This is a genomic window from Arthrobacter sp. NPDC056691 (assembly GCF_042791415.1).
Lineage (GTDB): Bacteria > Actinomycetota > Actinomycetes > Actinomycetales > Micrococcaceae > Arthrobacter.
The window spans coordinates 1-82,733 of the sequence record NZ_JBHTXX010000029.1 but is presented as its reverse complement, the minus strand read 5'-3'; the positions used below and the strand labels follow the sequence as shown (position 1 = coordinate 82,733).

66 protein-coding genes, 1 tRNA gene and 1 pseudogene are annotated in these 82,733 nt (G+C 67.4%); 27 read left to right on the top strand and 41 right to left on the bottom strand.

Annotated features, from left to right (window positions below):
* Positions 1–95 precede the first annotated feature (95 nt).
* Positions 96–177 (bottom strand) — tRNA-Tyr (locus ACFRAU_RS19855).
* Between the two features lie 114 nt (positions 178–291).
* Positions 292–546, bottom strand: a complete 255-nt coding sequence (locus ACFRAU_RS19850; RefSeq protein WP_377998114.1) for a hypothetical protein — start codon at positions 544–546, stop codon at positions 292–294.
* Positions 547–745: 199 nt separating this feature from the next.
* Here ACFRAU_RS19850 and ACFRAU_RS19845 point away from each other — a divergent pair, with 199 nt between their 5' ends.
* The 3 genes from ACFRAU_RS19845 to ACFRAU_RS19835 all read left to right on the top strand — a co-directional run bounded on the left by ACFRAU_RS19845 (position 746) and on the right by ACFRAU_RS19835 (position 1,776).
* The gene (locus ACFRAU_RS19845) at positions 746–1,237 is read left to right on the top strand and encodes a YajQ family cyclic di-GMP-binding protein (protein ID WP_377998112.1); all 492 of its coding nucleotides are present in this window, start codon (positions 746–748) and stop codon (positions 1,235–1,237) included.
* An 83-nt stretch (positions 1,238–1,320) separates the two neighbouring features.
* The gene (locus tag ACFRAU_RS19840; RefSeq protein WP_378001173.1) at positions 1,321–1,578 is read left to right on the top strand and encodes a hypothetical protein; all 258 of its coding nucleotides are present in this window, start codon (positions 1,321–1,323) and stop codon (positions 1,576–1,578) included.
* Between the two features lie 21 nt (positions 1,579–1,599).
* Complete coding sequence (locus ACFRAU_RS19835) at positions 1,600–1,776, top strand: hypothetical protein (protein ID WP_378001172.1); 177 nt, start codon at positions 1,600–1,602, stop codon at positions 1,774–1,776.
* A 151-nt stretch (positions 1,777–1,927) separates the two neighbouring features.
* Here ACFRAU_RS19835 and htpX read toward each other — a convergent pair whose 3' ends face one another.
* On the bottom strand, positions 1,928–2,797 hold the full coding sequence (gene htpX, locus ACFRAU_RS19830; protein WP_377998109.1) for a zinc metalloprotease HtpX: 870 nt from the start codon (positions 2,795–2,797) through the stop codon (positions 1,928–1,930).
* A 40-nt stretch (positions 2,798–2,837) separates the two neighbouring features.
* Positions 2,838–4,109 (bottom strand): MFS transporter, encoded by a 1,272-nt coding sequence (locus ACFRAU_RS19825; RefSeq protein WP_378001171.1) that lies wholly within the window; start codon positions 4,107–4,109, stop codon positions 2,838–2,840.
* Between the two features lie 76 nt (positions 4,110–4,185).
* Here ACFRAU_RS19825 and ACFRAU_RS19820 point away from each other — a divergent pair, with 76 nt between their 5' ends.
* From ACFRAU_RS19820 to ACFRAU_RS19800, 5 genes are all read left to right on the top strand, one after another.
* A complete protein-coding gene (locus ACFRAU_RS19820; protein WP_377998107.1) occupies positions 4,186–4,659 on the top strand; it encodes a Fur family transcriptional regulator in 474 nt (157 codons plus the stop codon).
* A gap of 18 nt (positions 4,660–4,677) precedes the next feature.
* Positions 4,678–6,156 carry a catalase gene (locus ACFRAU_RS19815; RefSeq protein ID WP_378001170.1) on the top strand — a complete coding sequence of 493 codons (1,479 nt, stop codon included), beginning with the start codon at positions 4,678–4,680 and terminating at the stop codon, positions 6,154–6,156.
* Between the two features lie 191 nt (positions 6,157–6,347).
* A complete protein-coding gene (locus ACFRAU_RS19810) occupies positions 6,348–7,583 on the top strand; it encodes a polysaccharide pyruvyl transferase family protein (RefSeq protein ID WP_378001169.1) in 1,236 nt (411 codons plus the stop codon).
* Between the two features lie 7 nt (positions 7,584–7,590).
* Entirely contained in the window at positions 7,591–9,726 is a 2,136-nt protein-coding gene (locus ACFRAU_RS19805; protein WP_378001168.1) for a DUF6541 family protein, read from the top strand.
* A 119-nt stretch (positions 9,727–9,845) separates the two neighbouring features.
* A complete protein-coding gene (locus ACFRAU_RS19800) occupies positions 9,846–10,481 on the top strand; it encodes a DUF2461 domain-containing protein (protein ID WP_377995387.1) in 636 nt (211 codons plus the stop codon).
* Between the two features lie 76 nt (positions 10,482–10,557).
* On the opposite strand, the gene ACFRAU_RS19795 is transcribed toward ACFRAU_RS19800, so the two are convergent.
* The 8 genes from ACFRAU_RS19795 to ACFRAU_RS19760 form a co-directional block, all read right to left on the bottom strand.
* Positions 10,558–12,111, bottom strand: a complete 1,554-nt coding sequence (locus tag ACFRAU_RS19795; RefSeq protein WP_377995386.1) for an amino acid permease — start codon at positions 12,109–12,111, stop codon at positions 10,558–10,560.
* 218 nt (positions 12,112–12,329) lie between these two features.
* On the bottom strand, positions 12,330–17,783 hold the full coding sequence (locus ACFRAU_RS19790; protein WP_378001167.1) for a peroxidase family protein: 5,454 nt from the start codon (positions 17,781–17,783) through the stop codon (positions 12,330–12,332).
* A gap of 390 nt (positions 17,784–18,173) precedes the next feature.
* On the bottom strand, positions 18,174–18,608 hold the full coding sequence (locus tag ACFRAU_RS19785) for a DUF779 domain-containing protein (RefSeq protein WP_378001166.1): 435 nt from the start codon (positions 18,606–18,608) through the stop codon (positions 18,174–18,176).
* Between the two features lie 16 nt (positions 18,609–18,624).
* A complete protein-coding gene (gene adhP, locus ACFRAU_RS19780; RefSeq protein WP_377995383.1) occupies positions 18,625–19,647 on the bottom strand; it encodes an alcohol dehydrogenase AdhP in 1,023 nt (340 codons plus the stop codon).
* A 192-nt stretch (positions 19,648–19,839) separates the two neighbouring features.
* Entirely contained in the window at positions 19,840–21,363 is a 1,524-nt protein-coding gene (locus ACFRAU_RS19775; RefSeq protein WP_378001165.1) for an aldehyde dehydrogenase family protein, read from the bottom strand.
* 145 nt (positions 21,364–21,508) lie between these two features.
* The gene (locus tag ACFRAU_RS19770; RefSeq protein ID WP_378001164.1) at positions 21,509–22,885 is read right to left on the bottom strand and encodes a GAF domain-containing protein; all 1,377 of its coding nucleotides are present in this window, start codon (positions 22,883–22,885) and stop codon (positions 21,509–21,511) included.
* A 126-nt stretch (positions 22,886–23,011) separates the two neighbouring features.
* On the bottom strand, positions 23,012–24,448 hold the full coding sequence (locus ACFRAU_RS19765) for an FAD-dependent oxidoreductase (RefSeq protein ID WP_377995380.1): 1,437 nt from the start codon (positions 24,446–24,448) through the stop codon (positions 23,012–23,014).
* A gap of 126 nt (positions 24,449–24,574) precedes the next feature.
* On the bottom strand, positions 24,575–25,573 hold the full coding sequence (locus ACFRAU_RS19760) for a DNA topoisomerase IB (protein WP_378001163.1): 999 nt from the start codon (positions 25,571–25,573) through the stop codon (positions 24,575–24,577).
* Positions 25,574–25,688: 115 nt separating this feature from the next.
* Between ACFRAU_RS19760 and rarD the strand changes: the two genes are divergently transcribed.
* A complete protein-coding gene (rarD, locus tag ACFRAU_RS19755) occupies positions 25,689–26,783 on the top strand; it encodes an EamA family transporter RarD (RefSeq protein ID WP_378001162.1) in 1,095 nt (364 codons plus the stop codon).
* A gap of 74 nt (positions 26,784–26,857) precedes the next feature.
* Here rarD and ACFRAU_RS19750 read toward each other — a convergent pair whose 3' ends face one another.
* From ACFRAU_RS19750 to ACFRAU_RS19740, 3 genes are all read right to left on the bottom strand, one after another.
* Positions 26,858–27,724 (bottom strand): universal stress protein, encoded by an 867-nt coding sequence (locus tag ACFRAU_RS19750; protein WP_378001161.1) that lies wholly within the window; start codon positions 27,722–27,724, stop codon positions 26,858–26,860.
* 295 nt (positions 27,725–28,019) lie between these two features.
* On the bottom strand, positions 28,020–29,393 hold the full coding sequence (gabT, locus tag ACFRAU_RS19745) for a 4-aminobutyrate--2-oxoglutarate transaminase (RefSeq protein WP_378001160.1): 1,374 nt from the start codon (positions 29,391–29,393) through the stop codon (positions 28,020–28,022).
* A 42-nt stretch (positions 29,394–29,435) separates the two neighbouring features.
* Entirely contained in the window at positions 29,436–30,866 is a 1,431-nt protein-coding gene (locus ACFRAU_RS19740) for an aminobutyraldehyde dehydrogenase (RefSeq protein WP_377995375.1), read from the bottom strand.
* Between the two features lie 142 nt (positions 30,867–31,008).
* On the opposite strand from ACFRAU_RS19740, the gene ACFRAU_RS19735 reads away from it, so the two are divergent.
* Positions 31,009–32,445 (top strand): PucR family transcriptional regulator, encoded by a 1,437-nt coding sequence (locus tag ACFRAU_RS19735; RefSeq protein WP_377995374.1) that lies wholly within the window; start codon positions 31,009–31,011, stop codon positions 32,443–32,445.
* Between the two features lie 54 nt (positions 32,446–32,499).
* On the opposite strand, the gene ACFRAU_RS19730 is transcribed toward ACFRAU_RS19735, so the two are convergent.
* The 3 genes from ACFRAU_RS19730 to ACFRAU_RS19720 form a co-directional block, all read right to left on the bottom strand.
* Complete coding sequence (locus ACFRAU_RS19730; RefSeq protein ID WP_378001159.1) at positions 32,500–33,183, bottom strand: alpha/beta fold hydrolase; 684 nt, start codon at positions 33,181–33,183, stop codon at positions 32,500–32,502.
* A 148-nt stretch (positions 33,184–33,331) separates the two neighbouring features.
* Entirely contained in the window at positions 33,332–36,043 is a 2,712-nt protein-coding gene (locus tag ACFRAU_RS19725) for a PEP/pyruvate-binding domain-containing protein (RefSeq protein ID WP_378001158.1), read from the bottom strand.
* A 10-nt stretch (positions 36,044–36,053) separates the two neighbouring features.
* The gene (locus ACFRAU_RS19720; RefSeq protein ID WP_378001157.1) at positions 36,054–37,715 is read right to left on the bottom strand and encodes a CHAD domain-containing protein; all 1,662 of its coding nucleotides are present in this window, start codon (positions 37,713–37,715) and stop codon (positions 36,054–36,056) included.
* 141 nt (positions 37,716–37,856) lie between these two features.
* Here ACFRAU_RS19720 and ACFRAU_RS19715 point away from each other — a divergent pair, with 141 nt between their 5' ends.
* The 5 genes from ACFRAU_RS19715 (at position 37,857) to ACFRAU_RS19695 (ending at position 41,644) form a co-directional block, all read left to right on the top strand.
* Positions 37,857–39,125: a CynX/NimT family MFS transporter gene (locus tag ACFRAU_RS19715; protein ID WP_378001156.1), complete on the top strand. Its 1,269-nt coding sequence runs from the start codon at positions 37,857–37,859 to the stop codon at positions 39,123–39,125.
* A 6-nt stretch (positions 39,126–39,131) separates the two neighbouring features.
* On the top strand, positions 39,132–39,812 hold the full coding sequence (locus ACFRAU_RS19710) for a FadR/GntR family transcriptional regulator (protein ID WP_377995369.1): 681 nt from the start codon (positions 39,132–39,134) through the stop codon (positions 39,810–39,812).
* Between the two features lie 142 nt (positions 39,813–39,954).
* Positions 39,955–40,245: a hypothetical protein gene (locus tag ACFRAU_RS19705; protein WP_377995368.1), complete on the top strand. Its 291-nt coding sequence runs from the start codon at positions 39,955–39,957 to the stop codon at positions 40,243–40,245.
* A gap of 80 nt (positions 40,246–40,325) precedes the next feature.
* Complete coding sequence (locus ACFRAU_RS19700) at positions 40,326–41,153, top strand: DUF1206 domain-containing protein (protein ID WP_378001155.1); 828 nt, start codon at positions 40,326–40,328, stop codon at positions 41,151–41,153.
* Between the two features lie 2 nt (positions 41,154–41,155).
* Positions 41,156–41,644, top strand: a complete 489-nt coding sequence (locus ACFRAU_RS19695; protein WP_378001154.1) for an SRPBCC family protein — start codon at positions 41,156–41,158, stop codon at positions 41,642–41,644.
* Positions 41,645–41,719: 75 nt separating this feature from the next.
* Here ACFRAU_RS19695 and ACFRAU_RS19690 read toward each other — a convergent pair whose 3' ends face one another.
* A complete protein-coding gene (locus ACFRAU_RS19690) occupies positions 41,720–43,186 on the bottom strand; it encodes an FAD-dependent oxidoreductase (RefSeq protein ID WP_377995365.1) in 1,467 nt (488 codons plus the stop codon).
* A gap of 101 nt (positions 43,187–43,287) precedes the next feature.
* Positions 43,288–44,559, bottom strand: coding sequence for a uroporphyrinogen-III C-methyltransferase (cobA, locus tag ACFRAU_RS19685; RefSeq protein WP_378001153.1), 1,272 nt, complete (start codon positions 44,557–44,559; stop codon positions 43,288–43,290).
* A gap of 327 nt (positions 44,560–44,886) precedes the next feature.
* On the opposite strand from cobA, the gene ACFRAU_RS19680 reads away from it, so the two are divergent.
* Positions 44,887–46,944, top strand: coding sequence for a hypothetical protein (locus ACFRAU_RS19680; protein ID WP_378001152.1), 2,058 nt, complete (start codon positions 44,887–44,889; stop codon positions 46,942–46,944).
* Positions 46,945–47,029: 85 nt separating this feature from the next.
* On the opposite strand, the gene ACFRAU_RS19675 is transcribed toward ACFRAU_RS19680, so the two are convergent.
* The 9 genes from ACFRAU_RS19675 to ACFRAU_RS19635 all read right to left on the bottom strand — a co-directional run bounded on the left by ACFRAU_RS19675 (position 47,030) and on the right by ACFRAU_RS19635 (position 57,146).
* Entirely contained in the window at positions 47,030–48,028 is a 999-nt protein-coding gene (locus tag ACFRAU_RS19675) for an ABC transporter permease (RefSeq protein ID WP_378001151.1), read from the bottom strand.
* Positions 48,018–48,743, bottom strand: a complete 726-nt coding sequence (locus ACFRAU_RS19670; protein WP_377995361.1) for an ABC transporter ATP-binding protein — start codon at positions 48,741–48,743, stop codon at positions 48,018–48,020. Before ACFRAU_RS19670 ends, ACFRAU_RS19675 begins: the two co-directional genes overlap by 11 nt.
* A 55-nt stretch (positions 48,744–48,798) precedes the next feature.
* Positions 48,799–49,953, bottom strand: a complete 1,155-nt coding sequence (locus ACFRAU_RS19665) for an ABC transporter substrate-binding protein (RefSeq protein WP_378001150.1) — start codon at positions 49,951–49,953, stop codon at positions 48,799–48,801.
* Positions 49,954–50,079: 126 nt separating this feature from the next.
* Complete coding sequence (locus tag ACFRAU_RS19660) at positions 50,080–51,246, bottom strand: RtcB family protein (protein ID WP_378001149.1); 1,167 nt, start codon at positions 51,244–51,246, stop codon at positions 50,080–50,082.
* 135 nt (positions 51,247–51,381) lie between these two features.
* Positions 51,382–52,803, bottom strand: a complete 1,422-nt coding sequence (locus tag ACFRAU_RS19655; protein WP_378001148.1) for a sulfate adenylyltransferase subunit 1 — start codon at positions 52,801–52,803, stop codon at positions 51,382–51,384.
* Positions 52,804–53,751 (bottom strand): sulfate adenylyltransferase subunit CysD, encoded by a 948-nt coding sequence (gene cysD / locus ACFRAU_RS19650; RefSeq protein WP_378001147.1) that lies wholly within the window; start codon positions 53,749–53,751, stop codon positions 52,804–52,806.
* Entirely contained in the window at positions 53,748–54,464 is a 717-nt protein-coding gene (locus tag ACFRAU_RS19645) for a phosphoadenylyl-sulfate reductase (protein ID WP_378001146.1), read from the bottom strand. Before ACFRAU_RS19645 ends, cysD begins: the two co-directional genes overlap by 4 nt.
* Positions 54,461–56,200 carry a nitrite/sulfite reductase gene (locus ACFRAU_RS19640; protein ID WP_378001145.1) on the bottom strand — a complete coding sequence of 580 codons (1,740 nt, stop codon included), beginning with the start codon at positions 56,198–56,200 and terminating at the stop codon, positions 54,461–54,463. Before ACFRAU_RS19640 ends, ACFRAU_RS19645 begins: the two co-directional genes overlap by 4 nt.
* Positions 56,201–56,345: 145 nt before the next feature.
* On the bottom strand, positions 56,346–57,146 hold the full coding sequence (locus tag ACFRAU_RS19635) for a sirohydrochlorin chelatase (RefSeq protein ID WP_378001144.1): 801 nt from the start codon (positions 57,144–57,146) through the stop codon (positions 56,346–56,348).
* 60 nt (positions 57,147–57,206) lie between these two features.
* Here ACFRAU_RS19635 and ACFRAU_RS19630 point away from each other — a divergent pair, with 60 nt between their 5' ends.
* Complete coding sequence (locus tag ACFRAU_RS19630; protein WP_378001143.1) at positions 57,207–57,878, top strand: trimeric intracellular cation channel family protein; 672 nt, start codon at positions 57,207–57,209, stop codon at positions 57,876–57,878.
* A gap of 14 nt (positions 57,879–57,892) precedes the next feature.
* Positions 57,893–58,315, top strand: coding sequence for a hypothetical protein (locus ACFRAU_RS19625; protein ID WP_377995352.1), 423 nt, complete (start codon positions 57,893–57,895; stop codon positions 58,313–58,315).
* Between the two features lie 110 nt (positions 58,316–58,425).
* Here ACFRAU_RS19625 and ACFRAU_RS19620 read toward each other — a convergent pair whose 3' ends face one another.
* The 4 genes from ACFRAU_RS19620 to ACFRAU_RS19605 all read right to left on the bottom strand — a co-directional run bounded on the left by ACFRAU_RS19620 (position 58,426) and on the right by ACFRAU_RS19605 (position 62,910).
* Positions 58,426–59,247, bottom strand: coding sequence for an endonuclease domain-containing protein (locus tag ACFRAU_RS19620; RefSeq protein WP_378001142.1), 822 nt, complete (start codon positions 59,245–59,247; stop codon positions 58,426–58,428).
* A 434-nt stretch (positions 59,248–59,681) separates the two neighbouring features.
* Positions 59,682–60,782, bottom strand: coding sequence for a polyprenyl synthetase family protein (locus tag ACFRAU_RS19615; RefSeq protein ID WP_377995350.1), 1,101 nt, complete (start codon positions 60,780–60,782; stop codon positions 59,682–59,684).
* Between the two features lie 9 nt (positions 60,783–60,791).
* Positions 60,792–62,126: a geranylgeranyl reductase family protein gene (locus tag ACFRAU_RS19610; RefSeq protein WP_378001141.1), complete on the bottom strand. Its 1,335-nt coding sequence runs from the start codon at positions 62,124–62,126 to the stop codon at positions 60,792–60,794.
* 4 nt (positions 62,127–62,130) lie between these two features.
* Positions 62,131–62,910 carry a demethylmenaquinone methyltransferase gene (locus ACFRAU_RS19605; RefSeq protein WP_175305009.1) on the bottom strand — a complete coding sequence of 260 codons (780 nt, stop codon included), beginning with the start codon at positions 62,908–62,910 and terminating at the stop codon, positions 62,131–62,133.
* 119 nt (positions 62,911–63,029) lie between these two features.
* Here ACFRAU_RS19605 and ACFRAU_RS19600 point away from each other — a divergent pair, with 119 nt between their 5' ends.
* From ACFRAU_RS19600 to ACFRAU_RS19585, 4 genes are all read left to right on the top strand, one after another.
* A complete protein-coding gene (locus tag ACFRAU_RS19600; RefSeq protein ID WP_378001140.1) occupies positions 63,030–64,412 on the top strand; it encodes an isochorismate synthase MenF in 1,383 nt (460 codons plus the stop codon).
* Positions 64,413–64,588: 176 nt separating this feature from the next.
* A complete protein-coding gene (locus ACFRAU_RS19595; RefSeq protein WP_378001139.1) occupies positions 64,589–65,545 on the top strand; it encodes an ABC transporter substrate-binding protein in 957 nt (318 codons plus the stop codon).
* 35 nt (positions 65,546–65,580) lie between these two features.
* On the top strand, positions 65,581–66,546 hold the full coding sequence (locus tag ACFRAU_RS19590; protein WP_378001138.1) for an amino acid ABC transporter permease: 966 nt from the start codon (positions 65,581–65,583) through the stop codon (positions 66,544–66,546).
* A complete protein-coding gene (locus ACFRAU_RS19585; protein ID WP_377995345.1) occupies positions 66,543–67,319 on the top strand; it encodes an amino acid ABC transporter ATP-binding protein in 777 nt (258 codons plus the stop codon). The genes ACFRAU_RS19590 and ACFRAU_RS19585 overlap by 4 nt, the downstream gene beginning before the upstream one ends.
* A 216-nt stretch (positions 67,320–67,535) precedes the next feature.
* On the opposite strand, the gene ACFRAU_RS19580 is transcribed toward ACFRAU_RS19585, so the two are convergent.
* From ACFRAU_RS19580 to ACFRAU_RS19550, 7 genes and pseudogenes are all read right to left on the bottom strand, one after another.
* Entirely contained in the window at positions 67,536–68,120 is a 585-nt protein-coding gene (locus ACFRAU_RS19580) for a hypothetical protein (RefSeq protein WP_378001174.1), read from the bottom strand.
* Positions 68,121–68,283: 163 nt separating this feature from the next.
* Positions 68,284–68,394 (bottom strand): annotated as a pseudogene (locus ACFRAU_RS19575) (hypothetical protein); the annotation flags it as partial.
* Between the two features lie 197 nt (positions 68,395–68,591).
* Positions 68,592–70,400, bottom strand: a complete 1,809-nt coding sequence (gene menD, locus ACFRAU_RS19570; RefSeq protein WP_378001137.1) for a 2-succinyl-5-enolpyruvyl-6-hydroxy-3-cyclohexene-1-carboxylic-acid synthase — start codon at positions 70,398–70,400, stop codon at positions 68,592–68,594.
* 248 nt (positions 70,401–70,648) lie between these two features.
* Entirely contained in the window at positions 70,649–72,733 is a 2,085-nt protein-coding gene (locus tag ACFRAU_RS19565) for a PhoX family protein (RefSeq protein ID WP_378001136.1), read from the bottom strand.
* 221 nt (positions 72,734–72,954) lie between these two features.
* Entirely contained in the window at positions 72,955–73,953 is a 999-nt protein-coding gene (locus tag ACFRAU_RS19560; protein WP_378001135.1) for an o-succinylbenzoate synthase, read from the bottom strand.
* Positions 73,954–74,050: 97 nt separating this feature from the next.
* On the bottom strand, positions 74,051–75,442 hold the full coding sequence (locus ACFRAU_RS19555; RefSeq protein WP_378001134.1) for a sensor histidine kinase: 1,392 nt from the start codon (positions 75,440–75,442) through the stop codon (positions 74,051–74,053).
* Positions 75,435–76,907, bottom strand: a complete 1,473-nt coding sequence (locus tag ACFRAU_RS19550) for a BTAD domain-containing putative transcriptional regulator (protein ID WP_377995339.1) — start codon at positions 76,905–76,907, stop codon at positions 75,435–75,437. Before ACFRAU_RS19550 ends, ACFRAU_RS19555 begins: the two co-directional genes overlap by 8 nt.
* A gap of 590 nt (positions 76,908–77,497) precedes the next feature.
* Here ACFRAU_RS19550 and ACFRAU_RS19545 point away from each other — a divergent pair.
* From ACFRAU_RS19545 to ACFRAU_RS19530, 4 genes are all read left to right on the top strand, one after another.
* On the top strand, positions 77,498–79,231 hold the full coding sequence (locus tag ACFRAU_RS19545) for a sensor histidine kinase (RefSeq protein WP_378001133.1): 1,734 nt from the start codon (positions 77,498–77,500) through the stop codon (positions 79,229–79,231).
* Positions 79,228–79,986 (top strand): response regulator transcription factor, encoded by a 759-nt coding sequence (locus ACFRAU_RS19540; RefSeq protein WP_378001132.1) that lies wholly within the window; start codon positions 79,228–79,230, stop codon positions 79,984–79,986. Before ACFRAU_RS19545 ends, ACFRAU_RS19540 begins: the two co-directional genes overlap by 4 nt.
* Before the next feature lie 132 nt (positions 79,987–80,118).
* A complete protein-coding gene (locus ACFRAU_RS19535) occupies positions 80,119–80,616 on the top strand; it encodes a hypothetical protein (protein ID WP_377995336.1) in 498 nt (165 codons plus the stop codon).
* 55 nt (positions 80,617–80,671) lie between these two features.
* Positions 80,672–80,989: a hypothetical protein gene (locus ACFRAU_RS19530; protein ID WP_378001131.1), complete on the top strand. Its 318-nt coding sequence runs from the start codon at positions 80,672–80,674 to the stop codon at positions 80,987–80,989.
* Between the two features lie 137 nt (positions 80,990–81,126).
* Here ACFRAU_RS19530 and ACFRAU_RS19525 read toward each other — a convergent pair whose 3' ends face one another.
* Complete coding sequence (locus ACFRAU_RS19525; RefSeq protein WP_378001130.1) at positions 81,127–81,522, bottom strand: hypothetical protein; 396 nt, start codon at positions 81,520–81,522, stop codon at positions 81,127–81,129.
* A gap of 172 nt (positions 81,523–81,694) precedes the next feature.
* Here ACFRAU_RS19525 and ACFRAU_RS19520 point away from each other — a divergent pair, with 172 nt between their 5' ends.
* Entirely contained in the window at positions 81,695–82,651 is a 957-nt protein-coding gene (locus ACFRAU_RS19520; RefSeq protein ID WP_377995333.1) for a phosphatase PAP2 family protein, read from the top strand.
* The last annotated feature ends 82 nt before the right edge of the window (positions 82,652–82,733 follow it).

Below are 82,733 nucleotides of genomic sequence, written 5' to 3'. Positions count from 1 at the left end.
CCAGCCGAAAAAACAAAACACCCCCGGTCCGTAGACCGGGGGTGTAGCCGATGTCTCGGGACATCTGTAGTCGATGTCCCGAGACATCACAAATGTGGCAGATGAGGGATTCGAACCCCCGTAGGCGTTGCCAGCTGATTTACAGTCAGCCCCCTTTGGCCGCTCGGGTAATCTGCCGAACTTCAAAAGAAGATCACCACGGTTTTGTTTCCATCACCGCGGCAAGACAACCTTACAGAACTTCTGCCGAAGAGTGAAATCGGGAATACGCGGGCCGAAAATCGTCGAAAATCAGGCTTCGCTGAGGATCCGGCCGGCGAGCTTGGCCTCGAACCGCAGCGCCTGTTCCTCGGTGATCTGGTTGAGCTGCACGGCCCGCTGAAGGTCCGAATGCACTCCCTCCATCCGGGTGGAGGCGTCGGCTACTGGGCTGAGGATGATGGATGCGGCCACGGCAGCGGCGGCCACGGATGAGGCGGCGGTGGCGATGGTTCCTGCGGCTGCGGCGGTGGACTTGGTGACGTAGCGGACGGCCTTGTGGGTCATTGCTTTCCTTCCGAGCGGCTTCCAACTGCTACAACTCTGGGCGCCGAAACTTCGTTCCCGCCATGACTCGGCTATGAGTGAACTGTGAATGGCGCCCACCTTCACTTCCCCGCCATCCGTACTACGCTGGAATCCAGATATCCCCACCCTGCCCGGAGCCTTACCGCCCGGGCGACGCATGCACCAGCAAAGGAGAGTCATGGCAGGCGAGTCCACATTCGACGTCGTAAGCAAGGTAGACAAGCAGGAGGTGGCCAACGCGCTGAACCAGGCGCAGAAGGAAATCGCCCAGCGCTATGACTTCAAGGGCGTCGGCGCCGAGGTCGATTTCAGCGGCGAGAAGATCCTGATGAAGGCGAACTCCGAGGAGCGCGTCCTGGCGGTCCTGGATGTGCTGCAGTCCAAGCTGATCCGCCGCGGCATCTCGCTCAAGTCCCTGGACACCGGCGAACCGTACCCCTCCGGCAAGGAATTCCGGCTGGAGGCCTCCATCAAGGAAGGCATCGCGCAGGACCTCGCCAAGAAGATCAACAAGCTCATCCGCGACGAGGCCCCGAAGTCCGTCAAGTCCCAGATCCAGGGCGATGAACTCCGCGTCACGTCCAAGTCCCGCGACGACCTGCAGGCCACCATGGCCCTCCTGAAGGACTTTGACGAAGCCGATCTTCAGTTCGTGAACTTCCGCAGCTAAGGCCCGCTAACGCCGGGGTGCACAAATGGGCTGGCGACAGTGCCCGCCAGCCCGTTTGTGCGCCACCAGGGAAAAGGAACCCAATGAACTTCGCAGTCAGGCCCGAGCCGTGGGACGCCGAGGACGGGGCGAGGCTGCGCAGCATGCAGCGGGCCGAACTGGATGCCCGCTACGGCTGCGACGACCATGAGCCCGGTTCCGCGCCCAGCGCCGAAGACATCACCGTGTTCATGGTGGCCCGGAACCACGAGGGGACAGCGGTTGCCTGCGGCGCCCTGCGCCGGCTCGACGCCGGGTCCGCGGAGATCAAGAGGATGTTCGTGCTGCCCGACCACCGCTGAAGCGGCGCCGCCCTGGCAGTTTTGCGTAGCCTGGAGGCCGAGGCCGCCCGCCTGGGCCTGAGCGAGCTCAAGCTCGAGACCGGCACGGCCCAGCCCGACGCCATCCGCTTCTACGAGCGCGAGGGCTACCGGCTGATCGACAACTTCGGGCCGTACGCCGGCGAGCCGCTGTCCGTCTGCTACGCCCGCTCGCTCTGACGACGCGCCAGTTGGCAGGCGACGCGCAAATTTCCGCTCGCTGCTGGTATTCCGGCCGCGCCAGGCATTGTGCGCGTCTCAGGGTATGGTGCGCGTCGCAGGGTTATGGGCGCGTCGCAGGGCTCCCCAGGAAGAAGTACGACGGCGGCCGTCAGCTAAGCGGCCTGCCTGCCATCCGCTCCAGGCGGCTGATGCGGTCCTGCATCGGCGGGTGCGTCGCGAAAAGCCTGGTGAGCCCGCCGCCGCGGAACGGGTTGGCGATCATCAGGTGCGAGGCGTTGACCAGCCGCTGGTCCTGCGGCAGCGGTGCGGCCTGGACGCCCTGGTGGATCTTGCGCAGGGCGGAGGCGAGTGCCAGCGGATCGCCGGTGAGCTGCGAACCGTCCTCGTCGGCGTCGTACTCCCGTGTCCGGGAGATGGCCACCTGGATCAGGGAGGCTGCCAGCGGCGCCAGCAGCGCCATGGCGATGAGTGCCAGCGGGTTCGAATTGCGCCTGTCCCCGCCGCCGAAGAACAGCAGCATCTGCCCCACCGAGGTGATGACGCCCGCCACCGCAGCTGCCACGGACGAGGTCAGGATGTCGCGGTTGTAGACGTGCATGAGCTCGTGGCCGAGGACTCCCCGCAGTTCCCGCGGGGTGAGGAGCTGCAGGATCCCCTCCGTGCAGCAGACGGCGGCGTTCTGCGGGTTCCGCCCGGTGGCGAACGCGTTGGGCGCCATGGTGGGCGAGACGTAGATCCGGGGCATGGGCTGGTTGGCGCGGGCGGAGAGCTCCCGGACCATCTGGTAGAGCTGCGGCGCCTGGGCTTCGGAGACGGGGTAGGCCTGCATGGAGCGGAGCGCGATCTTGTCGCTGTTCCAGTAACCGTAGGCCGTGGTCCCCAGGCCGATCAGCGCCATGATCAAGATCGGGGCCGAGCTGCGGGTGTTGGCGGCAATGAGGGCGCCCAGGCCCAGCAGGATGGCCCACAGCACGCCGAACAGCGCCGCCGTTTTCAGTCCGTTGTGGTGATTGTGCACTTTTGCCTCCACAGCTCAGAAGTCGGAACCGGTACCGCCGCTACGGAACAGGATTCCGCGCGTCGTACTTCAGGAAGCCGGATTGCCACCGCGCCACCATCCAGGCCACCACGATGCACAGGATGCCGCCCAGCAGCAGGACCCAGCCCTCACTAAGAATTTTAGTGCCGCCGCCTGCCAGCATGTCGCCCAGCCGCGGGCCACCGGCGACCACCACAATGAAGACCCCCTGAAGCCGGCCGCGCAGGTGGTCCGGGGTCGCGGCCTGCAGGATGGTGGTGCGGAAGACGGCACTCACGGAGTCGGCAATTCCCGCCAGGGCGCAGCAGAGGGCTGCCGGGATCAGCCAGAAGGTGACGCCGCCGGAGCCGGACCGCCCGGCCAGCACCACCACGAGGCCGAACGCCGAAAACGAGGCGCCCCAGCCCATGACCGACCACACCACCGCAGTCCCCTGCCGCCGCACCGCGCCGAGCGGCCCGGAAAAGAGGCCGGCGAGGAAGGCACCCACAGCCACGGCCGCCAGCAGGATGCCCACTGTGGTTTCCCCGCCGCCGATCATGAGGGCACCGATGGCCGGCAGCAGCGCACGCGGCTGGGCAAGGATCATCGCGATGAGGTCGAGGATGAACGTCATCCGCAGGTTGGGCCGCGTGCCCAGGAAGCGGAAACCCTCCGCCACGGACCGCATCCCGGCCCGGCCCGCCGCCTCTCCGGGCGGCATGGGGGGAAGCTTCAGCAGGGCCCAGAAGGCAAAGACGAAGCTGACAACGTCCAGCGTGTACGTCCACCCGAACCCGACACTGGCCACCAGGACACCCGCGAACAGCGGCCCCGCCGTCATGCCCAGCCCGAAAGTCACCATGTTCAGTGCGTTGGCGGCCGGCAGGAGCTCTTTCCGCAACAGCGCGGGAATGATGGCGCTGCGGGCAGGCTGGTTGATCGCCTGGGCACCGCTTTGCACGGCCACGAGGGCATACAGCAGCCACACGTTGCCCACCTCCAGCCAGGCCTGGAGGGCGAGCCCGCCGGTGGTCACCCACAGCACCGCGGACGACAGAAGCGCCACCGTGCGGCGGTCATGGGAGTCGGCGATGGATCCGCCCAGCAAGCCGCCCAGCACCAGCGGGACCAGGGCAAAGATGCTGAGCAGCCCGACGTACAGGCTGTCCTGGGTCAGCCGGTATACCTCCAGGCCGACAGCGACGAGGGTGAGCTGGCTGCCCACGTTGGAGAGCGCCGACCCCAGCCATAGCCGCCGGAAATCAGGGCTCTCGCGCAGCGGAGTGATGTCGGCCAGAAGTTTTCCCACCCGGCAACTCTAGCCTCAGCAGGAACTTAGCCCCGCCTTATTGTGATCTAGTCAAAATAAGTGATTCAATGGATGCATGACGGATCACCCGGAAAGCCACGAAGCATGGGCCGCGGCCCTGCGTGCCCACGGCCGCCGGGTGACCAAGCAGCGGCTGGCGGTCCTGGCCGCCGTCGAGCATCACCCGCACTCCCCGGCGGAAAACATCCTGGCGGCTGCCCGCGAGGAACTGCCGGAACTGACGGCGCAGTCCGTGTACGTGGTGCTGGGTGATCTGACGGACCTGCAGATGCTGCGCCGCTTCGAACCCCCACATTCCCCGGCGCTGTATGAGACGCGGGTGGGCGACAACCATCACCACGCGATCTGCATCAGCTGCGGCCGTGTGGAGGATGTCGACTGCGCTGTCGGCCATGCTCCGTGCCTAACCCCGCATTGGAGCGAGGATTCCCACCCCATGACCATCCAGATCGCGGATGTCATGTACCAGGGGATCTGCGGAGAATGCCAGCGGGCCCAAAAACTTCCTGCAAACGTAAATGACAAGTAATTAAGAAATAGGAGAATAATGACTGCCATTTCAACGACCCAGTCAGGTGCGCCGGTTACGTCCGATGCACATTCGAAGGCTGTCGGTGCTGACGGCGCGATCATCCTCACGGATCACTACCTGGTGGAGAAGCTCGCCCAGTTCAACCGCGAGCGGGTTCCGGAGCGTGTGGTGCACGCCAAGGGCGGCGGCGCGTTCGGCACGTTCAAGGCCACCGAGGACGTCTCCAAGTACACCAAGGCGGCGTTCCTGCAGCCCGGTGTGGAGACCGAGATGCTGATCCGTTTCTCCTCGGTCGCGGGCGAGAACGGTTCCCCGGACACGTGGCGTGACCCGCGCGGTTTCGCGGTGAAGTTCTACACCTCCGAGGGCAACTACGACCTCGTGGGCAACAACACCCCGGTGTTCTTCATCCGCGACGGCATCAAGTTCCCGGACTTCATCCACTCCCAGAAGCGCCTGCCCGGCACGCACCTGCGTGACGCGGACATGCAGTGGGACTTCTGGACCCTGTCCCCGGAGTCGGCACACCAGGTCACCTGGCTGATGGGTGACCGCGGCCTGCCGGCGTCCTGGCGTGAGATGCAGGGCTACGGCTCGCACACCTACCAGTGGATCAACGCCGAGGGCGAGCGGTTCTGGGTCAAGTACCACTTCCGCTCCAACCAGGGCGTGAACTCGATCACCGGCGAAGAGGCCGAGGCGCTGGCCGGCTCGGACGCGGACTTCTACATCCGCGACCTGCACGAGAACATCGAAGCCGGCAACCTGCCCTCCTGGGACCTGCACGTTCAGGTCATGCCCTACGAGGACGCCAAGACCTACCGGTTCAACCCGTTCGACCTGACCAAGGTCTGGCCGCACGCGGACTACCCGCTGATCAAGGTCGGCACCATGGAGCTGAACCGGAACCCGGAGAACTACTTCGCGCAGATCGAACAGGCCACCTTCGCGCCGTCGAACTTCGTGCCCGGCATCGCCGCGTCCCCGGACAAGATGCTCCAGGCCCGGATCTTCTCCTACGCTGACGCGCACCGCTACCGGGTGGGTACCAACCACGCCCAGATCCCGGTGAACCAGCCCAAGAACCAGGTCAACAACTACAGCCAGGACGGCGCCGGACGCTTCCTGTTCAACGCCCCGTCGGTTCCGGTCTACGCACCGAACACGTTCGGCGGCCCGGCCGCCGTTGAGCAGTCCCCGGCAGGCGGCTGGGAGAACGACGGCGAGCTCACGCACGCCGCGCACTCCCTGCACGCCGAGGACGGCGACTTCGTCCAGGCCGGTGCGCTGTACCGCGAGGTCTACAACGACGCCGAGAAGGCCCGTTTCCTGGACACCATCACCGGTGCCGTGGGCGGCGTGAAGCGCGAAGACATCAAGGAACGCGCCATCGCGTACTGGACCAGCGTTGACGCCGAACTCGGCGCCAAGCTCCGCGCCAACCTCGGCGCAGCACCCCTCTCCGACGCCGAAGCCGCCAACAAAATCGGCTAACAGCACCGGATAGCACCAGGAACCCCGCCACGGCACAGTGACCCGTTCACAGCCGCGGCGGGGTTCCCTGCGTTCTGGGCAGTTGCTGCCGGCTCAGCCGGGCCCGTCTGAGCCTGCCGAACCGGCTGAGCCCGCCGAAACCTCGACCGCGGACGCGGGCTTCACGCCGGCGGGAAGATATAGTCAACAGCATGCAGTCGGGTCCCCTTTATCTGATCGGCCCTTCGGGCAACCCCAATTTCGGCGACGAGTTCATCGCCGCCGCGTGGCTGAAATATCTCGCCGAAGTTCGGCCCGATGCCGACGTTTGGCTGGACTGCCCCCAGCCCGGCCTGGCGCAGGTCCTCTTCGAAGGAATGCATCCGCGCCTGCGCGTCACCAACACCCTGTGGCGGCTGGTGCACGAGACGACTGAAATGCCGCTGGACGAGGCAGCGGAGATCATCAGGGCCCGCGTCACCGGCCTGGGCTCCCCCTCCTACGATCTGGGCCTCCTCAAGCTGCGGGAAGCCCAATCGCTGCACCTCATCGGCGGCGGCTTCATCAATGAGAACTGGTCCCACCACGCCGGACTTGTGCTGGCCATGCGTGCCGTCCACGCAATCACGGGCGTCCGACTGATTGCCACCGGCCAGGGACTCATGCCCGAGCTGACGTCGGCGCCCGCCGAAATGCCCCTGTTCCAGGATTTTGTGCACGCGGCGGCCCGCGATGAAGCCGGCGCCCGGGCCTACGGCATCAGCCAGGACCTGGACGATGCCTTCCTCGGCGTCACCGCTGAAATCGCACGCACCACCGCCGAGCCCGGACTCTACGTCTGCATCCAGAGCGACACCGCCGATCCGGAGCGGTTCGAAACAGCCGTAGAACTGGCGAGGGCCGCCGTCGAAAAGGCCGTCAGCAAGGGAACCAACGCCTATTACGTCGAGGCCATCCCAGGCGCCGACCGCGTCGCCTACGAACGGCTGGCGGACCTCATTCCGGAAGAACGGTTCCTTCCGTTCCTGCACATCTGGGCCCATGGCCTGCCCCTGGCCGCGCACCAGACGTGGGTGACCAGCCGCTTCCACTTCCACCTTCTGGCGGCGTCGGCAGGTGCGAGGGGCATCGCCGTCGGCGTGAAGAAGGGGTACTACGACGTCAAGCACGAGTCGCTGACGGCCCTGGGCAGCGGCTGGTCACTGGCGCTGGACGGCGACGACCCCGGAATCCCGGCGGACCGCGGGTCGCTGCGAGACGGGCTGCCGGCGCTCGTGGCCCGCAAGCGCGCCGAGGCGGACAAGATCTATCCGCCGTTGCCGGGCCAGCCCGCTGCCACGGCGTCCGGGACGCTGACCGCCGGATCGCTGACAGCCGGCGCCGCGAAGCTCTTCAACAAGGCACTCGCTGCGCCGCGGAAGAACAAGATCCGTCCTGGAGCCCACTGAACCGACCATGCTTGATTGGCTTTCCGGGCTGACCTCCTCGGCCCCGACCGTTGTATTCCTAGTCACGGCATTCTTTCTCCCGGGACTCCTTGTTCTCCTGCCGCTGAAACCGGGCTGGCCGGCGGCCATCGCGCTCAGTCCCGCTGTCACCTTGCTGATGCTTCTGGCCGGCAGTTTTGCGACGGCGGCCCTCGGCCTCCCTTGGAACGCCGCCACTGCCGCGCTCACGGCCCTCCCGCTGGTCCTCCTGGCATGGCTTGCCGGCAGGAGGTTCGCCCTCGGACAGCCCCTGGCGCCCGGCAGCGCCGGCCTGCCGACGTGGCTTGCGGTAGGGGCAGCAACTGCCCTCGGTTCCGCTGTTACCTGCCTCGCCCTGCTCCGCGGCATCGGCGACCCCGCCACCGCCTCGCAGGGCTGGGATCCGATCTTCCACCTGAACGCATTGCGCTGGATCCAGGAATCCGGCCAGGCCACTCCATGGAGCATCGCCCCGATTTTCGGCGCCGGCCGCGCCACGTACTACCCGGCGGGCTGGCACAGCGCCGTTGCCCTCGTTCCGGGCAGCGTCTCCGAAGCGGCCAACCTGTCCTCGATCGTCATCGGCGGCCTGATCTGGCCGGCCGGCCTGGCGTTCCTGGCCACGGCCGTGCTGCCGCGGCATCCTGCGGCCTGGGCGCTGACGCCGCTGGTTGGTGCTTCCTTCATCAGCTTTCCCTTTTCCCAGCTCCTCCGCAGCGGCCAGTGGCCCAACGGGCTCGCCACCGCGCTCGTGCCCGCGACGCTGGCCCTGGCCGTGCTGCTGCTGCGCCGCGTGACGTCCGCAGCGACTCCTGCCGAGCCAACCGCCGGGCCAACCGCCGTGGCAACCGCCGGGCCATCTGCCGGGAGGTCAGGCGGGCCCGCGGAGACGCGGGCGGGGGCGCCGGCGGGGGCGCCGGCCCGCGGGCACGTCCCCCTGGCCATCATCCTCGTGGCCGTCCTCGGCGGCTGCGCCGCGGCCCACCCGAGCGCCCTGTTTGCGATTGCCGTAGCAGTCCTGCCCTTCGTGGCCGCGAGCTTCCTGCCGCTGCTGGTGCGCGGGGTGCGGCGCCGTCCCCTCCCCACCCTTGCGGCTGTGCTGGTCGCGGTGCTCCTTGCGGCAGCGGCGTGGTCGGTGCTGGCCAACTCCCGCCTGCTGGCAGGCGTCATGGCCTACCGCCGGGCTGTACGGGCAGCAGTCCCGGATTCCGTGTACCTTGCCTTCTTCGACCTGCCGCGCTTCCCGGCACTCTCCCCGCCCGCACCGGACGACTTCAACATCGCAGTGGGACTGCTGGTGATTCTTGGCGCCGTTGTGGCTATTTTTGTCCGGGAGGCGAGGCCGCTGGCCGCCACCTGGCTGGCCTTCGTGGGGCTCTACGTGCTTGCCGCGGGTCCCGAAAACGGACTGCGGTGGCTCACCGGCTTCTGGTACAAGGACACCCAGCGGATTGCACCGTTCATCGCCATGGCGGGGAGCCTGCTGGCCGCGCTGGCCATTGCCGTGGTGACAGGTGCCGCGGTCAGGGCGGTGATGCGCGCTATTTCCGCACGCCCTCATGAGGCCAGACCCGCCGGACGGTGGCCCGTTCCCGCCATCCTGTTCACGGTTGCCGCTGCTGCTGTCATCGGTGCGCTATATGTGGGTTCCGGAAGCTACCGTTCCGTGGAACGCGTAGCGGTGTCCGCGCAGAATTACACAGTCTCCGACAAACCAGGGGCCGGCGTGCTTTCCAGCGGCGAGCAGGCCTTCATTGAGCGGGCCGGCTCCATGCTGCCGGACGATGCGGTGGTGATCGGGGACCCGTTCAACGGCGAAACCTACTTCTATGCGCTGACCGGCCGGCACGTCGTCTACACGCAACTGGGCGCGCCGACAGCCGGCAGCGCGGCCAAGGAACTGCTACGCACCGGCTTCAACCGGCTGGCAGCTGACCCTGCCGTCTGTGATGCTGTGCGCAAGGTCGGCGCCACTTACTTCTATGAGGACGCCCCCGGCGGGTCTCACGGCAGCGTCAGCCTGAAGCGCTGGCCGGGTTTCTACAACGTGCCCACGGAGCAAGGCTTTGAAAAAGTGGCGTCCGCGGAGGGCCGCACCTTGTACCGGATTACTGCCTGCGGGTAGCAGCCTCTTATCGGCACCGCGGATGTTCCACATGGGCGCGGCTTTCCACATATGGGCCGCGTTCCACATGGGCGCGCGCGGCCATGGCCGGAGTCGCGGCAAATCCCTAGGCTTCAACCATGAGCACATTCGAGGGTATCCCGGCCGCGGCAACGAAGTTCTACGCTGAGCTGGAGGAGAACAACAACCGCGACTGGTGGCATGCCCATTCGGCGGTGTACCAGGATTCCGTCAAGGCTCCGCTTCAGGCGCTCCTCGCAGAGCTTGAGCCGCGCTTTGGACCGGGCAAGATTTTCCGGCCCAACCGTGATGTCCGGTTCTCCCCGGACAAGTCACCGTACAAGACCGCCCAGGGCGCCTTCGCCTCGTACCAGGAGGGCGTGGGCTATTACCTCCAGATCAGCGCCGACGGCCTGCTGGTTGGGGGCGGCTACCACTCGCATTCACCCGCTCAGCTGGTCCGGTACCGGAATTCGGTGGACGCGGGGAGCACCGGCGAACAGTTGCAGCACATCGTGGACGCCGTCGCGGCGGCCGGATTCGCCATCGAAGGCGAGAAACTGAAAACCGTGCCCCGGGGCTTTCCGAAGGATCATCCCCGCGGCGAACTGCTGAAGCACAAGTCGCTCTCGGCCGGGGTTACCCTCGGCGAGCCCGAATGGCTCGGCTCCCAGGACGCCGAACGCGAGATTGCCGGGCTCTGGGAACAGCTCCGCCCGCTGGTGGACTGGGTGGGACGGCACGCCGCCCCCTGACGGTTGCATCAGGGGGCGGCGGTTCGTTCATCAGGGGCGATCCCTGCTGAACAGGTCAGGCCTGTGCTGGGATCAGCTAGACGCGGGTGAGTGCGTCCTCGTCGTCGTCCCGGTCATCGAGGCCGGACGTCCGGCCGTCCACCGCAGCTTTGGCACCGGCGAACTTCTCGTTGAGGCGGGAGTGCCGCTGCCCGTAAGCGAAGTAGATGGCGATGCCCACTACCAGCCAGATGCCGAAGAAGATCCAGGTCTCCACAGCAAGGTTGGTCATCAGGTACAGGCACAGCACCGCGGACACGACGGGAAGCACCTTGCCGAACGGGACCCGGAACGCGGGCTTCAGGTCGGGGCGCTTCCTGCGCAGCACGAGGATGCCCAGGCTGACCATCACGAACGCCGACAGCGTGCCGATGTTGATCATTTCCTCGAGCAGGTCCACGTTGGTGAGCCCGGCGACCACGGCAACGGCGGCGCCGCAGATAATCTGCAGACGGACCGGCGTCGAACGCTTTTCGCTGGTCTTGGACAGGGAGCGCGGCAGCAGGCCGTCGCGGCTCATGGCCAGTACGACGCGGGCCAGGCCCATGAGCAGCACCATGATCACGGTGGTCAGGCCCACGAGGGAACCGAAGGCGATCACCTTCGCGGCGTCGGTGTTGCCGACCGCTTCGAAGGCTGTGGTGAGGGTGGGGCTCTCCGCCTCGGCGAGCTGCGTGTAGGAGACCATGCCGGTCAGGGCGAGGGACACCAGGATGTACAGCAGGGTCACCAGGGCCAGGCCGCCGAAGATGCCGCGGGGCAGCGTCTTCTGCGGGTTCTTGACCTCTTCCGCGGAGGTCGCCACCACGTCGAAGCCGATGAAAGCAAAGAACACCAGAGCGGCGCCGGCGAAAATGCCGAGGGTGCCGTACTGTGCGGGGGCGGCCCCGGTGAGGAAGCCGAAGAAGGACTGCTTCATGACGTCAGCCGCGCCGGCGCCGGCCGTCGGTTCGGAGGCCGGGACGAAGGGGGTGTAGTTGGAGAACTTCACGTAGCTGAAGCCCACGATGATCACGAACACCACCACGCCGATCTTGATCAGCGTGAAGATGTTGCCGACGCGGGCGGACAGCTTGGTGCCGAGCACCAGCAGCACGGTGAAGACGGCGACGATGAGGAACGCGCCCCAGTACAGGTCAACGCCGCCGATCGAAATGGCGGGCGGCATTTCCACGCCCATCAGGGCGAAGACCTTGCTGAGGTAGATGCCCCAGTACTTGGCGATCACTGCGGCCGCGGTGAATAGTTCCAGGATGAGGTTCCAGCCGATGATCCAGGCCAGAATCTCGCCCATGGTGGCGTAGGTGAAGACGTAAGCGGAGCCGGCCACCGGGATGGCGGTGGCGAACTCGGCGTAGCACATGATCGCCAGCGCACAGGTGACGGCGGCGACCAGGAAGGAGATGGTGACGGCGGGGCCGGCGAAGTTCGCAGCGGCCTTGGCGCCCACGGAGAAGATGCCGGCGCCGACTGCGACGGCGACGCCCATGATCATGAGGTCCCAAGTGCTCAGGGAGCGCTTCAGCTTACGTCCGGGTTCATCGGCGTCGGCTATTGACTGCTCGATGGATTTGGTCCGGAAAAGGTTCATTGGAAGTCCACAGTCCTGATAGGGGATGGAAACAGACCTATCAAGTGTAGTGTCCATCCAGTGGACGGCCACATTTGTCCCGAATACTGAGATGCCCGGCACGCAAAACCACGCCCGGCCCTCCTCCGCGCTGCGGCTGCGCGGTGTGGTGGAGGGCCGGGCGTGGGTCCGAAGAGGATTGGCTGGCGGCCTTGCGGGCCGCCAGCCGTCCTGGTGAGTTACACAGCACCCGTCCTGAACGTCCAGGAGCGGAAGGCCAGCGGGTTGCCCGCCAGGTCCCGCACGGCGGACGTTGCCATGGTGTAGGTGGTGTTGGCCGCCAGAGTTGCCGACGGGTTCAACGTCGCGGTCCTGGTCGCGGCGTTGTACGTGACGGTCGCCGTCACCACCGGACCGGTCAGGCCGCCGCGCCGCAGCACCACTGTTCCGGTGCTGACGTTCGTCACGGGCTCGCTGTAGCGGACCGTGACGTTCGCCGTCCTGCCCACGTTGTTGGCGCCGATACCGGGGGTAACGGAAGCAACGGTCGGAGCGGGACCGGTGGTGAACTGCCACGAGTTGAACGCGATGGTGTTCCCGGCAGTGTCGCGGACTGAGGAGACAGCCAGCGAGTACGTGCGGTCTGCCAGGAGGTTGGCGTTCGGGTTCACCGTCGCCGTGCGGTTCGCGTTGTTGTACGTGACCGTGGTGGGGATGACGGTGGCGCCGAGCCGCAGTACGACGGTGCCTGTGGTGACATTCGCCACCGGCTCACTGAAGGTCACGCTCAGGTTGTTCGCCTGGCTGACGGACGTGGCGCCCGAGGCGGGCGTCCGGCCAGTGACCGTCGGTGCGACGAACTCGGTCCGCGGCGTGGTCAGCGGTGTGCGGGCCGATGCTGAGCCCGTGCCTGCTGCGTTGATCGCCGAGACGTCGAACGTGTATCCCGTGCCGTTGATCAGGCCGGTGACCACCGTGTTCGTCACGTTGCCGACCGTCACCTCGCGGGTCGGAGTGGCACCGGTACCCACGAAAACACGGACCCGGAACTGGGTGACCGGGGCGCTGGCTACCGCCGCCGGGGCGGTCCACCGCACCGTGGCCTGGGCATTGCCCGCGGTCGCCGTGCCGATCGCCGGAGCGCTCGCAAGGGTGGGAGCCGACGGGGTGACCGTGCCGGACAGTGCCGAGAAGGCGCTGGTGCCGATTGCGTTCAGTGCCCGAACCTGGAACCGGACAGGGGTTCCGTTGGCCAGGCCCGTCACCACCAGGCTGGTGGCACCGGCGTCGGCGGTCTGGAGTGCACCGACCTGGGTTCCGGCCGCGTTGACCACCCGCACCTCGAAGCTGGTGGCGACGCCGCCTGCTGCCGGGGTGAAGTTGACCGTCGCCTGGCCATTGCCTGCGGCAACCGAGACGATGACTGGCGCCGCCGGAGCGACGGTGTCGGCGAACACGAGGCGTTCAACGTTCCGCACGGTGTCGGTACCGTCAGCGCCCACGTTATCGGTCACCGTGGTGGTGGAGCCCGGGGAGCCGAGGGTGCCGTCGCCACCGGTTGTGGTGACCGTGTAGTCGGCTTCCGGTCCGGTGAACACTGCGGAGTCGGTGCCGCCGGAGCCCGTGAGGATCTCGCGGACCGCCACGATGTTGCCCGGGTTCACGGCTCCCGCGAAGACAGCCTCCTGGAGGGTCGCTCCCGTCAGGTTGCCGTTGGCGTCCTTCAGGTACCGGCTACTCATGGCGCTCTGCCCCGGCCCTTCAATGCTGGCGCTGCCGATCTCGCTTGCCGGATCGGCTGCGTTGGTGCGGACGCTGAGACGGACACTGAGGTAGCGGTCGCCGTCGATGATGTCGTTTGCGCCGCGGCCCTCGATCAGGTCGCTGCCGCTGCCGCCGAGGAGGATGTTGCCTTCGCCCCAGACGTTCGCACCGGTGAGGACCGGGCAGTCCTTGCCCGCCGAGGCGGACACAACATCGGCGGTCGGCGTCGGGAAGGTCGTCACCAGGTCGCCGAGTCCGGCGATCCGGTCCACACCGGCCTGATCCAGAACGTTGCACCCGATGAACCCGCCGCCTCCAACGGCGCTGGGAACGACGCTGTCGCCGCGGATCTTGTCATCGAATTTCCAGCCGGAGGCGGCCTCGAGTTCGTTGAACTTGTCGCGGACATCAACGGTCAGGATGTCAAGCGGAACAAGCGGCAAGGCGAGGTCCAGGTCCTGCGGCTGGGGATCGCCCTGACCGGTCTCCCAGTCGTAACCGGAAGCTCCGGCGACTTTCTCGATGCCAGGACCGCCGACGCCGATGTCGTCGCCGCCCTCCATGTCGTAGTCGTCGTCGCCGCCCTGGCCGACGAGGATGTCGTGTCCGGGCTTCTGGGAATCGTCCAGGAAGAACAGGTTGCCGCTGTCTCCCTGCATCAGGTCCGGCTGGTCGCCGCCCTCTTCCCAGTCATCGCCGCTGTCGCCGAATGCGGCGTCAAGGCTCTCACCGAGCATCACGAAGTCGTCACCGGCGCCGGCGAAGGTTTCGTTGGCATTGGCTCCGCCGTTTGTGAAGTCCTTGCCTTCCCCACCCATGACGATGTCCAGGCCGGGTCCGGCGTTGATCGCGTCGTTGCCGGGTCCGCCCTTGTGGACGTCGTCACCGGCGAGGTCGGTGATGATGTCGTCGCCGTCGCCACCGAGTGCGACGTCGGCTCCGTCGCCGCCTTCGATGACGTCGTTGCCTTCACCGCCCCAGAAGGTGTCGCTGTCGTTTCCGCCGAAGATGCGGTCCACGCCGGCGGTGCCGTTGTAGACACTCTGGCCGTTGATGCCGGAGGGGTCCACGGTGTTCCGCGAGCGGTACTTGATGGTGCCGTCGGCCATGCGGATCAGGAGGTCCGCCTCGCTGCACTCTGAATCCGGGTCGTCCGCGACGGTGTTGCCCAAGGTTGCAAACTCAGGGGCGGTGCCGGCCAGCTTCTTCAGTTCAAACTTGCAGTCCGCCGTGGCAAACGCGTCGGCCTTCAGGCTCTTCACGTTCGTGTTGCGCATCATCATCTCGGCGAACGAGTTGCCCTCCAGTTGCGTCCTCAGGTTCATGCCGGGGGTGCGTGCCAGGTAGTACAGGCGGTCGCCGTTCTGCAGGTTGGTCAGCTGGTTCTCGAAGACGTAGTTGAACGTGCTGCCCAGCAGGCCGCCGAATACAACCGTCTGCTCCGCGAGGCCGCCGACCCAGAGATCAACGTTGTCGAGGCCGGTGATCGAGCTCGTGCCGCTGTTGGCCCAGGTATCCGTGCTGTTCATGAACGCTGCGGCGTCGGCCGGAGCGACATCCCCGGGGGCGGGGCTGACGATGAGGCGTGCGGCTTCCCGCTTGCCTGCCAGCGTCGTGGCACCGGTGATGGACGGGTGCAGACCGTAGGCAGCGACGAAGTTGACGAGCGACTCCGGGTGCTTGAGGTTCTCGCCGAAGTCGACCCAGTTGGTGTAGGGCTTCAGCTGGCCGTCATTCGTTGAGTTGAACAGTTCCCGGCGAAGGACGTTCAGCCGCGGAATACCCTCAGAACGGGCCCGCGTCATGTTGATCGTCGGAAGGTCCAGGGGCAGGCCCAGCAGGTTGTTGCGGAGCGTGTCCGTCACGAACTCATCCAGTTCGTTACCGGCCTGGTCCGACATGCCCGCGATGACGCTGCCGGCAGCCTCTTCCGAGGTCAGCAGGCCGGCAGGACCGCCGTTGGTGTATTCCGGCGGGTTGAGGAAGCCATGGAGCAGCGAGATGTCGTTCTGGCTGCCCCTCGTGTCGTCGGACGTTCCGAACACCGTGTCAGGGCCGGGGCCGTCCTCATTCCTGCGTGCGATTGTTTCCGTCAGCATCGAGTGGCCGAAGCGGTACACGGCGTGGGCGAATTCCGCCTTGATCGCGGGGTTCAGTTCCGTCTGGGTAAAGGCAAACGGCTCAAAGGGGTTGATCGCAGGCTGAACCTTGCGGGCGAACTCCTCGAAGACCAGGTGCTGGTACTCCATCTCGGTGATGAACCGTGCGGCCTGGAAGAGCCGCTCACCGTTCCAGCCGGCGGCACCGGCAGCCAGCTTCCACTCAGCCAAAGCGGCGACGCCACTGGGGGAGGTATCGGTGGTCAGGATGTTCTCGATGTCGTCGACGAGCCGATCGTGCTCCGAGTGGAAGATCTGGTGGATGGTGGTGAGGCCGATGTTCTCGTTGACGCGGCCGTCACCGGCGATGAAGTGCGCATTCAGCATCTCGTCGTCATAGGTGCCAGGGGCCTGGCTGGCGAAATCGGCAGATGCCGTGGTGTCGCCATCCTTCGCCGGAGTCACCTTTGGTGTAGCCGGGTTGTGGTCGGTGTCCTGCGGGGACGGGTCCGCGTTGTGCGCGATGTCCGTCAGGAACGGGGTGTCAAAGTATTTGACGTTCGCGGGCACCAGTGTCCCCAGGCCGCCGTTGTCGGCACGGTCGGCCTCCACGAGTCCCGTATCTGTCACGAACTGCGGCAGACCGCGGGCAGGGCCGGGAATGAACTTGCCGTAGGGGTCCGCGGCGACCATCGGGACATTCAGGACGTCCTTGTCGAGCAGCTGGATGCCGAGCCGCGCCGAGGCCTGCGCCTTGGTCGTGGCCCAGGTGGCCATGCCGTTGACCGCGTTGGTGCCCGCTTCCCCGCCGAGCATCTTGCCTGTGGCGACCGGCCTCCCGGCGTTGTTGTCAACATACTCACGCAGGAACACCTGGTGCGAGGGGTGCGAGGTGTAGGTCTGGCTCTGGTCGACCCAGGGCGAGTCCGTGTTGTTCGCATCCTGGATGTCGTCAGCGCTTTCGTCGGCAGGGGTCGCGGGGTTGTCGCCCGCGATGCCATCCGGTCCGGGCTGGTTCTGGCCCCGGGTCAGAACCATGAAACGCAGGTTCGGGTCGAGGTCGTCCGCGTTCCCGAAGACGTGGTCCGGACCTGCGATCAGCGGGTCGTCATCCTTCAGCGGAACGAAGACGGTTCCACCGCTCTTAACGGTCTGGTCAACGCCGTGGTCAAAGAACTGGCCGAAGAGCGTGAACATCGAGTTGTAGGGCGGAGAGAGTCCGACGTCGGTGGTCACGTTCTCGATGAACAGCGTGCTGTGGGACGGCACGCAGTCTGCGGGAACGCCGACGACCGGCGGGGTGGCCAGGGGATCCGGGTCCGTGGTGCAGGGCACGACGCCCGGGTTGCCCTGCGTACGGACCGGGTTACCGGCCGCGGCGACCGCCGCCGGGTTGGTCGAGGTCTGGTCCACGATCAGGTTGCTGATCACGCGTGGCTCGGAGTCGAAGACGTTGCCCCTCTTCTGCGCGTACGACGTCGGCTGCGAAGGCCCGAACGCAGGAGGCGAGTTCTCGGCACTCTTAAACACGGGTGTAGTCAGTCGGGGGAACTTCTGGTCGGCTGCACCGAACGTCTCCTGGCCCGGCTGGAGATTGTTGCATGACCCGTCCACCGTCCGGAGACCCTGAGAAACCAGGGGGCTCGGAATTTGGTTGGGGCCAGTGCCGATCAGCGCGCCGCAGGGGCCGGTGGCCGAGGTCGTGTTGGCCACGTGGGCTTCAGCGATCTTGATCTGCTTCAGGATGAAGGACAGATCAGAGGGGGTGATGGTGAATCCTTCCCCCACCGGTGCCTGCACTGCGTTGGCTGCGACCACAGGCAAACCCATGGCGACTGGCATCATCAATGTGGTTACTGCTGCCACCGCCCGGAAGGAGATGGCTTGCTTGCCGTGCTTTTTGCGTCGTTGACGTCGGTTTGTTGGTGGATCGGTGGGTGAAGCGGATCGACTTTGATCCGCTCCCCCGTCTGACTTCCATGCTGAGATTTTCATGGCACACCTGCCGCTAGGAGGGTTATGACCGTGCCATCGTGCGTGGCCATGCCCGTGAAAACCTTGTGGATGCAGCCGGACCGGAGTTATTTGGCCGGCTGAGCCACCCAAATTGGGGGTTTTCAATCAGTGAGTTAACGGGCAACGCACAGGTAAGGCCGCTAACTTGGCGGCCCTACCTGCGCGTCAATTGCCACGGCGTATTGCATCCGGGTCTGGGTTCGTCTACACCGGCCAGTCCATCAAGGTGGAACGGATCAGGAAGCGCTTGCCTTCCGGCGCCTCGACCGAGAATCCGCTCCCCCGGCCCTGCACTACGTCCACCGTCAGGTGCGTGTGGCTCCAGTAGCCGAACTGTTCCCTGGACATCCAGAACTCCAGCGGCTGGCCGGCGTCGTCCGCGGAACCGGACCCCCCGCCGTCGTCCGCGGAGAGGTCAAACAGCCCCAGCAGCACATCCGAGTCGCCGGTCAGGAAGTCCCCCGCCGGGTAGCACATGGGCGCGGATCCGTCGCAGCAGCCGCCGGACTGGTGGAACATGAGCGGGCCGTGCCGCTCCCAGAGCTTTCGCAGCAGCTGCACGGCCTCGGCGGTGAGTGCCACCCGGGAGAAGTCCTCCCCGGGCAGCGTCACCGCGGCGTCGAGCCTGGTGTCGGGCATCAGCCACATCTCCTCATCAGAACCTCAGCACCACGCGGCCGTCGATCTTGGCGTGCTTCATCTCGTCAAAGACCGCGTTGACTTCCGAGAGTTCCCGCGTGGAGACGGTGGGATGGATCTTGCCCTGCGCGTAGAAGTCAAGCGCTTCTTCCAGGTCCTGCCGCGTCCCCACGATGGAGCCGCGGACGGTCAGGCCCTTGAGCACGATCTCAAAGATCGGTGCCGGGAAGTCGCCCGGCGGCAGGCCGTTGAACACGATCGTGCCGCCGCGGCGGGCCATGCCGATGGCCTGCCCAAACGCCGACGGGTGCACGGCCGTGACCAGGACTCCGTGGCAGCCGCCGGTTTCCCGCTGGATGACTTCCGCGGGATCCTCGTGCAGCGCATTGACGGTGAGTTCGGCGCCGTGCTTTTTGGCCAGGGCCAGTTTGTCGTCCGCGATGTCGACGGCGGCGACGCGCAGGCCCATGGCGACGGCGTACTGGACGGCTATGTGGCCCAGGCCGCCGATTCCGGAGATGGTGACCCACTCCCCCGGCTTGGCCTCAGTCATTTTCAGTCCCTTGTAGACGGTGACGCCGGCGCACAGCACCGGGGCGACCTCCACGGGATCCGAGCCCGCAGGAATCCGGGCGGCAAAACGGCTGTCCACCAGCATGTACTCGCCGAAGGAGCCGTCCACGCTGTAGCCGGCGTTCTGCTGGGCCTCGCACAGCGTTTCCCAGCCGGTGCGGCAGTACTGGCAGTCGCCGCAGGCGGACCAGAGCCAGGCATTGCCCACCAGATCCCCGACGGCGAGGTCCGTCACGCCCTCACCGAGGGCCACCACCTCGCCCACGCCTTCGTGGCCGGGCACAAAGGGCGGCGACGGCTTGACCGGCCAGTCCCCTTCCGCTGCGTGAAGGTCGGTGTGGCAGACACCGCTGGTGATCACTTTGACGAGCGCCTGGCCGCGGCCGGGCGTCGGGACGGGAATGTCCTGGATCTGGAGGTCCTTGGTGAATTCGGTTACTACGGCTGCTTGCATTGTCGTCGTCATTGGCGAAATCCTTGCGTCGTTGAAGCGTTGTTTCAGGTGGTGCGGGACGGGTGGTGCTGCCTTCCTGAGTGGTGGCCAGGGGACGGTCTTCCGCCGCGGTGCGGGCGGGAAGCATGGTGCGGGCGGGGACGGATGGAGCTGATCCGTCCCCGCCCGGGCTAAGCGCGGCCTAGGGCGCCGGCTCCTAATCCCTTAGAAGAAGCCGAGCTTGTTTTCGTTGTAGCTGACCAGCAGGTTCTTGGTCTGCTGGTAGTGGTCCAGCATCATGGCGTGGTTTTCGCGTCCGATGCCGGAGGACTTGTAGCCGCCGAACGCGGCACCGGCCGGGTAGGCGTGGTAGTTGTTGATCCAGACGCGGCCGGCCTGGATCTCGCGGCCGGCCCGGTACGCGACGTTGCCATTGCGGGACCAGACGCCGGCGCCGAGGCCGTAGAGGGTGTCATTGGCGAGGCCCATGGCGTCGTTGTAATCACTGAAGCGGGCTACGGACACCACCGGGCCGAAGATCTCCTCCTGGAAGATGCGCATCCGGTTGTGGCCCTCGAAAATCGTGGGCTGGACGTAGTAGCCGCCGGCCAGATCACCGGGCAGTTCGGCGCGGGCGCCGCCGGTGAGCACCTTGGCGCCCTCCTGCATTCCGATGTCGATGTAGGAGAGGATCTTTTCCAGCTGGTCGTTGGAGGCCTGGGCGCCCACCTGGGTTTCGCTGTCCAGCGGGTTGCCCTGGATCATCTTCTCCACCCGGGCCACGGCGTCGGCCATGAAGGAGTCGTAGATGTCATCCTGGACCAGGGCTCGGGACGGGCAGGTGCAGACTTCGCCCTGGTTGAAGGCGAAGAGCGCGAAACCTTCCTGCGCCTTGTCGTAGAACGCGTCGTTGGAGTCGGCGACGTCGTTGAAGAAGATGTTCGGGCTCTTGCCGCCGAGTTCCAGCGTGACCGGAATCAGGTTCCGGCTGGCGTACTGGCTGATCAGCCGGCCGGTCGTGGTCTCGCCGGTGAAGGCGATCTTGCGGATCCGCGGGCTGGAGGCCAGCGGCTTGCCGGCCTCGACGCCGAAGCCGTTGACCACGTTGAGCACGCCGGCCGGCAGCAGGTCGCCGATGAGTTCTATCAGGACAAGGATGGACGTCGGCGTCTGTTCCGCCGGCTTGAGGACGATGGCGTTGCCCGCCGCGAGCGCCGGCGCCAGCTTCCAGACGGCCATCAGGATGGGGAAGTTCCACGGGATGATCTGTCCCACGACGCCGAGCGGCTCGTGGAAGTGGTACGCGGTGGTGTCGTCGTCGAGCTGCGACAGCCGGCCCTCCTGGGCCCGGACGGCGGAGGCAAAGTAGCGGAAGTGGTCGGCTGCCAGCGGGATGTCCGCGTTAAGGGTCTCGCGGACCGGCTTGCCGTTGTCCCAGGTCTCGGCGACGGCGAGCAGCTCGACGTTCTCATCGATGCGGTCGGCGATTTTGTTCAGGATGGCTGCGCGCTCCGCAACTGAAGTCTTGCCCCAGGAGGGAGCAACCTTGTGCGCGGCGTCCAGGGCCAGTTCGATGTCCTCGGCGGTGCCGCGGGCCACCTCGCAGAACGCTTTGCCGGTGACCGGGGTGATGTTCTCGAAGTACTGGCCCTTCACGGGTGCAACCCATTCGCCCCCGATCCAGTTCTCATAGCGGTCCTTGAACGTGACCTTCGAACCTTCGGTGCCGGGCTGTGCGTAAACGGTCATTTGCTAGCTCCTTTGCTCTGCAACACTGTGGCGACATGTCATGGTGATCGCCGATGCATCGAGCCTAGGAGCGGGCAGGTTGCAGCCAGGTTGCAACCCCGTGACCCGGGTCACCCTGAACGTTGCGTTGCTGCCAATGGGCCTGTCAGGCGCTCAGTTCCGTTTCCAGCCGTTCAAGATCGGCGACCACGGCGGCCCGCTTGGGCGAGCGCGGCGGCAGCAGCTTGAGGGCGGCCAGCCGGACGCCGACGTCGTCCCTCGCCTCGGGCAGGTCAGCGTACTTGAGCAGGGACTCGGCGCTGCCGTCGGTCAGGACGGCCTCGCGCACCAGTGCGGACACGCGGTCGCGCAACTCCACCACGCCTGGTGCTTCGGACCGAGGGAGCACGGCCCCGCGGTAGATCTCGAGTGCGATCCTGTGGGCGCCGCGCTGGAGGCAGTTCAGCACCTGACCGCTGTCCGGCAGGAGGTCGATGGTCACTTTGTACGGGCGGGACTCCGGGACCGCCGCGGGGCTAAGCTGCTGGAGGACCTTGCGGAGGCGAACCATCTCGGCGCGCAGGGTGATGCTCGAGCCGTCGCCGGGATAGAGCCGCATGCTGAGTTCCTCGGCGCTGAGGCCATCCGGGTGGGTGGTCAGCAGGGCCAGGATTTCGCTGTGCCGTGCCGATAGCGCCACGGTCCGGCCCTCGATGCTGAGCAGGGCCTGGTCCCGGCCCAGCAGTTGCAAACTGTTGCGGTACAGGCTGCCCTCCGGCGCAGACCCGGACCTGTCAGCGGAACTCGAGCTCCGCCGTCGTGCCTTAACGCGGTCCTGTTCGGCGGCGAGCTGCAGGCGTTCGACGCGCAACTGGGCCTGGGCCGCCGCCACCGTCGCCTCCACGAGGGAGAGCGTGTGCGGCGCCACGGCCGCCTCCGTGCCCGTGATGTCCACGACCCCCAGCAGCGCGCCGGAGTCGGGGTCCTGGAACGGCACCGCCGTGCAGCTCCACGGGTGGACGGACCGTTTGTAGTGCTCGGCGCCGGAAATCTGGATGCCGCGGCCCAGCGCGAGGGCGGTCCCGGGGGCGCTGGTCCCCACGGTCGCCTCCGACCAGTCGGCGCCGGGAACGAACATCATGCCCTCTGCGCGGCTGCGGGCGCCGGTGTCGCCTTCCACCCAGAGCAGCCTGCCAACCTCGTCGCCGACGGCCACCAGCAGGCCGCTGTCGTTGCTGGGCCGGATGAGGAGCTTCTGGATCACAGGCATGATGGCGGCCAGGGGGTGCTGGCGCCGGTATTCCTCCAGCTCGTCCGCGGCGATGGCCAGCGGCGCCTCGGGGAGGTCGGGGTTAGCGTGCAGCTTGGCGGACCGCTGCCACGATTCGCGGATCAGGCGGCGCAGCCCCGGGATCTCTTCGGCATCAGGGAACGCTTCGGCCTGCGGATGGCTGTCCAGGAATTCGTGGCCGGCCAGGGCACGGCGCTGCAGCAGTACCGAATCTTCGGTTCCGGGTGCCATTGGCTGGATCAGGTTCTTCATCGAACTCCCACTCGAGCAAACGCTTGCCCGCGACAGTCTAGTCCACCCAACTGACTCGCAATAGATGTCGTTATGAGCACTCAAAACGACATCTATTGCGAGTCAGTTGGGCGCGCAGCGAAACTCTCAGGCGCGGGAGATCTGGATCATCTCCTCGCGCGGCACCACCTTGATGCGTTCGCGAACCACGCCGCCGTCGGCCTCGGCGGACTCCGTCCACGATGCGCCGAGGGCTGCCTCGTGGGCGTTCAGCTTGTTCCAGCCCTCCCACGTGGTGTACTCGATGCCGCGCTCCTCGAGCAGGTCGATGATGGCCTGCGGGTCCGGGTTCTGCGCCGGCGGCAGGGTGAGCCGGTCCTCGAGGAGGAAGCCAATGGTCTCGAGGGCGTCGCCCTTCGTGTGGCCGATCAGGCCGACCGGCCCGCGCTTGATCCAGCCGGTGGTGTAAATGCCGGGGACAGGGTTCCCGCCGGCGTCGAGGACACGGCCGCCTTCGTTGGGGATGACCCCGTGCTTCGCGTCGTATTCCAGTTCGTCCAGCGCGGAGCCGTGGTAGCCGATGGCGCGGTAGACGGCCTGCACCGGGTAGTCGGCGAACTCCCCTGTGCCCTTGACGTTCCCGGTGCCGTCCAGCTGCATGCGCTCGAACTTGATGCCCGCCACCTTGCCGGACCCGCCGTCGTCGTAAATCTCTACCGGGCTGTGCAGGAAGTGCAGATGAAGGCGGCGCGACGACGGCTGCTCGGCCTCGGCGTGCTCCTCGACGAGCCAGTTGGTCATGGTGTTCACCATGGTCTTGGTCTGGTTGTTGCTCCGGATCGCGTCGTCGGAGGCCTCGTCGAACTCGAAGTCCTCCGGGTACAGCACGATGTCGACGTCGCGTGCGTGGCTGAGTTCGCGGAGCTCCAGCGGGGTGAACTTGACCTGGGCGGGGCCGCGGCGGCCGAAGACGTGGACGTCGGTGACCGGTGAATTCTTCAGGCCCTGGTAGACGTTGTCCGGGATTTCGGTGACCAGGAGCTCGTCGGCGTGCTTCACCAGCATCCGCGCGACGTCCAGGGCCACGTTGCCGTTCCCGATGACCGCGATTTCCTTGGCGTCCAGCGGCCACTCGCGGGAAACGTCCGGATGCCCGTCGTACCAGGACACGAAGTCGGCTGCGCCATAGGAGCCTTCAAGGTCGACGCCGGGGATGTCCAGGCCGGCGTCCTTGATGGCGCCGGTGGAGAAGATGACGGCGTCGTAGAAGGCGCGGAAGTCGTGCAGCGTGAGGTCCCGGCCATAGGTGACGTTGCCCAGGAACCTGATGTCGCCGCGGTCCAGGACCTTGTGCAGGGCGTTGACGATGCCCTTGATCCGCGGGTGGTCCGGGGCCACGCCGTAGCGGATCAGGCCGTACGGTGCCGGGTAGGCCTCGAAGAGGTCGATGCTGACCTCGAAGTCGCCGTCCTTGACCTCGTTGGACTTGGTCAGGATGTCCGCGGCATAGACGCCTGCGGGTCCTGCGCCGACGATCGCGACGCGGAGCGGGCGCTTGGCCGTGGATTCAGCTGTGTTGGACACCGTAAGCCCTTCCGGAACGGGAGACCGCGCCCCACCGGCGCGCAGTTTTCAATTCTAATTGTCCGCCCGGCCGGGCGGACCACCCGTGACGGCGCACGGCGGTCCGTGACAGCCTGCGGCCCCGCGTCAGCCGCTCTTGCGCAGGGCCACCACGTCGCCCTCGCGGTACAGCAGCGCCCGCAGTTCCGACTCCGCCGAATCCAGCCGTTTGGGGTCTATGGTCTCGCCGGCCGCAAAGTGGTCCAGCAGCCGCGGGTCCACGTAGCTCTTGCGTGCAATCGACGGCGTATTCCCCAGCAGCGCCGCCGCCTCCATCATGGCGACCCTGATGGCGCGCTTCCTCTTTGCCTCGGTTCTCTGCGGCCCACTCCGGGCCAGGCTGACGGCGGCCGCGGCGGTGCCCCGCAGGGTCCGGAAGTCCTTCGCGGTGAAGTCGTCGCCCGTGCGTTCCTTGACGTAGCTGTTGATCTCGGCGCTGGTCACCGGGTGCCACGCCCGGCCGTTCTTGTAGGCCAGCAGCCGCGCGTTGCCGCCACGCCGTTTGAGGGCCTGGGCCAGCGGGGCAAGATCGGGGTCCGCGATGAGGGAGTCCCAGGTCTTGCCGCTCTTGGCGGGGAAGCTGAGGTGCAGGCAGTCCTTGCGGACATGGACGTGGGCGCAGAGCAGCGTGGCGAGCCCGTGGCTGCCGTTCTCGTTCGTGTACCGTTCCGAGCCGACCCGCAGGGAGCCGCTGTCCAGCATCCTGAAAGCCGCGGCCAAAACGCGCTGCCGGGTGACGCCGTCGGATCTCAGGTCCATGGTGACGAGCCGGCGGGCGGTGGGCAGCGATTCGGCGAGCTGGAGCGCGCGGTCGAACTTCACGCGGTCTTTCCGTTCGCGCCACTCCGGATGGTAGATGTACTGCCGGCGGCCCACGGCATCCAGCCCCGTTGCCTGGATGTGCCCGTTCTCGAACGGCGCTATCCAGACGTCTGTCCAGGCGGGCGGAATGCCGATGCCCTCCAGCCGGTCCCGGACCGGACCGGGCGACAGCGTGGAGCCGTCCAGGTCCCTGTAGCTGAACCCGGCACCGGCCCCCACCCGCCGGTATCCGCGGCCGGAAGCGTTGCTGTGGCGGAGCCTCATCGGGCCACCACCCTGCGGAGAGTCGTACTCATAATGGCAAGCCTACTGACTAATTTGCCTCCGCAGGCAAGCTTTTGGTGCGGCCAGGCGGAATACCGCATCTTAGGATGGTGTTATGGGTCTTGTGCCTAACCCCGACGGATCCGTCTCCTCCGCTGTTCCGACTGCCGCTTCACCCGGGGCCGCGCCCTGGGGCGTGACCGGCCCTGACACGTCTGCGGCACCCGACAAACGCGGGGCACCTGCGGCATCCGGTTCGTCGGGCGCACCCAAGGCGGTGGATAAGGAGACGACGGCGGGGATGCTGTTCGGCGTCGGCGCTTACGGCCTGTGGGGGCTGCTTCCGCTGTACTTCTTCGTTCTGCAGCCGGCGGGTGCCGTTGAGATCGTGGCCAACCGGGTGGTGTGGTCCCTGATCTTTTGCGCCCTCCTGATCACGGTGACGAGGGCGTGGCGCGTTTTGGGCGCCGCCCTGCGGAACCGCTCCGTACTCTGGACCCTGGCGGCCGCGGCCGGCCTCATCGCTGTGAACTGGCTGACGTACACCTACGGCGTCACCACCGGGCAGGCAGTCGAGGCCTCACTTGGCTACTTCATTAACCCGCTCGTGTCGGTCCTTCTCGGCGTCTTCGTCCTCAAGGAGACGCTGCGGCCGCTGCAGTGGGCCGCCGTCGGAATCGGTTTCATCGCCGTCGGCGTGCTGACCGTGTCCTACGGAAAACTGCCGTGGATCGCACTGACCCTCGCCGTCAGTTTCGGCCTGTACGGCTTCGTGAAGAAGCGCGTGGGCCCGCGTGCCGACGCCATCACCAGCCTCACCGTGGAGACCATAGTCCTTGCTCCCCTGGCCGGAGCAACCATGATCTTCCTCGCGGCCAGCGGCACTGCGTCGCTGACCACCCACGGCCCCGGGCACTTCTGGCTGCTCCTGGCATCGGGCGTCATCACTGCCGTGCCGCTGGTGTTCTTCGGCGCCTCCGCCCGCCGGCTGCCGATGACCACCATCGGGCTGCTGCAGTACTTCGCACCCGTCCTGCAGTTCATCGTGGCCCTGGTGGTGTTCGGCGAGGCCATGACGCTGGACCGGTGGATCGGCTTCGGCGTCGTGTGGCTTGCCCTGCTGGTGCTCACCGTGGACATGCTGGCCGCGACGCGCAAGAGTTCAGCGGCCAGGCGGCTCGCCCGCAGGGAAGCGCGAACGAACACTTAAGCCCCGCTCAAGGGGCCCGAACTGTCCGTTCGCGCCGGGGCAGGGTTTGGCGCGCAGCCCGGCGAGCTATGCGGTCAGGGGGCCGAGTCCGCGCGGTCGTAGTCGCGCGGCACAACCACCATGGGCACCGGCAGCGCACGCAGCACCTTGTTGGCGGTGCTGCCCAGGAACATGCGGTTCTTTTCGGCCAGGCGCGAGGAGCCCACGATGAGGATCTCGCCGTCGTCCCATTCGAGTCCGTCGATCGCTTCCTCAATGGTGCGGCCGTGGGCGACGGCGACGCCGACCTCGTGACCCGCCGGCACCTTCCCCGACGCTGCTGTCAGGACGGTATTCGCGTGGATGTGCGCGGCGTTGATCGCTTCCCCGGAGTCACCGGCGGCGTCGAGTTCCACCAATGACACCAGCCGCAGTGGGACACCGCGCCGCTTCGCCGCCCTGATGGCGGTCTCGATGGCAGCCTCGGCACCGGCCCGCTGCCCCACGGCCAGCGTCAGGCGGGTGACGGGCGCCGTCCGCTGGTAGCCGCGCGGCGCGAGTGCCACCGGGACCGGCGAGGCGTGAAGCAGGGCGTTGGCTACAGACCCCACCGTGTAGCGCTTGAACAGGCCTGCGCTGGCGGCCCCGACGGCGATGAGCCCGGCTTCGAACTCCACCGCCGCATCGATGAGCCCGCCGGCGAAGGAATCGGCCTCCCGCACATGGAATTTCGCGGGCAACCCCTGCGGAACCAGGGCCAGGCCCTCCCGTTCGGCCGTCAGCACCTCCTGCTCCGCGGCGCTGACCCGGCTGCCCTCCGGGTTCAGGGCCACGTACGGTGTGCCCGGCTTCACCACGTAGACCAGATCCAGTTCAGCGCCCTGTGCCAGGGCCAGCGAGGTGGCCAGGGCGACGGCGTCCGCGCCCCGCTCGGTGGGTGTGTAACCGACTACGTATCGCATGCGAAACCCCTCTTTGGGTAGTGCAGACCGGCGCCCGTATCCCGGCGGCGCTAACCGGCCTGCGGCGTGAAGTGCAGTGGTGAGGATGACTCTACCGCGGCCCCCGCGCCGGCGGGCGGCAACTTAACGGGAGTCCGACGGCGGCAACAACGACGGCGGGCCGGGCACCTTTTGGTACCCGGCCCGCCGTCGTCGGACATTCAGTGCGCCCGCCACAGCGCGAACTGGCAGCTAACGCCCTGTTTTTCGTTTTTTGGGGTCATCATCTGCCAGTTCGCGCCAAGTGAGGCTGGAACTAGGCGTTGGCCTTGATGGCCGCGGCGAGGACTTCCAGGCCGTCCAGCAGCAGCTCGTCGCTGATGACCAGCGGGGGCAGCAGGCGGATGACGTTGCCGTAGGTTCCGCAGGTGAGGATGATGACGCCTTCCTTGAGGCAGGCGGCGGCGACGGCCTTGGTGAGCTCCGGGTTCGGCTCCTTCGAACCGGCCTGGACCAGCTCGATGGCCAGCATGGCGCCGCGGCCACGGATGTCGCCGATCACGGAACCTTCGGCGCCGCCGGGAAGCGCTGCTGCGAGCTCGCGGAGCTTGCCGACGGAGAGTTCCTCGATGTGCTTGGCGCGGGTGTTGAGGTCGTATTCCTGCATGGAGCCGATGGAGGCCAGCGCCGCGGCACAGGCCACCGGGTTGCCGCCGTAGGTGCCGCCGAGGCCGCCGGGGTGGACGGCGTCGAGCAGGTCGGCGCGGCCGGTGATGGCGGAGAGCGGCATGCCGCCGGCGATGCCCTTGGCCATGGTGATGATGTCCGGAACGATGCCCTCGTGGTCCACGGCGAACCATTCGCCGGTGCGGCAGAAGCCGGACTGGACCTCGTCGGCGATGAACACGATGCCCTTTTCCTTGGCCCAGGCGGACAGCGCCGGCAGGAAGCCCTCGGCCGGGACGATGAAGCCGCCCTCGCCCTGGATCGGTTCGATGATGATCGCGGCCACCTGGTCGCCGCCGATCTGCTTTTCGATGGCGGTGATGGCGCGCTTGGCTGCCTCGGCACCCGTGATTTCCGGGTTCTCCTCGCGGAACGGGTAGCTCATCGGCATCCGGTAGACCTCGGGCGCGAACGGGCCGAAGTTGGTCTTGTACGGCATGGCCTTGGCGGTCAGCGCCATGGTCAGGTTGGTGCGGCCGTGGTAGGCGTGGTCAAAGGCGACGACGGCGTCCCGGCCGGTGGCCAGGCGGGCCACCTTGATGGCGTTTTCCACGGCTTCGGCGCCGGAGTTGAAGAGCACGGTGCGCTTCTCGTGGGTGCCCGGGGTGAGCTTGTTCAGCTGCTCCGCGACCGCGACGTAGCCCTCGTAGGGGGTGACCATGAAGCAGGTGTGGGTGAAGTGCTCCACGGCTTCCTTCACGGCACCGACGACGGCGGGATCGGACGCGCCGACGCTGGTCACCGCGATGCCCGAGCCGAGGTCAATGAAGGAGTTGCCGTCGACGTCGTGGATGATGCCGCCGTCGGCATCCGCGACGTAGACCGGAACGCTGGAGGCGACGCCGGCGGCGACCACGGCCTTGCGGCGTTCGGTCAGGGCCACGGACTTGGGGCCCGGGAAGTCGGCCTGGACGCGGCGCTTCTGCTCGAGGCGGTAAGTGATTTCGTTGGCAGTGGTGGTCATGATGTTTCTTTCTTTACAGCGGAGGTTAGGGCGCCGGTGGGACTATGCGTCGAGTGCGGACATGACGTGCTTGATGCGCGTGTAGTCCTCGACGCCGTACATGGAGAGGTCCTTGCCGTAGCCGGACTGCTTGAATCCGCCGTGGGGCATCTCGGCGGTGAGGAGGATGTGGGTGTTGATCCAGACCGCACCGAAGTCCAGGTCGCGGCTGAGCCGCATGGCCGTGCCGTGGTCGGACGTCCAGACGCTGGACGCCAGGGCGTATTCGACGTCGTTGGCCAGGTCGATTGCTTCGGCTTCCGTGCTGAACTTCTGCACGGTGATGACCGGGCCAAAGGTTTCCTTCTGCACGATGTCGTCCGTCTGCTTCGCGCCGGTGATGATGGTGGGTTCGAAGAAGAACCCCTTCTCGCCGGCGCGGTGGCCGCCGGTTTCGATCCGGCAGTGCGCGGGCAGCGAGTCGACGACGGCGCTGACCGCCTTGAAGTGGTTGACGTTGTTCAGCGGGCCGTAGTAGTTGTCCTCGTCGTTCTGGGAGCCGGTGTGCAGGGTCTTGGTGTGTTCCACCATGGCCGCCACGACGTCGTCGTGCACCGAGTCCTCCACCAGGACACGGGTGATGGCCGTGCAGTCCTGGCCCGCGTTGAAGAACGCGAACTCGGCGATGGCCGCGGCGCTCTTCTTGATGTCGGCGTCCTTGAAGACGATGGCCGGGGCCTTGCCGCCCAGTTCCAGGTGCGCCCGCTTGAGGCTCTTCGCGGCGCCCGAGGCGACGGCGATGCCGGCACGCACGGACCCGGTGATGGACACCAGGCCCGGGACTTTGTGCTCCACCATCAGCGCACCGGTTTCGCCGGTGCCGAGGATGACGTTCAGGACGCCGGCCGGCAGGATGTCCGCTGCCAGGCGGGCCAGGACCAGGGTGGATTCGGGCGTCGTGTCCGAGGGCTTCAGGACCACGGTGTTGCCGGCTGCCAGGGCGGGGCCGATCTTCCAGATGGCCATCAGGAACGGGTAGTTCCACGGCGCCACCTGGGCCACGACGCCGATCGGTTCGCGGCGGACGTAGGAGGTGTGGCCCTCGAAGTACTCGCCGGCGGACTTGCCTTCGAGGATGCGGGCCGCGCCGGCGAAGAAGCGCAGCTGGTCCGCGCCCGCGGCAACTTCCTCGGACGCGATGAGGGAACGGACCTGGCCGGTGTTGCGGTGCTGGGCATCGACCAGTTCGTCGCTGTTGGCCTCGATGGCGTCGGCGAGCTTGAGCAGCATGAGCTGCCGCTGCCCGGGGGTCACATGCTTCCAGGACTTGAAGGCGTCCCTGGCCGCGGCCATGGCGGCATCGACGTCGGCCTCCACGGACACGGGCGACTTGGCCACCACGTCGCCGGTCACGGGGTTCACGATATCGATCAGGCCCGTGCCCGCAGGCGTGACGAACTCCCCGTTGATAAAGTTCTGCAAGGTTTGAACCACGGTGTACAACCTCTTTCGTCCTGAATAGTGTGATGCGGCTGACTCGAGCCTATTCCAGCCCGACACAGCGGGGAATAGCCACCTGCACACCCTTGAACCGGTGCTTTAGTGCGATCGGCCAGCCTCCCGCTACCCTTGATCCATGGCAATTTCCCTCGCGGCGCTGCTGGCCGTGCAGTCTCTGGGACTCAAGAAATCCAGCCTCGCGGAGACCACTTCGCACCAGGACATCCGCTGGGTGGCGGTCACGGAACTCGAGGACCCGCAGCGCTTCCTCAACGGCGGAGAACTGGTGCTGACCACCGGGCTCCGGATGAAAAGTGCGCCCGAACAGCGCCGCTTTGTGCGCCAGGTCCAGCGCGCCGGCGCGGTGGGCATCGGCTTCGGCGTGGGTCTCTCGCACGACGCCGTCCCGCCGGCTTTGATCGCGGAAGCGAACCGCTGGGGGCTGCCGGTGGTCGAAGTGCCGTACGGCACCCCGTTCATCGCCATCAGCAAACTCGTGGCCGACGCGCAGTCCGCGGATCACTATTCCAAGCTTGAGCGGCTCATCGCCGGCCACCAGATCCTGGCCCGCGCGCTGCTGACCGGCGGCGGGCTGGCCGAACTCCTGCGGCACCTGGGCGGCATGCTCCGCACCGAGATCGCGCTCACCCAGTTCACCGCACAGCTGTACAAGAGCGGCAGCGAGCCACCGTCCGCGGACTCCTGGACCACCTATCCCATTCCCACCGGGCGCCGCGATGCCTGCACGCTCTGGGTGAAACAGCCGTTCGAGGATTCCGGCATCATCGGCTACGCGCAGAACCTCATCAGCGTGGAGCTCAACAACATGGTCAAGCAGCGCCAGGCCGAGCGGGCGCTCTGCGGGCAGGTGCTCGAGGACGTGATCCACGGAACCCTGGACACCAGCGAGGCCCAGCGCCGCCTCGCCGGAACGGGCATCAACAGCACGCGCAAGAACGTCGTGATTCTGGCCGGCTCTGAGGCGCACCACAAGCAACTGGTCAGCTCCTCACTGCCGCAGGTACTGGAGAACGCTGTGACCGCCGTCGTCGGAAAGGACCTGGTGACGGTGGTGCCCGACGACGGACGCGGTGCCACGGCGATGGCCCGGAGCCTCAGCGACCACCTCGCCGAGGCCGGCATCCACGCCACCATCGGCATCGGCGGCGCGTACACCAAGCCGAACGGCCTGCGCTGGAGCTACTTCGAGGCGCGTGACGCCGCCAGCCACGGGCTGCCGGTGAACGAGCCCGAACGGCTTAGCCTGACCTCCCTGCTCCTGGCGAGTGAGGACGTGCCGCTGGCGGACATGGCCAACGAATCGCTGGACCCGCTGCGCAGCTTTGACGCCGCCCACGGCGCCGAGCTGATGGCCACGCTGGAGAGCTACCTGAACAACAACGGCTCTGTTGCCGCGGTCGCCGAGGCGCTCACCCTGCACCGGAACACTGTCCGCTACCGGCTGGCGCAGATCACCGAACTCACCGGGTATGACCCCTCCGTAACCGCCGACCGGGTGCAGCTGTGGCTGGCCCTGGCGGTCGCCCGGCTGGGGGCGCGGCACGCCGGCTGAGCCGGTTCACCGGGGAGGTCGCGAATCGCCGCGCGGCCACAGCGCACCGCCCGGTCACAGGAATCCGCGGGCATAGCCGTCCAGCCGGCTCGCGAGTTCAACCGGGTTGCTCAGGGCCACCAGGTGTCCGCCCTGGATTTCGTCAATCCCCAGGCCCAGCCGGGTCCGGACCATCCGCCGTTGAAAGTCCACGGGGAAGAAGCGGTCATCGCGGCCAACCAGGACCCTGGTGGGCACGTCAGGCCAGCGGTCGATCTCGCAGCGCTGCTTGAAGGGCGTGCCGGAAGGAGCACGCTGCTCGGCGGCGCCCGCGGCGACAACCTCCGGTGGAACGTCGTGCAGGAAGTGCACACGCTCATCGAAATCACCGCTGCGCCCGTTCAGCCTGTCGTTGAGCTCGCGTGCCTGGGGCTGTCCGGTGGCCTCCCACCACTCGCCTGGCGTCTCACCCGGAAGAGGCACCATCGGATTAATCAGGACGATAAGCCGCACCGGTACGCGCCCCGCTACAACCGGAACCGTAAAGGCGCCCAGGGATTGGCCCACGAGGACCACATCGCGGTGATCACCGGTGGCCGTGACGACGGTCTCGGCGTAGTCCTGCAGTCCCAGGCGGGGGTCGTCCTCGCGGATGTCGACCGCAACGGCCTGGTGCCCCAGCCGTTCCAGCTCCGGAACCACCCGGTGCCAGTACCAGCCCACTCCCCCGGCACCCGGGACAAGAACGAAAGTGCTCACGTGCCCTCCTGCTGCTTTCGCTTGGCGCTGGCGCGCCTATTCGAAACGCACGGCGTTCCACTCGAGGATCCGCGGCTCCGCCAGTCCCTCGGTGGTGAACTGATCGCCGGCGATGAAGCGCATCACGACGAATTCCATGGACGCGATCCTACCGGCCGCCACCGGGCCCACGGGAGCCGCCGTCGGAAGCCTGCGAACGGTCCACCACGACCGTCCCTGCGGCCCCGTCCACGGTGACGGTGTCCCCGGTCCGAATCCGTACGGTTGCGTCGGGGACGCCGACGACGGCGGGAATTCCGTATTCGCGCGCCACCACGGCACCGTGGGAAATGGGTCCGCCCATTTCCATGACCAGTGCCCCCGCTGTCATGAACAGCGGTGTCCATCCCGGGTCAGTCGACGGGGCAACGAGGATTTCCCCCGGCTCCAGGTGGGCGCCGGCCGGGTCCAGGATGACCCTGGCTTTGCCCGTGACGGTGCCGGCCGAGGCCGGCGCCCCTGTGAGGGTTCCCGGCTGGCCGTCAGCAGACGGCCCTGCCTGGGCCTGCGCGGCCATGGCTGCCTCGACGTCGGTGCCATCGGAAAGCAGCAGGCGGGGGATGCGCCGGCGCCGCATTTCACGGTGGTAACCCTGGCGGCGTTCGGCGACCGGTCCGCGAAGGTCCGCGCCGCGCAATGCCACGCGGGCTTCGGCGAGGTCCAGGAAGAAGACGTCGCCGGGTGCCGTGATCCGGCCGGCGTCAGCGAGCTCCTCACCCACCTGCCGGAGCTGGCCGCGGAGGACGGCGAAGGCTGTGATCAGCCGGAACTTTGGGTACTCGCGCATGCCGGCGGTTTCCCGTGCGCGCCGCAGGCCGTGCGCCACGATTCGGCCGTACAGCCCGCCCCTGGCCCGGGCTGTGCGCGCGGCCAGCTCGGCAACCTTGGCGTCGGCCTTTTCCGCGGCCCGTTGGAAGAGCCGGTCCGGCGCGAGCTCCGGGTCGGCCAGCTTCAGGTAGTTGGCCAGGACATTGATGATGTGGGCGGGGTCCTCGCCCCACCGGGGAACACCGAGGTCAATTTCGGCCACGGCGCGGTGTCCGTACTTGGCGAGGAAGCCGCGCAGCGCGCCCTGGCAGACGGCGGGCAATGTCCCTTCTACGTACCGGCTGGCGAGTAACTGTGGCTCTTCCTCCGTGAGTGCGCGGACCGAGTCCGGGTCCTCCCGGATTGAGGTGGCCGTCCGCCAGAGCTCCAGATCCATCTCGGTGGTCACATTGTGCGGCAAGCCGCGCAGTACCGCCTGCAGCTCGCCGGCCTGCACAAGCCGTCCCAGCAACAGCCGGGCGAGGCCCAGCCAGGCATACCCGGCGGCCGCCGGTGGCAGTACCCGCATCACGGCGGGCGTGATCTCCTTGGTGAGGACGCGTTCCACGAAATCGAGCCGCCGGGCGCCGGTGACAGGCTCCGGCAGCACCAGCATCCGGTCCATCTCACGGTCCGCTTCCCTGACCCGTTCCAGCGCGGCGGCGGGATTAGCCATCGCGCGCAGGACGTCCCCAACCAGGCCAAAGGGCGGCGAGGCCCGGAGCCCGGACTTCAGCGACGCCAGCCTGGGAGCCCTCGTGAGGGCGAAGCGGGGGTCGGCCGCCAGATACGCCAGCACATCGACGGATCTGGCATCGGCTACTTTCATGGCTCTCAGCAGGCCGCGCCTGCCGCCCCTGGTCCGCAGCAGGGACGTGACATCGACAAACATGCGCATCCCGGCCTGGGCGGAACTGTAAGGAGCCGGTCCGCCGCCGGTGGCAGTCGGCCGGTAGCTGTCGCTCATGAGCGTGAACGAAGCCAGGCCCATGGGTGTCAGCGGCCGGGTCAGCCCCTGCAGGAGGCTGGCGCACAGGTAGGCCCGGGTCCCGCCGTCGTGGTTTTGGGGCTCGGGCAGCGGAAACAGTGTGGTGATCGGACGGGACTGCACCACCGTGATCCCGCCGCCCGGTTCGATAGCCCATTCCAGGTCCTGCGGATCCCCGTACAGCTCCTCCACACGGGTCCCGACCCTGGCCAGAGAGCGGATCTGCTCATCCGTCAGGCACGCCTGCCCCGCGCCGTCCTGCCGGTGCAGCAACCTGGTCCCGCCGCCCGGAGCGGGCCGGCTTTCGCTGAGTTTGTCACCCAAGCTGCGCTGGAGGATCTCCCCGGTGGCTGCATCGACCCTGAAATGATCCGGGTTCACAGCCCCGCTGACCAGCGTCTCGCCGAGTCCGGGCGCGGCGTCGATCACGGTTTCCTTGCGCCGGCCCGTCAGCGGATTCGCCGTGAACATCACCCCGGCCACGCCCGCGTCCACCATTTCCTGAACAACGACGGCGATCCCGACCGAGCGCTGGTCAATCCCGTGATCTGCGCGGTAGGCCACGGCCCGGTCCGTCCACAGGGAAGCCCAGCAGCGGCGGACCGCATCCAGCAGCCCATCGGGACCCACGACATTGAGGTACGTGTCCAGTTGGCCGGCGAAGCTGGCCTCGGGGAGGTCCTCGGCGGTGGCGGAGGAACGCACGGCCACCGGAGTGTCCTCGCCCAGGTCAGCGTAGGCGGCAAGGATCGCTTCGACGTCGCCCTCGGGCAGGGAAACCGCCGCCAGCCTGCTGCGAGCCTGCTCCGGCGGCCCGGAAGGATCCACTCCGGCGGCGGCCGCTACCTCCCGGTACGCCGTGGTGGTGATGCAGAAGCCGCGCGGGACCGGCAGCCCGGCAGCCAGGAGCACACCGAGGTTGGCAGCCTTGCCGCCCACCTCGGGCACCATGCCGGCGTCCACCCGGGCCAGGCTGATGACTGTGTCCCCCGGGCGCGATGGATGCCGGTCTGCGTGCTCATCCACCGGCCGCCTGCTATCCCACTCCGCGCCGAATGGCCTTCCGGGACTTCCGGTGCGCCTTGCGGTACTTGGCTTCGGCCTTGGCGGCGCTCTTTTGTTCCCGCTTCAGGAGCGAGGCGTAGGCCGCGTCCAGGGTTTCCGGAAGGTCGGGGCCACCGGCGAGCTTCCCCAGGAAAATCCGCGCCATCACGCCGTCGTGGTGGTCGCCGAGGATCGTCTGCTGTTTGTGCGCCGCCTTGGCCAGCCTGGCGGCACGCCGGCCAAAGACGGGATCCACGGTTTCAGCGGCGTGCCGCAGCCGTTTGGCGTCCTTCCGCACCTGGTGCAGCGCGGTTTCGTGCGCCGTGGCATCTTTGAGTTCCATGCCAGGCTTTTCACCGGCCCCGTCCTTGACCCGCACAGCCGCTTTGTGGGCGCGGCGCAGCCGTCTGGCCGACTTGCCCACCAGCTTACGGGCGGCCTTGCGCGCGGGTGCCGCAGCGGCCGGTCGGAGCGGCGGGTGGTCACGGAAATCTTCGAGGTCGTCGAGGAGGCGGAAGTAGCGGTCGGCCCGGAGCACCTCCTGCGTTTTGCGGTAGCCGGCGTCCAACCTGGTGCCCAGTTCCCGCTCGATCCGCCGTTTCACGTCGTCGGCCGCCTCGCCCGGCGGCAGCTTCCCGGCGTGCGTCCGCAGCCGGTCCAGCATGACTTCGGCGTCGCGGGGCGTGCCGAGGATCTGGCCCAGCCACTTGAGCTCGTCGCGCAGCCTGCCCACCGCGCCCTGGCCGTAAAGCTTCCGGTATACCGCGAGCGCCGACCGCACGCGCCGTATGGCCGAACGCATGGCATGGACCGCATCCGGCTCCTCCAGCCGCACCCGGGCGTCGTTGGCCAGGATTTCGCTGATCTGCCCGGCCAGGTATACGCGTACGACGGCGGACGCCGGCCACTTCTTGCCCGGTTTCCTGCCGCCGGGCTGCTTCGCGTCGCCGGCAGTGACTGCCGTGCCGTCAGTGTGGGCAGCGCCCTCAGGTTCTGAAGTGCCAGGGGCCGTCGGCGCCGCCGCCCCCAGTGCCCGCCGCAGCTTGGACTCGTGCGCTGACGGCCGGGCACCGGCCGCGGCCAGCACCGCCCCGGCTGCCTTGAACACCCCGGGCTGGCCGTGAACCAGCTCGAGTTCCCATTCCCGCCACTGCTGCTTTTGGCCTTCCGGGTTCCCACCCGATCCATGAAGGAGCTCCGCTTCCACCGTGTCATCGGCAAAGTCGGCGAGGTGCACGCCGTCGTCCGCGTACAGCGCACGGGTAGTGCGCCGGGTGTTCAGGCGGGCCACGGGCACGGGATCCGATCCGCGGAGGTAGGCGTGCAGGTGGGCCAGCAGTTTCTCCGGAACGACGTCGGCCTGCCCGAGCGGGGCGTGAATCTCCCGGCGCGGTCCCGGCCCCTCCTCTGGCCCTGATGCTGGATCCGGTGGCAGCTTTACGTGCCAGCCGGCATCGGCCCCGCCACTGCGCCGCCGCAGGGTGATGCGGCGGGAGGCGAGAACCAGGTCCTCCGTGTCGAAGTAGACGGCTTCAAGTTCAGCTTCGTGTGGTTCAGACACGCTGCCCACACCGGGGATGGCGGCAAGGTCGGGCAACACCGAGCCGTCGTCGACATCGTACTTCTTCTCCGTTTCGAGGCCTTCGACGGTCATGGCTGGGCGGCGTCCTTTCCCATTGCCGGGTTGCTGCGCTCGATGCGCCTGCTGGCCTGAGTCTATGCCCGGGCCGGGGTGTCCGCGAGAGTTTCCCCACAAAGTTCTAGACATCAAACGTCAAACGTCTAACGTTAAGGGATGGCGACCACTTCCTCAGCACCCCCGACCACTGCCACACACCCTGCCAAGCCGCGCACCGCCGTCGTCGCCGGTGTTGTTGCCCTGGTGCTCATCGGCCTGAACCTGAGGGCCGGGATCACCGGCGCATCGGCCCTGCTGCACGATTTGCAGCAGGTTCTGGGCTACGGGCCGCTGGTCGCCTCGCTCATCCCTTCCATCCCGACGCTGTGCTTCGCCGTGGCCGGAGCGGCGACATCGTGGCTGACCGGGAAGCTCGGCGTCGAGAAGGCCATCCTGCTCTCGCTCGGCATGCTGGCAGCCGGGCTGCTGGTCCGGGGCATTCCCACCACCGGCATGCTGGTGATTGGCACGGTGGTGGGGATGTCCGGCCTGGCTGTCTGCAACGTGTCCATGCCGTCCTTCATCCGGGAGCACTTCGCCGCGCGCACCTCGCTCATGACGGCCGTCTACACGGTGACCATGACCAGCGGCGCCACCGTCATGGCTGTACTCGTGGTTCCGCTGTCGCAGCTGCTGGGGTCGCCGTCGGCAGGGCTGGGCACCATCGGGATCCTCGCCCTGTCCGCATTCCTGGGCTTCCTGCCCGTGACGCTGCACGCCCACCGCAACACCGTCCGGAGGGCGGCCGGACACGTCTCACCGTGGCCGCTGCTGCGCACCAAGACCGGGCTGCTGCTCACCGGAATCTTTACCCTGCAGGCACTGCTCGCCTACGCGCTGCTCAGCTGGTTCCCGTACATGCTCACCACCATGGGCCTCAGCCCGGCGGACAGCGCCCTCATGTTCGGGGTGATGCAGCTGGTCTCGGTCCCTGCCGGCATGACGCTGATCGCCATCGGCTCCCGCCCGCGGATGCTGCGCCCCGCCGTCTACCTGGCCACCCTGACCATGACGGCCGGCGTTGCCACGCTTCTTTTCCTTCCCGTCTCACTGGCCGTCATCCCGGCGGTACTGCTGGGCTTCGGCCTGGGCATCTTCCCCCTGGTGATGGTGATCATCAGCCGCAGCGGCCGGAACACCGCAGAGACCACGGCCCTGTCCACGCTGGCGCAGTCCACCGGGTACCTCCTGGCCACCGTGGGGCCGTTCGGCATGGGCCTGCTGCACAGTGCGACAGGCAGCTGGACGCTGCCGCTGGCCCTGCTCCTGGTCATTGCCCTGGTGCAGATCGTCGTGGCGCACCTGCTCAGCAGCGGCCGGGCTGCGGGAGTGAGCATGACCGGCACGGGCACGGCCGGAACCAGCGCCACCGGAATGGAAGAATAGGACGCCATGACCCTCAGCACGTCGCACCGCCAGCCGCTGGCGGACGAAGTCACCGCCAAACTGCGCGGGATGATCCAGACCGGCGAGTGGCCGCTGCAGCAGCGCATACCCTCGGAGACCGAGCTCATGTCCGGCCTGGGCGTGTCCCGCGGGACGCTCCGCGAAGCGGTCAAGGCATTGGCCCACAGCGGCATGCTCGAGGTCCGCCGCGGCGACGGGACCTACGTCCGCGCCACCAGCGAAATCTCCGGAGCCGCCCGCCGACTCTACAAGGAACACACAAACGAGCACATCCTGGAGGTCCGCGTGGGGCTGGACACGCAGGCTGCCCGCCTCGCCGCCCGGCATGCAACGGCCGACGACGTCGCCGCCATGCGCGCGCTGCTCACCGAACGTGACACTGCCTGGAACGCCGAAGACTACGCAGGCTGGGCGCGCGCGGACTGGGGCTTCCACGAGCGGCTGGCGCAGGCGTCCGGCAACCCCCTCCTGCACGAGCTGTATGTCAGCTTCGGCGACGTGTTCCACGCCGACCTGCTCAAGCAGCACCTGCGCCCCGGCTTCAACGGCCTGCCGGACGCGGGCCATGGCGAGCTCGTGGATGCCGTCGAAGCACGTGACGGCGACGCCGCCGTGGCCAGCGTGCACCGGAACCTCAACTCGTGCTCGGAGTGGCTGCAGGAATAACGGGCTTACGCCCGGCCGCCGTCGTCCGTTGTTGGCCGATGAGCCGGACCACGGCTCGAATGGCGGGTGCAACATGGTAAGCACACTTACTAACGTTACGGTACCCCGTAATATCAACGGTTCTGTGCGTAAAATCAAGGCCATGGGATCATCAGGAACACTCTTCGGCTGGGCATTCGGCGACTCCGAGCGCGAGGACGACCAGGCTTATGTAGACGGGCTGAAGGGCGAGGCGCTGGCGAACGCAACGCAGGCCGCCAAGAGCAAGGGCTTCGACGTCGACGCCGGCTCGGAAGTATTCACCGTCCTCAGCGCGGGCGACGCGCTCGTCGACATCGAGACGGCACCCGACGACCTCGTGGTGCGTTGCACGGTAAGACTCGTGGGTGAGGGCTCTGAGCGCATCCACGCGGAAGGGCCGATGAACGGCTAAACCGCAGGTGGCTGCACGCAGCGCGGCGCAAAGCCGGGTAAAACGCAGGACGGCAAGGCGGGAACGGCGAACCGGAGGGCATGACGGACAACGACTCAACGATCAGCGAGGCGGCCGACGCCGCGGAGGCTGCATCGAACACCAAGGCGCTCGACGTCGTCGCGCGTTCCGGTTTCGCTGTCATGGCCCTGCTGCACATCATCGTGGGCGCCATCGCTATTGCCCTGGCCTTCGGGCATCCCGGCGAGGCCGAGCCCACCGGCGCCATCGAACAGCTGGCAGCCAATCCCTGGGGCCCGGCACTCATGTGGGCCGGCATGGTCGGCTGTGCGGGCCTCTCGCTCTGGCAACTGAGCGAGGCGACCCTCCGGGCCCGCCATCTGCCCCGGGGGGAACGGATCGGGAAGCTGATCTCCTCCGGCTTCCTCGCGATTGCGTACGGCAGCGTCGGGCTCAGTTTCGGCGGCTTTGCGGTGGGGCTTCGCGGTGACTCCGGCGAGTCCACGAGGGACGTCAGCGCGGCCCTGCTCACCAATCCCCTGGGCGGAGTCATCCTCGGCGCCCTGGGCCTCACCGTCATCGGCGTAGGCATCTACTTTGTGGTGAAGGGCCTCCGGCGCGGCTTCAAGGAGGAGCTCTTCCACTTTGACGGTACCCGCCGGGGCAAACTTATCGATTCCCTGGGTGTGACCGGGCACGTGGCCAAAGGCATCGCGTTGTTCCTCGCTGGCCTGCTCTTCACCATCGCTGCCGCCAAGCACACCCCCGACGAATCCACCGGCCTCGACGGCAGCCTGAAGGCCCTCCGCGACCACGAGTACGGGCCCTACCTGCTGTTTGCCATCGGTGCCGGCTTTATTTGCTACGGAATTTTCGCCCTGGTCCGGTCAAAGTTCGGCAGGATGTAGCCATGAACGCAGCCTCCCGGCGCCGGGGGCCCGCCGACGAAAGGAACACCATGTCAACCGTCACGCAGGTTTTCAATGCACCGGCTTCGGCAGTCTGGCGAGTGATAGCGGACGGCTGGCTCTATTCCGGCTGGGTGGTGGGTGCCTCGCGAATCCGCGACGTGGATGCGCGCTGGCCGGAAGTCGGTGCCCTGCTTCACCACTCCGTGGGCGCCTGGCCGCTGCTCATCAACGATTCAACCAAGGTGACGGCGGCGGAACCGGAGCGCCGGCTGGAACTGATCGCGCGCGGCTGGCCGATCGGCGAGGCCAAGGTGATCCTGACCATCGAAGACCTCGGTGGGCAGTGCAGGGTCACGATGATCGAGGACGCTGTCCGCGGCCCGGGCCTGGCCGTTCCCAAGGTCCTGCGGGATCCGCTCATCACGGTGCGCAACCGCGAAACCCTGCAGCGACTCGAGCTCATGGCCGCCGGGGGTGCTGGAGCTTAGCGACCGGAGATTAAAACACCGTGGGCCCACACCCGCAGGGAAACCTGCGCGTGTGGGCCCACGTTGCATCAGCAGTTAGACGCTGGCGGCGATCCCGTCGCGGGAGATGGAAACCATGTCCTCACGCGGCACCACCTTGATGCGCTCACGCACAACCTCAACGCCGTGCGAGCCGCCGGCAGCGGTGGCCTCGGCGCCCAGGGCGAGCTCGTGGGCATCCAGTGCCAGCCAGCCTTCCCAGGTGGTGTACTCCACGCCGCGGCTTTCGAGCAGGTCGACGACTGCGCTGGCAGCGGGTGCCTCGGCAACCGGCAGGTTCTCCCGGTCTTCCAGCAGGAACGTCACAGTCTCGAGGGCATCGCCCTTCGTGTGGCCGATCAGGCCGACAGGTCCGCGCTTGATCCAGCCGGTGGCGTAGATGCCCGGGACGTGCTCGCCGGAGGCGTCCAGGACGCGGCCGCCGGCGTTCGGGACGACGCCCTTCTTGTGGTCAAACTCGATCTCCGGCAGGGCGGAGCCAAAGTAGCCGATGGCACGGTAGACGGCCTGGACCGGGTAGTCGACGTACTCGCCGGTGCCGCGGGCGTTGCCCGTGCCGTCCAGTTCGGTGCGTTCAAACTTCATGCCGCTGACGCGCCCGGGGTTCTCGGCGTCGTCGTAAATTTCCACCGGGCTGTGCAGGAAGTGCAGGTGCAGGCGGCGGGAGGCCTTGAGCTCGGAGACGTCCTCGGGCTGCTCGGCGATCCAGTTGGTGAGCGTCCCGACCATGGTCTTGGTCTGGTTGTTGCTCTGGATCTGGCGGTCGGATTCCTCGTCGAACTCGAAGTCCTCCGGGTACAGGATGATGTCCACGTCCTTGGAGTGGGACAGCTCGCGCAGTTCCAGCGGGGTGAACTTGACCTGGGCGGGGCCACGGCGGCCGAAGACGTGGACGTCGGTGACGGGCGAGTTCTTCAGGCCGGCGTAGACGTTGTCCGGGATCTCGGAAACCAGGAGATCGTCCGCGTGCTTGGAGAGGACGCGGGCCACGTCGAGGGCCACGTTGCCGTTGCCGATCACAGCGATTTCCGTGGCGTCCAGCGGCCATTCGCGGGACACGTCCGGGTGGCCGTCGTACCAGGACACGAAGTCCGCGCCGCCGTAGGAACCGTCCAGCTCGATGCCCGGGATGTTCAGGTCGGCGTCCTTGATGGCGCCGGTGGCGAAGATGACGGCGTCGTAGTGCGCGCGCAGGTCCTCGATGGAGATGTCCGTGCCGTAGTCGACGTTGCCGAAGAAGCGGATGTCGCCGCGGTCCAGGACCTTGTGCAGGGCGTTGACGATGCCTTTGATGCGCGGGTGGTCCGGGGCCACACCGTAGCGGATCAGGCCGTAGGGTGCCGGGTAGCGGTCGAAAAGGTCGATGCTCACGGTCAGCTCGCCGCTCTTGACGGCCTCGCTCTTGGTGAGGATGTCCGCTGCGTAGACGCCGGCCGGGCCGGATCCGATGACGGCCACGCGCAACGGGCGGGCGGCGGTTCCTACGGTGGTGGTGGTTGACACGGCTGTGTTCCTTTTCTTCGGTCCCGCCCAACTGACTCGCATTTGTTGTCGTTTTGAGGGCTCATAACGACAACAACTGCCAGCTAGTTGGGACTCGGGGGCTAGGGGGTGAGAACGCGGGTGGTGCTGGTGCGGGGTCTGTTGGGGCTGGTGGTGCTGTAGTCGGCGGTTTTGAAGTGCGACGGCGCGAAGGGGCTGACGCGGACAACGTCACCGATGACGATCACTGCAGGATTGGCGACGCCGGCGGCCTCGGCCTGGTCGGCGATGGTGCCGAGGGTGCCGATGGTGACGCGCTGGTCCGGCAGGTAGCCGTTTTCCACAATACCAACTGGCGTGTCACCGGGCAGGCCGGCGTTGCCGAGGGCGGCCGCGGATTCGCGCAGCTGGCCGACGCCCATGAGGAGCACAACGGTGTGGTCGGCGCGGGCCGGGACCTCGGACAGCTCCTCATGGCCGGTGACCACACTGAAACCCTTCGCCAGGCCGCGGTGCGTGACCGGGATGCCGGCGGCCGCCGGGACGGAGATCGCGGAGGTCACTCCGGAAACCACTTCCACCTCAACGCCGTGCTGGCGGCAGAATTCGGCTTCCTCGCCGCCGCGGCCCAGGACGTAGGGGTCGCCGCCCTTGAGGCGCACCACGCGGTGGCCCTGCAGCGCCTCTTCGACCAGGATCCGGTTGATTTCGGCCTGCGGCACGGGGTGGTGGCCGGGGGTCTTGCCGACCTCGATGACGCGGACGTCCGGCGCAAGTTCGTTGAGCAGTTCGCGGGGGCCGAGGCGGTCGGCGACCACGACGTCGGCCTGGCCGAGCAGCCGGCGGCCGCGGACGGTGATGAGGCCGGTGTCGCCGGGGCCGCCGCCGACAAGGGCGACCGATCCCCGGTGGGCCCGGCGGCGGCGCAGCGGCAGGTCGCCGGATTCCAGGGCGGTGGCGACGGCGTCGCGCAGGGCCATGGCACGGCGCGGGTCTCCCCCGGCGTTGACGGCGATCTTGACGTCGTCCACCACGGCGACGGCGGGCGTCCAGGCGGCGGAGGTCTCGTGGTCGGAGGCGTTGACGCACCAGACACGCTGTGCCTCGGCGTCCGAAGCTACTCGGGTGTCCACGGCGGGATCGCCGGTGGCGGTCTGAACGAACCAGACGCCGTCGACGTCGTCGGAGCGGTAGGTGCGGGGCTCCCAGGTGAGAAGGCCGGCGTCGGCGAGTTCGCGGAGCGCGGCGGTGGCGTCCGGGGCAACGACGGTGACGCGGGCACCGGCGTCGAGCAGGCCCTTCGCGCGGCGCGCAGCAACGCGTCCGCCGCCCACCACCAGGACGGGGCGGCCGAGGAGACGCAGCGCCGTCGGGTATATGTCCTGAATTGCCATGAATCAACGGTAGGGCTGTGTTACGGGACCGACCAATGGCGCGGAAACACCAGTTCACGCAAGGTAACGCTGCGTCACATTGCGACAAAACCTTCGGGGCCGTCCGAAGCGAAATGCGCGGCCAAAAAAATGTCTGTGACCGGCCCTACAATAACTGGGATCGGGATCTCCGATCGGTCTCAACATGGGGGAAGGGGACAATTGTCTCTGCACGAAAATATCCGTACGCGGACGCGCCCTGGTCTTCTGACCAGGAGCATTGCCACAGCCGGCAGCATGGCCTTGCTTGCCGGACTCCTGATGGCTCCGGCAGCACAGGCGCTGCCGATGGAAACAGGCACTGTCACGGAGCCCGCACCGGCTCCGTCTGACCTGCCAACGGAAACACAGCCAGCAGCCGAAACCACTCCGACGGAAACAGTCCCTGCGGAAGTGACGCCCACAGAGGCGGCACCCACCCAAACTGCGCCCGCGGAAGTACCGCCTGCCGAGGTAACACCAGCGGAAACGGTGCCCACGGAAGTGGCACCGGCCGCCCCTGAAAACACCAGCCTTCCGGTTATTGAGGGGGACCCCGTCGTCGGCGGCACCCTCACGTCCACGGGCGGTCAGTGGAGCGACAACGCAGGCTGGATCCAGTACAGCTGGATCGTCGACGGCGTTGCCGTCCAGACCCAGGGTCATGCCGTCGGCGAGGCCGATGTCCTGAGCATCGTCCCGTCCATGGCCGGCAAGAGCGTCCAGCTCTCTGTCGTGGCGTCGTCGGATGCCCAGTCTCCCGGAACCGAAGCGGCAGCCGCGGCTGTCACTGTACGCCCGGCCGCCTTCACGGGGGTTGTTTGGAGCAACGCCGTTGCCGGCAAGCCCGCCGTCGGCCAGCTGCTGTCTTTGAGCACTCCGCAGTGGGATAACTCTGCCAGCCAGGGAGCTCTGGCCTATCAGTGGTTCCGCGGTGCTTTGGCCATCGGATCGGCCACAACCTCGCGTTACACAGTCACGGCCGCCGATGTCGGACAGAAGCTGTGGGCCAAAGTGACCGTGTCCGCTCCTGGCTTCACCACGGTGGAACTGTCCTCGACCCAGGTCACCGGAGTCTCCGCGACCTTCGTAACCGCACCCGTGCCCACCGTCAGCGGAACCGCCCGCGTGGGCCAGGTGCAGACGGCGAACGCAGGAACGTGGGCTCCCGGCGGTGCCGTGCTGTCCTACCAGTGGTACCGCGGAACGGCGGCCATCGCGGGCGCGGTCGGCCGCACGTACACCACTTCCGCGGCCGACTACGGGAAGGCCCTCAAGGTGCGGGTGCGGGCAACCAAAGCCGGCTTCGTCACGGTTGACCGCTTCTCCGCCGCACGCACCATTGCGGCCGGGACCATTGTTGCCACCAAGCCCCTGACCGTGGTGGGAACCCACCGCTACGGCAACACCGTTAAGGTCTCGCAGGGCTGGCCGGCCGGCACCACAATCCGTTACCAGTGGTACAGGAACGGCGTAGCAGTCAGGGGCGGCACCGGGTACGCGCTGTACTTCAACCCGAGCTACATCGGCTCACGGGTGAACGTGAAGGTCACGGTTTCCAAGCCCGGCTATGCAACACGGTCTGTCTCCACCGGCGCAATTACTGTCGGCAGGGCACTGATCAACCTGAAGACCGCGCCGAGGATTACCGGCGGGACTTCCCTGGGGTCTGTCCTCACGGCCAACGTCGGGACCTACTCCCCCGCGCCGTCGGCCTACGCGTACCAGTGGTACCGCAACGGTGCCGCCATCTACGGCGCGCGCTACCGCACCTACCGCCTCACCGCCGCGGACAACGGCCGGTCCATCACGGTCCGCGTATCCGCCAGCTTGATCTACTCGGACACCCGGGTCACGATGAGCCCGGCACTGAAGCTGCCGGTCTGGGCTGTGACGGTGCTTCGCGGCGACGGCACATACCGGGTGGGAACACAGATCAAGCCGGGGTTGTACAAGTCCACCGGCGGATCCTTCTGCTACTGGGCACGGCTTCGCGGGTTCTCGGGAAACGTCAGTGACATCAAGGCGAATTACGTCGGTTCAGGAGTCGCCTACGTGCAGATCCTTCCCGGTGACGTCGGTTTCGAGACCCGTGGCTGTGGCGCCTGGACCACCGTTCCGTCCACCGGGGCAAGGGCCACAAGCATCACCAAAGATGGAATCTACCGGGTAGGTATCGACATCCTGCCGGGGGACTATTACGGCTATGGCACCGGTGATTCCTGCTACATGGCGCTGTTGACCGGCTTCGGCGGAACCCTTAATGACATCTATGACAACTACTTCGGGTCCGCATGGATTGACGTAACCATCCCCTCTTGGGCGAAGGGCTTCGAAGTCCACGGCTGCGGGACACTGGCTCAGTAGTGGCAAAGATCCGCGGCTGACCTTCGGTTAGCAGAAAGCCCGACGGCGGGAGTCGCCGTCGGGCTTTCGGGTTCAGTCTGAGGTGCTAGCGGGTGCTGCCTGCGAGCAGGCCGCGGCGCTGGAGCAGGCGCTTCTCGATGGGCGCGAACACCAGCAGCTCGATCAGGATGCCAACGGCCAGGATCAGGAGGATCGCGGACATCACGATGGTCATGTCGGCGAGGTCGCGGCCCTGGTTCAGCATGGAGCCGAGGCCGAAGCCGATGGTACCGCCCACCGCAATGATTTCCGCGGCCATGAGCGAACGCCAGGAGAAGGCCCAGCCTTGCTTGAGTCCGCTGAGGTAGCCCGGAAGTGCTGCGGGAAGGATGATCTGCACGGCCATTTGCAGCCGCGAGGCGCCCAGGACGGTGCCCACGCTGCGGTACTGCGGCGGGATCTGGTCCACGCCGGAGATCAGGCCGTTGATGATCGACGGGATGGCGCCCATGAACACCACGAAGTACACCGTGGCGTCGGTGAGACCGAACCAGATGATGGCGGCCGGCACCCACGCAACAGACGGCAGAACCTGAAGGCCCGAAATCAGCGGACCGAACGCCCTGCGCAGCGGAGCCACCTGAGCCAGGAGCAGCCCGACCGGGGTGGCGATCGCGACACTGATCAGGAACCCCAGGAGGCCGCGCTGCAGCGACGTCCAGACGGCCTCCTGCAGCGATCCCTCGGCCCACAGCGTGCCGAACTGCTCCAGCACATCCATGGGGCCGGGCACCTGGTCGCGGCGCTTGATGCCCAGCGAGACGTAGAACTGCCAGATGATGATGAGCACCACGACGGCGGCGACCGGCAGCAGGACGCGGCTCCAGTCAACCCGGGCCTTGCGGACCGCGTCCGACTGCAGCGAGTCCAGCCCGGATTCCAGTTCGCGCAGGTCCGCCGAGCCCGTGGAGGACCGGGTCAGCGCGGCGTGGACCTTCGTGGATTCGTTGGTTGAGCCTGTCGAAACCTTGGTCTCGACGGCCTCGACCAGCGGGGACTCGGTCGTTTCGGGCGACTCGGCCACGGGAGATGGGTTACTTGGCATGGCGGCGGATCTCCTCTCGCAGCCGGGCGGTGATGACCCCGGTCAGCTGTCCGGCAAGACCGGCGTCGGTACGGTGTTCTTCGGTGACTTCCCATTCCTGCACCACACGGCCGGGCCGGGATGACAGCAGCAGGACGCGCTGGCCCAGCCGGACGGCTTCACGGACGTTGTGCGTCACAAAGACGATGGTGCGTCCGGTTTCCTTCCAGATGCGCTCGAGTTCGTCGTGCAGCAGGTCGCGGGTGATGGCGTCCAGGGCCGCGAACGGCTCATCCATGAGGAGCAGCTGGCGGTCCTGCGCGAGCGAGCGGGCCAGTGCCACGCGCTGCCGCATGCCGCCGGACAGCTCGTGGGGACGCCGGTCCGCAGCTTCGGCCAGGTGAACCAGGTCCAGCAGTTCCTCGGCCTTCACCCGCCGCTCGGCCTTGCCGAGCCCGCGCAGCTTCAGCGCCAGCTCCACGTTTTCACGGGCGGTGAGCCACGGGAACAGGGCGGAGTCCTGGAACATGAAGGCGGCGCCGTCGCTGGGCACCTCAAGGGCGCCCGACGTCGGGAGTTCCAGTCCCGCCATGATGTTCAGCAGGGTGGATTTGCCGCAGCCTGACGCACCGAGGAGGGCGACGAATTCGCCCTTGCCGATGGTGGCGTTGACGTCGTCCAGCACCGGGGCGCCTTCGCCGAAGCGTTTGCCCAGGTTTTCCAGTACGACTGGCATGGTCCCGTCCTTTGTTCGTGGTGCGTTAAATGCGGCGGTGCAGATGCGGGCCGGACTAGTCCTGGCCCAGCCCTGCAGCTGTGGTTTTTTCCGTGGCCACTGTGTTCAGCGCCCGGAGGTCGAAGAGGCCGTTGAGGTCGGCCTGCTTGGTGGTGCCGGCGTCCACGCCGTCCTGCAGCAGCTTCTTATACGCTCCGGCCAGCGGGTCCACCGTGAACACGATGTTCTTCAGCGAACGGTCGATGACGTTCTGCGCCAGTGCCTTGCCGGCATCCTGTTTGAGGGCAGCGTTGACGACGGCGGCCTTCTCGGCGGCCGGAGTATCGTTCAGCCATTTCACGGCCTCCACGTGGCCCTTGAGCAGGGCCTCCACGGTCTGCGGGTGCTCCGCGGCGAACTTCCTGTTCACGATCAGGATGGTGGTGGGGAACTCACCGGGCTTGCCGGTCAGCGAACCGTCCCACAGGTCCTTCTCGTCCACCAGGACCTTCGCGCCGGCCTGGAGCACCAGACGGGAAGCCCACGGCTCAGGCAGCCACGCGCCGTCGAGCTTGCCGTCCTGGAACAGCTTCAGGGTCTGGGCGTTCTCGGTGGGGTTGATCGCAACGTCCCCGCCGCCGTCGGTGTTGGTCTTGTAGCCCTGCTTGCCAAGCCAGGCGCGAAGCGCCACGTCCTGGGTGCCGCCGAGCTGCGGCGAGGCGAGGGTCTTGCCCTTGAGGTCAGCCGCGGTCTTGATCTCCGGCTTGACCACCAGCTGCGCGCCGCCGGAGGCCGCCCCGGCGATGATGCTGATGGATTCGCCCTTGCTCTTGACGAACGAGTTGATGGCCGGGTTCGGGCCGATGTAGGTGGCGTCGATCGCGCCGGCGTTCAGTGCCTCGATAGCGGCCGGACCGGCGTTGAACACCTGCGTGCTCAGCTTGGTGCCGCCGAGCTCCTTGGCGATGAAGCCCTGCTTCACGCCGACCAGCGCCGGGGCGTGGGTGATGTTCCCGAAGTAGCCCAGCTTCAGCTCGGCCGCGGGGGTGCCCGCTGCGTCAGGGGCCGCCGAGGCATTGGAATCCCGGGCCACCGCCGACGCCACAATCGCTCCCACGCTGATCAGCAGGACGAGGCCGACGGCCAGCGCGACTTCCAGGGTGCGGCGGCGCTTGGGCGTCTGGCTTTCGCCGGCCACAATGCGGATCATGCCCGGCCTGGAAGTACTCATGGATTCACCATAGGGACTGGCATAAACGGGGTTCAACGGAGCGGAAACCCGGGGTCACGCAGGTTCATGCAACGTCACATTCAGCCACAAAAATCCGCCTGCCCGCGGGCCCGTGAAATTTCGGGGCTAATCCCCCTTGACATTGACCAGCTGGCGCAGCCGGTGCCGCACCTTCACCAGATCGGCGGCGTCACGCATGACCTGGTCGATGGGCTTGTAGGCCGCCGGGATCTCGTCGATGAACGCCTCGGTGGCCCGGAACTCGATCCCGTGCATGGCCTCCTTCAGCTGGGCCAGCGAGAAGGCCTTGCGCGCAGCAGTACGCGAATACTCCCGGCCGGCTCCGTGCGGCGAGGAGTTCAGGGAAGCCGTGTTGCCGAGCCCTTCCACGACGTAGGACGCCGTCCCCATGGACCCGGGAATCAGTCCGGGGTCGCCAACTTCCGCCTTGATGGCGCCCTTGCGTGACACCCAGACGGACTTCCCGTAGTGCGTTTCCTGCTGGGTGAAGTTGTGGTGGCAGTTGATCCGCTCCGTCTCCTTGACGGTTCCGCCGACCCAGTCGCTGAACTGCCGGATCACACGGTCCATCATTTCCTCGCGGTTCAGGAGGGCGAAGTGCTGGGCCCAGCGCAACTCCTTGATGTACCGCGTGAACTGCGGCGTACCCTCCTCCAGATACGCGAGGTCCCGGTCCTCCAGGCTGATGTGCTTGTCGCGGGCCACTCCTTGCGCCACCTCGATGTGGTGCTGGGCGATCTTGTTGCCGACGCCCCGTGAGCCGGAATGCAGGAACAGCCACACGGCGTCGGTCTCGTCGGTGCAGACCTCGATGAAGTGGTTGCCGGAGCCCAGCGAGCCAAGCTGGAGGTCCCATTTCGCCACGTACTGCGCGGGGTTGAATCCGGCCTTCTCGGCCCGTCGGTGCAGTTCGGCGATGCGTGGCTCCGCGGTAGCCGTCACTCTGTGGTTGTTGTGGCCGGCGGACAGCGGGATGGCGCGCTCGATGCTCTCCCGCAGCGGCTTCCGGTCCCTCGGCAGCTCTTGGAGGGTGTACTGGGTCCGCACCGCGATCATGCCGCAGCCGATGTCCACCCCGACGGCGGCCGGAATGATCGCGCCGAGCGTCGGGATGACGGACCCCACCGTTGCGCCCTTGCCCAGGTGCGCGTCCGGCATCAGTGCCAGATGGGGGTAGATGAAGGGCAGGCGGGAGGTGGTCAGGGCCTGCTGACGGGTCTTGTCGTCCAGGATCGACGCCCAGTTGATGAGCCGGCTGGTGATGGTTTCCATGCTCGCCTCCCACTCTTGATAATGGTGGGCCGGGCGGAGGGCGACAAGGCCCGGAAACAGCGAAATCGCCGGAAGCGTGTGAAGTCGCCGCAAAATTTGCGGCGATCTCGCACGTTTCCGGCGACCTCAGTGCAATCAGATCGAGTAGCGCTCGTCCTCGTGGTCGCCCGGGTGGTCCTTGACCAGGCCGGCGGCGAGGGTGTTGCCGTCGAGCGGGTCGATCACCAGGAACGCACCCGTGCGGCGGTGGTGCAGGTAGTTCTCGAGCGGCAGCGGGGCGGCGAGCCGGAGCTGCGCGTGCCCGATGTCGTTGAGCTCCAGGCTGGTGGCGCCTTCGAGGTTGAAGGTGGCCAGGTCCAGCTTGCCGTTGACGCTGCGGACCAGGGCCTGCACGGTGCGGGTGCCGTGCTTGACCAGCACCTTGGCGCCCTCGCGGAGCGGCTTCGGGGACAGCCAGCACAGCTGGGCGTACAGGTCGGCCGAGCTTTCACGGACGGTGCCGGCGGCCGCGATGGTGTCACCGCGGGCGACGTCGAACTCGTGGGCCAGCCGGATTGCCACGGACTGCGGGGCGGTGGCTTCCTCCAGCGAGGCGCCGGCGAAGTCGATGCCGGTGACCGTGGTGGTGCGCGGGTCCTGGCCGGGGGTCAGCACGCTCACCTGGTCCCCCACCTTCACGGAGCCCTCGGTGATCTGCCCGGCGTAGGCGCGGTAGTCGCGGTATTCCTCGACATCCAGCCCGCCGGCAACAGCGTCAGGTGCCAGCGCGCCCTGCGGCCGGATCACCAGCTGCACGGGGAAGCGGAAGCTCTCCAGGTGGCTTTCGAGTTCGTCGGCGGCGGGCAGCGTCTCGAGCACCTCGAGCAGCGCCGGGCCGGTGTACCAGGGGGTGCGCTCCGAGCGCTCCACCACGTTGTCGCCGTCGAGCGCGGAAACCGGAACCACCAGCAGGTCGGCAATGCCGTCGGAGCCCAGGCCGAGCTCGCGGCCCACCTGCTGCACGTCGGCCTCGATCTCGCGGAACACGCTCTCGCTGAAGTCCACCAGGTCGATCTTGTTCACGGCCACGATCACGTGCGCCACGCGCAGCAGCTGCAGCACGGACAGGTGCCGGCGGGTCTGCTCCAGGACACCCTTGCGGGCGTCAATGAGTACGACGACGGCATCCGCGGTGGACGCGCCGGTCACCGTGTTCTTGGTGTACTGCACGTGCCCGGGGCAGTCCGCCAGGATGAAGCTGCGGCGGTCCGTGGCGAAGTAGCGGTAGGCGACGTCGATGGTGATGCCCTGCTCGCGCTCGGCGCGCAGGCCGTCGGTCAGCAGTGCCAGGTCGATGCCGCCGGCCGCGCCGCCAAAACCGCGGTCAGCCGAGGTGCGGGCCACGGCGTCGAGCTGGTCGGCGAGGATCGCCTTGGAGTCGTGCAGGAGGCGGCCCACCAGGGTGGACTTCCCGTCGTCGACGGATCCGGCGGTGGCGAAGCGGAACAGCGAGGCGGACGCGAGGGGGGCCTCGTCAAGAAGGGCGGCCGCGCGGGCCGTATCGATTTCGGTGCTCATTTAGAAATAGCCATCCTTCTTGCGGTCTTCCATGGCGGCCTCGGAGATGCGGTCATCCGCACGGGTGGCGCCACGCTCGGTGATGGTGGAGGCGGCAACTTCGATGACGACGTCGCGCACCGTGGCGGCAGCCGATTCGACGGCGCCGGTGCAGGACATGTCGCCGACGGTCCGGTAGCGGACGGTCTTGGTGATCACTTCCTCGTGCGGCAGCGGCTGGGACACCTCGCCCACCGCGCGCCACATGCCGTCGCGGGCAAAGACCTCGCGGTCGTGGGCGTAGTACAGGCCCGGCAGCTCAATGTTTTCGCGCTCGATGTAGCGCCACACATCCAGCTCGGTCCAGTTGCTGATGGGGAACGCACGCACGTGCTGGCCAACCGTGTGGCGGCCGTTGTACAGGTTCCACAGCTCGGGCCGCTGGTTGCGCGGGTCCCACTGGCCGAACTCGTCGCGCAGGCTCAGGATGCGCTCCTTGGCGCGGGCCTTGTCCTCGTCCCGGCGGCCGCCGCCGAAGACGGCGTCGAACTTGTTGGACTGGATGGCGTCCAGCAGTGGGACGGTCTGCAGCGGGTTGCGGGTGCCGTCGGCGCGCTCGGCGAGTTCGCCGCGGTCAATGAACTCCTGGACGGAGCCGACGACGAGCTTCAGTCCCAGCCGTTCGACGGTCCGGTCGCGGAAGTCAATGACCTCGGGGAAGTTGTGGCCGGTGTCCACGTGCAGCACGGGGAAGGGAACCTTGCCCGGCCAAAACGCCTTGGTGGCCAGGTGCAGCATGACCACGGAGTCCTTGCCGCCGGAGAACAGCAGTGCCGGCTTCTCGAACTCGGCCACAACCTCGCGGATGATGTGGATCGCTTCGGATTCGAGGGTGTCCAGGCTGGAGAGGCGCGTTGAGGCAGCTGCGTCGGTCACCAGGGTGGTCTCCTCAGTTAGGAAAGTGCTCATACGTGTAGTCCGCATTCTGTCTTGTTGGTTCCTGCCCAGCGGCCGGCGCGGGGGTCCTCGCCGGCAGCTACCTTGCGGGTGCAGGGCTGGCATCCGATGGACGGGTAGCCCTGGGACAGGAGCGGGTTGACGGGCAGGAGGTTGTCGTCGGAGTACTGCACCAGCTGGTCGAACGTCCAGGCGGCCATCGGGTTGACCTTGACCAGGCCGTTGGCCTCGTCCCACGTCACCAGCGGAGTGTTGGTGCGGGTGGGGGCCTCGTCGCGGCGGACGCCGGTGAACCAGAGTTCGTAGCCGGAGAGCGTGCGGCGCAGCGGGGCCACCTTGCGGAGGGCGCAGCACTGGGCGGCGTCGCGGGCGAACAGGTCCTTGCCCAGGAGCCGGTCCTGCTGCTCCACGGTGTTCTCGGGGAGCACGTCCACCACGTTGACGCGGAGGTTCGCGGCCACCTCGTCACGCGTGGCGTAGGTTTCCGGGAAGTGGTAGCCGGTCTCCAGGAACAGGACGTCGACGCCGGGAAGCTGGTCAGCGACCAGTGCCGGCAGGACGGCGTCTGCCATGGAGCAGGCGACGGCGACGGCGGGCATATCGAAGTTGCGCTCGACCCAGGCGATGACGTCGCGGGCCGGAGCATCCCAGCCGAGCTCGGCGGCGCCGGCCTCGGCCAGGGCCTTCAGCTCGTCGTGGGAACGCTGGGACTGGACCGGGGTCACTGGAGTGCCTCCTCGTCAGCTGCGTGGGCCCACTCGGCGAAGGTCTGGCCCTCGGCGCGGTCGGCGACGAACTTGCGGACTACCCGTTCGACGTAGTCAGGCAGGTCCGCGACGTAGACCTTCAGGCCGCGGACGGTGCGTCCCAGGCCGGCCTCTTCACGGTCGGTGGAAGCCAGCCCGCCGCCCAGGTGGACCTGGAAACCCGGGGTGGGGTCGCCGTCGGGCGTGGGGAGCATCATGCCCTTGAGTCCGATGTCCGCGGTCTGGATGCGGGCGCAGGAGTTGGGGCAGCCGTTGATGTGCAGCGACAGGGCCTGCGGGAGCTGGCCGCTGTCTGCGAGGTCGGCCAGGCGGCGTTCCAGTTCGGCGACGGCCGTCGCAGCGGTGACCTTCGTTTCCACGATGGCCAGCTTGCAGTATTCGATGCCGGTGCAGGCGATGGTGCCGCGGCGGAACACGGACGGGCGGGCGGACAGGCCCAGGGCGTCGAGTTCGGCCACCAGCGGCTCCACCTCGTCCTTCGGCACGTCCAGCACCACGATCTTCTGGTGCGGGGTGGTGCGCAGGCGGTAGGAGCCGCGGGCCTCGAGTGTGTCCGCGAGCTTCACGAGCTGCGCGCCGGAGAGGCGGCCGGCAATGGGGGTGGCGCCGATGAAGAACTTGCCGTCCTTCTGCTCGTGCACGCCCACGTGGTCGCCCGGGGTGGACGGCTTGGGCGCGGCGGGACCGTCGGCCAGCTTGTAGCCGAGGTATTCGTCCTCGAGGACCTGGCGGAACTTCTCGGGACCCCAGTCGGCCATGAGGAACTTCAGGCGCGCCTTGGTGCGCATGCGGCGGTAACCGTAGTCACGGAAGATGCTGGTGACGCCGAGCCATACGTCGGCGGCCTGCTCGGGCGTGACGAAGGCGCCGAGGCGCTTGCCGAGCATCGGGTTGGTGGACAGTGCGCCGCCGGCCCAGAGGTCGTAGCCGATGCCGAGTTCGGGGTGCTTGACGCCGACGAGGGCGAAGTCGTTGATCTCGTGCACCACGTCCTGGCTGGGGTGGCCGGTGATGGCGGTCTTGTACTTGCGCGGCAGGTTGGACAGCAGCGGGTTGCCGATGAACCGCTCACCCAGCTCGGCGATGAGCGGGGTGGGGTCGATGATCTCGTCCTTGGCGATGCCGGCCACCGGGGAGCCGAGGATGACACGCGGAACGTCGCCGCAGGCCTCGGTGGTGGACAGGCCGTTGCTCTCAAGGCGGCGCCAGATCTCGGGGATGTCCTCCACGCGGATCCAGTGCAGCTGGATGTTCTGGCGGTCCGTGAGGTCGGCGGAGTCCCGCGCGAAGTCCACGGAGATCTGGCCGATGACGCGCAGCTGCTCGGTGGTCAGCGCGCCGCCGTCGATGCGGACGCGGAGCATGAAGTACTTATCCTCGAGCTCGTGCGGCTCCAGCGTTGCGGTCTTGCCGCCGTCGATCCCGGGCTTGCGCTGCGTGTACAGGCCCCACCAGCGGAAGCGGCCGTGCAGGTCCTGGCCGGGAATGGCGTCGAAGCCTTCCTTGGCGTAGATGGACTCGATACGCTCGCGGACGTTGAGCCCGTCGTCTTCCTGCTTCCAGGTTTCGTTGGCGTTAAGCGGGGTGGTTCCGTCCACCTTCCACTGGCCGTGAGGCTTGGCGGCGGGTCGGGAGGCACGGGCGGGTCGCGCGGGCTTGTCCGTGGACGCTCCGGCTAGAGCTGTATCAGTCATGCATCGACTGTAGAGCCGCCCCGAAAAACGTCACAAAGGCCCGGAAATGCTAAGTCACCTAAGGAAACATTTCGTCATGACTCGCCGGGAGGCCTTGAACGGCGCCGCCGGCTGTGCTTTCCGCGGCTGCGTTTTTCGGCGCTTTTCAGGACGTGACGGCGTGGGCCGCCAGCGCCGTGTCGTAACGTTCCAGGGCGATCTCCGCGAGCACCGGCGAGGGCAGCAGCGGTTCGGTCACCAGGTCCGCCCCGGCCTTGGCGAGCTGGTCGTGGAAGAAGCCGGGCGCCAGAAGGTACGAGGCCACCACCACGCGGCCACCGACGCTCACGCCGCCGGCAGACTCCCCTGCACCGGCACCGCCGGCTGCCTCCTCGCGCAGCATGGCCACGGCTTCCGGCACCGACGGCTTGGCCGAGGCGCCATACGCGGGCACAATCCGGTTGGAGCGGAGAGTCCGCAGTTGTTCGGCCAGCTTCTCGACGCTGACCGCGGCGTTCGGGTTGGAGGAGCCCGCGGCGGCGAGGACGACCGCGTCGTTGTCCGTAACACCGGCCTCCCGCAGCCGCTGGTCGAGCAGGGCGGCGAGGCGGGGGTCGGGTCCCAGCGGCGCCGCGGCCGCCGTGCCCGGCCGGCTCTTAACAGCCTTTGCAATGTCCACCTTCACGTGATAGCCAACACTGAGCAGCAAAGGCACGACGACGGCGGAGGCGTGCGTCGAGCTGCCGGCGGCAGCACCGCCGTCGGCCGCCGGTGCGGAAGCGGCGGGGTCCCGGGGGAGCCCGGCCACCACGTCCACCAGATCGGGCTGCTGGACGTCCACATATGCCTCGCGGACGTCGAGCCCCGGGCGCAGCGCGGCGATGGCGTCACGGAGGGCGTTGACCTCGGCGGCTCCCTGCGCGTTGGAGGTCCCATGGGCGCAGGCGATCAGGATCGGGCTATTCATAGGGGCTAGCGTAACGTTGGAGTTGCACTGTCCGCCCCTTGAAATATGCCGGGACGCTCCATGACATTCTCTTTTGACATCGCCCTGGCATGGCTGGACCTGGCCGGCATCTTCTTTTTCGCGGTCTCCGGATCGCTGCTCGCCGCGCGGAAGCAGTTCGACGTCATCGGGTCCCTCCTGCTCGCCTCCCTGGTCTCGCTGGGCGGCGGCGTGATCCGCGATATCATCCTCAATTCCGGCCCGCCCGCCGCGTTCACCAATCCGGCATATCTGGTGCCGCCGCTGCTGGCCACCGGACTGGTGTACTACCTGTTCTCCAGCGTCCAGCGCTACACCTCGCTCCTCACCCTGTTCGACGCCGCCGGCCTGGCCCTGTTCTGCATCACAGGCACGCTCAAGGCCCTGTCCCTGGGAATGAATCCCGTCGCTGCCGTGCTGCTCGGGGTCACGACGGCGGTGGGCGGCGGGCTCCTGCGCGACATCACCGCCAACGAGGTGCCCCAGCTGTTCGACGCCCGGGACCTCTATGCGCTGCCGGCTTTCACGGGCGCTGCGCTCACCACGATCCTGTGGGTTCTGGGGGCCTTCAATCCTTTCTCGGCGTGCGCCGTGGCGGCCCTGGTCTTCGTGTTCCGGGTGGTGGCCTGGCGCCGCTCGTGGCGCATTCCGCTGGCCGTCCGCGGGTGGCACCGGCTGGGTCTGGAACCGGGGAATTCGAGGGGCCGGGATTAGCTAGGATAAGAGCCATGACTGACATGTTCCTCGAGAAGTTCCGTGCGCTTGTTCCGAAGTATCTCGAAGACGAATGGCAGGAAGAGGACGGGCTGTCCGCCGAAGAACTGGACGCGGAGCTCTCCGATCACCAGTTCACCATCCCCCTGGTGCTGCGCGAGTTCTACCTGGCGCTCGGCGGGTGCGAGGACCTTATGGAGGCCTACCACTACTTCTGGGACCCTGAGGAACTCGAAGTGGACGACGAAGGTTTCCTCATGTTCCTCGAGGACGAGGAAGAAAACTTCACCTGGGGCTTCCGCACCGGCGACCTGAGCGTTCCGGACCCCATCGTGTACCGCCGGAACAACGCCCGCGGCCAGTGGAAGAGCGAGGAAGGCACGTTCTCGGAGTTCGTCTTCGACATGTTCGACTGGGCCTTCAACGACGAGGACTAACCCTTCCCTGGCTTCCCCCGCGGAATTCCACCACGTTTGGGGCCCGGGTGCGGCGTGTTGCGCGGAAACGCCGTGCCGGGTCGGGGTTTCGGTTTCAAACGTGGGGAATTTCAGCGCACCACGCGGCCGCGGAGCACCTGCCACACCTCGTCGATGACCTTCTGGGGGTTGTAGACCACGTCACGGTAGCCGTAACGGAGCACCGCATAGCCCTCCAGGGTGCTGGCATTGTTCCTGCGCCGGTCCTTCTTCACCTGGGCTGGTTCCAAGTGCGTGATGCCATCCAGTTCGACTATCAGGAATCCCTCCAAGAGGAAGTCCACGATGCCGATCCCCGGCAACTCCACCTGGGTCTCGGTATAGATGCCGTGCGCGCGAAACATCAGCCGCGCCACCACCTCGATGGGGGAATCCGCCGTTCCGTCCACGAGTTCCAGCACTTGGCGGGCAACCCCGTTCCGGTTTCCCGGCAGCCTTTCCCGCAGATAGGGCAAGGTGGTCCGCCCCTGTCGCAGGGCGCTTTCGACGACGACGGCGGCCTCCAGCGCCGGCAGGCACCTTAGAGCGTGAAGCAACGTATCCGTCAGCCCGGCCACGGGCCACGGGAAATCCTGTGGCACCACTGAGCTGCGGTGCGTCACGACGCCCTTGGCTGTCCCGTGCCGGCAGAGCAGATGCACTCGGACAGGTTCGTGCAGGCGCCAGATTCTGTGGTGCGCGGTGGCCGAGGCGCAGGTGAGGAGCCCGTTGCCCAGCACCGCAGCCAGCGCGTCCGGGGCCGCACCCGGAAGGGCCACAACCCCGTGGCGAAGCCGGCCGATCTCCCCCGTGGCGACGGCGTTCCTGATCTCCCGCTCCGAGAATCCCGCTCCGAGCAGGGTTGATATCCGCGCCACGGAGCCGACGTGCCTGAGGTACGAAGTGAGTTCCATGTGTCCAGCACAGCCATTCCCGGATTGCCCGTACACCCGCGGATGCGCCTATGTGGACAACCGGCTGCTGAAATTCCCCGGCTTTGGGGCAGGGCGGCGGCGAGTCCCGGCAACACGCCGGGCGCGGCGCGGCATCGGCGGCCAAAGATGGGGAAAACCGGCAGCCCGCGGCGTATGACACGCTGGTTAACAGGGGATTTTGGAGATGTGACAAAGCTGTCATAGAGTGTTTCTCGGATCCACTGAATGCCTCCGGTGGATTTGATGCGAACGGAGAGACGGCCCCGGTTCCGCGCAGCGTATGACTCGTGACGCTGCGCAGAACCGGGGCCGTTCCGTTTAAGCAGGTCAAGTAAGCCCGTCAAGCGCAAGCCAGTTAAGCCAGAAGGGCCCGGCACCTCATCGGCGCCGGGCCCAAAATGGCTGGCGAAAAACTAGCTGGCGCGGTCCACCACGGCGTGCGCGAAGCTGGACAGCGAGGCCTTGACAACGCCCTCGGGCAGCGGGTCCAGCGCGGCGATGGCGTCGGCCGCCCACGCGCGGGCCACCACCCAGGACTCGGCAGTGACCGGGTGCTCGCGCAGCCCGGCGACGGCTTCGGCGAGGGCCTCGTCCGAGGACAGGTCGCCGTCGATCAGCTTGAGAAGTTCGACGGCGGACTGGTCACCCGCCGCTGCGGCGTTGCGGAGCAGCAGCACGGGAAGAGTGGGCACGCCTTCGCGCAGGTCGGTGCCCGGGGACTTGCCGGACTTGACCTTGACTCCCGTAACGTCGATGACGTCGTCGGCGAGCTGGAACGCGACGCCCACCTTCTCGCCGTACTCCACCAGGACGTTCTCGTAGGCCTCGTCGGCGCCGGAGAAGATGGCGCCGAACTGGCCGGAGGCCGCCACCAGCGAACCGGTCTTGTCCGCAATCACGGACAGGTAATGATCCACCGGGTCCTCGTCCGGGCGCGGCCCGACGGTCTCGTGCAGCTGGCCGAGGCACAGCCGCTCGAAGGTCCGGGCCTGGATGCCGAGCGCGCGGGAGCCGAGCTCGGACACGAGGATGGACGCGCGGGCGAAGATGAGGTCTCCGGTGAGGACGGCCACGGAGTTGCCCCAGACCTCGTGCGCCGTGGGGGCGCCGCGGCGGAAGGGCGCCGAGTCCATGACGTCGTCGTGGTACAGGGTGGCCAGGTGGGTCAGCTCAACCACGACGGCGGCCTGCACCACGGCGGGCAGCGATGCGTCACCCAGGTGGGCGCAGAGCAGGGTCAGCAGGGGGCGGATGCGCTTGCCGCCGGCTTCCACGAGGTGACGCGACGTTGCGTCAGCCAGGGGGTCGGAGTTGGCGATCGCTTCGCGGAGTTTCTTCTCCACCCGGGCCAGGTTGGTGGTGATGGCAGGACCCAGGTCGGGGTCCCCCGCGATGGCCGCGAAGCCTGCCGGCAGCTGCAGTCCGGTGGCGATGGCGGTGGTGTTGAGGCTGGGTTCGGAGTCCGGCAGGCCGTGCCCGGCGTGCGTCCAGCTGTGGTTCGCGGAGTTGGTCACGGGTTAACCCTAACTTTTTGTTGCGGAAACCGCTGATTTGGAGCCGGAGGGGGCAAGGGCGGAGGTGTTGGAGGTGGCCGGAACCAGCAGTTCGAGCACGCGGATCACGCGGTCCTCGAAGCCCCTGGCCGACGGGTCGGTCAGGTTGGCCAGCAGCCGGACCACAAAGCGCATCAGCACCGGAATGGGCATCCCCGTCCGCAGCGCGAGCTTCATGACTACGGGCTTGCCGATCAGCGCCGCGAAGGCACGCCCCAGCGTGAAGTGGGATCCCCACTGTCCGCGCACATAGTCCGCGTACCCGGCGAGCCGGGTGTCGGCGTCGGACGCGTTCCAGCCGCCGGAAGCGACCCGCCCCGAAGCGTCAATGATGAACTCGGCCGCGAAGCGGGCGGACTCCATGGCATAGGAGATGCCCTCACCGTTGAACGGGGACACCATGCCGCCGGCGTCGCCGAGGAGCAGCAGGCCGGGCGAGTAGTGCGGGGTGCGGTTGAAGCCCATGGGCAGGGCGGCGCCGCGGATCTCCCCCACCTGGTTCTCCGGCGTGAAGCCCCACTCGGCGGGCATGCCGGCGGTCCATTCGCGGAGCACCTGCTTGTAGTCGAGCTTGCCGAATTCCCTGGACGAGTTGAGGATGCCGAGGCCCACGTTGGACGTGCCGTCGCCGACGCCGAACACCCAGCCGTAGCCGGGCAGGAGCTTGCCGTCGCGGCCGGGAAGCTCCAGCCAGCCTTCCATCCAGTCGTCGTCGTGCCGCGGCGAGGTGAAGTAGGTGCGGACGGCCACGCCCAGGGGCCGGTCGTCGCGCTTCCGGATGCCGAGGGAGACGGCGGTGCGGGTGGAGTTGCCGTCGGCGGCGAGGACGACGTCGGCACTGAAGTCGAGCGTCTCCCCCGTCTTCCGTCCGGACTCGTCCAGGAGCGCTGCGCGCACGCCTGTCACCCGGCCGCCATCGCCGCGCAGCGCCTCGGTCACGCTGTGGCGTTCCAGGACGGTGGCGCCGGCAGCCTGGGCGTGCCGGGCGAGTTCCTCGTCGAAGCCGAGGCGGGTCCGGATCAGGCCGTACTGCGGAAAATCGGACACCTCCGGCCAGGGCAGTTCGAGGCTGCGGCCGCCGGCGAGCAGGCGCAGTCCTTTGTTCCGGCGCCAGCCGTCGTGCTCGGGGTGGGGCAGGCCGAGCTTCTGGATCTCCCGGACGGCCCGCGGGGTGAGCCCGTCGCCGCACACTTTTTCGCGCGGGAAACTGGTCTTTTCCAGGACCGTGACATCGATGCCGGCTTTGGCAAGGTAATACGCGGCGGTGGATCCGGCGGGACCCGCGCCAACAATCAGTACTTTCACAGTGTCAGCGGGCGGTCCGCGGGAGGTTGCGGCGCAGCTTGGCCACCGGGCCGGTGTGGGCGGCGATGGCTTCCGCCGAGCCGTTGCCGGTGAGGGGCTTGTGGGCGCGGTGGACGGCCACAATGCCGCCGCTCAGGTTGCGGTAGGTGACGTCCTGCCAGCCGGAGTCCTGCAGCCACGCGGCGAGGTGGTCCTGGTCCGGCCAGGCGCGGATGGACTCGGCGAGGTAGACGTAGGCGTCCGGGTTGGAGGAGACCTTGGTGGCGATGGCCGGCAGGGCCCGCATGAGGTACTCGGTGTACATGGTGCGCCACAGCGGAACGACGGGCTGGGAGAACTCTGCGATGACCAGCTTGCCGCCCGGCTTGGTCACCCGGAGCATCTCGGCCAGCGCCTTCTTGGGCTCGTTGACGTTGCGCAGGCCGAAGGAGATGGTGCTGGCGTCGAAGGTGTTGTCGGCGAAGGGCAGGTTGGTGGCGTCCCCGGCGATGAAGTCGATGTCAGGGCGGCGGCGCTTGCCCACCTTGAGCATGCCGAGGGAGAAGTCGCAGGCCACCACGTTTATGCCGGCATCGGCATATGGCTCGCTGGACGTGCCCGTTCCGGCGGCCAGGTCCAGCACCCGCTGGCCGGCCCGGACGTCCATGGCTTCGACCACAACCTTGCGCCACCGGCGCGTCTGCCCCATCGAGAGGACATCATTGACGACGTCGTATTTGGGTGCGACGTCGTCAAACATCGTGGCTACTTCGTCCGGACGCTTATCCAAGGATGCTCGGTTCACCATGACATTGTCTCAAAAGTTCAGCAGGCTCCGTGACACGGCCGCCGCCGGGCGTGGTGGCCCGGCTGATCCGCCGGGAAACGCTCCCAACTTGCTGCGCGGAGTACTGTTGACCCATCATGACCAGCACGCTCCGCACCCTGACAGTCCCTTTGGATGGAGAATCGGCTCCCGAGGGGCTGCCGTCGTATCTGGTCCGCGATGATGTGCTGTGCTGGACCCGGCGCGAGGCCGGCCTGGTGGGCTTCGGCGAGGCTGCCCGCTTCACGGCAACGGGCCCCGACCGGTTCCTCGAGGCAGACATCTGGTGGCGCCACCTGGTCATCGAGGCGGACATCACAGACCACGTGGAGTGCCCGGGCACCGGCCCGGTGGCGTTCGGGTCCTTCGCGTTCTCCAAGGCTTCGGACCATGAATCCCGCCTCATCGTGCCGGAGATCGTGGTGGGCGTCCGGGACGGCCGCGCCTGGCTCACCCAGATAACGGCCGACGACGGCGAACTCACCGAGGCCGGAGCCGTCGCCGCCCTGAAGGGATGGCTGGAGTCGGACCCGCCGCCCGCCGTCGGCTCCCCAATACTCGACTCCCCCACAGACGGTGGGCTGACCACGGACCCAGCCGCCGCCGTCGTACATCCGGCCCCGACCTTTTCACAAGAGGCCACGCTGAAGACCGGCTCCCTCAGCGAAGAGGACTGGATGGACGCCGTCACTGCCGGCGTTGCCGAGATCCGCACCGGGAAACTGGAGAAGCTGGTTCTGGCCCGCGACATTGTGGCAACGGTTCCGGAAGGCGTGAACGCGGCGGAGGTGCTGCGGCAACTGGCCGGCCGGTACCGGGAATGCTGGACCTACGGTGTGGACGGCCTCGTGGGGGCCACGCCGGAAATGCTCATCCAGGTGGAGGGCCGCACCGCCCAGGCCCGGGTTCTGGCCGGGACGCTGGACCGCCGGGACGCCGTGGGCGAGGCCGGGCTGCCGCTGGATTACGCCGAGCGGGTACTGGCCGGATCAGAGAAGCAGCGGCACGAGCATGAGATCGCCATCCAGTCGCTGACCACCCAGCTCGCGCCCTTCTCCGAGGCCATGAATGCCCACGACGAGCCGTTCATCCTGGAACTGCCCAACGTGTGGCACCTTGCGTCCGACGTCAAGGCCGAGCTCACCGAGGTGGAGGGCCACGTCCCCACGTGCCTGGCGCTGATCAACGCGCTGCATCCCACCGCCGCCGTGTGCGGCACGCCCACGCAGGTTGCAGGGGCGCTGATCCGGAAGCTCGAACACCTGGACCGGGGCCCGTACGCCGGCCCGGTCGGCTGGCTGGACGCTGCCGGCAACGGCGAGTGGGGTATCGCCCTGCGCGGGGCCGTCATCGAGTCGCCCACCACGGTCCGGCTATATGCCGGCTGCGGAATTGTTGAGGGCTCGCAGCCCGAGGCGGAGCTGGCGGAGACGTGGGCCAAGTTCCGTCCGATGCTGGAGTCACTGCGGATCAGCTCCTGAGCCCAGCCGGGTAGGCGTGTCTCATATCCCGGACACCCCCTCACCAAAAGCCCTTGCGCTTAACCTCCAAACAGTTATCCAATAGTGAAACTAAGTTACCTGTGACGCACATCTCTTGATCGGCGTTACACTATATCCGCTAGTTCCGCATCCCTCCCGCAACAAAAGGTAAGAATATGCAGATCTCCCGTTCGCTCGTGGGCAATTCAAAGCTCAAGGCAGCCACGGTTCTCGCCATTGGCGCACTGGCGCTCTCAGCCTGCACCAACGCCTCGGAGTCCGCCGCTCCCGGTGGTGCGGCGTCGCCGTCGGGCAGCACCGCGGCCAGCTTCGACCCTTCGACCGTCCAGAAGGATGACGCGCTGGCCGCCTCGGTCCCCGACGCGATCAAGTCCAAGGGCACTCTTACTGTCGGATCGGACACCAGCTACGCCCCCGCGGAATTCATCGGCACGGACGGGCAGACCCCCGTTGGCTACGACGTGGACATCGCCAAGGCGATCGGCGCCACCCTCGGCCTGAAGGTGCAGGTGCAGACGTCCGAATTCACCGGCATCCTGCCCGCGCTGGGCCCGAAGTATGACCTCGGCATCTCCTCCTTCACCATCAACAAGGAACGCCTCGGCGCGGTCAACATGGTGAGCTACTTCAACGCCGGCACCGCCTGGGCTGTGAAGAAGGGCAACCCGAAGGGCTTCTCCCTGGACGACGTCTGCGGCAAGTCCATCGGCGTCCAGACCGGCACCGTTCAGGAAGATCCCGATCTTTCCGGCCGCAACAAGAAGTGCACGGCAGCCGGCAAGCAGCCCATCAACATCATCACGCTGAAGAACCAGACTGACGTCACCACCCGTCTGGTCAACGGCAGCATCGACGCCATGGCAGCGGACTCCCCCATCATCGGCTACGCCCTGTCGCAGACCAACGGCCAGCTGGAGAAGATCGGCGACGTATACGATTCAGCCCCGCAGGGAATCGCGGTGGCGAAGTCGGACACGGCCCTGGCCGACGTGATCCAGAAGACCCTCACCAAGCTCATGGCTGACGGCTCGTACAAGAAGATCCTTGACGGCTGGGGCAATGGCGAAGGCGCCATCACCAAATCCGAAGTCAACCCGGCGGCCGGCTCTTGAGCACTCCCGTCACCGACCACAAGTCAGGTGCACAGATGGACCACCATCATCAAACCGCACCGGTCCTGAACAATGCAGTACCCGTTCGGCACCCGGGCCGCTGGATCAGCGCCGTCGTCATCCTCGGCGCACTGGCGGTATTCGCGCAGAGCCTGGTGACCAACCCGAACTTCCGGTGGGACATCGTGGCCACCTACATCCTGGACGTCAAGGTGGTCCAGGGCGTGGGCTGGACGCTGTTGCTGACAGTGGCCTCGATGGTCCTCGCCATTGTCCTGGCGATCATTCTGGCCTTCATGCGCCAATCGGATAACCCGGTGTTCCGCTGGTCCAGCTGGGCCTGGGTCTGGTTCTTCCGCGGCACCCCCGTATACACGCAGTTGATCTTCTGGGGCCTGGTATCGGTCCTCTACCCCAAGATCGCTGCCGGAGTTCCGTTCGGGCCGCAGCTGTTCAGCCTGGACACCAGCACTGTCATCACCGCCCTGGTTGCCGCAATCCTGGGGCTTGGCCTGAACGAATCGGCGTACCTTGCCGAGATCTTCCGGGCCGGACTGAAGTCAGTGGACAGTGGCCAGATGGAAGCCGCTGAGGCGCTGGGCATGGCCAAGACCAAGATCATGTGGCGGATCATCCTCCCCCAGGCCATGCGCGTCATTGTTCCGCCCACCGGCAATGAAACCATCGGCATGCTCAAGACCACCTCGCTGGTTCTGGCAGTGCCGTTCACACTGGACCTGACCTTCGCGACGAACAACCTGGCCAACCGGACCTATCTTCCGGTGCCTCTGCTGATCGTCGCGGCCATCTGGTACCTCGTCATCACCAGCGTGCTGATGGTTGGCCAGCACTACATCGAGGCCTACTACGGCAAGGGAGTGGACAACCGGGTACCCGCCGTCGTGAACCCCGCGGCAGCGAGGGCAGCCGCGGCCGGCGCCCCGAGCGCCGAAGCGGAACCGGCCCTGAAGATGGACTTCCCCGAGGAGAGCGCCAAATGACGATCACCGCCCAAAAGCCGCTGGTCCGGATCGAGGACCTGCACAAGTACTACGGACATCACCATGTGCTGCGCGGCATCGACCTGACCGTCAACCAGGGCGAGGTAGCCGTTGTCATCGGGCCCTCCGGTTCGGGCAAGTCCACCATGCTGCGCTGCGTGAACCTGCTGGAAACCATCAGCGCCGGACGGGTTTCCGTGGGCGGCCAGCTGATCGGCTACCGCGAGGTGAACGGCCGGCTGCACGACCTCAAAACCAAGGAGATCGCTGCGCAGCGCCGCGAGATCGGTATGGTTTTCCAGCGGTTCAACCTGTTCCCGCACAAGACCGCCCTCATGAACGTCATGGAGGCGCCGGTCCAGGTGAAGCGCCAGCCTCGTGAGGCAGCGCGCAAGAAAGCGCTGGAACTGCTGGACCGGGTGGGGCTGGCCGACCGCGCCGACCACTATCCGTCGCAGCTTTCAGGCGGTCAGCAGCAGCGCGTCGCCATCGCCCGGGCCCTCGCCATGGAGCCCGAGCTGATGCTCTTCGACGAACCCACCTCGGCCCTGGACCCCGAACTCGTGGGCGATGTCCTGAACGTGATGAAGGACCTCGCCAAGTCGGGCATGACCATGATCGTGGTGACCCACGAAATCGGTTTTGCCCGGGAAGTGGGCGACAGCCTGACATTCATGGACGGCGGCGTCGTGGTGGAGACGGGCGATCCCCGCGAGATCATCGCCAACCCGCAGCATGCCCGTACCAAGGAGTTCCTGAGCCGGGTTCTCTAATCGTCCTGCGACGCGCAAGTGCCCCGGCGCTACGCAAATGCCCCGGCGCTACTGGAATTCCGGTAGCGCCGGGGCATTTGCGCGTCATGGGTAACTTTGCGCGTCGCCAGATGCAGCGACGTCACCGTGCGGACCGAGCAAGACGGCGGGGCACGCCCGCCAACGCCAGCTTCCGTTCCAGCCGTCCCGGCGCCATCAGGTCCGCCCACACCCATCTCACCACGGTGCGGCCAGTCGCCCGGATCCTGTCCTCCCGGTATTTCTCGTCCACCACTGCCTGCGACGGGTCCGGCCCTTTAGGTATTCCGGCTTCACGTACATTTCTTCGCCGTCGAACTCTCCGGCCGCCCGGGCACCGTCCCAGTAGTAGTCCGAGTAGCCAATCAGCCCGCCCCCGTCGCGGATCTCGTGCTGGAGGGCAGGCGGTTCAAAGCCGGCCACATGCATAAGCGCGCGGCCGTACGACTCCCCCGCGGATGCGGACAGTGGATCGGCGAACTCGATGGCTGCGGTGATCCGCCGCGCTGCTGCGGTGGTGTAGTTGCCCTCGATTTCGGCCAGGAGCTGTTCCTTGGACAGTGCCGGCAAGTTCCTGGCCTTGTCACGTCTAAGCACGTGGTCCAGCGGAACGATGGCTTCGGCGAAGGATGTGAACGCCGCAAGGTCCAGGACAGTGCGCACGCGGCCTGTCACCAGGAGGCCGCCATGCCGGGAGACCTTCACGCCGGCCGGGGCCGCGTAGTGCCGGCGTACGCCCGCCCGGGACCGGCCGCCGTCGTTCTGAAACGTCAGTGCATGCACCGGATGGTGATGGCCGATTGTCGGAACGCCCCAAAACGCTGGCCGCCGAATGCCACGCGAACACCGTCGGCGCGGCGAAGGTTTCGGCAGCGGCCTGCACCTTCAGCCGGTACTGGTCCCATGGCTGCAGGGACCCCCACGCTTCCCCGTCCACATACACTCCGTGCCGCAGCCGGACCAGCGCACCGGAACTGCAGCGGCGGGCAAGCATCTTGGGTGTCAGTCCCTGCTGAATGTGCTCGCGGGCGAGGACGAGCCTTGGTAGTTCTGCCATGGCTCGTACTCTCGCAGGTCGTGGCGCCGCCCGGCAGACGTCCGTGGCGCCATGTGGATATCGCCGCCGCCGCAACGCGCCCCTGGCCGAACGACGCGGGAAATACCCGGCGACGCGCACATTTGCCGGCGCGCAGGGAATTCCGCCTGCGTGAGGAATTTTACGCGTCGCGCGGCCGGTTGCGTGTCGTGAGGGTCCTAGCCCGCGAGCACGCCTGCCACTGCCGAACCCACCGCCGCCTTGATCCTGCCGTGCAGCGCGCGGAGTTCATGCCGGTCCGTGCGCACCTCAATGATGGTGCGTCCGGTGAACGGCGCGGCAAGCGCCTCGGCGAGTCCCGCCGTCGTACTCACCGAGCAATGCCCGACGCCGTACGCAGCGGCGAGTGCCCCAATGTCCACTGAGTGCGGGGTGCCGAAGAGGCGCTCGACGGCGTCCCCGTAGCCGCCTGCCTCGGCGACCGCACCGTGTTCCAGGAGGCTGAAGATGGCGCCGCCGGCATCGTTGAGGACCACAATGCGCAACTGCGGCTGCTCCTCGCCGGCGCCAAGGAAGAGGCCGCCGGCGTCATGCAGGAAGGTGACGTCACCAAGGAGGAGGGTGGTTTCCTGGTGGCCGCCGAGGGCGATGCCGGTGGCGGTGGAAATGGTGCCGTCGATGCCGGCGAGGCCCCGGCTGGCGAACACCGTGGCGGACGGCTCGGCGGCGGGCTGGCCCGCGAGGTCGACGTCGCGGATGCCGTTGGACGAGCCAAGGACCAGCTGGCCGCGGGCGTGCTGCCACACGAGGGCGCCGACGGCGGGGCCGGTTGCTGCCTCTGCCGTGGCGAGTATGCCGTCGACGGCATGCTGGGCCGCGGCGCCAGCGAGCAGCCACGCGTCGAGCCAGGCGGACGAGCCCCGGCCGGCGAACTCCGCGAGTTCGGCCAGGCTGGTGATGGGCGTTTCCCGGCGTCTGCCTGGCTCGTACCAGGCCACCGGCACCGGCTCATAGAGGGCCGCCGGGATGTCCGTCCGGGCCAGCAGCGCCGACACCGGCCGGGAAAGCGTGGGGCGGCCGAACACCACCGCACGTTCGATCGGCAGCGCCGAGTCCGGTCCGAAGTGCTCCAGCAGCACGCGGTACGGCCCCACCGCGTTGGGGCCGAAGCGGGAGTTGGACGACGGCTCTGCCAGCAGGGGCAGCCCGTGGGCGCGGGCGAAAGCCTCGGCGACCGGACCGGCGTCGTGCCCGGCCAGGACCACGGTGCGCCTCTCGGGGAGCTCGGCCGGGGCGGGATCGAGGGTCATGGTGAGCGGTTCGGTGCCAATCCGGAAGGTCCCGTGGCCGCGTTCTTCGGGCAGCCGCTCCCCCGCGTCGGGCACCAGGGGATCGCGGAAGGCAAGGTTCAGCTGCACCGGTCCCGGCGGCGTATCCTCGAAAGCCCCGGTGGCGGCGGCGAGCGCCGTTTCCACCGCGCGCTGCGGACTTTCGCCGGCGGGAATGTCGACGGCGAAGCGGACGTGCTCACCGAAGAGGTCCAGCTGGATGGTGGTCTGGTTCGCGCCGGTTCCGCGCAGTTCCTCCGGCCGGTCCGCCGAGACCACCACCAGCGGGACAGCTGCGTGGTTGGCCTCCATAACCGCGGGGAGGAGATTCCCGACGGCGGTCCCCGACGTCGTCAGCACCGCTGCCGGCGCGCCCGTGGCCAGGGCCAGGCCGAGGGCGGTGAAGCCGGCCGAGCGCTCGTCGATCCGGACCAGCAGCTCGACGTTCCCGGCCGCCGAAGCCTCCGCCAACGCATACGCCATGGGGGCGGACCGCGAGCCCGGCGCCACCACGACGTACCGGACGCCGCCGTCGAGCAGCGACGCGACGGCAATCCGCGCGGACGCCACGGACGTCAGCGTGGGCCCGGGGTCAGTGTGGTCCGAGGAATCGGCAGGGGCGCCGGACGGCTCAACAGAAGAGGACTCAGGCTCAGCGGCAGCGGGGACGGCAGGCTCGGCGGGGTCGTGGGAAGTCACCGAACCAGTCTGCCACCCCCAACCCTTCCTCACGTTCTGCCGCCTCATCCCCAACCCTTCCGCACGTTCTGCCGCCTCACCCCCAACCCTTCCTCACCTCCTGCCGCCCAGGGCCAAACGCGTCCTCACTTCCCAAGGAAAATGAGGACGCGTTCGGCTAAAAGCGGCAGGATCTGATGGATCGTCGGGGAAAACCCGACCGGATGTGAGGAAGCGATTGGGGCGTCGGCGTCAGAACGAGGCGGAGCCTAGGCGCGGAACACCTGGACCACGGCCGGGCGGGGAGCGCGGACCTGGCCCGGACGGGGAGTCGCGCCGGCGGCAACGTAGTCCGGGAAGTAGGAGTGCGGCGCCTCGAAGGTGCCCTCCTCGCCAGGGTGCTGTACGGAGACGAAAACGCTGCGCTCGGTGTCGTGGACGATCGGTCCGCAGGTTTCTGCATCGCGCGGCACGGCGAGGAACTGCTCCACGCGGCCGCGCTCGGGGCCATCCAGGGTGACCTTGAACAGGCCGTCGGCCTTGCCGATGCCGGAGGGGGCGCCGTCGGTGGAGATCCAGAGGTTGCCCACGGAGTCGAAGGCCAGGTTGTCCGGGCAGGAAATCGGCGAGACCTTGTCAGCCGGGAAGCCGGAGAAATAGGTGACGTCGCCGGTGGAGGGATCGCCGCAGACCATCAGCAGGTTCCAGGTGAACCGTGTGGAGGTCTGGTCGCCGGTTTCCGTGATTTCCACGATGTGGCCGTCGCGGTTTTCGTTGCGCGGGTTGACCTCGGTGGCGCCTTCCTTGCCCGGCTTGCCGCGGTCCGAGTTGTTGGTGCAGGCCACGTAGACCTTGCCCGTCCGGAGGCTGGGCTGGACATCCTCGCAGCGGTCCATCTTGGTGGGGCCCACCTTGTCCGCAGCCAGCCGCGTGTACACCAGCACGTCCTCGAGGGACATCCCCGCAACCATGGACTTGCCGCCGACCACCAGGGGCAGCCATTCGCCGGTGCCGTCAAAGGAGCCGTCGGACGGAACGGAGCCCTTGCCGTCGATCTCCGCGGCTGGGGCGTTGCCGGTGAACTTGGCAACGTACAGGTCGCCCTCGGAGAGGAGCGTCATGTTGTGCTTGCGGTCGCCCTCGCGGTACTTGGCCTTGGAAACGAACTTGTAGAGGTAGTCGAAGCGCTCGTCGTCGCCGGAGTAGGCCACCACGTGGCCGGACTTGGCCACAATCACGTTGGCGCCCTCGTGCTTGAAGCGGCCCAGGGCAGAGTGCTTCTTCGGCGTGGAGGTCGGGTCGAACGGGTCCACCTCGACAATCCAGCCGAAGCGGTTGGTTTCGTTTTCGTAGCCGGCGTTATTGGCGTTGAAGCGGGGGTCGTCCAGCTCCCACTGCCGTGCCGTGGCCTTGTTGGTGAGCCCGTAGCGCTTGTCCGAGGCGGACGTGCCCGGCGCAACGAAGTAGCCGTTGAAGTTTTCCTCGCCCGAGAGGATGGTGCCCCACGGGGTGGTTCCTCCGGAGCAGTTGCCCAGCGTGCCGCTGATCCAGCGGCCCTCGGGGTCGGCCACGGTCTTGACCAGGTCCGAGCCGGCGACGGGGCCGGTCAGCTCGTAGCGGGTGCTGTTCAGGTAGCGGCGGTTCAGCGGGGCGCCCTGGACGTAGCTCCACGGCTTGTTCTTGTTCTTGCGCTCCAGCTCGACGACGGTCAGGCCGTGGGCGGCCGCACCCACCGCACGCTTCTGCTCGGCCGGCATGCCGGCCGGGAACATGATGTTCTCGTTGGTGTATTCGTGGTTCGCGAAAAGCAGCGCGCGCCGGCCCTTGCTGCCGGGGATCTCGAGGATGTCCGAGTAGTCGTTGTTGTAGCCGAACTGCCGCTCCTGGGCTGCGGCGGTCTGGTTGCCCAGCTCGAACGCGGGGGCGTCCTTGAAGATCGGATCGCCCCAGCGGATCACCGGCTGCCAGGTGAAGCCCGCCGGCACCGTCAAGGCGTCGACGTCGGACGCAACGGCGGGGATGGCAGTGAACTGCAGCTTGGACGCCCCCGGGCCAAAACCGTTCTTCGCGGCGGCAGACAGTCCAGCTCCGCCGTCGGCGACGGCCTTCTCGCTGGACGTAACGCCGCTGCCAAGTACGACGGCGAGGGCACCGGCGGCGCCGAAGCCCAGGGCGGCGCGGCGGGACAGCGTGGTGGAGGCAATGTCGCGGAAGTAGCTGTTGGAGCTCGTGTTGCAGACATCGCCCGCGCAGGCGTTGTCGCACTTGAGCGCGCAGGTAATGGGGCTGCGCTTGCCTTTGGTGTGGCCGAGCATGGGCAACAGGGCGAACTTGCGTCCGGAGATTTCAGACATGGGAGAGAGACCTTCCAAGGGTTTAGATGCGGCACCGCCACCCTTCCATCGAAAGCGAACCGGAAGCCGACACTCAGATGAAGATCCGGTGAACTCGGGCCCTGGTGAGGAAGCGTCGGGGGAAAACCCGCAGGACCTGAGGAAGCGTCGGGGAAAAACCCGCAAGACCTGAGGAAGCGTCGGGGAAAAACCCGCAAGAGGTGAGGAAGCGTCGGGGAAAGCTAGGCCGTGGCGGGAATCAGCGCGTACGCCCGGCGGAGCCGGGCGAGCCACCAGTCGCGGCGTTCGGGCGGGGCGGCGTACTGCTCAAGCAGCTCCTCGTTGGCGACGGCATCACGCAAGGTGATGGCGCCGTCGTCGGCCACCAATGGCTGGGCGGTGACGTCCGCTGCGAGCAGCGAGACCGTTCCCAGCCCGCAGGCGTACGGCAATTCCGGCAGCGCGGCGGCCAGCGCGAGCCCGGCCCGGATCCCCACTGACGTGTCGAGGGCGGAACTCACCACGGCGGGCATCCCCGCCTGGGCGACCAGCTCCAGCGCGCGCCGGACTCCCCCCAGCGGCGCCACCTTCACCACGAGGAGATCTGCGGCGCCGGCCCGCGCCACCTTGAGGGGATCCTCCTCCTTGCGGACACTTTCGTCGGCCGCGATCAGCACCGGCACCCCCGCGGCACGGAGCCGCCGGCGCACCTCAGCCAGGCCCTCGATCGCCGGCACCGGCTGCTCAGCGTATTCGAGCCCGGCGTCGGCCAGCCGGGTCAGTGCCGCTACCGCAGCGGGAACGTCCCAGCCGCCGTTGGCGTCCACCCGGATGGCGGCGTCCGGAAGCTCGGCGCGGACAGCGGCAACGCGGGCGGCGTCGTCGTCGAGCGTCTGCCCGCGTTCTGCCACCTTGACTTTGACGGCGTCTACGCGGCCGAACCGGTCCAGTATCTCCGGCACCCGGCCCGCCTCGACGGCGGGCACTGTCGCATTGACGGGGATGCTGGTCCGCAGCGGCTCAGGGAAACCGTGCCAGCCGGCTTCGATGGCCGCGGCGAGCCATCGTGAGGCTTCGGCGTCGCCGTATTCGGGGAAGGCGCCGAACTCGCCCCATCCCAGCGGGCCTTGGAGGAGCAGCGTTTCGCGTTCCAGGATCCCGCGGAACTTCACGCGCATGGGCAGAACCACCACGCGGGCGCTTGGCAGCAGCTCCTCGAGGGGCGGGTACTGGAGAGGCATGAATTCACTGTACCGGCGGCAAACTGCGCCGGCCCCCACTCCATTGGAGGGGCCGGCGGCCTTGGGACCCGGATGGGGAATGCTGCTCAGGCGGGAGTTACCCCGAGGGCACCGGTTCCGGCTCGTGGTCGAAGGAGGCCGGAACCCTGGCGCTGCCGACCCCGAAGCGGGCAATTACCGTGGTCCCCTGGCCGGGGGCGGACATCACCTGGAGCGTGCCGCCGGCCTCGCCGATGGTGTCCTTCATGATCCGCAGGCCGAAGTGCCCCTCCGGTGACCCCTCGCTCTGGTCGAAGCCGCAGCCGTCATCCTGGATGCGGATCTCCGCGCGGTCACGGTCCTGCTGGAGGTGGAGCTCGGCCCTGCTCGCCCTGGAATGCTTGGCTGTGTTGGCCAGGGCCTCACGGGCCACCCGGTAGAACAGCGCCGCGCGGTCCCGGTCCAGCTCGCACTGCTCCGGCAGGTCGAGCTCAAGGCTGATCCCGCGTTCCTCGAGCGGGTCGCCGAGCCGGGCAAGCGCCCCGGAGAGGCCCAGCCGGTTCAGGTCCGGCGGGTACAGCTCGCTGGTCATGGCCCGCAGGCTGCGGACGTTGTCCTGCAGGATCCGCCGGGCGTCGGAGAACAGCGCCCGCTGGCCCACCGGACTGTGCAGTTCCTCGGACTCCATTACGTAGGACAGCCCCGAGAGCTCCTGGATCACTTCGTCGTGCAGGTCCCGGGCAATGCGCTGCCGCTCCAGCTCGGAGGCTTCGATGGCCCGGCGGAGCAGCCGGCTCCGGCCGGCTTCGTAGGCCTGGATCCTGCGGGCCAGCTGGACTGCGGGGAACAGCTGCGCCAACTGCAGGACGGCCAGTGAAAGCAGGAACGGCGGTGCCATGCCGAACAGCACGGAAGCCTGCTCCTGGCGGACGCCGTCGTCGTCGTAATAAGTCTCGAAAACCAACTTCTGCCCGTCGGGGGCCGTGACCGGCACGTAGACCTCCACGAGCTCGCCGTTTTCGACGTTGGGCGTGTTGACCTCGTCCTTCTGCGTTTCCAGGTTGGCGGGGACGTCACCGCCGTCCAGGACCTCCTGCGCCTCGTGCGGCAGGTCGAACTTCTTGCCGATCAGCTTCGAGTCTTCGGAGTAGACGATGCGCCCGTCCTTGTTCCAGAGCCTGATCTCGAAGACCGACGTGTCGTCCATCCAGGGACGGAGGCGCTCGTCGAGCCGTTCAATGGCGGTGGGGTTGCCGGACAGGACTTCCTCGTCCAGGAGCGGCCCCACCACGTTGTTGGCCAGGTGGTCGGTGGCCTCCTTGGAGTTCTCCAGTGCGTGGCGTTCAGCCTCGGACCAGATCCAGAAAGCCACCGGGGTGGTGACCACCACCAGGGCAACCAGCCCCATCAGCAGGAACCGCCGGACGGCCTTGAAAACCTCGGAATTGTGGTTGGCCGGCGATTCGAACGGGCGGGACAGAACAGGTTTGCGGAGCGGTGGCCTAGCCATGGCTCGGCTGCTCGAGCATGCCGCGCCGTGACGCTTCCATGACCGATTCGAGCTGCGAGTGGGTTCCGAGCTTGGCGAAGATTGCCTTCACGTAGCCGCGGCAGGTGTTGAGGGAGATGTCCAGCTTGCTGGCCACTTCCTTCGAGCCGTGGCCACCGGCCATCAGCCGGAGCACATCCAGTTCGCGGGGCGTCAGGACGGGTCCGCCCGGCTCCACTTCGCGGGCGGCGGGGGCCGGAGCGGGGGTGGACATACCCAGCTGGGCCACCAGCGAGGGATGGACCACCATGTTGCCGGCCCGTGCGTAGCGGAGGGTGTCCAGGAGGGTGGACAGCGATCCGCCCTTCGGCAGGAAGGCGCAGATGCCCATCGAGGCGGCGGTCCGCAGCGCTTCCGGTGTCGGGTCGCCGGTGAGCATGACGATCCGGGTGTTCGGGGCGTCGGCCAGGATCCGGGCAGCGGCGGTGAGGCCGTCGCCGTCGGGCAGGTGGAAGTCCATGATAACGACGTCGGGCTTGAGTGCGATGCTCTGCTCCACGCCGCTCTTGGCGGTGGTGGCCGAGGCGACGCTCCGCAGGTCGGGCTCGCGGTCCAGGGCTGCGGTCAGCAGTTCGGTGAACGTGCTGTGGTCGTCGATGGTCAGGATGCTGATTTCCCGCGTGATCTGCGATGTTGCCGGGATGGGAGCATCAGAATCTGAGAGGTCCATTTCATCCTCGCTGGCGGCCGTTGCCTGCAGCAGCCGGGCGTGTGCTTCACGCAGCGGACGTCCGGGGAGGCAGCCGATCTCCTGGTCCATGACCCGGCGGCACCGTCCGTAGGCGCGCAACGCTTCCATGTACTGCCCGGATTCCTCGAGGCCCAGGACCAGTGCGGTCCAGGCGCGCTCGTTGATGGGATCGTCCACCAGCAGTTCGCTGGCCAGGGCCACCGCCCGCTCCGGGTGTCCGACGGCGACGGCGGCTTCCGCTGCCCGAGCCTTGATGCTGGCGACGCGTGCGGAGTGAAGAGCACGCTCCTCCTCGGCCCAGCCGGCCAGCAGCTCGTCACCGAGCAGCGGCACCGACGCGATGTCGAGGGCCTTCTCGAGCAGCCGGAAGGACTCCTCCGGAGAGGCATGCCCGGCCTGCTTGAGCAGGTCATCGAAGCGGTCGAGGTCAAGGTCCACCATGCTGCGGTCGATCATGTAGCCGCCGGTGACCGTGCGGAGGGCGCCGCCCTTGCCGCTTCCGGGCTGGAGGTGCCGGCGCAGCACGCTGACGTAGCTTTCCAGCGTGGACAGGGCCTCAGCCGGCGGCTGGCCGTTCCACAGAACATCGATCAGGTGGTTCTTGGAGACCGGGGTCCCCAGCTTGAGCAAAAGGATTTCAAGGACCTGGCGGGGCTTGGGACCGCCAAGTTCGTGGGATCCGATGACCACGCCGCCGCGGCGGACACGGAGCGGACCCAGGATGTTGATGGACAACTTCGTTGTTGTGCCACCGGCTTCTTCCAGTGAGTTAGGAAGGTACTCGTCGTCGTTGACTCTCCGGGACCAACGAGTATCTTCTGCAACCGTCTGAACCATTTGTCTGCACCTACTATCCCCATGACCTGCATTCCCCATGAATGGCTTGGATTCATACTTGTCACTCAGGCAAGTAGGGGCACGAGTAGCGAGTACTCGAATTTCGGCGGCGGCACTACTTGGTTGCTTTTGCATCGAGCCACCCACCACTCGGCTGAGGCGGCCCGCGGCTCCCCCGAAACCGGCCGGGAGGACGGCAGCGGGGTCCGGAAACACCAAGTTTTTCCCAAGAACCCGGGGCTACATTCGTATTACCGCAGTTAGAGCGGTACTACTGCGATCCTCGTCCCAGGAGGACCGCCGAATCAGCATGAAACGGGTGATCCAATGAGGCGGACCATGGGCGGGCCGGGTACAACCAAGTACTCCGAGTACCCGGCAATGAGCGTCTTTGCCGGCCGCTCCGGATTTCAAAAAAATTCTGCCCGGCGGGCGTTGCCGTGCATCACATTGCGGACGCCACAGATTAAAAGACGCCGGGCAGTCCCATGAATGCGGCCGGCGCATTCCGCACGGAGGTCCATTCCGTCCGCTTCCGGTTGCTGGCCACGCTGCTCGTCTTCATGGCTGTGGGCCTCTTTGTGGCCGGCGCGGCCACCCATGCCGCCCAGCTGAAGAGCCTCAACGACCGCGTCAACGCGGAGCTGCAGCTGCCGCGCAAGAACCTGGACGAGCTTGCCAAACAGGGCCGGCCGAATTTTGGCGGCGCCGCGTACACCACCCTGCACGACCTTTTTACAACCTATCTGCGCAACGGGGCTCCCGGCGGCTACGAGTCCGTGATGACCATGCTCCGCGGGGGCAACGTCATCCTGCCCAAAGGGGACCAGCCGACCAACCTGAACACGGCCGGCGTCACCGACCACGTCTGGAGCTGGAGCGTGGCCGGACAGACCGTGATGCGCGACATCGACCTGGACGGCCGGCAGGTCCGCCTGGCCATTACGTCCGTTTCCCTGGCCGGCGGCCGCCAGGACCAGGGCCTGCTGATCGCCTCGAGCGAGATCGGCGCCCAGCGCGCCGAGGTTTTCGGTTCGATGTGGACCTTCGCCCTGGCGTCCCTGGCGACGCTCGCGCTGACCGGCTTGGTGGGCTACCTGGTCACCGGGCGGTTGCTGCGTCCCGTCCGGCGGCTCCGCGAGGCCACGGAGGCCACCACCTTTGAGGACCTGACGAAACGCGTTGAGGTGCCGGACAGTACGGACGACGTCGCCCAGCTGGCCATGAACTTCAACCGCATGCTCGAACGGCTGGAGTCCGGCTTCGACAACCAGCGCCGCTTCGTCCACGACGCCAGCCACGAACTGCGCACCCCCATGACCATCATCCGCGGCTACCTGGAGCTGCTTCGAGCCGAGGATCCCGACGACGTCGACCAGACCCGCATGCTGCTCCTGGACGAGCTGGACCGGATGCAGGTATTGGTGGATGACCTGCTGATCCTTGCCCGCAGCGGCCGCCCGGACTTCGTGACGCCCACCTGGGTGGAGGCTGACGACCTCCTGCAGGACGTCCTGAACCGGGTCCGGGTCCTCGGCGAGCGCCAGTGGCATCTGGACGCCAAGCCCGGCGGCCTGATCCGCGCCGACCGCCGCCGGCTCACCCAGGCGCTGGAGCAGCTCGCCGCGAACGCAGTCAAACACACCTCCGAGTCGGACCGGATCTCCGTTGGCGGGGCTTGGGTGGAGAACGACGACGGCGCCCCCCAGGGCGGACGGGCGGTGGTTGGGCGGGAGCTGGCAGGCCCGGCATCCCGGCAGCTGGAGATCTGGGTGTCGGACACCGGCACCGGCATCCCGGCCGACGACCATGAGCGCATCTTCGAGCGCTTTGGCAAGGGCAGCAACTCGGCAGCCTCGGAGGGTTCGGGCCTGGGGCTGTCCATCGTGAAGGCCATCGCGGAGGCACATGGCGGCATGGTGCTGCTGGAGTCCGAGGAGGGCAAGGGCAGCCGCTTCGTGATCCGAATCCCTTCCGGCGGCACGGACGCTGGCGGTGAAACGGATGATTCCGCAGCCGAGGACGCCGCCAGCCTAAGCGGCAGCGAAGGCGCTGCAGCTACGGGCCCCGCGGCCAGGGGCCACGCTGATAAGGGCCCCGCTGTGAGGGGGCCGGCAAAAGGTCCGCGACATAAGGGAACGCACGCTGCCGGCGCCAAACCAAAGCCGGCGGGACCGGCGTCGGACATTGAATTGGCCACCCGGGCGGGAGGCTCGCCTTGACACGGATCCTGATCGCCGACGACGAGCCGCGCATCGCAGCCTTCCTCGCCAAGGGCCTCACGGCGGCCGGCTACACCACCACCCAGGTCTCCGACGGGGTGAAGGCACTGGATTACGCCACGTCCGGGGAGTTCGACCTCCTCATCCTGGACATCGGCATGCCGAGGATGGACGGGCTCACCGTGCTCAAGAACCTCCGCGACATGCACTCCACGATTCCGGTGATCATCCTGACGGCGGCGGACAGCCTGGAGAGCACGGTGACGGCGCTCGACGGCGGTGCGGACGACTACATGACCAAACCATTCCGGTTCGAGGAGCTGCTCTCCCGCATCAAGCTCCGCCTCCGGGGCGCACAGGCCGTTTCCGCGGCCCCGACGTTCGTCTGTGGCGACCTGTCGCTGGACGTGAACCTGCGCACCGCCGAGATCGGCGGCCGCGTGATCGACCTGTCCGCGCGGGAGTTCGTCATGGCCCGGACGTTCATGGAGAACGCCGGCAAGGTGCTCAGCCGCGAGCAGCTCCTGAGCCGGGTGTGGGGCTACCACTTCGAGGGGTCCTCCAACGTGGTGGACGTATACGTGCGGTACCTGCGGCACAAGCTGGGCCAGGAGCGCATCCAGACCATCCGCGGCGTGGGCTACCGCCTCGTCAGCCTGACCGGCCCGTCCCCTGCGGCTCCCGGCGATGCGGCCGAAGATGCAGCCGGCGATGCAGCCGGGGCCGCTGATGATGCGGAAGGCCACGCGGTCTAGGCCTTCCGGGCCGCATCTGACGCTTCCCGTTATCCGGCCCGCCGGGCCGCATGAGAAGACTCTCATCCGCGTCTCATCCCTGCCTCACCTTCACGCCTCAAAGTTGTTTCACGAAGGAGGTGTGGCAGGGCGATGAAGAGTTGGTCGTTGCTGAGCATTCCGCTGGTGGGACTCGCCAGCTTCACCGTCTGGGCGCAGGCTGTCACCGGGGCGCCGACAGGTCAGGAACCCGGCGTAATTGTTCGCGATCCGGGCCCCCGCGACTCGGTCCTCAAATTCGACGGCTCCACTGAAACCCCGCGGCTGTCGCCGCTCACCAACCCCACGGCCACGCCCAAGACCTCGTCACCGGCGCTCAAATCGGCGCCGCTGAATCCTGCCACCTCCTCGCCTCATTCCACGAAGGCAGCAGAACCGGCACCCGACGACCCAGCCAATTCCAGCGAAGACCCCGACGTAACGTCCGATGATTCCGGCGTCGAGGTCGTGGAACCGGCCCAGGTAACTTCCCCAGCAGCGGAACCCACTGACGATTCAACGTCCTCGAGCCAGCTCGATGGCAAAGGCGGTCTCTCCGGCACCAACGGTCTCTCCGGCACCAGCGGCAGGAGTGGCAGCAGCAATGAATAATCGCACGCGGCGGCAACCCGATGAAGCAGTTTCCCCCCGCAAAAAGGAGCCAGTGATGCACACGGAATTCCGCGATCTGTATGAACCCATTCCGCCGGAGCGATGGGGCTCCACGGTTGACTCCGCGTATGGCCAGCCGACCACGGTGATGGTGGACGACTCGGAACTCCATCAGCAGGTCCTGGACATCATCCACAACGTGCTCGCCACAGCCGATCCGCGGTCCGACGTCCGGCGCCGGCTCCTGCGCCACCTTGCTGAGAACCCCGGGCATCCCGAACAGGCGCTGCTGGACCACCTGCGCGACAGGAACCGGCGCGGCGGCCGCTCCCCGCGCGATAGCCGGGCTTCCACGATCGATCCGCACGTCTAGCCGACGAAAAACGCAGCTCCCGCTGCCCCACAGACCGGGTACCCGCCGCGGCACGGGTACCCGACGCATGTCCGGCCCGGAATGGTTTTCCGGGCCGATTGTTTGGGCACCGCAGGAGGACCGCCCTTGACGGCCCGTCAGAAGAGCAGCAGCACGAAGCCGCCGACGGTGCTCACGATGCCCACACCGGTAAGGATCCAGCCGAGGATCAGGATGAGGTTGTCGTGCTTCGGCGGTTTGAGGCCCCACCGCGAGGGGTGGCAGAGGTCGTAATGGAGCTCCACGGTGGTACCGGCCTCCAGGCCCCGCCCGACGTCGGAGTCCACCAGGGTCTGGCGCGGGACGTTCGCCTGGTCGGTCCACCGGAAGCCGGTGAAGCCGCCGGCCGTGTAGACCTCTCCCGTGGTTTTGGTCCAGGCGCAGCGGCGCCGTTCGATAACCAGTCCCCAGACGCGCAACGGCACGCCGGGGAGGAAGCCCACCCACGTCATTATTTCCAGGATGGGGCCAAGTACGTCCGAGATACCGCCCATGCACCAACTTTAGCGGCCATCCAGCGCCAGCACGGAGCGTCGGCTGCCGGTTTCCTCCGGCTGCTCGCGTGCCCATTTCACGTCCGCGGTGTCGAACTGCTGCGGGATGAAATCAGAACGCACTCACCAGGCAAGCAGGCGACTCCCAGCAAACTGTGACACCCTTGTTACGATGACTTTCCAGCTCAGGGACCCCCGCCGTAAGAAGCAAGGCCGCCAGCAGCAGGGCGGTCAGAAGCCGCGCCGCCAGCCGGCAGCCGGACGGATGCGCCTCGCAGCGGGCACCGGCTTCCTCTTCGCCGTGGCCACCCTGGCCTGCGCCACGGGCCTCGCCGCCACCTACTACTACTTCGTCCGCACCACCACAGGCCAGTTCATCGACGAGTCCGCGCTGGTGGAGGCCGTGGAAATCCACGGGCCCGCCGGCAAGGTGACCACCCGGTTCCTGGACTGGCTGCCCACCATCTCCCTGGTGATGGCCGCCGTCGTTGTTCTTTTGGTGACGGTAATTCACCGCCGGTGGCGGGCAGCGGGCATTGCCGTGGCGGCGTGCGTCGCGGCGAACATCGCCACGCAGGTGCTCAAGGACCTCCTGCCGCTGCGGCCCTTCCGGGGCGTCGAGACGCTGGAGCTGAATTCGCTGCCGTCCGGGCACACCACGCTGGCGGCGTCCGCGGCCGCGGCCGTGTTCCTGATGGCGTCACCGCGGTGGCGTCCGCTGGCCGGCTTCGTCGGCGGCACGTTTGCCATCGCGTCCGGCATGTCCACACTGGTGAACCAGTGGCACCGGCCGGCGGACGTAGTGGCGGCGTTCCTGGTGGTTGGCTGTTTCATGATTCCCGCGGGCTGGCTGATTCTCCGCAACGACGGCCACGAGTGGAACGTCTGGGACGGCTTCGGCGGGCACTGGGGTTCGGCCCGGCTGTGGATCGGGCTGCCTGTGGTGCTGGGTCTGGCCTCGGCGGCGGTGTCCGTGTATTCGCTGGTGATGATCGTGCCGGGCATCGGCCAGGAGGCCAGCACCACCAACTACTTCTGGGCGGGCATTTCGCTGATCGTGATCGCCGGGTACCTGGCCACCGTGGCCACGACCTCGCTGTTTGCGTATGCCGTCCGGCGCCGGGACTAACCAAGGCGCCGGCCCCGCCGTCCCCGCCCCACCCAACTAGGTCGCAGATCAGGGCGTTCCCAGCGCTGGGAACGCCCTGATC

Bases quoted from the DNA above. Each gene is read 5' to 3' on its own strand.
- ACFRAU_RS19750 (WP_378001161.1), bottom strand. From the start codon at position 27,724: ATGCGATACGTAGTCGGTTACACACCCACCGAGCGGGGCGCGGACGCC.
- ACFRAU_RS19520 (WP_377995333.1), top strand. From the start codon at position 81,695: ATGACTTTCCAGCTCAGGGACCCCCGCCGTAAGAAGCAAGGCCGCCAG.
- ACFRAU_RS19630 (WP_378001143.1), top strand. From the start codon at position 57,207: ATGACATTCTCTTTTGACATCGCCCTGGCATGGCTGGACCTGGCCGGC.
- ACFRAU_RS19660 (WP_378001149.1), bottom strand. From the start codon at position 51,246: ATGGAAACCATCACCAGCCGGCTCATCAACTGGGCGTCGATCCTGGAC.
- ACFRAU_RS19675 (WP_378001151.1), bottom strand. From the start codon at position 48,028: ATGCCAAGTAACCCATCTCCCGTGGCCGAGTCGCCCGAAACGACCGAG.
- ACFRAU_RS19760 (WP_378001163.1), bottom strand. From the start codon at position 25,573: ATGAGGCTCCGCCACAGCAACGCTTCCGGCCGCGGATACCGGCGGGTG.
- ACFRAU_RS19560 (WP_378001135.1), bottom strand. From the start codon at position 73,953: ATGCCTCTCCAGTACCCGCCCCTCGAGGAGCTGCTGCCAAGCGCCCGC.
- ACFRAU_RS19705 (WP_377995368.1), top strand. From the start codon at position 39,955: ATGGGATCATCAGGAACACTCTTCGGCTGGGCATTCGGCGACTCCGAG.
- ACFRAU_RS19810 (WP_378001169.1), top strand. From the start codon at position 6,348: ATGCAGTCGGGTCCCCTTTATCTGATCGGCCCTTCGGGCAACCCCAAT.
- ACFRAU_RS19635 (WP_378001144.1), bottom strand. From the start codon at position 57,146: ATGAATAGCCCGATCCTGATCGCCTGCGCCCATGGGACCTCCAACGCG.
- cysD (WP_378001147.1), bottom strand. From the start codon at position 53,751: ATGAGCACTTTCCTAACTGAGGAGACCACCCTGGTGACCGACGCAGCT.
- rarD (WP_378001162.1), top strand. From the start codon at position 25,689: ATGGGTCTTGTGCCTAACCCCGACGGATCCGTCTCCTCCGCTGTTCCG.
- ACFRAU_RS19720 (WP_378001157.1), bottom strand. From the start codon at position 37,715: ATGACCGTCGAAGGCCTCGAAACGGAGAAGAAGTACGATGTCGACGAC.
- ACFRAU_RS19535 (WP_377995336.1), top strand. From the start codon at position 80,119: ATGAAGAGTTGGTCGTTGCTGAGCATTCCGCTGGTGGGACTCGCCAGC.
- ACFRAU_RS19845 (WP_377998112.1), top strand. From the start codon at position 746: ATGGCAGGCGAGTCCACATTCGACGTCGTAAGCAAGGTAGACAAGCAG.
- ACFRAU_RS19665 (WP_378001150.1), bottom strand. From the start codon at position 49,953: ATGAGTACTTCCAGGCCGGGCATGATCCGCATTGTGGCCGGCGAAAGC.
- ACFRAU_RS19545 (WP_378001133.1), top strand. From the start codon at position 77,498: ATGAATGCGGCCGGCGCATTCCGCACGGAGGTCCATTCCGTCCGCTTC.
- ACFRAU_RS19530 (WP_378001131.1), top strand. From the start codon at position 80,672: ATGCACACGGAATTCCGCGATCTGTATGAACCCATTCCGCCGGAGCGA.
- ACFRAU_RS19695 (WP_378001154.1), top strand. From the start codon at position 41,156: ATGAACGCAGCCTCCCGGCGCCGGGGGCCCGCCGACGAAAGGAACACC.
- ACFRAU_RS19595 (WP_378001139.1), top strand. From the start codon at position 64,589: ATGCAGATCTCCCGTTCGCTCGTGGGCAATTCAAAGCTCAAGGCAGCC.
- ACFRAU_RS19805 (WP_378001168.1), top strand. From the start codon at position 7,591: ATGCTTGATTGGCTTTCCGGGCTGACCTCCTCGGCCCCGACCGTTGTA.
- ACFRAU_RS19710 (WP_377995369.1), top strand. From the start codon at position 39,132: ATGACCCTCAGCACGTCGCACCGCCAGCCGCTGGCGGACGAAGTCACC.
- ACFRAU_RS19785 (WP_378001166.1), bottom strand. From the start codon at position 18,608: ATGCCCGACACCAGGCTCGACGCCGCGGTGACGCTGCCCGGGGAGGAC.
- ACFRAU_RS19715 (WP_378001156.1), top strand. From the start codon at position 37,857: ATGGCGACCACTTCCTCAGCACCCCCGACCACTGCCACACACCCTGCC.
- ACFRAU_RS19680 (WP_378001152.1), top strand. From the start codon at position 44,887: ATGGAAACAGGCACTGTCACGGAGCCCGCACCGGCTCCGTCTGACCTG.
- ACFRAU_RS19735 (WP_377995374.1), top strand. From the start codon at position 31,009: ATGGCAATTTCCCTCGCGGCGCTGCTGGCCGTGCAGTCTCTGGGACTC.
- ACFRAU_RS19655 (WP_378001148.1), bottom strand. From the start codon at position 52,803: ATGAGCACCGAAATCGATACGGCCCGCGCGGCCGCCCTTCTTGACGAG.
- ACFRAU_RS19565 (WP_378001136.1), bottom strand. From the start codon at position 72,733: ATGTCTGAAATCTCCGGACGCAAGTTCGCCCTGTTGCCCATGCTCGGC.
- ACFRAU_RS19590 (WP_378001138.1), top strand. From the start codon at position 65,581: ATGGACCACCATCATCAAACCGCACCGGTCCTGAACAATGCAGTACCC.
- ACFRAU_RS19775 (WP_378001165.1), bottom strand. From the start codon at position 21,363: ATGACCGTTTACGCACAGCCCGGCACCGAAGGTTCGAAGGTCACGTTC.
- ACFRAU_RS19815 (WP_378001170.1), top strand. From the start codon at position 4,678: ATGACTGCCATTTCAACGACCCAGTCAGGTGCGCCGGTTACGTCCGAT.
- ACFRAU_RS19585 (WP_377995345.1), top strand. From the start codon at position 66,543: ATGACGATCACCGCCCAAAAGCCGCTGGTCCGGATCGAGGACCTGCAC.
- ACFRAU_RS19625 (WP_377995352.1), top strand. From the start codon at position 57,893: ATGACTGACATGTTCCTCGAGAAGTTCCGTGCGCTTGTTCCGAAGTAT.
- adhP (WP_377995383.1), bottom strand. From the start codon at position 19,647: ATGACGACGACAATGCAAGCAGCCGTAGTAACCGAATTCACCAAGGAC.
- ACFRAU_RS19525 (WP_378001130.1), bottom strand. From the start codon at position 81,522: ATGGGCGGTATCTCGGACGTACTTGGCCCCATCCTGGAAATAATGACG.
- ACFRAU_RS19790 (WP_378001167.1), bottom strand. From the start codon at position 17,783: ATGGGTTTGCCTGTGGTCGCAGCCAACGCAGTGCAGGCACCGGTGGGG.
- gabT (WP_378001160.1), bottom strand. From the start codon at position 29,393: ATGACCACCACTGCCAACGAAATCACTTACCGCCTCGAGCAGAAGCGC.
- ACFRAU_RS19840 (WP_378001173.1), top strand. From the start codon at position 1,321: ATGAACTTCGCAGTCAGGCCCGAGCCGTGGGACGCCGAGGACGGGGCG.
- ACFRAU_RS19800 (WP_377995387.1), top strand. From the start codon at position 9,846: ATGAGCACATTCGAGGGTATCCCGGCCGCGGCAACGAAGTTCTACGCT.
- ACFRAU_RS19620 (WP_378001142.1), bottom strand. From the start codon at position 59,247: ATGGAACTCACTTCGTACCTCAGGCACGTCGGCTCCGTGGCGCGGATA.
- ACFRAU_RS19555 (WP_378001134.1), bottom strand. From the start codon at position 75,442: ATGGCTAGGCCACCGCTCCGCAAACCTGTTCTGTCCCGCCCGTTCGAA.
- ACFRAU_RS19700 (WP_378001155.1), top strand. From the start codon at position 40,326: ATGACGGACAACGACTCAACGATCAGCGAGGCGGCCGACGCCGCGGAG.
- ACFRAU_RS19600 (WP_378001140.1), top strand. From the start codon at position 63,030: ATGACCAGCACGCTCCGCACCCTGACAGTCCCTTTGGATGGAGAATCG.
- ACFRAU_RS19640 (WP_378001145.1), bottom strand. From the start codon at position 56,200: ATGACTGATACAGCTCTAGCCGGAGCGTCCACGGACAAGCCCGCGCGA.
- ACFRAU_RS19670 (WP_377995361.1), bottom strand. From the start codon at position 48,743: ATGCCAGTCGTACTGGAAAACCTGGGCAAACGCTTCGGCGAAGGCGCC.
- ACFRAU_RS19795 (WP_377995386.1), bottom strand. From the start codon at position 12,111: ATGAACCTTTTCCGGACCAAATCCATCGAGCAGTCAATAGCCGACGCC.
- ACFRAU_RS19820 (WP_377998107.1), top strand. From the start codon at position 4,186: ATGACGGATCACCCGGAAAGCCACGAAGCATGGGCCGCGGCCCTGCGT.
- ACFRAU_RS19770 (WP_378001164.1), bottom strand. From the start codon at position 22,885: ATGAAGAACCTGATCCAGCCAATGGCACCCGGAACCGAAGATTCGGTA.
- ACFRAU_RS19850 (WP_377998114.1), bottom strand. From the start codon at position 546: ATGACCCACAAGGCCGTCCGCTACGTCACCAAGTCCACCGCCGCAGCC.
- cobA (WP_378001153.1), bottom strand. From the start codon at position 44,559: ATGGCAATTCAGGACATATACCCGACGGCGCTGCGTCTCCTCGGCCGC.